Raw genomic sequence first — 86,642 nt, 5'->3', positions numbered from 1 at the left:
GGGCCGGCTGGGGCAGCTGGAGCCACTGGCGCTACCGGAACACAAGGGCCGGCTGGGGCAGCTGGAGTTACTGGCGCGACCGGAACACAAGGGCCGGCTGGGGCAGCTGGAGTTACTGGCGCTACCGGAACACAAGGGCCGGCTGGGGCAGCTGGAGTTACTGGCGCGACTGGAGCACTAGGTCCGGCTGGGGCAGCTGGAGTTACTGGCGCTACCGGAACACAAGGGCCAGCTGGAGCTACTGGCGCGACTGGAACTGGAGGGTTAATCCCATTTTCAACAGGTATTATCCTTAGTGGTGCTACAGTAGTTTCAGCTGCTCCAATTTTAATGGGTTTTGGTAATCACACGGTTGAAGTTATTGACGGTTCTGGAGAATCAACTATGCCTCCCGAAGCAGGTGGTTTTGCTTTCCCAATTGCCTTAGCGGGTACAATTCAAGATTTACAAATAAGTGTAGATCTATTGGTAGCTTCTGTGGTTTCTATAAATACTCTCGGTCTTCAATATGATTTTACAGTATTCCTCGCACCGTCGGTTCCTAATAATGGAATTGATCATAGTTCTTCACCTTACGTGACAACTCTGCTTACTAGTTCGGTAAGATTCGGATTTCCGAATACAGTCATTACACCTGGTGTCCCATCCGGTTTCCGTACCGCAACAAATAGAAATGTTGGGGGATCATTAGTAGTTGCTGAGGGTGATCGTATTGGTATTCGTGTAAGGACGCTTATGTCGACGGATCCCTCAGCAGCTGATATCACCCAACTCTCATTTAGCGCAAGTCTATCTTATACTCCTTTTTAATAAGCCTGCAGCATTTTAATCTATTGATTCTAGTTAACATAATAAATAGCAACCAATATGCTAATGTACAGTAGATAATCCATATAAATTTGCCACAACACTACTTGATAAAGCCGATAAAGATTTAACGGTTGTTTTATGACTTGAAGCACAAGCAGGGCATGGATTCGATAAACAAACAAAAACGCGCCACTCTAATAATGAAGAGTTGCGCGTTTTTAAATATATAATTAGTAAATTTGCCTATTCCAAAATCGTTGCTGCGTTATTGCCTTTACATATTCATCGATAGACTGCGGGTTATTGCTAGCCATTATAATACCCGCTCCCTCTTTTGCGTTAGAAGCTTTAAATAGGGAGTTACCTGTTGACGCAATACTAATCGGTTTATAATGTTTAAAGGATTCATTGATAAAATAGACACTATCGGAATTAAACTTAGCTTGATTTAATGCCTTGCCTCCAACAACATACAAAGAATCAAATAAGACCGGAGCTGTTGTTAAGAATGTTTCCGTTACATTTATCTCTAGCCCGTTCTCACCATTCACTATACCGATCTTTTCACCAATCGCATATACCCAGACACCGTATTTCGATAGCGTCTCAATAGTCGACTTTACTTCCTCGTCATTAAACCCATTACCAATGATAACTCCAACTTTTAAACTGTATGGAAAGCGTTTCGTATTTTCTTGACTGAGGGCAGGTGAAGACTTGGTTACGTTTGATTGTTCACCCGTTGGCTTATTAACACCGACATTCTTCGCAATGATGGTTGCCATCTCTTTATCCACATGGACAAACATATCGACAACTTGTTGTCTAACACTTACACTTTTCACTTTGCCAACTTCAAAGCTAAACGCATTAATGATATGCTCTTTTTCCGGTGGCGACATACTATTCCAAAAGAGTCGAGCTTGGGAAAAGAAATCATTAAACGATTCGCTTCGTGCTTGAATAACACGTCCTTCAACCTTTTCCGCGTAATGGACGTATCCTCCTTCATTTGCAGTTGACGTGGATGGCGTATTATTAGCTAAGGAATTGTTGCGATAACTCACTTGGCCCACATCAATTCGCTGACGATTAGACCCATTACGTTGATTATTATGAAATGGACAGATCGAACGATTAATAGGTATTTCTGCAAAGTTGGGGCCGCCTAGTCGATACAGTTGTGTATCCGTATATGATAGAATCCTGCCTTGTAACAGTGGATCGTTGGTAAAATCTATTCCCGGAACAAGATTGCCAGGGTGAAATGCGACTTGCTCGGTTTCAGCAAAAACGTTGGTCACATTTCGATTCAAGGTCATTTTTCCGATTATCTTTACAGGCACCATCTCTTCCGGCCAAAGCTTTGTTGCATCCAGAATATCAAAATCAAATATAAATTCATCTTTCTCAGGAATCATCTGTACACCGAATTCATATTCGGCAAAATAACCATGCTCAATGTTCTCCCATAAATCTTTGCGTTGAAAGTCCCCATCTTTGCCCGCGATTTTCTGCGCCTCATCCCATACAAGTGAATGAACCCCAAGTACTGGCTTCCAGTGGAACTTAACAAATGTGGCTGTACCTTCTTGGTTAACAAACCTAAAGGTGTGAACACCGAACCCTTCCATCATCCGCCAACTTCTAGGAATTGTCCGGTCTGACATTTGCCACATGACCATATGTGCCGATTCTTGATTATTTGCTATGAAGTCCCAGAATGTATCATGTGCTGAAGCGGCTTGTGGTATTTCATTGTGAGGTTCTGGTTTGACCGCATGAATAAGATCTGGAAATTTCATACTATCCTGAATGAAAAATACTGGAATATTGTTTCCAACGAGATCGTAGTTCCCTTCCTCTGTGTAGAACTTCACTGCAAAACCTCTTACATCCCTTGCTGTATCTACAGAACCAGAACTCCCCGCAACATTAGAGAATCGTGTAAATACCGGTGTTTTCTGTCCCACTTCTTGAAGGAAACCTGCTGTTGTATACTCCTTCATCGATTCATATAACTCGAACTCGCCGTGTGCAGCATACCCTCTAGCATGCACCACCCGTTCCGGAATTCGTTCTCGGTCAAAATGCATTAATTTCTCTTTTAGATGGAACCCTTCCATTAGCGTCGGTCCACGCACGCCCGCCTTTAATGAATCTTCATCATTAGAAACTTTTAATCCTTGATTCGTGGTCAACTTTTTACCTGCATTATTGACTTTAAATTGATCTAATTGCTGCATTTTACGATTCTTATCTACATTTCCCATTTGACCTGAAGATCCATCGTTCATTCCTTCCCCTCCATTACGCTTCTAAACTAGTGATTCCTAGCATCCTATCCATACTATATGTATACGTTTAGACACATAGCACCAACAAGATATGAGTTGAATTGTTTAATGGTGGCGTTGTAAATGATTACGCGAAAACAGCAAATGTTGGTGTTGATTCTATAAATAGCAATTATCTTATACAATCACACAATAAAAAACGAGTCAGTCTCCATATTATTGGAATCGACTCGTTTTTGTTTGCGATCGGTAGCGGGCTACTTATTCACAATGGATTGAATCCGTGGTTCCAATTCCAACAAGTGAAGTAGCATCACACTGGTCTCTGCGCGAGAAGCTTCGCCCTTAGGACGCAGTTCTCCTTGATATCCGCTAATGATCCCAGCTTCTGCAGCTTTTTGTACAGCATCTACAGCGAATCCGCCAACGGTATGCCAATCCTTAAAGTTCACTTGCTGTTGACTAGGTAATGCCTCCGCTTGCACAAGACGCATAAGCATGACAATCATCTCTTCACGTGTAATCGTGTGATCGGGTTTGAAACTGTCATCTTGATAACCCCTTCACCACACCATGCTTAGCAAGTGTCTCAATGGCTTCTGCTGCCCAATGGTTCGTTACATCCTTAAAGGCCGTTGCCCTTTGATTCGTATCTTGGAAAACAAACAATCGGGTCAGCAGCGTCACGAATTCAGCTCGTGTAATGGAACGATTCGGTCTGAATGTATTATCCGGATATTCACTTATCACATCCAGTCGAACCCATGTATGAATGGTTTCCTTTACCCAATGCTTGATCATATCCGAATACTTATTTCGGATCGAAGCATTCTCATTCCAGCGTGACTCCAGTTTCTTCAGCGTCGCATTCCAGTCGATCATTTGAAGGTTAAATAATAGACTCTGAGCTATTAAATCTGGAATAGATGGTTCGCTTGGATCGGATGAATCGTCTGGATCTGGATTCGTAGTTGTTTTCTTTTTAATTTCTACAGAGATCGGATCCAAGGCGTATTCTTCTCCTATCTTAAGCTTTACCTTAGCCGATACTTTATAGATTCCTGCATCTGACAACGTTGCTAAACGTTTTTCACTCGTTCCGTTGTAAGGTACCGTTTCCCAATCTTCATCATTTACCTTGAACAGCGCTTGCACAAGGTCAAATCCATCCACCTGATATGCAGTCAGCGCAACTTCAACGTCACCTGTATATTTCTTCTCGTCCTGCTTGCTCCCTTTCGTCTGGAGCGCAAGTTCTGGTCTGTTGGTCTGTATATTGGTTACATCCAACGTGTAAGTCATCGTTTTTCCGGTCTGACGAGCAGGCTTAACGGTAATCTTGAAACGATGAAACGTACCTGCCTGAGAACGTTCCAAGGCTTGACGGAAGGAAATAAATCCGGCCCCCGTCGATAAAGTCTTACCAGACATATCGGTTAAGGTTACTGTCGCATCCTGATTGGAGGCAACCGCTAGAATATTCGTATTCTGCATCGTAACGGTAACTTTAACGCTATTATTGGAAGAATCAAATTCCTTGATCTCTTTTCCTTGAGCATCCACTACCCAAGCATGGACAAATACATTCAATCCAGCAGGAGGAATCTCTTCCTTATTCAGTGTCTGCAAGTAGCTCTTTACATCAAAATCAACGGTATTCGTATATCCTCCTTGATCCATAAGCTGTAACGAAGCATTATCAGAGATATCCCATACTTGCCCGATTAGGTGATCTGCATCAAATACCCCGTCCTTATACAGACCAAATTTAACGATCCTTCCTTTTCCAGCCAATACCGATTCGGATTTATTATAGATCGGAATCGAAAGTCTACGCTGCCCATCTTCTTCCTTCATCACGAGTACCTCAGATATGCCGACATCAGGAATATCTAACGTTACCATTCCTGAAATTGACAATTGGCTTCCATCTGCAAAATGAACGGTGACATCATAAGGTATATTCTGGATCGACGCGGGAACCGTATATGTCGCGATGTATGCCTTCGTTTCATTTGGGAGTTGTGCCAGCTTGTCGTAATTCGTCTTCTGACCATCCAATTCAATATCTATAGATTGAATCTTACTCATTCCTTGATTCACCACATTGAATTGAACAGGCAAGTCGAATCCAGGAATAATCTCCTCCGGGTTATAGATAATGTTGCTAGCTTTAAACCCGTTTTGATAATTCGCGCTTAGACTGTACATGTCACTTACGCTTTTAGACACATGGACCGGAATCGCATCTCCTGTATCCGCAGGTGATGTCGGTTTAATCGTTCCCACGGTCTCCGTATCTGTGGTGTAGGTGGTTCCCAGAATAAGATCTTGAACACCGTAACCTGGGCCACTTGGGACATAAGCGCTTACGGAATCGGCCACCGTGTAATCCGGAAGTGTTCCTAGGGAAAGCACGCCTGATAGTAATAATCCATCTGCATCCTCCCCAAATTTGACGGCGTTGATCGTATCGATGCCACCGGCTGTTGCTTGTGCATTCTTGAAGCCATTAGTATCGGTCACTTTAAATTCTCAATGTTTCATGATTCGACACAATATTTTCTTGCGGATTTATTAGATTGGATAATTTAGCTTCTATAATTTACAAATAACTAATAATACATACGAACGCAATTAACAATTAACCATTATGCTATAAAAGTTGCACCATTACATTCAAAGGAGAGACTACACATTTATGAATTACAAAGTAAAATCCCTTATTGTTACCTCCCTAGCTGCATTTCTGCTAACGCAGAATATAGTAATTTCATCTGCAGCAGATACAACGTCCTTTGGAAAATGGATGACAGGTGAGTATCATACTCACACGGTACAATCCAATGATGCTTCAGAATCTTTTATGAAGCTGGAAAATGTGCTTAACGGCGCATTTCGGCATAATTTAGACAGCTTGTCCCCTGAAGCTAAGGCATCCTTAACCTATGGACAACCCTTTGATTTTCTAGTACTGACTGACCACCTTCGCAATTCGCCGCGGGATCCTGAGGGTAATGAGATGAATACCGCACGCTGGGAAGCTATTCAAGCTCAGCAGGAGAGAATTTCTGAACTCCAATCTACTGGCAATTATACCAATAAAATTATTTATTCCGGCTTTGAATGGGACATGATGGGATTGGACCATGGTTCTGTCGCTATTATGGATTCGAATAGTAAAGAAGTTCCAATAGACGCTATTCACCAATTCGAATATTTGTACAGCTACGATACCACAGAAGATATGTTTACTTCAGACGAAGCTGAACAATGGGGACCAAGACCGTCGAAGGATGAGCTAAAGCCCCATAAAGGTAAAACGTTTGAAGCCATCGAGTGGCTGAACACTAATTATCCGAAAAGCTTCGTATTGCCAAATCATCCATCTAGACATAATGGTGAGCGCAGCGGAGTGGTTACAATCGAAGACCTTCGGAAGATGAACGACATTGCTCCTCAAATTGTATTCGGCATGGAAGGGATGCCTGGTAATCAAATGGCTGCCGGAAAGAACAGAGCAGAAGTCACTGACATTTATGGCGGGGCTGATGTAATGATCGCAGATGTCGGCGGTATATGGGACGCATTACTTGGAGAAGGCCGCCGTTTCTGGAACTTCACAAATTCTGACTTCCATTTCAAAGTAAGTACCAATGGAAAGTATTCTAGCGGCTACTGGCCTAGCGAATACTCTAGAAACTATACATGGGTTGAAGGTGATACCTTCAACGATGTCGTAGAAGGTATGCGTTCCGGGAAATCCTATGCCGTATATGGAGACCTCATTAACGCGCTTGATTTTAATGTAACCGGGAACGACAGGACAGCTGAGATGGGCGAAGAATTAGTCGTGTCTGAAGGTGATATGACAACCATTTCTATTCGATTCAAGAGCCCTGAGCACAACAACTACGCACCGATTACCAATCATGAATCATCTGTAACTAACAATGTTAAAGTTGATCATATCGATCTGATCTCTGGTGAAATAACAGGTAAAATCGATGAAAGTGACTATGCCAGCAATACAACCAATGAGACAACCCAAGTCATTGAGCGTTTTACTGAGGATGATTGGGGAATACCAGATGAGGCAGGCTATTATACAGTCTCATTCAATGTGCCTGCTGATTCAGATCGATATTATCGCCTGCGCGGTACCAACCTCGGGGAAAATGTTGAAGGCTACATAAGTAATGGCGAGCCTTTAAAAGATCAATGGTTTGGAGAGATAGAGAATAACGAGGACCGTATCAATAAAATTAATGACCGTAACTATACAAACTTGTGGTTTTATTCCAACCCCATTTTTATAGATGTAGCTGAGGATGTTAATGAACAAGAGGCTATTGAACCTTCTTCTTCTTTCAATGATATTGAGAACCACTGGGCTTCTTCATCCATTAACTATGTGTTGAATCATAAGCTGTTCTTCGGGACTTCGAATTCAATGTTCAGCCCTGATCACACGCTGACCCGTGGAATGTTCGTTTCCATCCTGCACCGCTTAGCAGACGAAGCTGAGACAGCTTCACATGATTTCAAAGATGTTAATGAAAAAGCTTATTACAACGATGCAGTATCTTGGTCAAGCAGTATCGGCGTAGTTAAGGGTATGGATGCGGCTCATTTTGCACCGGAACAATCTATTTCTCGTGAGCAGCTTGCGCAAATACTCTACAATTATGCCAAGGTAATGAACTTAGATACTACTTTTAACAATGAGAAATTGAATTTTTCAGATGCAAATTTGCTCTCGTCTTGGGCAACTGATGCTATGAATTGGTCGGTAAGCCAAAATCTGCTGTCAGGTAAAAGTAACCATTTGCTGGATCCTGCCGGATCGGCCACTCGTGCTGAGGCAGCAACTATTTTCCAACGTTTTATGGATAGATTCAATCTATAAACGGATAGCTAATTACCTTAACTAGACAAAAATCCACAACCTCTTGCGGTTGTGGATTTATATTGTGAAGATGAGGGGAGTCGAACCCCTAGCCGATAATAAACTGCACCCAAATTCGTAATATCCCGAATTAAACCTTGCTCATTACGTCTCCTATCCATTCCAAACTGGATAAGTTACTTTTGTTTCACTTCGTTTCATTCGAAATCCTGCATTCTTTCTTTAACATAAGCTGGTCACGAGGGCTTCTCCATATGTTCAATTGCTCATCCAACGACCAATTGAGAAGCTGAAGCAGTTGCGGGCGAAACGTCCAACCTTGGGCAATGCGTTCTTCAACCTCTTGCCATGTTGGTATACCGCTCGTGGCATCAGAACGCTCTACATTACAAGCCCCCACTCCTATAGCTCCTAGTAAAACTTCATGTGGCTCTCTGCCTTGCAATAGGGTAGTCAAAATTCCAGCAATCGTGCAATCACCCGCACCTGTTGTGCCTAAGACGTTAACTTTAAAGCAAGGGGTTAGTATTTCACGATTTAGCCAACTAACTGAACGCGGAGCACAGGCCCCCATTGCTTTCAGTCGAGCTTCATCCCCAGTCGTTCGTAAATATAATCCGTGTTGCCCAAGTTTAATTGCAACAATAGCCGCGCCGTAATCAAGTAACTGATTTGAAATGTTCTCCAGTATTACGTCGTCAATTGCATCCAATATATTGTTGCCGTGCATTTCTTCAAGCTCGTCATATTTAGCACGATCTAACATATATAAAATTTCCTCTAAGCTTGGTAAAAACAGATCCGTATAAGGTAATACACGACTTAAAATCAATGGCCAATTGGCATGACCTGCATCGGAATCCCGGTCGGGCTTTGCCATATCGAGCGAAGTTGTCAAACCAGCACGCTTCACCTTTTGTAGAAGCTTAAGCAGCTGTTCACCTTCCTGCTCATACATCCTGCGCATTAATGGCGGATAGCCAAAATGAAATAATCGTGCTCCTTCAAGTCCCTCAATAGACACGTCATTACTGTCAAAAGTATCATTCGTACCCGTATGATGAAAAAAGATGCGATCTGTTTCAGGCGGACTGATTACAATCGTGTAAGAGCTATGCTCTCCTTCTATAACAATCATCCCAGAAGCAAGTTCTACTCCTGATAATTGCAGTTGTTGCAGAATCATCTGTCCGAAAGGATCATTCCCCACCTTTCCCATCAAACGTACCGAATTACCTAAACGATGAAGTGCAATTCCCGTGTTAGCAACCGTTCCACCCGTAGCCCCCATCGCAGGACCAACTTCTAGCAACGTGCCCGGAGCAAATAACTTATCCATTCCCCCATCAATTTTCTTTTGAAACGATGGTATGATATCCAGACAGATGTGACCTGCTACAACTACATCCGCATAGTTGTTTGCCATATCAATCCCCCCAAGTAATTCTCACGGTATTGCTCGTTTTGGCTGACTCCAATGCAGCAGTAAACAAAGCGTGGCTTTGGGCAGTCTCATGCGGTGTTGCACAATGTAAAGGCTGTTTACTGGAGCCACTAGCCAATTCATCACAAAATGCAGCCCACATTTGAAGAATCGAATCCGAAAACCCAAACTCAAATATTCCACCCGTAATACTTCCGTATGCAGTATCATGTAATGCATCCATGACATGCCATGCTTGATGTGCCCCAGGAGTATAGGGAAGCGAAGTAATTCGCTTCGGATTTTTCGTGTTAAATTCTGCGGAGAACTTCGTCCCATGAATGCGCAAAAACCAAGTATTCGCATGACCTGGAGCAATTCTTTTCGTTGATAGAACCATTGGGAATGTACCCATTTCAGGATCATTGACTTCACAAGCCAATATAGCGTTATCCCATGTTTCGCAAGGTACCATCTTTCCTGTCTGATCCGGTCTTTCATTAACAATTTTAGACAATAGAGCACGCACATTATTGGGCTTCCAACCAAAACGTAATGGTAGGTGGAGTACATGCATCCCTAAATCACCCATACAACCGTATTCACCATTGGTTGCTTCTTTTCTTTTCCAGTTAATTGGTTTGTTTGGATCTAGATCACTAGAATGCCAAAACCCTGCCTCCACCTCTATGATTTTCCCAAAACGTCCCTCGCGCACCCACTTTCCAAGCTGATAAGCACCTGGGAAAAATGGGAATTCGGAAGAACAACGAACGAGCACTTCTGGATTGCGGTCTACAGCTGCTAATATAGCGGAATTCGCTTTTTGATCAATACCGAATGGTTTTTCGCCTAGCAAATGTTTCCCCGCTTCAATGATATCAATGTAAATCTGCTCATGCAGATGATGTGGAACTGCACAATAAACAGCATCGACCTCAGGATCCTTAAGAAGCTCCTTATAGTCTTTATAACTCCGTTTGACACTCGTTATATTATTTACAAACCACTCCGTCGCTGCAGGATTCTCATCGCAAACAGCTGTAATGACCGGTGCAGCTTCAATATTCGTAAGATGACACCATCTAGCTGCTGCGCTGGCAAATTCCTTCCCCATCAATCCGCAACCGATTACTCCAAATCGAATCTGCTTACTCATCTCTCATACTTCCTTTCAATATCGAAAGTGCTTTTGAAGAAGTAGCATCTTGATGAACAATGGACATTAATGCGGATGTCATTCCTCCTGGATTAGGATGCTGAACGACATTGCGACCGTATACAATACCGGCTGCTCCTTGCTTCATTAACTCAACAGTACGATCAATAATTTCTTCATCGCTTGCACGACCCCCGCCTCGTACAAGGACAGGGACACCGCCAGCTATTTCAATCACACGATGATATTGCGTAACATCATCGCAAGGATCTGCTTTAATGATATCTGCACCCAATTCTACACCTTGGCGAACAAGTGGCATAATTTTTTGAATGTCTCCATCCACCATATAGCCTCCCTTTACATCGTTAGGTAGCATTACAAGCGGTTCTACCATTAAAGGCATGCCGTATTTTTCACATTCTATTTTTAATTTAGAAATATTTTGCACACATTGATGATGCAATTCAGGTTGATTAGGTATTAACAACAAATTCACACATACCGCAACAGCATCCAGACGAACAGCTTGTAATACTGCATCTTCAATGAGTTCACTAAATAAGAAACGCGGCAGTTTAGAAGCATATATATTCGCAACATCTGTGCGAAGAACAAGTCCTGGCTTTCCTTTACCAGGTATTTTATTATAAAGGCGCGCTTGTCCTGCACTCAATTGTATACAGTCCGGATTGGCTTCAACTACTGTTGAAATCGCTTCTTGCATATTTTCAATTCCCGCGAGGAAGGAATATTCATTAAAGAACCCATGATCAATCGCAACATCAAAACATTTCCCATCCTTGGCAAACATACGGTTTAATCTAGCTAATACTGACATAAAATGATCACCTCATAATATTATTTTTCAACATTTGCTTTTACAACTTTGATATATATTGGTCACCGCCTAATAATTACAAGAACATCCAGAGTTGAGGTTATATGATGATTATCCAGAGAATACCTGCTAAACTATTTCAAAAAGTAATCAGAAAACTTTTAATATATATTAATGTCGTATCATTTATAACTCCGCAGTCATACCACCATCAGCAACTAATGTTGCACCCGTCATGAATGAATTCTCAGAATTGGCAGCAAACATCACGACCGCAGCTATTTCTTCCGGTTTCCCTACTCGGCCGATTGGCTGAGAACCATTCCATTCTTCCATAATTTCTTCATAAGGTGTTGATAAATTCTTCATGCTGCTTTCCAACATAGGCGTTTGAACAGCGCCTGGCAATACGGTGTTGGCACGTATATTTTGTTTGGCGAAATCAAGTGCAATGGCTCGCGTTAATCCTATAATTCCAGTTTTGGATGCTGCATATGCGGAGTAACCGTCGAGAGTGGCTAATGCATGAACAGAACTGACATTCACAATTACGCCTCCGCCTTGTTCCAACATGGATGGAATAACACCTCTGCACAATAAAAAGACAGATGTTAAATTGTTGTTAATTACAGCATTCCATTCATCCAAACTCATATCGGTTAGTCGGGCTTGCGGACAAACCGCCGCATTATTAATCAGCACGTCGATGCGACCGTATTTGGCAAGCGTTTCTTGAATCACCCGCGAAACATCCGCTTCCGATGAAACGTCAGCAGCCATAGGCACCACACTATATCCGCTTTGAATCATTTCAGCAACGACTATTTGTAGCTTAGTCAGAGTTCGACCTACAACAATCACATGTGCTCCCGCTTCAGCAAACTTCTGAACGACCGCGCGGCCAATTCCGCTTCCGCCACCCGTTACAATAGTGACCTTATCCTTCCAATCCACATCAAACCCCTCACCCTCTAAAGACGACTTTATATTGGATCACTCACTAATGTATTTTTAATCGTCCCGATGTTCTCTACCATTGCTTCGACAACATCACCAGGCTTCAACCATATCTGCGGCTTTTTTCCCATCCCTACCCCGGGCGGTGTACCTGTACTAATAATGTCTCCAGGCTGCAGCGTTATTGTATTGGAAAGGAATGAGATTAAATGAGGAATGTCAAAAATCAATTCCTTGGTATTCGAATTTTGCATCGTCTCCCCATTTAATTTCAATGATATCGTAAGATTTCCCGGATCCTTGATCTCGTCTGCCGTCACAATCCAAGGACCGAGTGGGGCAAATCCATCAATGGTTTTACCTCGAGTCCACTGGGGCTCATTCAATTGAATATCTCGAGCGCTCAAGTCGTTCATCACCGTGTAACCAAAAACATGTTCCATCGCTAACTCAATCGGCACTCTTTTGGCCGTCTTCCCAATCACGATAGCAAGTTCGACCTCATAGTCACATTGCGTAACTTCCCTTGGAATAACTACTTCGTCTCCATGTCCGGAAAGGCAGTTATTATATTTCGGAAAAAGTACAGGGACTTTAGGAACCTGCGCCCCCGACTCAATCACATGATCGTAATAATTCAGACCGATACAGATTATTTTTTCGGGATTAGTGATGGGTGCTAAAAGTTTTACTTCATCCAAATGATATTCGTCAGTAGACTTAATTAATAATTCAACATCGAAGTGTCTTATCATATCTCTGACCGACCCATCCGTTTGCACAGCAACAACCTTATCTTTACCTTCTAATATACCTATTCGAGCTTTACGATACGGATCTTGCAAATGATAAAACTGTAGTAGTTTCAAAGCTATTTCGCCTCCAATTGTGGATTCATAAATATTTTTACCGTTTTTCCCGGACCAGCAATGAGCTTCTCAAAGCAATCTTCGCCCTTGGCAAGCGGAGCGGTCTCGGAACATGGTAATAATCTAACTTTGCCTTGGCCGATCCATAATAAAGCAGTTTCAAAGTCTGCCTGCGAGTATGCAAACGCGCCCTTCGCCCAAATTTCATTACGAATCATATCATTCACTGGAAGTTTGCTTTGCGCTTCGTGAAGTCCTGTAAAAATAACTTTGCCACCGACCCGGGCTGCAGCAACACTTTGCTGCCTAGTGACCATCGCTCCGACGGCATCAATGACGGCATCGAAACCATCCCCAATATCGATGTCATCCAGCTTTGTAACAGAAATACCTCCCAATTCTCTTACAACTTCAAGTCTTGCTTCATTTACATCAATGACAACCACTTCATGAACGCCGTGTATTTTCGCTACTTGAAGTGCGAATAGCCCTATCGGACCGGCTCCATAAATTAAGACTCTATCAGAAGGTGAGAGTTGAAGAAGCTTGCAAACATGGACGGCACAGGCACACGGCTCCACTAATGCTCCCTCTTCGAACGTTATATGCGGTTCAAGTGCATATACATTAGCGGATGGAACCACAACATATTGAGCAAAAGCACCGGGTAAGTGAGCGCCTAATAGGTTTCTAGAACGACATAATTGTGACTCTCCACCACGACAAAAACGACAACTCCCGCAAGTAATTAGCGGATTTACCGTGACCCGATCACCTACTTTAAATCCACTATCTTGTTCACCAACAAGTTCAATAATTCCAGAGAATTCATGACCCATGATCAGAGGTGGCTTTCTAAGAGAGTTATGTCCTAGATAACCACTTAGCTCAGATCCGCAAATACCGACTATTTCCACTCGAACAAGAACTTGACCCGGTCCTATCTGTGGAACTACTGTCTCTCTTATTTTCATTATTTTTGGACCCTCGTAAACCAATGCTTGCATATTCAACACTACTCCACCTTCTCTCTTTTTTCCCAACCTTGCTTAAATAGTGGGAGCCAATGACCAGGGTGGTAAGGATACTTAACGGCTTCTTCCAGGTTAATCTCTACGCCTAAGCCTGGTCGATCAGGGGGGAGCAAATACCCATTAACTACTTTAAATGGTGGTGAGAATATATCTTGCGCCCATGAATGATTAAAGTCGTCAAAAATCTCATGTATGAAGAAATTCGGGGTCGCCATATTCAAATGGGCGCAAACAATAGAGCAGATTGGTCCTTGAGCGCTATGTGGTGCTGTTACCCCGTTATGGGCATGGACCATGCCGCAAATTTGTTTGGAAGCACTGAGTCCTAAGAATTGCGGCTCTAATTGAATAATATGAACTGCATCATGTTTGAGAAGTTCGGAGAACTGCTCTCGATTATAGAAGTCTTCTCCGCATGCAATCGGTACCGGACTACGTTTTGCCACTTCAATTACTGAGGATATACGGAAAGGTGGGACAGGAGCTTCAAACCAAGAAGGTTTATAAGGAGCAATAGCATCCGCAAATTGTAAAGCTGTGTGCACGCTAAAGCGATTGTGTCCCTCAATTAAAATATCGACATCAGGACCAACAGCCTCTCTAACGGCTGCAATATTTCGAATCGCCTTTCCGAACTCTGACTTATCTACAGTGCGCCAAGCTGCCCCGAATGGATCAAATTTTAATGCAGTATACCCTTTTAAAACAACTTCCTTCGCTTGGTGAAAAAAGCTTTCCTCATTGGCCCCCCCTCGGTACCAACCATTAGCATAACAACGCAGCTTATCATGACATTTTCCACCTAGGAGCCTGTACAGTGGTTGTCCTGTTGCTTTCCCCATAATGTCCCAACATGCGGTCTCAATAGCGGCAAGTGCAGAACCTTGAATTTGTCCGCCGTCAGAATAGACATCTCTAATCATTCTTAGTGATATCGCTTCTACGTCAAAGGGATCCATTCCCAAGACCAAAGGCTTAAGCTCGTGGATAGCAGCTTCCACTGTTTTGGCAAATCCATTTAATGTGCCTTCGCCTAAACCAGTTATCCCTTCGTCTGTCTGTACATGTACGAAGAGCCAGTTTTTCCACGGATTACCTACAATATATGTCTTAATATCCACAATCTTCATTCATTGACCTCCTAGCTTTACATACTTTTATTGTGAACATTGTTTAGAGCTGGATCATAAAGGAAAGTCGGTATTTTTCACCTTTTGAAATTCTATTTTTATTTCTCACCGCATCAGAACCACCTGGGTTATCCCCTCCAACACCTTTCATCATGGAAGAAAGTGTTAACGTGAGAAAATCACTTGTCTCCAGTTCATGCATATGGGTGGCAAAATCCAGATCGCTTTTGGTATAGGGATATGCCGTAAAATTTAGACTTTCTCCGTCCATTGGCAGTATAACTATAGACTGACCTTTTGCGCGAAAAACCTCCATATACCAGACATTCATTCGCTGTCCGTTTTCCTGAGGACGCGTATAGTTAAAGCACAGTTCTGAAGGAGCCTTTGTATAAAGCCCGAAACGCCCGGACTGCTGACGATCACTGTAGGTCTCGTGCTCCCCTTTTCCATACCAACGCACGGATTCGACTTTCCCTCGCAGCTCCCCCCGAAAACCTATTTGCATCAATTCCCTTTTTGGTATAATCTCCAGCGCGACCATTATTTGTCCCGTCCGAAAGATAGTGTAGGTCAACTTTAATGGCGAACGCTTTTCCCCAGCGAGTCCGATAAAGCAAACTTCACAGTTATTTGTTGTTTCCTCGATGGTGTAAGATGTGATTCGTATATCATCCGTTTCGCTTTGACCGGGAAAGGAATTTTGCTTAAACATAGGATTATAACGCTTCATATTAATTCTAAATTTAGCATCCTCCTCATCCACAAGTGTGTAACTACGGTCAAATGCTGGGCCGAATGGCTTTTGGATAAGATTGTCGCCCCCCCTTGATAGATAGGTCAACTTCCCTGTGACTTTATCGATCCTTAAGCATACAGCGCCTGCTCGTAACTCAATCCAGTGGTGGTTATCGTTAAATGTTATTGTTTCCTCCGGCAATATCTCTTCTAAATAGTTTCCTGCAAAGCCAGGCAATTTGAACTCTTCAAACGCCTCTTCGCTTCGATCGCCCTTAGTTAGAAGTGATAGTACGACCGTCGTAAAGGGGTTCCCTGAGTAGTCCTGAATCTCCGGAATGTCCACCATCACACTACTTTGCGGCGTACAGCCTACCGTCAAATCTTTGGAAAATACAATGGCACCTTTTCGAATCACCTGGCACTGCAAAATAAATTCATTCAAGTCTGTGAAATAAAACCGATTCATTATAGTGAATTCACCCTTTTGCGGCGCATTGGACTGCACACAAAGGTTCTGGTAGATTTTTTTCACTTCTTCCAACGCAGGCTTTGGTTTCCAATCACCGTTCAGCAATCCGTTGCTGACAAAGTATCCATCGTTAGGCTTATCGCCAAAGTCGCCGCCATAGCAATACATAATTCGACCATCCGGTAGCTCTCGCTCAATCACCTGATCAGCAAAATCCCAAATAAATCCTCCCGTCATCCGGTCGCTTGCGTAGATAATGTCCCAGTATTCTTTGAGGTTTCCATGAGCATTTCCAAGCCCGTGGGCATATTCACACAGAAGAAACGGTTTTTCTTGGTACTTTTTATATCCATGCTTGACACCCCAAAAATGTGGTCGAATATATTTCCCTTTTCGGATCGGCCGATTGCTTACAACGTCCTGCAGAAATTTAGGCGAGGCGTACATTTCGGACAACACATCAGACACAGTCAAATAGGTATCCCCTTCGTAGTGGATCGGTCTGGTATGATCAATCTCGAGTGTGGCTAGACGCATGGCTTCAAACGTTTTGCCAATGCCCGACTCGTTGCCTAACGACCAAAAAATTATGCTGGGATGGTTTTTATCGCGTTGTACCATACGAATCATGCGATCAACACAATCCTCCTGCCAACTTGGGTCATCACCCGGTATAACGTTACGTAATCCATGGGTCTCTAGGTTATTTTCATCCATCACATAAAACCCCATCCGATCACAAAGGGAATAAAATTTCGTGTCGTTTGGGTAATGAGCCGTTCTAATTGCATTGATATTATTTGCTTTTAGCAATAGTAGATCCTCTTCGGTTTGCATTGCATCCACCGCATGACCAGTTTTGGGGTTAAATTCGTGCCGATTAACACCCTTCAATTTAATCGGCATCCTGTTGAGATAGAATATTCCATTCTCTATTCTTATCTCTCTAAAACCGAATAACTGTTCTAGCTTGTCAAGCAAAACTCCATCCTGTCTATACAGCGTCAATTGCACTGTATAGAGTACTGGCTTTTCTGCACTCCATAGTTGAACCTGCAGCTCAGGAGATGAGAATAGAGCGGTATCCTCTCGCAACAATATCCGATCCTCCCAGCATAATTTGCCATCAGGGCAAAACAACTGCGCATGTAACTGTAAGCTGTCTTCCACCCCAGTGGACTGCACACGCCCATGCAGGTTCGCCGATGTAACTTCCGTAATATGCTCTGAAAATAAATGAAAATCCAAAATGGATATGGGATTTCTCTTATAAAGGTAAACATCTCGGAATATGCCTGAAATACGCCACATGTCCTGGTCCTCCAGATAACTTCCTGTACAGTACCGGTATACTTGAACCGCCACTGTGTTGCTTCCCATACGAAGAACTTGAGTAACATCAAATTCTGCTGGTAGAAAGGAATTCTCTGAATAGCCTATGAACAAGCCGTTAACCCAAAGATCAAATCCTGCGTTCACTCCTTCAAAGCAAAGAATAAACTGTTCATCTTTCTCCCATGCTTCCAGAACAAATTCACGTCGGTAAGAACCAACAGAATTTTGTTCCGGATCGATACGCCCAATTTTTTCCATATCAATTGCATAGGGGTAAGTCTGATTGGTATAAATAGGAATGTCGTACCCTTTTAGTTGCCAGTTCGACGGCACACTGATTATATCCCACTCAGAATCGTTAAAATTTTCTCTAAAAAAATCATCTGGCTTAGACGCTACATTATTGCTCCAATTAAATTTCCACAAGCCAGAAAGCTTTAGGACATTTTCACGCTCCCTGCTCGCCATTTGTTGTAACTTATTGACAGCAAAAACGGATATATCACTATAATGTTCCATAGCTCCTCCTTGGTTCTATATAACAGAAAGCACCTTACTGTTAAGATACTTTCTGTTATATTATTTTGTTACTACTTGTTACTAGCTAGCATTAATTAACTATGTTCTTACTTCAAGATCTTGTCGCACCTGTGATAGTTTTTTGTCTGACATAGGATTAAAGGCCGCCGCAACAAATGCAAGTATATAGAATAGGATCGGAAGTACAAAGTAACCGATTTCAATTCCTAGTTTCGCATGCTCTGTAACCGCTTCTGGATTATATCCAAAGCCTATCAGGCAGATGCCCATGATTCCGGGTACAGCTGCCATGCCAAACTTTACAACCAGACCGTAAATTGAGAAAACCATTCCTTCTGAGCGCTTACCTGTTTTCCATGCCTGATAGTCGATCGAATCCACCTGTTGAATGAATGAGGTAATATTGCCAAGTGCCAAAGCAAGACCCGTCAAAGCCGTAAATACGCTCAGCATGATAAGATCTGTTTTATAGAATAGCATTCCAACGCCTAATAAGATTTGTAATCCCATTGAAAGCGTCACTGTCCATTTGACACCGATTCGCTTGACAACCAGTGGTACCAGCGGGATGCAGATGGCCATAACAGTCATAGAAATCCCACCCAGAAGTCCAGCTGCATACACGTTGCCTAGAATATTTTGAAGGAAGTACATCTGGAATCCCGCGCGCAGATTCAGCGCCACAACACTTGCCAGCATAGTAAAGAAGGTTAATACCACCGCACGGTTTTTCAGCACACTCAAGACAATTACAAAAGGGTTTTTAATTTTTTTCGCCTTTTCATCTACAGGCATTTCGGTTTCAAATGTTGATTTATACGTCACAACAGCCAATAAGGCACTAATGATGACAAAGAGCCAGACAGTCAAAGTCAAACCTTTGGCATCGTCGCCTTGTCCTAGCAGTTTCAATAGAGGCACCGTACCTACGGCCACTAGCAAACCACCGATTAGCCCTCCAACCGAGCGCCATGTGCCAAGCTTAATACGATCCGATTTATCTCTGCTCATGATGCCTGCCAACGACGGATAGGCAGCACCCTCACCTGTAGCAATGACATCGCTTACAAAATATACAATCCAGATCATAATCAAACTTATTGTCATGTCACTACTGATTTTGGTAAACATAAGTCCGAAGATCAAACAGGAGGCCAAGGTAGACCAGATGTAAAGCGGTCTGAATTTTCCACGCTTTCCGTACTTTAATTTTTCATCGATTAACCACCCGCAGAACGGATCGTTAACCGCATCCCATACTTTGGTCACCGTCAGCATTAAAGTTATTATAGCAACTGGAAAAAGAGCCAGATCCGTCAAAAACCACATCAAATAGGTACTCATAAGCATTCCGCGAATCTGAGTAGAAGTCTGTCCAAGTCCATACCCGATGTGGTTTTTTAAAGTCATTTTTCTTATCATGGTTATGCCTCCTTATGTTCTTCAATTAAGGCTTTAAACCAGAATCCGCTCTTCTTTACCGTCCTCTCCAGAGTTTCAAAGTCTACCTTCACCAAACCCATCTTGATTGAATAGGCGCTGGTCCACTCGAAGTTGTCCATTAGAGACCAAACGAAATATCCGCTAACACGAGCACCTTCCTGAATTGCAATTACTACCTGCTCAAGATACTCTTCCATATATTCTATGCGATCATCGTCCTGCACCATCCCATTGAGGGTAACGTCATCCTTGCAAGCTGTACCATTTTCAGTAATGATGATTTCAGGGTAATCATACAGTTCAGACACATGGTTGATAATCTCATAAATCCCTTTTGGATATATTTCCCACCCATACTCGTTGTATCGCTTTCCTTCGCCGTCCTTCCCGATGGTCGTCATAGCCATCGTCTCACTGCTAAAACTCAGAAAATCGATGTCCGGGGAAAGGGTCATTCTCGAATAATTATTGATACCTACAAAATCCGTACGAGTCTTTCGGAACAGTACCAGATCTTCTGGTGTCAAATCTATAGAAATCCCGTGGTCCCTTACAAAGTCCATAACTTCAACAGGGTATTCTCCCTTGAAGGCATACTCCATATAAAAGCGGTTGTACAGCGCATCCGCAAATCCAAGAGTTGCCGTGGGCAGGTCTCCGTATATCGTTGAGAGGTTAGGCGCGATACCAATCTTTCCATCGTTGTACGGACTTTGGTCATAGGCCTCAGAAGCTTTACAGTGCGCCACATTTAAATAATGAGAGGCCTTTAGCGCAAGATCAATAGGTCGCCCCATATCGGGTACATATTTCGCTGCTGCTGCATACATGTTAGCCACGATATACGGCTCGTTAATGGTTATCCAGTGTTTGACACGGTCCCCAAAATTTGAGAAACATACTTTTGCGTAATGCTCAAATGCGTTAATGGTCGATCGATTTAGCCAACCGCCCTGATCTTGGAGATATTGAGGCAGATCGAAATGGTATATTGTCACATACGGGGTAATGCCACTTTCGAGCAGTGCATCAATTAAATTATTATAGAAAGCAACACCCTTTTCATTAACCCGTCCATCGATTGCTGGAACAATACGGTTCCAAGAAATAGACAATCTGTAGGCCTCAAGCTTCAACTCCTTCATCAGCCTTATATCTTCTTCCCAGCGATGATAATGGTCACAAGCAACATCGCCGTCTCCTTTAATTTGAGGATAATCGTGTGCTATATTATCCCAAATGGAAGGGGTACGTCCATCTTCATTCCAAGCCCCTTCGATTTGGTATGCGGAAGTTCCCGCTCCAAAAACAAAATCCGATGGAAACTTCATTTTATCGCACCTCCTTATATGCTAGTCAGCACTTCGACTACATGTTTCTTATATTCATCTACAGCGGTTTCATCAAGTTCAAATGATTCTGCCATATATTTGGAGATACACTGACCAATAGATAGCTCAGGATGATAAATTAACTCAATTTGAATTCCAGGTAATTCGAAAAACCCCTCCGGTAACACGGCCTTGAGTTTTACCACCATTTCTTGGTCCTCCATAATTGTCCTGATAGAAGTAGACAAGTCAATACTGTAGGGGTTATTACAAAGTACCTCCACCCTCTTTGTCAATCGAATATCATCACAGGAAGCGCCGAGAAGAACATCGAACTCGCCAGGCTCCACTACAAACTGACCTAGATTTGTATCAAAGAAAGCGAACGAATCTCGATCCAGTACAAATTTCACAGTCTTCTCCTCACCAGGGAGCAATGCGATCTTTTCAAAACACTTTAACTCCTTAATCGGACGGTCAATCGTGGATGCTATGTCTCTCACATATAGCTGGATGATCTCCTTGCCTGCTACAGAACCTGTGTTCTTTACACGCACTTGCACCATGACCTTCTCATCCGCTTCCAAATCCACAAGGTCTTTCTCCAGCTCAATACTCTGATATTCGAATTGCGTATAACTAAGACCATGTCCAAACGGATAAAGTACTGACTGCTGCTTTTTGTCGTAATAACGATAGCCCACATAGATTCCCTCGCCGTATACCACTTTGTGGAACTCGCCCGGGAAGTTGAGAAACGTTGGCGTGTCTTTATAGTAACGTGGATAGGTGGCCGTCAGTTTGGCGCTGGGATTGGTATCACCTACCAAGATACTGGCTGTGGCTGCTCCGCATTCTTGACCGGCAAACCCTAGATAAAGCAATGCATCGATAAATGGCTCGAATTCTGCGATCTCCACTGGCCCTGGTGTATTCAAAATCACAGTCAGCCTCGCGCCACAGGCTTGTTTCCTTTGGCAAAGTTCTGCAAGAAGATGATGCTGATCGCTACTGATAGCAAGTGATTCCCGGTCGGAACCTTCCCCCACATTTTCTCCAATGACGTACACCCATTCACGGTGATTCACAAGATCCGCTGCTTCAGCGCTGTCAAAATATGATACATATTCAAATACATCCCTCATACCAGCATATACCGATACAACGTAATCTGAAATAATGCCGGAAGAACCTGTACCGCAAGAAAGGGTGTTCTTGGCATATACTCCAAGCACTGCGATCTTCTCACTTTTTTGAAATGGAAGAACTCCATTGTTTTTCAAGAGAACAATGCTTTCCTCCGCCATGCGATGGGATATCATGGCATTGGCAGACATATCAACTGGTTTTTTTTCTACTTTTTGAAACCGATTGGTCTTTGTAACGGCACGTAGAATGTAACGTAAATTCTCGTCAATCTGCTGTTCGGTAAGCTCACCACTCTCTAGCGCCGTGAGCAATGACGTCCGGTCAGTCGGCCCGGGCATTTCCAGATCATTGCCGGCCCGAAGGGCTGCCGTTTTATCATAAACGCCGTTCCAATCGGATACGACCATTCCCTTATAACCCCACTCATCACGTAAAATATCCTTTAGCAAATGATTGTTCTGTGATGCGAATTCGCCATTGACCGAATTGTAAGAGGTCATCAAGGCGTGACTTTCCGCCTCAATAGCAGCTTTCTTAAATGCAGGAAGGTAAATTTCTCTCAGTGCCCGTTCGCTAATAATTACATCAATTTCATGACGCAAAGTCTCCTGGTTATTGCAAGCAAAGTGCTTAACTGTTGTCAACACCCCATGTGACTGGACGCCCTCGATATATGGCACGATCAACTCACCCATCAGGTAAGGATCTTCGGAATAGCTTTCAAACCAACGCCCATTCCGAGCGTCTCTCTGGATATTAACGGTCGGGGCAAGCAGCATATCAATGTCAAAGGCCTGCGCTTCCTCGCCAATTTTTTCGCCACATTCCCTCATTAAACTTCGATCCCAGGTTGCACCCATATTCATACCAGACGGATAGCAGGTCGGACAATGTCCATCCGGCAACACGTCCTTCAATGCAGTTATAAAGTTTCTTGCAAATTCAGCAGTCGCCTGCGGCATTCCCGAAAGATCCTCGTCTGAAATATCCCCCCGAAGCAATCGATTCGTTCCGTCCAATCCACCCAATGATTTACCAATCGTAAAAAGATGACCAATAATTTCATTCTTTCCGAATGTCCCTTTTCCAGAACGAGCAAACTTCACCATCACTTGCTGAACAATATCTGCAATTCGTTGCATCAGATTAATTCCGTTGTGGCTATCGCACATTGTGATTTCAGTTATGCCATATTGCACCATAGCTAGAGAAGAAAATCCTTTGCCGCCCGTCAACATCTGCAGCTTCTCCTCTATGGACATCTTAGCTATGATCTCGTCAAAGTTTTTTTCATTAAGTAGCATTTTATATCACCTCGATTGAATTAATTAGACACCCATCAACACTTCCATCACATACATCTCCAGCTTCTCGTAATTGCGCTCTTCAATACATTTTCTCGCATAATTATAATCATACTGATTCACTTTATCTTCCATAATCTCCACTACACGCTTGCTGTTAATCAAGTGGCGACAACAGTCATCTGCCGTCTGGGTACGCATAGCCTTTACATCCAAACCAATATATTCTCCATTTTTCCCGAAGTCGTTCTCAATTAGAATTCGTACCTGATTGAAGCATTGGCGAAGATTCTCCGATCCGAAGGCCTTGTCTTGGTCAAACTTCATACCGTTCTGGTCATTAAGGTGTACACCCCACAGCTTGTTCTGCGCTAGTGCAAATGCCATCTCGTTTGCAGGATCCAGACCCGCCAATATTGCATGTGCAGATTCTAAAAGACCACCAACACGTGAAGGTTCACTTGTCATGGCAGAAATAGCCATCACATGGCCCATTGTAGGGCAGAAGCTGCGGTCGATAGGTTCATTGGGCTTAGATTCGATCATGATACGAATGTTTGGATCATAAGCTAGCATTTTGTTTATCGCCTCAACTAATATGTTAACGCTTACAATTGAGTCTTTACTCTCAGCACACAACGTGCCTTCGCGGGCCAGCCATAGAACCAGTTTGTTGCAGCCCAATGCGTTAGCAATGTCAATGCTGCGATATGCACGCCACAATGCAAAATCTCTATCTGTCTGACTGTTGGACGTAAAACCGCCGTCATGGGTGTGGTCGTCCATCCACAGGCGCGGTGCTACAAACTCAGCCTCAAGATCATATTGATCCAACAGCTGTTTGACCTTACGAGCCTCTTCAATAATCTGCTGTTCTGATAATTCATTCATATTAGGAACTGCATCATCGTCATGCAATTGAACAGCAGAAATTCCAATTTCTTTAAACATTTTAAGCTTCTCTTCAAACGAAATGCTCATTCTAACATCGGGGCCAAAAGCGTCGGCACCTTCATTAATATTCCATGGACCTGCTGAAAATTTGAACTGAGACATACATTAACACCCCTTCTTAAATTTATATTTCATTGTCTAACTTAGTCATTTGACTATTTCCGCTGTTATAACATCTGACGATAACAATGCAATCCATTTTCAACATTCACTTCAACTAATTTGCTGATCTACACAATTGATGATATAGATTATTGATGATACTATATATATAAAAACGCTTCCAAAAATAGAAATATTGTCCCAAGGGGTGATCATGATGAGACTCATATTTAATATAAATAGCCTGCGTGAACAACTCAATTATTACCATATCCTCACAGGTAATCGGATAGCCATTTTCGACGATAACTTTCATGAGATTATCTCATGTCCTGAGGGTCATAATAGTTTCTGTCAAACGTTGCGTGAAGATCCTCTTGCGAATGAACACTGCAAGGCGTGCGATTTAAATGCTGGACGGATCTGCAAGGAAACCAAAAAGTTGCATGTATATAACTGCCATATTGGTTTGACCGATGCCGTATTTCCTATTCTCGACAACAATAATATCATAGGTTACGTCATGACAGGGCAGATTCTCAATACAAAGGATCGGCACGAACTTTGGGAAACTGTAAAAGATAATTTGAACGATTATAAGGTTGATCAGGAAATCTTATATAAACATTTTATGAACACACCGCGATTTACCGATGAGAAAATCAATGCGATGGCCAAAACAATGGAGATTATGGCCAAGTTCCTTTATAATGAAAAAATGATTATGCAAGTTAATTCTCCCATAGCTGCGAAAATTGAAGAGTATATCTATAACAATGTGAGTAAAAGGATAGACACTTCTTCTTTATGCAGCATATTTCACATGGGAAAATCCAGTATGTATCGTCTCTCCAATGAATCTTTCGGCATGGGTATTACCGATTATGTCCGCTTGATCCGAATATACCGCGCCAAAGAATTATTAACCGATACAAAGCTTGCAATCTATGAGATTTCTGAAATGGTCGGCATAAGCGATTATAACTACTTCACTAAAGTGTTCAAAAGCATCGTCGGCTTAACACCGAGACAATTTCGAAACAAATCTGTCAACTAACTACAATATTGTATTTCGATAAACTAACAAAAACGCGTAACTCTTCATTATGAGAGTTGTGCGTTATTTTCATGACATATTCATTGATAAAATAGATACTATTCGAATGAAACTTAGCTTGATTTAATGTATTTCTCCAACAACATACAGAGAATCCAATAACACAGGAGACGTTGTTAAGAATGTTTCCGTTTCATGTATCTCTAGCCCGTTCTCACCATTCATCATATCGATCTATTCCCCAATCGCATATACCCAGACACTGTATTTTGTTAGCGTTTCGTATTCTCTTGACTGAGGGCTGGTGAAGACTAGGTAACCTTAGAATGTTCACCCGTTGGCTTATTAACCCCAACATTCTTCGCGATGATGGTTGCCATTTCTGTATCCACTTGGACAAACATATCCACAACTTGTTGTATAACACTGACACTTTTTACTTTTCCAACTTCTAGGAATTGTCAGGTCGGACAACTGTCACATTACCATCTGTGCCTATTCTTGATTATTTGCTATGAAGTTTCAGAATGTATCATGAGCTGAAGCGGCTTGTACATCTATTAGACTGGAGCTATGTTACAAGAGTAGTTGTATATGAGGAGCATCTTGAATTAGTCTTAAGGCTACATGTCGAGGAAAGTAAAAAACCCGACCTCAAGCCATGCAAGTATTCCACTGCAACGTGTCATGGGCCAGCAAACATCTTTCCACTTACGTAGTGTCTGCACGTCGTCGGTCAGCAAGTGCCATCGCGGCGACATAGCCGGAGCTCCATGCCCATTGCATGTCCAGAAATTCAACGACCTCTTCCTCTGTGCGGTTCGACATCAAATCAACCGACAATGTCACAGATGCTCCTCTTCCGAGATTATACGAATCCTTCCTGCTTAGCTGGAGTATTGGCGGGCCCGAGATGCCATAGTTCGTGAAGGCAATTTCGCCGCGTTCACTACGGACGACTTTACCCTTTACGATGATATGGGCTTGGCATACTGCAGCTTCAATTGCACAACGGCCGGCACAGAATCGATCAAGGTGTGCCCTTGACATTGGACAAGTGTATAACCAGGACCATTTTTCTCCGCATTGGGGCCGGTATTTCCACCCGTACATAGAAATAAGTATTCGCTGGTGTAGATAACCTTGCTCCTCTGTCCCCGTCGCAGTGGTTTCATTCGTAATGTTACAGCGCCCATTAGTCCGGAAGCACCTGCGCCTATAATAAACAGCTTGTGATGTTTAGAATTCCTGATTTGTTCGTATTACGTTAATAACCCTCTACCACGCTACACTTTCTAGAAACTTTATCAGTTAAACAAGGCATCTTATTATACTATCCTGACCGAAGGGAAAACTAAACAACCTAAGTGCTTATGAATACAGGACTCAGGTTTCTTAAAAATTTAATTTTTCCAGTTGTCTACTTGACAGGGGTCACTTCACAATTTCGCTACCTGAGTTTGAAGATCGTCCTTTCTCTCCCATGATAACCCTCCAGTTAAGTATTTCTTCGATTAGACCAGCAAGAGAATTCGATTCCCTGAAGGATCTGATGTAACAAATGCGCCATTTTCTTCTATACAGGATGTGCCAATATTTCTGAGATTATTTACAACATGTTCTCGTGCCGCATCATTTGGATAAATTAATGTAAATGATTTCAGCCCGACACTGTTTTCCAATGGTGCGAGTGCACCCACACCATTCCATGTATTTAATCCAATGTGGTGATGGTACTTACCCGTAGAGATAAAGAGCGCCTGAATCCCATATCGGTTTACGACTTCAAATCCTAGTCCCTTATAATAAAATTCCTCCGTCTCACGTAAGTCGGATACATGCAAATGGATATGCCCCATCACCGTCTCAGCCGGTAGTCCACTCCACGCCTGCTGATTTACGTCCGAAAGAAGGTCACTAAATTCCAAAGGGTCAACAGTCATTTTGACTTCACCGTTACTCCAATCCCAGTCCGAAGGAGCGCGATCACTATAAATTTCAATGCCGTTTCCGTCCGGATCAGACAGGTAAAGGGCTTCACTGACAAGATGGTCGGATGAGCCAAACTGTAATCCAATTGCATTAAAATACTGAACAATTTGCACCAAATCAGAACGTGTAGGCAGGAGAAGCGCAAAATGATACAACCCCGTTGTCTTTCCTTGCATTGGTGCTACGTTATCGGGTTGTTCAATGGATAACAACACCGTCTTCCCATTTGCGGTCAGATTAGCTGATTTTTCCGTTTGATTCAGTATCTTAAAGCCGATTATTTCCTGATAAAACTTCAAAGCACATTCTAAATTTTGAACCTTAAGATTCACTTGCCCCACATAAGTATTGGGTTTTCTATGAAAATCCATGTTAATCTCCCCTTTTCCCAAACATTTTTTGAACGAAAAAGCACATTACCTATAGCTCTAACATATCCAGTTACTTTATGTAAGTAATTATATTTATGATATCTTGTATTGTCAAGTAAGCGACTAATTAAATGTAATGTAGTTATATATCGAATGTGTTATATTATTAATTAAGAGTAAGGAGGTATTCGTTTGAATAAATCAATTTGTCCTAGATTTGAAAAAGCTATGGGGTTATTAAGCCAAAGATGGACTGGAATGATCATTTATCAGTTATTGTCCGGTCCACAGCGGTTTTGTCATATTGAAAGTTCCATTGGAATAAGCGGCAAAGTCCTTTCGGAGAAGTTGAAGGATTTGGAGATGGAAGGGGTTATAAAGCGGGAAATTTACCCAGAGACTCCTGTAAGGATCGAATATTCGTTGACTGCTAAAGGTGTAGCTTTCGAACCTATTATGAGGGATATAGAACAATGGTCACAAAGCTGGCTTGAAGCTTAATACCGACTTATCCACATTGGATAAGTGCACAGCGTGTGTACTCATATCGAAAAAACAAAAACCCCGACCTCTTGGTATTATTCCCTTTAACTAGACACTCAAAAAAAACCGCATGTTATCATGTGGAAAAGGGTGAACTTGGAGGGGATATTTTTATGGCTATAAAAGGACAAGTATTTCAACAGTATACGAAGGAATTCAAATTAGAGGCAGTGAAAGCCTATTTAGAAGGATCATCGTGCTATAAAGCTGTAGTATTAGGCTAGAAATCAGAAATTGCTTACAGTTAAAGGTATGGGTAAGAAAATGGCTGAATGGGGAGAAATTCGATGTGCGTAAGGGAGGCATCCTCACTCAACAAAACAACTATCAAGTAATTGAAGAACTTCGTGGTCTACACGGTGTCACGCGTTTATTAACCATTACTGGTATAGGTATACCCAGAGCCAGCTACTACAAATGGCGTGCAACGTGATCTCAGCGTATTGAAAGACAAGACGGAGATCATGAAATCAAGGATCACATGATGGCTATTCATTCTATTCATTCTTATTTTGGATATCCACGTATGATGACGTCTTTATGGGAAGCTGGCTATCGTGTTAACCACAAAAAGTAGCACGGCTCATGAGAGAATTATCTATTCAATCCGTGATTCGAAAGAAAAGACAACGATTCAAATATACACCTTCTGTCGTATATCCTAACCAATTGAAGCGTCAAAGGCAGCCACTCTCCCAAAGCAACCTGCCTGAATAACGCATGCATCGAATCCTTCTTTTCGCATCTCAAGACAGAGAAGTTGTATCTTCATCAGTGTAAGTCAGAAGCCTAAATACATCAAACTGTTGAAGATTATATCTACTTTTATAACTATCAACGGTTTCAAGCTAAACTCAAACAACGCGCACCGATTGAGTATCGGCACGCGTTGGCTGCATAGCTTTTTTCATCTGTCTACTTGATAGGGGTATGACCATCTTGCGGTCGGGGTTAATCATGGTGGAGGCGAATCATGGCTGTCCAAAACCATCTATTCCCTTACGTAGTGTCCGCACGTCGTCGTTCAGCAAGTGCCATCGCGGCAGCATAGCCAGAGCTCCAGGCCCATTGCAGGTTATAACCCCCGCAATCGCCATCCACATCCATTACCTCGCCTGCTAAATAGAGCCCGGGTACCAACTTGGATTCCAAAGTACCTTCAGTTAGCTCCGTCGTATCGATGCCACCCGCTGTTGTTTGTGCATTCGTAAAGCTATTGGTATCGGTGACTTTAAATTCCCAATGCTTCATGATTCGATACAATATCTTCTTGGTCTTCCACGATAGATCCTGACATAGCAGGTGAGGTTCTTGATCAATTTCTGCTTCTATCAACAGGATAGGAATCAGCTTCTTGTTGATGATTCCATTGAAGGAATCCGCAACAGTCCGGTGTCCAAAGATCCCCCAGTGCATTTCCAGAAATTCAACGACTTCTTCCTCTGTGCGGCTCGACATCAAATCAACCGACAATGTCACAGATTCTCCTCTTCCGAGATTATACGCAGCCTTCCTGCTTAGCTGGAGTATTGGCGGACCAGACATACCATAGTCTGTAAAAAGGATTTCGCCATATTCGGTGCGGATGACTTCATTGTTCACGATAATATGGGCATGTCCCTCGAATTTAATACCGGACAGTTCCTTCAAATGAGGATAATCTAACTTCAATTGCACAATGCCCGGAACTGGATGGATAAGCGTGTGTCCCAGACGTTGGACAAGTGTATAACCAGATCCATCCGTTCCGGTCTTCGGTGCAGTAAGACCACCCGCACATAGAAATAGATATTTGCTGGTATAAGTAACCTTCTCTTCTGTCTCCGTTAGGCATGTAATCGTGAAACGCGGATGTTCCGTCGAGACGATAACATCTAACACTTTATTCTTGAAATATATCGGAACATTCCGATCCTCCAGAGCAAGCCGAAAAACACCCGGCACGGATGCGGCTTGCAATGACATCGGATACATCCGACCATCCTCTAAGGGTATAAGAGGAAGCCCGAGCGATAAGAAGAAGTCGATCGTCTGGCGTACACCAAATTGCTGTAGTACAGGCAATGGAAATCCAGCCTGACTGCTATGATACTTGTGCGATAAAGCCACCGCTTCATCCATGCCCGTCGCAGTGGATTCATTCGTAATGTTGCAGCGACCATTGCCTGTCGTTAATATCTTCTTGCCAATCCGATCATTGCTCTCAATAATTGCGGTATCTATACCTTGGTCACGTGCAGTAACGGCAGACATTATACCCGCCGCACCTGCGCCGATAATTAACAGCTCGTGGTACTTAGATTTCTGATCCTCATACATGTTGATCGATGCATCCCTTTTCCTATAAATTCATTATATTTGCTTCGTAAGTGCCATCGCAGCCGCATAGCCGGAACTCCAGGCCCATTGTAAGTTATAGCCGCCTAGGTCTCCGTCCACATCCATCACTTCGCCAGCCAAATAAAGCCCCGGTACTAGCTTGGATTCTAACGTTCCTTCGATTAGCTCCGTCGTATTGATGCCGCCCGCTGTCACTTGCGCATTCGTGAAGCCATTCGTATCCGTCACTTTAAATTCCCAGCGTTTCAAGATTCGGTACAACTTCCCCTTCACTTTCAACGATAGATCCTGACACAACAACTCTGGCTGTTGATGTATACCTGCTTCCTTCAGTAAGACAGTAACCAGCTTCTTGTTAAAGATACCGACGAGGGCATCTACAACAGTCCGATGTCCGAAATTCTCCCAGTGCATCTCCAAAAACTCAACGACCTCTTCCTCCGTGCGCTCCGGCATCAGATCAAGCGATACGGTGACAGGTTCTCCTTTTGCCAGATGATAAGAAGCCTTCCTGCTTAGCTGGAGAATTGGGGGCCCGGAGACACCATAGTTCGTGAAGGCAATTTCGCCACGTTCACTACGGAGGACTTTCCCTTTTACGATGATATGGGCTTGTCCCTGAAATTTAATACTGTTCAGTTCCTTCATATTCGGATACTGCAGCTTCAATTGCACAACGGCCGGCACAGGCTCGATCAAGGTGTGCCCCAGACGTTCGACAAGTGTATAACCAGGACCATTCCTTTCCGGATTGGGGCCCGTGAGTCCACCCGTACATAGAAATAGATATTCGCTGGTGTAGACAACTTGCTCCTCTGTCTCCGTTTCGCATGTAATGGTGAAGCGCGGATGCTGCTTTGAAACAGTAACATCCATCACTTTATGATTGAGGTATACTGGAACATTTCGGTCGTCAAGCGCTAGTTCGAAAATATCCAGAACGGATACCGCCTGCAACGACATCGGATACAACAAACCTTCCTTCAATCTTGTAAGCGGAAGCCCGAGCGCTGAGAAGAAGTCGATCGTTTGACGGATGCCAAATTGCTGCAATATAGGTAATGGGAATCCATCCTGATTACCGTGATACTTGTGTGATAAAGCAACCGCTTCATCCGTACCCGTCGCCGTGGTTTCATTCGTAATGTTACAGCGTCCATCACCTGTCGTTAATATCTTCTTACCAATCCGGTCGTTACTCTCCACAATGGCAGTATCGATGCCCAGATCCCCCGCCGTAACAGCGGCCATTAGTCCAGAAGCACCTGCGCCTATAATAAACAGTTTATGATGTTTAGAAGTCTGATTCTCATACATGATTGGTCAATGCACCCTTTATTCAATTATTCTGAAAATACAAATATGCTTTATTAAATTATAGCATAAGTGTAAGCACCAATGAATTCCGGTTAGAATTCCTGATTTGTTCCCATTACATGAAAATGGCTGTACCAGGCTGTATTTTATAGAAATGTTATCTATTCCATAATAAAGTAGGACTTTCGACATATCCTGTCGAAAGTTACAATGTTGGAGGACATTCTATCTACCTTCACAATCTACTTTCACAGGAGGCATACAATAGAAAACGTAATATTATTTAAGAGTCTCTAGTATATTAAATCATTTAGTAACGAACAACGGAGGAACGCAACCATGCTAAAGCACAAAGCTTTAACTCGTATTACACTTATCATCATGCTATTTACAATGATTTTCTCAGGAGTAGCTTATGCGTCAACCAAGGCTACCAGCATCCAAGTTTACTTTTACAACTTAAAATACCTTTTCGATGGAACTGAAAAGAAAGCCCCCGAGAATAACAAAGGGTTTATTTACAAAGGAACGACATATGTTCCACTTCGCTTTGTTGCGGATAACTTGAACCAAGATGTCAAGTGGAACGCTGAAACTCACACCATTTCGATGACTTCACAACAATCTGGCGAAATAACTGGTGGTAATGTCAGTGATGTTCAGCGTTTGAAAGAAGCTGAGCAGAAGATTTCTGAACTGGAAAGAAAACTAAAAAATCAAGGAATTTCCTCATCGTCATCTTCACATGATGGTTGGGTAACGTATGAAACGAAAAACTTGACGCTCCATTTCACACCGAAAGCCGACAAGAAATTTCACTATCTTTACACAGAAGCTGAGGATATCTTGAAGACACACGAAGTGTTCTTCGGTGCTAACACTCTATCAGAGAAAGTAGAACTATGGATACATGACGGTGATGGCATCTTCAATATCAATTCTGGATCATTCTTCAACCCTCAACATAATGCCATTAAACTTGGAGCAGAAGAATCTTATAACTTGGCTGGTGATGAAGCGGTTCGATTTGTCTTCGCTCACGAAATTGCACATGCTTACCAACATCAAAAATGGGATATGTACAAAATCCAAAAAACGCTAAGTGGAAGAGTCAACTGGCTATTTGAAGGGCAAGCCGACTACCTTGCTAAGAAAGTGCTTGGATACTCACAGTATGGTTCCCCTTCCGATCCAGCCGGTGACAAACGTGATCTTTCATATTATAAAAATGAACTAAAAATACGTAATAGCACATCGGGAATGTCTCCGATTAATTGGAGTAACATTAAGTCATTCGCTGATTTAAATGCATATCCAAATGAATACTTCGCATTTGAAAGCATGGTATTCTTCTTGGAACAGAACTACAACCATGACCAATACTTGAAGCTCTTTGATGAAATAGCAAAGGGATCTCAGCCCAATACAGCTTTCAAAAACGCATTTGGAAAATCGGAAGAAACGCTCGTTTCGGAATACAAGAAATACCTAGGTGCTAAATAGTAACATCAATATGTAGAGAATGTTATTAAAGCTACGATGATATCGTGCAAGACATTCCAGAGATTAGAAGTTTATAGAGAACTATGCTGAACAGGTTATTATCTTTGTGGAAAAGCAACAACCCCGACCTCTTGCGGTCGGGGTTGTTCATGGTGGAGACGAGCTTACACTGCTGAAAACCCTGTTATGTTATAATTACAATATTTTAAGTTGAATCCTGTAAAAATATTTTAATTCATTTTCGCAAATATACTTTCTCTTGAGTTACACTCATTAAATCGCATCAGTGACTCAGAGGGTTATAGCTTTGATCACATTGTCTCTTATATTGGATCATTACTTGTATCAAAAAGGTTGTTCAGCAACAAACTGAAGATACAATAGTATATTTAAATCTGATTCGTATGTAATAATTAAATTATATAAACCACACTTTTTAGTTCATCCAAATTACATTTGTGTTTTAGCTCGCTGTTCATTCATCAGAGTAGTAGCTATTTCTACTTTCACTGCACATAAGTCGCGTTGAAGAAAATCCACAAAGTACTACTTTTTCGAATCCTCCGTTCAACAAAATAGAAATATGTGTGAAATAGCTTTCCCTTGCGTACGTAGTTGTTTTATTAACGACTCTGGGTCTTTATCACTTCCAAAAAGTTGTGATAAGTCACCAAAAATACGTTGGAAATACGGAAACTTAAATAATTTATATTCGAAACCCGGTTGTGCATTCACAATTCTATATGGCAGTAATGCTGAAGATAAACCAATAATTGCACCAAAACGTTCGGCGTATTTCAATCCATTTCTAACCGCTCCATAGCCACCCATGGATTATCCACCTATATATGTATCTTCTCGATTATGAGATAAGGGGAAACATTGTCGCGTAAATTCAACTAATTCCTCACCGACAAAATGTCCATAATAATATTCTTCTCCTTCTTCATCATCTACATAAAAATGGTTTTCACCACTAGCATAAAAACTGCTATATTATGTAGATTTGAAAGCTTTCTAATTCGTGTATAACTAATCCAATCCGTATGATTTCCAGTCAATCCGTTTAACAAATACAATGATTTTAGAGGTTGTTGCGGTGATACACTTGAAAAGTCTGGTTTTTCAGAACCGTCAACCAGCAATAAGGAATTAATTGTTACATCTCTTCTAAGGCTCATTGAATAAAAGTTAATTGTTAAATAAGTTATAATTATTCCTTTAAATGGAATTTATTGTGTATATCATATCATGTGAGCACGTATAAGTAACTTGTGTAATATAGATAAATAAAAAAGAAGTCCTTTTCTTGTAGAATTGAGTTATCACACTACAATTCAAAGAGAGGACTACTTTCACCAACTATTTAATGCGTTCCTCTGAGGACGCAAACAACAAAAACCCCCAGAGCGATCTGACCAAGCGCGGCTTGACCATCAATTCAATCTGCGGACGGAGAACGACTGCACCAATGGAGATAAACGTCGTCGAGGCCTGGATGAAGATAAACAGTCGCTTTCCACAGAGCTTCTTTTAGCTAATTCACTTTAAAACTTCCATAGATTTCTTCTAAGTCAATGATGACACCGGCCATGCTCGTATCAGCCACTCCATAATACACGTATACTTGGTGTTCCTTTTTAATAGCACCGCAGGAGAATACTACATTCCCAAAAAATCCATTGACCTCATAATCCGTAGTGGGCTCCAAAATAGGCACCACGCTTCTTTGTTTCACAATCCATGGACGATAACGATCTAATAACAAAGCACCTAGACAATAGCGATTATCGTGATCTGCACCATGATAGATCTCAAGCCAACCATCCTCAACTAGAAAAGGAACTGCACTTGCGCCAATACGAGTACTATCCCATCTAGAAGGTCGTACAGAAGCTACATGCTTATGATCTCCCCAATGAAGTAAGTCTGGTGACTTTGCAATCCAGATATCTGGGGTAGCGAAATGAGAGATAGAGGGACGATGTAGCGCATAATAAAATTCATCCATTTTCTCTGGAAAAATCGTTACATCTTTATTATCAGGGTGAAAGATATTCCCCATTTTTGTGAACTCCTCGAAATCTTCCGTCACTGCAAGCATAGTTGTAATGCCTAGATTGGAAATAGCAGAATAATTAATATAATACTTCTCATTGGTATAAGTAATTCTTGCATCCTCTATACCTAATGTTTCATATTCATTACTTGGTAATATCGCTGGCTGCTGCGTAACAATAAAGTTTTCACCATCCCTGCTACGTGCTACTCTAAAGTGAGAAATTGAAGTTGTTTTTGCACCAGTTTCTGTTTGTATTACTCGAATATCTTTGATCTCATCATGATTGATTTTATAGCTTTCTACTACTATACTCCCCCTTTCTACTGAATACACCGGTACAAAGTAGACTTCCTTACTTGTCTGAATCGGTCGTTCAGCTATACGTAATAGCATAATAATTTCATTATTGTATTCGATCACACCTGCATTAAAAGCACCAATAACCTCGAAATCATCACGTGAAGGAATAATTTGTTCGGGTGTAATGATTGGATTGTTTGCAAATCGCTTCATCAAGCTTTTCCTCCTCTATCCTTTTACAGAGCCAATGGTTAATCCCTTAACAAAATAACGCTGTAAAAACGGATACAACAATATAATTGGACCAATCGTCACTAATGTAGTTGCCATACGAATTTGATAGGTTGGAGCTGACAATGCAATACCAGCACCTGAAGGTATTAGATTCTTTGCAGCTTCCAGGTTAGAAACCATGCGTCTTAATATCATTTGTAATGGAAATTTACTGTCATCGCTAATAAATAGAATTCCCATAAACCAATCATTCCAATAAATCAGTGCGTAGAATAACCCTACTGTTGCTAGAATAGGCTTAGAAATAGGAATAACAATTTGAGCGAATATCCGAATTTCACTCGCTCCATCAATACGTCCTGCATCCTCTAATTCATCAGGCACCGTTCTAAAAAAGCTTACTAATAAAAACACAAGAAAAGGCTGTACAGCTAATGGCAAGATTAAGGCAGCGATTGTATTTCCAAGGCTTAACCAATTAGAAATTAAAATATAAAAAGGAACCATACCACCATTAAACAGCATCGTGAAATATACATAAAAGGAAATTATATTACGTAATTTATTGCGTTTATTAGTGATGGAGTATCCAAGACTGGCACTAATGATAAGACCAAGCAATGTACCAACTATCGTAATAAATATTGTAATACCATAGCTGTTCAGCAATGTACCAGATTGTAATAATATACTGTATGCTTCAATGTTGATATCCTTAGGAATTAAGCTATATCCTTCATTAATAAGTATAGTTTCAGAGGTGATGGATCCTGAAACCATTAACAAAAATGGAATTAAGCAAAACAGTGCAAAACATATACAAAATACAACAGCAAAACAGTGCATAAAACGATCAGATTGATGATATCTCATTTATCTTCCTCCTTATCAGACAGGGTAAATTAAAATAGAGCTGAATCCTTAGAAAATCTCCTAACAATAGCATTAACGGCAATAACAAAGATGAAGCCCATTACGGCTTGGAATAATCCAACGGCTGCAGCCATGCCAAAATCATTCAGTACACGCATCGATCGGAATACATACGTATCAATAACATCCGTCGTTGGGTAAAGCATTGAATTATCACCCACAATGGCATAAATCATAGCAAAATCACCGTTAAATATTTTACCTACTGCTAAAATTGTAAGAATCGATATCGTAGGAATAAGTAGAGGAATCGTAATCCGATATATGGATTGCCATCTTGTTGCACCATCAATTCTAGCTGCTTCATAAATCTCATCTGGAAAGCTAGTAATTGCTGCCAAGTAAATGATGGATAAATAACCTGTTCCTTGCCAAATTCGAATCACTGTCAGTATCCACGGCCATAAATGTGGTTCGTTATACCAATATGGAGCCTCAATGCCGATAGACAACAGCATAGAATCAAGCGCAGGATTCATTCCACCTATAAAAGATTGAACCAACATTCCAATAACAACCCATGACATAAAATAAGGGAGGAATATGAGGGACTGCAATCCCTTTTTGAGCCACTTTAATCTAATTTCATTGAGAAATATTGCTAGTAATACTGCACAAACTGTAGTGCCAACAATAAATAAAACATTCAAAAGTACCGTATTTCGCAACACCAACCAAAGCTTATCAGTCGTGAAGAAAAACTCGAAGTTCTTGAAACCTACCCATTCGCTTGCTAGAATTCCTTTGCGTATATTGAAATTCTTAAACGCTATAAGAATTCCGTACATTGGAATATAGCTAAAAATAAATACAAATATAATGCCAGGTAAAGCAAGAAGATACAAAAAGGGGTTCTTAATGATATGACGTGCTGTTGACTTGAATTCCATTACCTTACACCTCCACTCACTTTATATTGTCAGTTTATGAGATGCAATGAAAATAGACTATTATTAAATATATGAGTAATAGCAAAAAGCATAGAAATATTGACTTCAAAAAGCATCAATTCATACTGAAAATACGATAAAGATTCCCAATCAATCGAATTTCTTTATAATGAAATTATGAAGCGAATATTAGATGTATAAACAGAATAAAAAGGGATGAGACGGATGAATTTTTTTCAACATTGGAAGAATAAAATGAACCGCCGAAAGACATTTGTTCAGATGTTTATTTATCTCATTATCTCTTGTTTAGTCATATTAACGATGAGTACTGTTTATTTCTATACAATGGCATCAAGAAGCATAGTTAAGGAAATTGGCAGCCATGCAGAGGACACACTCCAAAAAACAGCTAACTCTATTTCTTACATGATTGATTGGTCTCTGCTTACAACCCAACAGTGGAGCAGAGATTCCAAGCTTGTCGCTTATGCATACTCTCAACACTCTGATCCTTATGATGAGTATATCGTATGGTCTGCTTTAAGAAAGATTGTGTTGAATGATCCATTAATTGATTCCATCTATATGGTAAATGGCTACTCCAATACAATTATTGATACGAGAAGTGGTGTATATCAATCTAACGATTTCTATGATCAAGACGCACTAACTTATTTACATTCCGATCAAATATTAAATAAAAACACGTTAAATGCCCGTAATGTAAATGGTTTATTGAACAATATTAAGCCGTTTGAAGCGAATGTTCTAACCTATTATTTTCCCTATGAGCCTAATCAATCAACTTCAACACTAATTGTTAATTTCGACGAAAACAGCATACTTGAGCTAATAGGACGTGATTTCTCTAAAATTGAGAGCAATTACTTACTTATAAATGATGCTCAGCAAATTGTTGCATCCAATTATCCAGACCAGTTTTTACAGCCCTTCACGTATGACAAAAGGCATTTCTCCAGTCAACAAGAAAGTGGCTGGACACAGCTTAAGATTGATAACAAGCAAATGCTACTTAGTTATGCCAATCTAACGGTTGTCGGTCATGAACATTGGAAGATTGTTTATACTGTACCTATTGAACACTTAATTGAAGGCGTTTCACATTTCAGAAACATAACTTTGCTCTTTTATATCCCGCTTTTTTTTATTACGTTAATTTTAGTCTGGATAATTGCGCGCAAGCTTTATAATCCCATTTCCAAGCTCATGACAGAATTAAACCTAGACAAGGCTTGGAAGCATGAACAAGAATTTGATAATGAACTAAGCGTCGTTTCTCAGCTTTACTTTGAACAGCAATCTAATTTAAGTCGTCTTTCAGAAACTTGGAAGAACTATCAAGATGAAGCTAAAAACCATTTACTAAAAGATTTAATATTAAATCAACAAAACCTACCACCTACTATATTGCAAAGAAAACTAGAAGAGGTTGACCTGCATATCTCTACGCAACAGCAGGTTCAGCTCATAGAAATAGAAATAGATCAATACGATAACTGGTCCAGCCGCTATCCAGAAAATGAAATTAAGCTGCTTACCTTTGCTATTTTGAATATCGTAGAAGAAACATTTACATTCGAACGAGGTTATGCCATTTCACTTTCGAAGCATCAGTTTGGCGTTATTATTAGTGCCATTGGGCATAAAGATGATTTGTTTACTAAGCTTACGCAATGTCAAAATGCTATCTTTCAATATTTATCTGTTCATGTAAGTATTACATCAAGCACTAGCCTAAATAACATTTATGAGCTGCCAGTGGCACATGAAGCTGTTCACGCCTCGTTTGAACTAAAGTTCTTTGAAGGACTTGGTCTAATACAAGTATTAGACCATAAGGAAGAGCATGCTGCTATATTTTCATACCAATATCCAGATGAAATTGAACGCAAACTTATTAATAGCTTGAAAATTGGGCATTTACAAGATACCGAGCATTATATGGAAGGCTTTTTTCAAACGTTAAGTATTTCATCTGTCTCTGAAGCTCAGCTTTCTCTAACACGATTGACCTTAACGATAGGTAAAACCTTTCAGCAAAATTATTCAAATATGAAGCAGTGGAATATTCGCTTTATACAAGAGAATATTCATAGCTTAGAAACGATTACTAACTATAAGCAATGGTTGCATCAGCAGCTTTCTAGCTATATCGAACAGCTAAAGTCCGCTTCCTTGCGTACAAATCGTAATAAGCAACTTGTAGATCAAGTCAAATATTTAATAGAAAGTTACTTAGGTGACCAAAATTTATCGACCAAATGGATTGCCGATCAGTTGCAGCTATCTACTAATTATTTACGAACAGTATATAAGGACGAAACTGGACAATCACTTGCCGATAGTATTACAGCAAAGCGATTAGAAAAGATAGCTTTACTCTTAGTCAATACAAATCGCACAGTTGAGGATATTTCTCTTAACAATGGATTTTCAGCTATTAATTCATTTTATGTTTCTTTCAAGAAGCAATATGGAATGACACCAGCGCAATATCGTAAGCAATATATTATGCCAGAAATTCAAAGAACTTAAAAAAGCAGGATGGGAGAATCCCATCCTGCTTTTACTACTTTAGCGACATTTAACTAACGCTAATATTGCCGTTCTAACTTATACCGTATGATAATTTATTTCTGGTAGCAGCTCATACACTATAAAAGGATCTTGTATCTCAATACAATGCGCCTCTGCATCACTAACACCCGTGTAAAGCATCGCCTTCTCATTAGGGTGGCGGACAATTCCTCCGCTGAAAAGGACATCTACCAAATCCTCGCGCTTAGTTGGTCCCTCTTGAAACATGTCACGTATCGCTATAATTTTTATAGGTGTACGCTCACTCGTTACTGGATGAATAGCAAAGGTCATACTATAGTAGTGACGGATCTCATTATTCTCAAAACTTGCGATATGTCCTAGCGCACCTATCATTCCATTAGCTAACAGATGCAGTTCATTGACACCGCCCCATTCGTCAGGTATAAACTGATCCTGATATATAGCGGCGGCGTTTATTGATTGCTCGTTCAATTGCGCTAGCGATGGAAGAACGATAAAGCCTATTTTACCTTTCCCACCAACCTCTCCCTGCGGTCTTGTGCACACCGCTATTTTTCCGTTTGGCAGCTCCAATAAACGAATGTCTTTCATTCGATCTGGTCCAGTTGCAAAATGAGCAAGATCAAACAATGAATGACCTCGGTAAAACTCAGTGACCCATGATACAATATGCTCTGGATTATGCTCAGAGGCTATCGTTCTTACGCCCCCAATAATCCATTCAGATCCCACCTCCGTAACAAAGGGATCCTGTAATTTAAGTACAGGGGCACCATCAATCAAGCTCCATGCTTCACTACTCTTTTTAAAGAACATAACTTGAGATTGTTCGGAGTCTCGCAGCTCAACTCTAGCTGCGAGCACCTCCTTACCATCCATTGTGAATGGAGCAGAAATATTATAAGCATCATAGCCATCAATTCCTAGAAAGGAAAGCTTTGAGCTACTTCTTTCTCCATCATGCACAAACTCATTAAGAAGCTGCTGGCATGTCTGTGTTATCTTCATTATGAATTCCTCCATGTGTGCGGTAGGCATTAATGTTTATTGATTTGCTAAAAAAGCTTTGAATTGCGTTTCTAACTCAGCAATAATTTTATCGTTTCCTGAGTTCTTATAAGCATTCTGTAGCTGCTTCAATCCAGTTCCAGCTGCCAAAACACCCGCTCCTAAAGGTTTTAATATTTCATCCTTCACAGAGCTAAGCTGTGCATACTCTGTTTTGAACGCTTCTGTGTCTGGCGTAAATCCTGCAAAAGGTGACAGCTCATAGTTGTCTGCATCTCGAGTAAATTCATACCATTTCAAATCATCCGCAATCATATGTTCAGGTGTTCTTACTAGATTAGGTCTCCATGTCATTACATATCCCGGGAATGAATATTGACTACCTTCTACTACTTTATACTGATCATTATTAACAGCTTCCCAATGCTTTCCTTCAATACCATACTCCAATAGGTCATGATTCTCCTTAAGAGATAACCAATCCATTACCTGCATAGCCTTATCTGCATGCTTAGAAGATGAAGGAACAACTAAGAAGTTCCATTGTTTAAAGTCTGAGTATAGCGTTTGTCCCTGATTCACAATGGCTACCTCAAGTTCTACGCCATCAATCTTTAACGCATCCACGAATTTCAATCCTTCAACACCGTCACCTGAATATTGAATAGCTGCTACTTTACCTTGGTTGAATAATGCTGAGGAGTTTTCCTGCTGTGCCATATTTCTTTCTAGAATCCCATCAGCGAAATATTTGTTTAACCTTTTTAATGTATCTTCAAATCCTGGTTGCTCATAAACAGGATAAATCTTACCATCTACTGTTCCTTTATAGTAAACATCCATTCCTACATCAAGCACAATCTCACTGCCTGTAGTTTCAAAATTAAATAAATTAACTAATCCATCTGCATAACGGCCATCTGTTGCAAAAGGAATAATAGAAGGGTCATTTTGTTTAACTTTATATAAGTAACCTTCTAACTCCTGAAGTGTTTGAATTGGATCTAAACCGTATTTCTCACGTAAATCTTTTCTTATTAAAAACCCACCCATTTTACCTTGTGAAATACCAAGTGGAATACCGTAGATGCTACCATTAAACTTGTTAGCCTCCCACATTTGCTTTGGAATTGAATTTTTTAAGTTCTCATTTTGATTAATGAGGTCATCTAAAGGAATAATTGCGTCACTACTGATCATTTGATTAATATGAAGCCAAGGAGCATCAAGGAACATATCAAATTCTTCACCAGCTGAAGTTTTTAAGGTTGTTATATTCCCATAATCGTTCCAGCTTAAAAATTGAATGTTTAATGATGCTGCAATCCCATCCGTAGCAATCTTTTCATTTACTGCACTTATTACTTGATCAAAATCAGCTGGTTTATCCCCTGGAAAGTAAGCAAGTAGCTCTACAGCTTTTTCTGGAGTCTTAGATGGCTCTGTGGTTGGCGCTGGAGTTTCAGCCGTTGAATTTGTTGCATTACCACCATCACTTTTGACGTTTCCGTTGTTACTGCTGCAAGCTGCAATTAAAGCGACCACCATTATAATGGCAAGTAACAGCATATTCTTGCTCTTTCTTTTCATAAATAACTCCTCCTTTTTATGGGTACATCATAATTACTTAAGTCCTATTCTATACAGATCATTACCTAGCGTATATTTCTAAAACCACGATAAGCTCCTATATCACTCAAAATGAGAACTTCAAATTTGTATTATATCTTCAAAATACATCACTTTTATTTTTTCGCTTATTTTAGATAGTAACTGTAGCTTTTGGGAATATCATATGTCTGTCGGTTATATTACGATGGCATTAGATTCAAACACAATATGCTATAGGGAGGTATATAAAATGAAAAAATTAATTTGTATCATGCTTGTATGCTTGCTGTTCCTTTCAGGCTTACCAGAGCTGAACGCAGTGAAAGCATCTGGCAATCTAACCTCAATCATTACATACGATACAACCACATTTACAAATGTAGCGGATGAGTGGGGTACATCAACACTAGAAAGTAATTCTGATTTTGAAATGCAACATTCTATCCAGCTAAATTCTGGAGCTACATTGTGGCAACCACTTCGTTTCACCGATGAACTCTCCAGCCCACAAGTAGGAGATACGGTTCATGCCGAAGTTACCTTTATTACACACTCTAATATTACGAACACTAATAATGTACTTATTCGAGTGGTAGGTAGCGATCAGCATCTTGTTGAGATTTCATCGATAGACGATGCGATTACAGGACAACAAACAACCTTACAAGCAAGCCCTAAGGACAACAACGGCATTATTCCAGCTGGAACTGACACGTTATGGGTCGAGCTGCATAATGATACAGATGGGACCTTGGAAATTCAAAGCATCAGGCTTTGGGGTGAGCGTTCTAACGATACGATCTTATATGATGTACCAAATGCTTATTTTACTGAACCATTTACAGGAAATTGGGAATACGCAGGAGTAATAAATGTAAATTCCTCCATCTATATGAATCAAGGAGTTGCCGCATGGCGTCCCCTTGCATTATCATCTAACGGCAATTCTCCTTTGCAAGGTGATATTGTTGAAGCTCAAGTGAGTCTTTTTATTTCAGATACCGTCACAACTAACGATCACGTTTATTTGCGCCTTAATGATGGAGCCAACACGCTGATTGATATTAATAACATTACCAACCTGCCACGCAATCAATGGATAACCGTCTCTGGTCAAGTCATGCAAAACGGAGCTCAAATATCTAGCTCAGCTTCAGAGCTTTGGGTTACCATTTATAACGATTCTAATTCTTCTATTCGTATGAAGGACTTTCATATTCAAGGTACCCGATCCAACATTAATATATATGATTTGAATGAAGACGGATATATTAATGAGCAAGACTTGGCCCTCTTGCAGCAAGCATATGAGCAAGACAATTATGAGGCACGCTTCGACTTTGATAAGGACGACCAGCTAACTGAAAAAGACATTCTCTTCTTTAAAAAATTTCCATTGCAGCAAAGTCATTTGTTCTATTTGAATTTGGAGCATTTTCTATTTATGAATGAACAGGTTGAAATCGAAGATATACCTATGCTTATTACACATTTATATTCAGAACCAATCGATCGCAATAATTTATCATTGGGGTATAAATGGGTTGGAGACCCACAGGAGGGCTTCGCAGCTGTCGATGATGTATCTCGATCCGTAACGGCATTTGTTGAGCATTACCGTCTATATGGTGATTCTACTAGCTATGAGAATATTAAGCTCGGGCTAGAGTTTCTAATGTGGATGCAATATTCAGATGGAGATTACGATAATTTTGTTGTTCGTCATCAAGACGGTACCATTGAAAAGAAGGATAGCTATTCCTCTAGCAAGAGTTATACATGGTGGGCATTACGTGCTTATGGGGCTATCGCAGAAGCTTATTCGATTCTCAATAATTCAGATGATGAGCTAAAAGATCGATTAGAAGCTAGCCTTGCGCTTAATTTACAACGATTAACGGAACTAACTACTCCCCAATACGGAGAAACCTTCACTATTGGAGATAAAAGCTATGCTAAATGGATGCTCGGCGGTGACGCATGGCTGACAGCTGGTGTAATCAATTCTCTATATGCACATCATAAAGTAGCCGATCAAGCGACACAGGCACAAATTAAAGTCATTACCCACCAGCTAGGTGAAGCGCTCGCTATGACGCAAGCAGGCTCATTTACCCAATTCCCTTATGGCGGATTTATGCATATTATTGATGGCTCACAAAAGTCGATAAACTGGAATGAATGGGGTAGCATTTCTATTCGAGCTATGGCATATGCCGGTGTTCTAACAGATAATGAGCAATGGATTAACTCTGCGGTCTATGCGGCAGAAAGCTTTATTGGCGATCTAATGATTTCAGGAAGAGCTGAAACTATTTCTCCAAATAAGAAGCCATATCCACTAATTAACTACGGAACCTCCAGTAATGTAGATAATATGCTGGCGCTTTATGAAATTACGCAAGATACGAAATATGCTAAGCTAGCTGGCTTAATAGGCTCTTGGTGGACTGGTAACAATGTGATGAATACCCCAATGTTCAATCAAGAAACAGGATATGCATATGACGGTATGACAGCAACAGAGGTAAATATCAACAGTGGAGGGGAATCTTTAGCTGAAGCTATACGTACTTTAGCCCGTTTGATGAGCTTACCCGAAGCTGAGCAATATTTATATGCTACTACAGGCGAGACATTTGGAGCACAAACCATTGAAATTGAACAGCTATTTAAAAATTCATCACCACCAGATGCACAAAAAAACTTACCTAATGGAATGCTGAATTCACCTGAGCAAGCGATTGTTGCACAGAATTCACAATCAGGTTCAAATGAGCAGCTTATTTATGCGGATGCTCAAGGTATAACCCAACTAACAGAACTTTATCCTAACTGGTACGGTAAGCAAACTATCTTCGTGGCAGCAGACGGCTACAACAATATGCGTTTATTTGATCAGGGCGAATTATTGACTACCATTGCTATCGGTAATGAAGAGGGTCAATTTCAGCATGGTGATTATGTAAAGCTAGATTTTGCTGCTCGTGTCGAATTCGATACTGATTTAATTGCAGAGGTTTTTGCAGTTAACAGTGAGCAAGAAGAAACATTAATTGCGAGCTCAGAGAACATGTCATACCATGCACGCACATGGTATTCAGGGGTAAATTCGGTAAAAACAACACCACTTGCGCCTATCCCTGAAGATGCTACAGAATTGCTTGTTCGCTTCAATGTCAACTCTACTAAAACACTACGGTATGAAGGCTTCGCGATGGTAACGGAAGCTAAGATTTATACAATGGGTGTTACTGAAGTACGCTATGGAAACACGGAGCTTTCCAATTCGAGCTATGTGGAGCTATATCCAAACATTACTCGCTCCTTCAATATTGAAGTTCCAAAAAATGCAACCTATGATGTGGTGTTAAGCTATGTTCATCAGAACCAAGCCAGCTTTAACATTACCGTTGACCAACAGAGCATAAATACGATTTCATTAAATAATGGTATGAATGGTAATGTCGTTGTACAAAAGGTAGGGCGAATGAACTTAACGGAAGGTGAACATCAATTAACCTTATCGAACGTAAGCAGTGCAACGTCTGTTTATTTGGATGCTATAACATTATATCCTGTTACATCTTATGCGAGCTATACTTTAGCTTCCAATGAAGTAATCTCTGTCGTTCGAGATGCAACGAATGAGCAACTGTTATGGGTAGAAGGGATACCAACTATAGCGCCGATAACGGACACACCAATTCCTACACCTAAGCCTTCTTCAGCACCAGTTTCTAATCAACCGGGCGTATTCACCCCAAGTAATCCGGCTTATTGGACACTTCAAGGGCAGTCGTTAATTACGCAAGAAGGCGTAACAAGTGTACTTATACCAGAAAATAAGACGCAGTTGCTATTAACTATTGAGGATTTGAAATCGATTCAGCAGTTACGGCTTCTATCAACACAGTTCAATATTACATTTGATGAAACACAGTTGCAGAAACTTATGAGTCAGCTTACTCCAAATACAAGAATCGTATTAACTATTGAACAGCTTACTGATCCATTAGCGACACCAACTGCAACGCCTATCATATATGTTGACGCAGTTACGATTGATAATAACGGAAAAACGATAGTGACATTGCCAATCTCAGCACTACTGACGTTTACTGGTATCACAGATGACAACGGTTTAGGATTATATATGTTACAAGACCGTACGGCATTCTTCTATGGAATAGGTCAGCTACATCATAACCAATGGCAAGTTCGTATACAAAATGGCGGTCAGTATGTTGGTCTAACTTACCACAAGTCCTATGATGATGCTTCCAATACACACTGGGCGAATCAGGCAATTGCTGCATTAACCTCTTGGCATATTGTAAAAGGACAAAGTGAAAAACATTTTGGAGTACAGAATAATCTTACACAAGCTGAGCTGTTAACTATGCTCGTACGTATCCATAACCTAAATACGGGAAGTAATGTTGCTAACTCTAAAAATCTTCCATGGTACCAGCCATATGTGGATCAAGCCAATAAGCAAGCTCTGATTAGCTTAGATAACTTTTCACCAAATCAAGTGATGACAAGACAGCAGGTCGTAGCATGGTTAGTTGAATTTATTAATCGCAACGAGCTAGAAATTAAACCCAACAGTATAAGCTTAGATCAGTATCAGGATGTAAGCACACTCTCACCTGAAAGTATTGCCGCATGGTCAACACTCATCCAACTAGGCATTATTCAGGGAGATCATCAAAAAATGCTACATCCAAATAAGCAGATTACAAGAGCAGAGATAGTTATCATTCTTTATCGTTTATTGCAGATTATACCGAATTAAAAATAGTTCGAAGAAGTTCTCCATAGCCGCGTTCCTTTTTTCTTCAGCAGTAAATGTGGGCATAAGAAAAGCACCTCCAATTGTTAGATTGTGTGTCTAACAATTGGGGTGCAGTTCAATAGCAATAGCCCCCATTTCGTGAGAAATGAGGGCTATCTATTTCTGGCTTATTAATTTCGGATGAGATAATCGAAAGCACCTAATGCTGCAGTAGCACCGGATCCCATAGAAATGATGATCTGCTTATAAGGACTATTCGTACAATCTCCTGCCGCAAATACTCCAGGTAGATTTGTAGCACCATGACTGTTCACAACGATCTCGCCCATGCGAGTCCGTTCAACCGTATCACCTAACCAATCTGTATTTGGTACAAGGCCAATTTGTACAAACACGCCCTGCAATTCAATGTGCTTAATTTCTTCTGTATCGCGATCCATGTAGGAAATACCGTTAACTTTGTCTGTTCCGGTAACTTCTTTTGTTTGAACGTTCTTCAGTACAGTAACGTTAGGTAGGCTGTAAAGACGATCTTGTAGAACAGCATCAGCTTTGAGCTCTGGTGCGAATTCAAGAACCGTTACATGTTTCACAATCCCTGCAAGATCAATCGCTGCCTCAATACCTGAATTACCACCACCAACAACTGCAACATCTTTTCCTATAAACAAAGGACCATCACAATGGGGGCAGTAAGCCACACCTTTGTTCTTAAACTCCGCTTCACCAGGTACACCCATATTACGCCAACGAGCGCCTGTCGAAACGATGACTGTCTTACTTTTGAGTACAGCACCGTTTTCGAGTTCAACTTCGATGAGTTCCTTCTTTTCTAAACGCTTAACACGCTGTAATTTCATTACATCGATGTCGTACTCTTTCACTTGTTGTTCTATATTCGCTACAAGCTGAGGCCCTTCAGTATATTGTATACTGATAAAGTTCTCAATGCTCATAGTATCGTTGACCTGACCGCCAAATCGCTCAGCAACGATACCTGTTCGAATCCCTTTACGTGCTGCATAAATCGCTGCACTAGCACCTGCTGGGCCACCACCAACAACAAGTACATCAAAAGGCTCCTTATTATCAAACTCTGATGCATCAGGCGCATTACCCATCTTGGCAAGAATTTCTTCAACCGTCATACGACCGCTTTCGAAGAATTCACCGTTAAGGTACACACTTGGCACAGACATAACGTTTTTGCTTTCTACCTCTGCTTTGAATACTGAACCATCAATCATGGTATGAGTAATGCCAGGATTAAGAACACTCATCAAGTTCAGTGCTTGTACAACATCAGGACAATTATGACAGCTTAGGCTGATATACGTTTCAAACGTATATTCACCGTGAATGCCTTTGATCTGATCAATAACACTTTGCTCAATCTTTGGAGCTCGTCCACTAACCTGCAATAGAGCGAGTACTAATGAAGTGAATTCGTGTCCCAATGGCGTCCCAGCAAAGGTTACGCCTGTATCTTCACCTACGCGATTGACACTAAAGCTTGGTGTTCTAGGTAATTGTCTTTTTTCTACCGATATCATAGAAGACATGCTCGCAAGTTCTTCGACCAGAGACAACATCTCTTCAGATGCTTCATCATTGCCTGCACTGACTTTTAACACTATATTACCTTCTAAGAGCTGGAGGTATTGTTCTAGTTGAGTCTTTATCTCTAGATCTAGTGTCATTTTGGCCACCTAAATCTTGCCTACGAGATCAAGGCTTGGTTTAAGTGTTTGAGCACCTTCAGACCATTTCGCTGGGCAAACTTCACCTGGATGGTTACGTACATACTGTGCAGCCTTGATCTTGTTAACAAGCGCACTTGCATCACGTCCAATGCCTCCTGCATTAATCTCAACAGTCTGGATAATACCGTCTGGATCAATGATGAATGTACCACGATCAGCTAGACCATCAGCTTCGATCAATACATCAAAGTTGCGAGAGATCACATGTGAAGGATCACCAATCATAATGTACTTAACCTTACCAATAGCTTCAGAGCTTGCATGCCATGCTTTATGTGTAAAATGAGTATCCGTTGATACGGAATATACTTCAACTCCAAGTGCTTTTAAAGTTTCATATTGGTTCTGTAGATCTTCTAGCTCGGTAGGACACACGAATGTAAAGTCAGCTGGATAAAAACAAACTACACTCCATTTACCCTTGAAATTTTCCTCCGTAACATCGATAAATTTACCTTCTTGAAATGCAGATGCTTTAAATGGTAGTACTTCTGTTCCGATAAGTGACATATTTATAATCTCCTCTTAAGTTATATTTTTTAATATAATCAATCATATTCAGGCTTATTACAATTCAATATGAATACAATTTATAATTATTATTATTAACTAAAGGCTATAATCTGTCAAGCTAGTTTAGAGTGATTATAATCAACCAATTAGTGAACTCTCTAAATATTAGACTCATTCATCATTATTCTTCTAAGTTAAACCTGAGTATTTATTTCTTATAGATAATGATTAGATACTTATGTATCAGTCATTTTCTTACGAGATTCATATCAATAAAGCAAAATCCACAACCTCTTGAGGTTGTGGATTTACATGGTGGAGGCGAGGGGAGGCGAACCCCTGTCCGAGAATATCGACACATAAGCTACGCTTCGCGTTGGGTGTAGTAACAGTTTTGATGTCACCCTAGCAAATGTAAAAACCTAATCGTCCTTCAGCAGACTGAACGCAACTCTCCACGAGTCACCTCTAATTCTGGCTGGAATTTACCTGTTGGCATGAAAATATCCATATTATAAACACCGGTAATCTCATTATATGCCCAATGTTTACCCGGTCTAACATCGGAATAACCAGGGTCGTTCCATTCACCGCTCGTTCCCCAGGCGAATGAGCGCATAATCATTGTAGCCGCTTGCGCTCTTGTAATTGAATCATTGACTCCGCATCGTCCATCTGGGTAGCCATTAATTACTTCTTTGTTTACTAAAAAATTAATTTCTTTGTTCGACCAATGAGATGTATTCACATCACTGAATGATTTCGACGCAGCCACAACTACACCGCTCCACGCCAACAAAGGAACGGACACAAACATCAACATCGTTACTTTCAGCTTCATCTTAAGTAGCAACTCCAATTCACCATTTATATTTTCTATATCAAATGTACTTGAAATATACGCTGTTCCCAAGCGAAAGAAAAAAAGAGTCAAGGAATTATTTCCTTGACCCTCTTTCGTCAATTCTTACACATGAATACCCAAGATCTTCAATTGTTCATTGATTTTAGCTTCAAGTTCAGCAATTTCTTGTTTATCTTGCTCTAATCGCTTATTCACTTCATCAAGATCAATGACTTGCTCCTCTTCAAATGTATCCACGTAGCGAGGGATATTTAGGTTGTATTCATTTTCTTTGATTTCTTCGAGTGATGCAACATGAGCATATTTATCAACAGCTACACGATTTCGGTAAGTTTCTATAATCTTACTAATATTTTTATCAGTAAGTTTATTTTGATTCTTACCCTTTTCAAATTCATTACTTGCATCGATAAACAAGATGTCTTTTGTTTTTTTACTTTTCTTCTTAAATACTAAAATTGTAGTTGGAATGGATACGCCGTAAAATAAATTGGCAGGTAATCCTATAACGGCATCAAGGTAGTTCTTTTCAATGATCGTTTGTCGAATCGCACCTTCTGCTGCACCACGGAACAAGACACCATGCGGTAATACAATCGCCATTGTTCCAGTATCATTCAGATGATACAAACTATGTAGAATGAATGCATAATCCGCCTTAGTTCTAGGGGCAAGTCTACCATATTCACTAAAACGTGCATCTTTTAGTTTCGTTTCACTATTGTCCCAATGCGCAGAATAAGGAGGATTTGCAACCACGGCATCAAATGAACGAGGCTGATCATTGCCTTTTGCATCTAGCCCATCAGGCCAATCACTTTCTAATGTGTCAGCATTAGAGAGTGTCATGTTATTAAATGAAACACCATGCATCATTAGATTCATACGAGCCAAGTTGTATGTTGTCGTATTCTTTTCTTGACCAAAAAATTTAATTGCCCCTGGTTTATTTCCACTAGGCAACTCACCTTGAACCGTTAATAGCAATGACCCTGATCCACAAGTTGGATCGTATACAGAAAAAGTATTATCCGACTCTTGTACACCGTCCGTAACAATTTTAGCCAATATGATAGAGACTTCATGGGGTGTATAGAATTCTCCACCTTTTTTACCTGCACTTGCTGCAAATTGACCGATTAGGTATTCATAGATTGCCCCAAGAATATCTTTGTTATCTTCACCTTTGTAATCAATGCCATTAACAAGTTTTACAATTCGGTTAAGTGATTTGGCACGTTCATTTGTAGAAGAACCAAGACGCGAATCTCCAAGATTGATGTCGTTAAATACGCCACGGAAGTCTTTCGCAGCTTCTTTGTTTAATTCAGCGTTTCTATTGAAGTTATCAAATATAGTCTGATAATCACTAGGAATCACCATGCTATTATCAATCTTGTCCACTAAAGACTCCCAAGTATCAAGCGGCGCAATAGCATAGCCTAAACTCGAAGAAATATCTTCTAAGTAGTCAATCAAATCATCACCGTTCGCTTGTTTTACATAGGCATTATTAATTGATCCACCAACAGCAATATCAAGGACATTATTGTTAACTAAATACTGTTCTTGGTGTTCTGACAGATAACGATAAAACATAAAGGCTAAAATGTAGTTCTTATATTCTGCAGCATCCATGCTTCCACGAAGCTCATTTGCCATCGCCCACAGCTTTGTTGTCATTGTTTGTACATTATTGCTCATATTGTTATTTTCCTCCTAGATATTCAATCGCCAAATTTACTGCTCATTTGTGAGGTTTTCCGTCTTGTATACGTAGTAACCCTCATAATGATAGCTTGCGTCGATACCTTTCATATAAATTTCACGGTCATTGATCTTATCTGTAAGAGCTACTTTAAGAAGAACCTTGATTTCGACGTCCTTAATAGGACTTCTTTCCATTGCAAGCAAGTAATCTTCTTTATCGACCTTGCTCCAATCGACAACTCGCCTTATTTCCCCTTTTAATATGGTGTCAAGCCATATTCTTGCGCTTCTTCCGTTCCCTTCTCTGAAGGGATGAGCTGCATTCATCTCAACGTATTTTTCTATGATTTCGTCAAAGGTTGATTGTGGCATTTCTTCGATCTTATCAATTGCAACTTCAAGGTACATAACAGGCGCGAAACGAAAACTACCCTTTGCAATATTTACATCCCGCACTTTTCCGGCAAAGTCATAAATTTCATCAAACAGACACTTGTGAATTTCGACTAACGCCTTAAATGTTCCAACTTCTAATGTATCTAAAAAACCCGTTTCAAACATTTCAAGGGCCTTCATCTTGCTGATTTTCTCCTCAATACGAGCAAGTTCCGAAGAATCAGTAATCCCTAATATGTTTTCTAATGCCATAGCTTATTCCTCCCGTCAAACAAACATTTGTTGTAGCAGTCCTTTCTTCTGTTCTTGCAGGTGTTCCAGCTTACGCTGATGAAGGGTGATGAGGGTGTCTAGGTTGCGGAATACTGATCCAATTTTAAATTGTTCCTCACTATCAATAGATACTTTAATTTCAATTTCTGCTAAATCATTTGAGTTAATTGCAGGATAACTTGTACCCGTACTTCTATCTAGAACAGTCTTAACGAATAACTCTTCTTGTACACGGCTAAGCAAGAAATAACTATCAATACTTGGTCGCATATGTGCGTAACCAGTTGAGAATACATAGTTATTATAAGGCAAGTCATACAAATAGTTGTTCTTTTGGTAAGGACGAACTGTTTGATAAAAGACATCTCCACGTTGTGCTAAGCGTTGAGCTCGAGATGGTGCAAATTCTTTTGATTCAGTACGATGAGCAATCAAATCAGTACCTACTACAGATTCCAAATCAACGTATTCAAACTCGTCTGGCAATATTGATTTAGGATTAAATTCAGCGATCTCTCCCAACTTACGCTGTTCCCAAGCGAAACTGAATCCAGGGAAACGAACCTCTGGAAAATCTTCACCATCTTTCGGAAACATTTTTTGAAGCAACCCAGCCTTCAGATTTTTCACGTTATTTAACTTACGCTGATGAAGGGTGATGAGGTTGTCGATAGTGGCAAAGAACTGACCAATTTTCTTCTGTTCATTATCAATTGGTAACATGATTACCTGATTCTTCACCAAACTAGAATTCAAATTCACTTGGCTACCAGGCTGGCCATATTCTTGCCACATAGGTCTAAACATTTCTAACCATTGAAACATAAACTCACGATCAAACTTCGGATTTAAAAAAATAAGAAACCCATCATGTACACCAGTTTTAACGTAGTTTACGACAGGCTTTCCAACAGTTGCAGCTATACTTAGCAATAAATGCGGTTCTCTAAGCACTCGAGTTTTTTCTTGTCCCAACTCTGAAATACGTTGTTCAAGACGGTGAATTCGTCCGCCTTGTTCAGTTACATCTGCAATTCGTAGCCAGCCAACATCGGATTTTTCATCAAACCATTTCGGATTTTGAATAGGTCTTGGACTCGCCCCACGAACAATATCAGACAACTCCCCCAACTCACGCTCTTCCCAAGCATCATTAAATCCAGGAAACCTAATTTTAGGTACATTCTTTTTGTATTCGCTCATGTCTGTTCTCCCTGTATTCTCTTGATTTCTTTATCGAAATCAGAAACTATTCTTTGATGCTTATTGAATTCTTTATACTCGCCAATAGCCTTATTCTTAGCTACGCTTTGTGAAATACGCCCATTTCCATCCAAGACTTCATAGCGATTGAACGCTAGAAATTCATCAATGCTTTTCGCAAAGTCCTGCATTCCCAATAAAGTTTCATCTTCAAGCAGGCGCTCTACATAGTCAAAGTAAGCTGATACGTTACGCTCCAAACTGCGAACTTCCTTTTCTGATAAATAATTCTTTGCAACTACAATATCTGATTGTAAAATACGGCCATCAGGCGAGTTCTTCCAAGAAGTTAGTCCCATATGTTCTTTGCCTTTATCTGCACTGTTATAAACAATTTCAGCAGCGGTTTTACCTGTAATCGCATAATGAAACTTGTTTTGAACTGTCGCATAAAACATCTTGGTGATCTCTGCGTTCCTATCGTAGTCGTATGAAATTTCTGCAAATACGTCTGATATTTGTTGCCATATACGTCGTTCACTTGCTCGAATGGAACGAACCGTTTCAAGCAATTCACGAAAGTAATCCTTCCCAAACACATTCTTACCTTGTTTCATACGTTCAACATCAATTTTGAAACCTTTTTGGATATAATCTTTTAAGACATCGGTTGCCCATATACGAAACTTCGTTGCCTTTTGTGAATTGACACGGTAGCCAATTGAGATAATCGCATCTAGGTTATAATATTTAACAACGTTCTTCTGTGTTTTCCCTTCCATTGCACCATGTACAGTGGTATTTTCCATAATGGAAACAACCACTTTTTCATCCAATTCTCCTGACTGGAATATATTTTTCAAATGTTTACTGATTGCTGGGACACCAACATCAAAAAGCTGTGCAATAATCTTTTGAGTCGCCCAAATCGTTTCATCTCGAACAACAACTTCCACTTTTTCATCAGCATCATACATTAAAAATTGTATTTCGTTCATAATAAGCTGCCATCTACCTTTCTACCAATTCATCCGCTAGTTCGTAAATCGCGTCTCGTAAACCGTTGCGATATTTCATTCTAGGCAATGACTGTACGACTTCATCATGAGCAAGTGTCGCATAGCCAGAACTGGCTTGAGCAATTATGTCACGGACCTGACCCGTATCATCCAAATCTTGCAAACCGTAGCGGTGGCGACTGAACAACTCACGCATTTGGGAGCTTGTAATAATATCCGTAATTCCCCACTTCACTCGGAAGTCAAGAAACATTCGATCGAGGCTAACGTTGTTCGCTTGTTGGATGATCTGTTCACTATCACTTAGCTTCATAGGATACTTAAAGTCAGAGCCTGCAGGCGGGAAGTGACCTTTGATAATGGCGACAGCCGCATTCATGATCTTGGTTGCATAGTTACGATCATCCAATCCATTAGCAAATTGATTAATTTTTTCTTGCGTTTCTTTGGCTTCTTCCTCTTTACCTTCGTGAACTTGGTTTAATAATTGTTCCACGAGTTCAGTCAGATAATCATAGTCTACTTTGACATCCTTTACGTGTATCATACGTAGTTCGATTTGATAGATAGGGATTTTCCTTTCTTTTGCAATATGTGACTTTAGTTCATTGGTTAAGACTGTTGTCAACATCACTTCTTGCTCTGAACTCATCCCTAACTTCTCTACTAACTCATCTGGATTATCATAATTAAATCCGATTTTTTCACCGTTAACTTCATCTGGATCATATTGCTTTAATTTCGCCATTCCTCTGTTATATTCACGGAGTAAACCAAGCATGTAGTCCTTTTGTTTCTCAGATGGGGGTAGCTGTTGAAAGTCAGTTGTTAAGCTACCTAGTTTTCCAACCACTTCTTTCACTTCATTAAATACATCTTCAAATGGTTTAGCTATAATCCCATCTTCCTGATTAGATTCACGTTGTTCCTCATCAGACAGATTGGCTGAGTTTTTATTGGCATAGATAGCAAGTGCTTTATTCATCAACTTCTCATTGTGCGCAGGCCATCGGTAATTGACCACACGTCCCCATGGTTTCGCTTGCATATCTGCAATACGGTTCGTTCTTGAATAAGCTTGAATTAACCCTGCGCCTTTTAAGGTTCTATCCACATAAAGCGTGTTAAGTTCAGGTGCATCAAATCCAGTTAATAATTGATCAACCACGATAACCAAATCCAGGAATTTCCCATCTGTAGCTGATTTATTTAAACGTGAAGTTACATCTTGCGTATAGCCAGAAACATCATCCATCCCAAAAGATGTACCAAACTCAGCATTATAAGCTTTAATCGCATCGTGCAGACCTTGATTGCTGGCAAGCATACTATCATTGTTTGAAGTGTTATGACTAAATGTCACCGCAACTTTTAATACTTGTCCGCCGTTCTTATTATGATCTTCGTTTAGACGTTGAAACTCATTGAAATACATCATTGCCATCGGTGTACTTGCTTTACCACCACCTACATGAGTTGTAAACAAAGCATTATACTTTCCTTCATTAGAACGATTACGCCAATTTCCAAAAATATCTTCTACTACTAATTTGATGTGATCTGGATTTTCATCGTAGAAACTTGGTTCAACGGCATCATCCATATCCTCTTGAGAGAGGTCTTTGATTTTCTTTTGAATTCGTTCTTCGCTCCATGTGGGATAACGTTCACGGTAGAACGCAGGGAGATATTGCTCTTTCATTTGTTGTTCGTCAATGGTTGTCTCAAAGTCAACTTTGAATCCCAAAACATTTCGGTCAGCAATCGCTTCACGAATCGTATACGCGTGTAATAGTGGGCCGAAAATGTCCTCTGTTCTAAGCCCCGTGGTAGTTTCATCAAACATCGGTGTTCCAGTATAACCTACCCAAGCAGATTTCTTAAAAGCTTTTTGGATATTGTCGAATGAGTCACCGCCCGTTGAACGATGTGCTTCATCTACGATAAATACAATATTCTTATCTGGCGCTTTAAAAGTTTTACGTTTTACTAAAGTGTCAAGTTTTTGAACGGAAGTCACGATAATACCATTGTCTTTACTCTTAAGCTTACGACTCAAATCAGTCGTATTATCTGTGTTTTGAACGCTGCCAAATGAATCTTCGGTCGCATCAGGATCATAAGCTTTGTAATTTTCATTGGTTTGCTTGGTTAAAGCAATTCGATCCACAACAAAAACAACCTTATCCACTTTCGGCATACGGCTTGCAAGCCAAGCCGTTTTGAAACTTGTGATCGTTTTACCAGATCCCGTTGTATGCCATATGTAACCAACTTTATTCATGCCCAGCTCAAAATCTGAACGCTTCAAGCTATCAATCACATTTTGTGTTGCATACACTTGATAAGGACGCATCACTTTCAACATTTGTTTGTTTCTTGTACCGTCCAGAATCATATAGTTGGTAGCCATTTGATGTGCCATTGGAATAGAAAGCATGGAGTCTGCAAACTCCTTCCAGTTGCGTACAATCGTATTATCACTCTTACGTTGCCAGTTAAAAGCAAAGTCCTTATTAAATTTATCTGATGTCGTATTGGCCATATACTTCACATTGTTCGGTGTAATGGCAACCAAAATTTGCAATGTTGAGAAAATATCACGATACTGATTTTCATCAGCATATTGATGCATTTGATTGAGCGCTTCATTGACATCGCGCGTGTCACGCTTTTCCTCAATTTGAATGATAGGTAGACCATTAATTAAAAGAGTTGTGTCAAAATAACACTTTTGCTTTCCTGTGATCACAGCTGGTCGGTAAATTTGATTCACCACTTGATAGACTGTATCGCCAGCCCCTATTTGTTTTTGATCAAAAACAGTAAGAAACACATGACGTCCATCGTCTAAATCAATCTCGATTTGTGTCACTCCATTCAAACCATACAAGAACTGCCCCGCTTCATAAGGTGTATGAATATCAGAGATAATCTTCTTAACCTGGTTGAATTCTACAACACTTAGAGGATGTTCAAGTGTGTTTTGATTGTGTCGTTCCAAGATCGCTTTGAAATTATCCCAGAGTTGTTCTGTAGTTTTAATATTTGGTTCATATTTCCACAATTTGGATTTCGCTACATAATCAACACTTGATTCTTTGAAAGTAGGATTCCCTATTCCTTCAGCATGTTCATCTTCCATAATTCTACCACTTGTGAGGTATTGAATTAATTCTGTCTCAAATTCATGCTCGGTCATTCCGACTTGCCCCCTTTAGCTTTTCTAATACTATGGTAGTTTCCAAATTGGCCACTCTATTTCTTAGTGCTTCTAGTCGTAACTGGTTGAAATAAAGTTCACCAATCATGCGTTGTTTTTCTATTATTGGCACATCTGGCAACTCAAGTTCTTTCACTTGTTTCAGCGTGTATTTCAGAACTTGGGAGCCCTGTAAGCCAACTTGAAGCTGTTTCTTAATGAATTCATCTTCGTTAAGTAAGTAAACAAGATATTTTGAATCCATCGTGACATCAACCACTAACTTAGCGTAGTTTTGCGTGTATAGATATCCCTGATGCTTCATACCAACTATAGTCGATCTTCCCGATATCAAACTAAACACAACATCACCTTGATTTAGCGTGCTTACTTTATCAAAGGTTCGTACTTGTTTGCCGTCACTAACATTAGAACCTGAACTAATCAAATCATCTTCAATATCTTGTTGTCCATAATAGGTGTACAGTGGCGCTTGATCATCCAACGCTTCTTTAATTCTAAATTGTGGGGAACCACTCACGAATTCTACCACTTTTTCTAATTTTATCATTTAAATTCGTGCCTTTCTAAAATTAAATTTACTTGTTATTTGAATCATATCAAATTACTTTTGGATATGCAAACATTAATATATTAATTTCGATAAATTACATTTTATATATAAAGAGTCGCCTTCCCTGATAAAGAGCAAACAACTTCTTATGTTTTCTTATTCAGTATTAATTGTGCCAGGTGTCTTACAAGTGAGAGAGAGCGATACAATCATGCTCATATGTATTGTCTACCAAATTAACTCCTAGGTATCACATGCTAATATTAAGATGTCTACTTTTCAAGATATAACAAAAAACCCGACCTCATATGAACTGCACCCCAATTGTTAGACACAACTAACATTTGGAGGTGCAGTTTTTTATGACCAGGTATAATACAGATGAAAAAATTCAAGCCGTTATACGTTATAAAAAGGGATCAGAGAGCTTGAAAACCATTGCGAAATCAATAGAGCTTCACCATTCTGCCTTTTCAAACTGGATTAGTCAGTATGAACATCATGGTGAAGAAGCTTTTAAAAAGGGCTATACATCATATCCCGCACAGTTTAAACTAGACGTACTTACTTATATGAAGCAATATGAGACGTCTGTTAGAGAAACGGCTGCGATATTTAATATTGCAAGCCATAGTACCATTTTAAGCTGGCAAAGAGGCTTAAAATCACATGGGATGGACGCTCTACAACCAAAGGGAAAGAGGCGTCCATCCATGAATAAAGAACCTAGTAAGCGAAAGACTCAAGTATTTGCAGAAGGGTCTGTGGAGGCATTACAAGCAGAGGTAGAGTATTCGAGAATGGAAAATGCATATTTAAAAAAGTTGAATGCCTTAGTTCAAAACAAGGGAAAATCACCAAACAAGACAAAGCTCAAGTAGTCTATGAACTAAGGTATGAATTTTCGGTGAAGGGACTTCTACAACTAGCAGGGGTCCCTCGTAGCACGTATTATTACGTGGTAAAGACGTTTGGCATGCCTGATAGAGATAAGGAGTTGAAAGACGCTATTCAAGCGATTTATGAGGAGCATGAGGGGCGTTATGGATATCGTCGCATTCGTGATGAGTTAGTGAATCGTAAGCACCATGTAAATCATAAAAAGGTACACCGTTTGATGAAGGTATTGGGATTAAAGTGCCTTGTGCGTATGAAGAAATATCGTTCATATAAAGGGACGATCGGTAAGATCGCAGCGAACATATTAGAACGCAAATTCCACGCTGAGAAGCCGAATGAAAAATGGGTTACGGACATCACAGAATTTAAGCTATTTGGAGAAAAACTTTACTTATCACCTGTTTTAGATTTATTTAACGGCGAGATTATCACGTATACAATTGCCTCTAGACCTACGTATTCCCTTGTTTCAGAGATGCTAGTAAAGGCTTTTGAACGATTATCCAAAGATGATACACTCCTAATGCATTCAGATCAGGGCTGGCACTACCAGATGAAGCCATACCGACATGCCCTTAAGGAACGTGGAATTACCCAGAGTATGTCTCGCAAAGGTAATTGTTACGATAATTCTGTGATGGAGAATTTCTTTGGTATTATGAAATCTGAACTACTCTATCTAAAGAAATTTGAGAGTGTCGAGCACTTTAAACAAGAGCTATCTAAATACATTGATTATTACAATCACAAGCGAATTAAAACAAAACTAAAAGGCATGAGTCCGGTACTGTACCGAACTCATGCCCAACAAGTTGCTTAATAATATAACCTGTCTAACTTTAGGGGGTCACTTCAATGCGGTCGGGTTTAATGATGGTGGAGGCGTGGCGTGGTAAATCCACAATTCGCCGCCGCGTGATGTTTAGGATGTTTGGGGAGGTAGCTTAACCTAAATCTCATCTTCCAATTCCAACTCCAGTTCAATTTCATTCTGAATTTGAACGTAATGGTTAACGTTGCTCCAACATTCTAAGAATAAACCCTGAATTTCGTCAACATCTTGTTCAAAATCACACCCTTCTGTCTGAAAACTAAGGCTGCCTGTACCCAAATCGTACTCCGTAACAAAAATAAGATCTCCAGATTTATGCAGACCGGAAATATGAAGTGATACAGCTAAGCTAATCTTAGCAGCAGTGGAATCCTCATCAACGAAAAGGGATGCTGATACGCCTATCTTGTTATCATTCTCTCGTTCGAAATATACTTCGTCTTCCCATTCATATTCCCATAAAAATTCAATAATCTCATCCAATAGGTTTTCGATCTCTCGCTTTACCCGACTAATCCTTACACAAAAGGTTTCAGTATCAACTTCTTTCAGACCTTCAAAATCGTAAAAAGGATACTTCCTTCCATCATTTTCAAACGCATGATAAGGTGCGAAAATAAGATCATCGTCCGGATGAATAATTATTTTAATTGGTATCAGTACAAGCTCGATATCTTCAGATACATCTTTTGTCTCAATTAATTTTGACATGTTTTCAATTAGTTCAATTGATTTGCGAGATAAAGTTTGTCCGAGCTTAATCCCATGCTTATACCTCTTCCTTGTTACAACTTTCTGCTCGACATCAAAGAGATCAGCAATCACACCATCAGTTATTACTTCGTCTATAAACATCTCTTGCAAGTCATCTGGAGGAAGAGTTTCGATGTCCAATATTTCGCCGTTTGCCTTCTTCATTACATAAGACCTGAAAACAGGTGTTTCACGCTCCATCAAGTATTTAAACCGGTCGAATACTAATTTATCCATAACATTCCTCCTAAACCTATTCGAAGCCTGTTATGCTCTCTTATAGCTTTAGATCGCATTAATACTCTTCGACTCGAATAACGCTACTACTAATAAGTGCTAACTCTAACTTTTCACGTTCCGTGGTTGTTAAGGTAGTTTTCATTCGATCATTTTGACCCGGATAGCCTAAGATACAATCAAATTGCTGTTTTACTTGTTCATTCTGAAAGATATATATACATTTATATCCTATAAGAAACGGAAAAGAATCTGATAATACCATTGGAAGCTGATCCCAATAATAAGATGCAGGACTGAATCCCCTTACTGGTTTTACTGCAATTGATGGAATAAGCCAATCTCTACCCACTTTTTTGGCTGTCCGTAATTTCCCACGGCGAATCCACTGACGAACCGTTATTTCCGTCACATTATTAATTGTAGCAAACTGTTCGACATTAACATAATCACATTTTACACTTAAAAGAGTAAATCCCTCTGTGAAAATCATAGATTCCATGCCATTCTCATCTATATCAAACTCTTCACAGAAATAAAGTCTAAGGTCTATTCCATCATTTATCCTCTCATAATCATAAAACCACCAATCATCAGTTAATTGTGGCAAACTACAATTATCAAGTGCATTTTGGAATCTTTCACACAAATCAATCAATTTGCTTCTGTAGGGCTCTGGATAATGTTCTTCAGGATCTAGTACATTTATTTCCATATAATTCTTAAAAGCTAATTGAACCTGTGCTTTATTGAAACAATGTGTATCCTTGAACAAGGCTAAATGTTCCTTCACAATACTACCCCCTAAATTGTATTACTTCAATACAATAATCGTATCGAAGTAATACAATTTAGTCAAGATTACATTTTTTATCAGATTTCCAGAGCCAAGAGTAGCTATTTAGAGATTGCATATAGCTATTAAGCAAAAGAACTCAGCACCAATCGTGATTGCAAAGCCGCCGAACTGATAGGAAATTGTACCATTCGCCGCCGCTACGGACAAGAAAGAACTAATTCGTCTCGGTAGCTAGACCATGTAGCACAAAAGGAGCCTGCCACCGTACTTCAGTGGCAAAGCTCCTTTTCGTTTTTGCGGATTTGTCATATGGAGGCGAGGGGAGTCGAACCTCTGTCCGAAAATATTGGCACATAAGCTTCTACAGGTGTAGTCACAGATTTAATGCATTCGATATAATTTCATCAAAACTTATTCAAATAATATACGTGCTTTAATTCCATTCTGCTCCAACAAATAGAGTAATCCTCCACCATCAATAAGTTCAATTGGCTTATCCTTCGAGAATTCATAAGCATCTGGGCCATAACTTTTAGTAGTGACCAAAATCCCCTTATTTGCCCCCTCGTTCAACATTGTTCCATATAAATCCCTAACTGCTGAAACACCTACTGTATTTTTGTAACGTTTAGCCTGGATAACTACTTTACCTCCAACAATTGGTCTTGTATCAAAAGCTACACAATCAACTCCGCCATCTTTTGAAGAGCGAGTCAATTTAGCATCCAATCCCATTCTTGAAAAAAGGTCAGTAACTAACTGCTCAAATTCATATGGATTTAAATCCATTAAATTTGGTATACCATTTAGTGATCCTAGCATATCTTCATGATCTACAAAACGCTTATCCACCATATTAAATTCAACTACAGGTTTAACAGCTTGTAGCTCTGCCGGTCGAGGTGACACTTGAGCCCCTAAATTTCGTAAACACACTGATTTTTCCACGCGACTTAGATCAAGTTCCTCGAACCTTTCTTTAGTAACACGAGTAGATATAAGGTATGGAGTAATATCTTTACCAGTAGCCGGATCCACTGAATTCACATAACCACTAAACACTACTAATTGTATTACCTTACCTTGATCTGCTTCAAACACCTCATGAATAGTTCGCAAAGTTAATCCTGCCACAATATCCGCATATATTTCTTTTATTTCTGGAATTTTCCTAGCCTTTTCATTTATCTCATCTTTTGTTTTTATGTACTTATATTCCGCTACTGCAGGTATAACCTCCTTATTTGGAAGTTCATAATCAATAACTAATTCTTTAGAATCAGGCAAATATGCTAATCGAAATATTTGGGGAAATTCATCCGGATATTCAGAACGTTCCAGCACCATAGTATTATAAGCAATTACAGCTTCGCTCTCCGCATTCTGATAGTCTTCCTCAAATTGATCGACTTCTAGATTTCGTTCTTTTATTTTCAGTTCATATCTAGATTTTTCTTCATCATATTCAGCCTTTAATTGATCTAAATAACTTACTCTTTTGTTTTCTTTGAGTTCATATTGTGCAAAGTCCAATTCATATTGTTGTTTAGCACTAATCAAAGCATTTTGGTGTTTTTTTTCTGAACCAGGAATTAACTTTGAGAAAAAACTAGGTTGCTGTATTCTACTAGTATAATCCACTAATTGGGGTTTGGCTAAGGGGATCGTAATTTCTTTAGCATTGAATTCTTTAAACTTCTCAGAAATTCTTAATGACGAAAATGAAATACAATCATCTATTTTCAAGGTATGTTCCAGTATACATTTTAACTCACCCATACGTTCGATAAGTTCAATATTTAAATCATCTGTTTCTTCCATTCTGCTTTCAATATAGTATATCTTTGCTTCCTTCTCAGCTTGAATTAATCCTCTTTGGTAATCTTTAGCTGCCTTAATCGATTCTCTTTCATTTCGCTTCCTCTCAGATTCACGTAGCCTGGCTTGTCTTGCATTTTCTCTTGCAATTGAAGCCATTAGCCCATTAAATCCACTTCTTCTTGCCAATTCGATCACTCCATTTACAATTTTAGAATTTTACAGTACATAAAACTTATTTCTGAACATTATTCGATGTGAATATTTACTACAACTTCATTTTATCCAATATTATACTTATACAACTCATATTTTACCATGAATTATTGTACAGTATGCAGTCTCAACTTAGCAGAGAAGGCCAATGCTCATCTGTCCCCTTGAGAATTATCTTAAGAATAAAAAATTGGTCTTATCTATATAACTAAAACTTTATAACAGAAGAGACACCTTGAGGGGTGTCTCTTCTGTTATAAAGTATGGAGGCGAGGGGAGTCGAACCCCTGTCCGAAAATATCGACACATAAGATTCTACGGGTGTAGTCACAGATTTGATGTCACCCGAGTATCGCCCTGTAACCGGCTATACGTTGGGTCAGCCTGATTATCTTCTTCAGCTCACCCCAGGCGGAGATGAGACAGCGTATTCCACTATTTGTTAGCCCCTAATCTAGTCACATGGACGATGCTAGGTAGGAGCACGCTAACAGGTTATTAAGCTGCTAATGCGTAGTTGTTTTGTGTTTTGCCATTTAATAGGCTTTAGCGTTGATAAAGCGGACGCGTCCCCACTACCCGCTACCCATGCTCAAACTATCCCCGTCGAATCCATAAACGCCCCCTTAATATAAAGGGCTTCTAGGATAGAGTCTTGAGTAGTCAAGACATGATGCTCTATAAGGTATCCTTTTCCTCCACGAAAAAGGATCACTAGAAGGTAACTCTTCACAAAGTCTAAAGACCTCGTATAACTTAGTATATCACAAATGAATCCATCTATGATACTAACTTCTAGGAAACCAAGGTTAGGTTTGCCAATTGGTACTTATCTTGCGATCTTCTGCTTTTCACGCAACACACGTTGAATGTCTCGTTGTGCATCCCGCTTAGCTGCTGTCTCACGCTTGTCGTATTGTTTCTTACCTCTACCTAGACCTAGGAGAAGCTTGGCATAACCATTACGAATATAGATCTTCAGTGGAACAATCGTGTACCCCTCTTGCTTCGATAGGCCAATCAACTTCTTGATTTGCATCTTATGCATGAGCAGCTTACGTGTTCTAGTTGGATCTATTGGATTGCTACGGTTCCCTTGTTCGAACGGGCTAATATGCATGTTATGAATCTGAATCTCGCCGTTACGAATCGTCGCGAACGCATCTCCAATATTACTTCTGCCATTGCGTAGTGATTTAATTTCTGTACCGGTTAAGACCATACCGGCTTCATACGTTTCTTCTATGAAATAATCATGGGGGGCTTTCTTGTTCTGGGCCAAGACTTTCCCGTCACTATTATTCTTACCCATGTCCTCACCCCTTAAACCATTAGAATCAATAGATCTCTGGCAACATCCCCAGTGTATCAACAAGGGTGCCAGAAATCTATTGTATCAACTGTATCTTCCAAAATCAAGATGAGACAAGCCCATTCAGGCTATAACACCCTATCTAGATTCACTCAGATACAGAGTCATTTCCCTCGTTGCGAACTTCTGGCTCTTGCCGTTTAGTCGACGGTTTACCTGGTGTCGCATCTTTACTCATAAAGATACCGCCTCCACCTTTAGGTTTACGTTGTTTACTACCTGTTGCCGGACTAGCTTGCGTTGCTGGCGTTGATGACTCACTCGGTGCTGAACTTCCATAGCCACCCTTACCTGAGCCAAAGGCGAAGCCTGGTCCACGTGTGGATTGTAACGCATCATAACGTCCAGCAGGCGCTCCTGCTCCACGATCCCGCTTACGACCACCTTCTTTGTTTCCTTTACCCTTAAATCCACCTTTTTTAGCTTTATCTTGAGGAGCTTTGCTCTCGGGCTTCTTACCTTCGATACTTGTGGTTATAGGTGCTTTGTTATCAACCGTTCCATTACTAGTACTGTTATTCATTGATTTCTTCTTACCTCCGCTACTTGCACCAGGCACTTTCACGCCTCCGCTGTTTGATCCAAATACTTTACTTCCGCCTGTCGCTTTACCCTTACCACCAGCAGCTTTACCGTTACGTGTTCCCACTTTACTTCCGCGTCCAGAATCTTTGTTCATTCCACCGCTCGAGCCTGCAGGTCGACCCCCACGTCTATCACGCCCATCTTCATTACGCTTCTTCATATCCATTAATTCGAAGTCAATCGTATGGTCATCCATGTTCACACGTGCAACACGTATCTTCAACTCATCTCCAATACGGAATATCTTGGAGCTACGTTCACCGATTAACGACATCGCTTGTTCATTGAAATGGTAGTAGTCATCTGTCAACGCGCTGAGACGAATCAGTCCTTCAACCGAATTCTCCAGTTCAATGAACATCCCGAAGTTCGTTACACTACTAATCATGCCATCGAATTCTTCGCCGACTTTGTCCAACATATATTCAGCTTTCTTGAGGTCATCTGTATCTCTCTCCGCGTCCACAGCAACACGCTCACGTTCGGAAGACTGTTGAGCTACATCTGGCATACGAACGGCTAAATATTCCTCACGTTTCTTTGACAATACACCCTTATTCGCAATCACTTCACGAATGACGCGGTGTATAGCAAGGTCAGGATATCGACGAATAGGCGAAGTGAAATGAGAATAATAGTCTGCTGCTAATCCGAAATGGCCTGATGTCTCCGCAGCGTATTTAGCTTGCTTCATCGAGCGTAGCATCATCGTACTGATTACCGTCTGCTCCTTCGTACCCTGAATGTCGGTAAGAAGTCCTTGAAGTGCGCGCGGATGAATGGCATTCCCACGACCTTTGACATGGTATCCGAAGTTCTCTGCAAAAGCTAAGAAGTTCTGTAGCTTCTCTTGGTCTGGGTTCTCATGAATACGATAGATGAAGGGAACCTTCAACCAATAGAAATGCTCGGCTACCGCTTCATTCGCAGCAAGCATGAACTCTTCGATCATTTGCTCTGCAATGGACCGTTCTCTTTTGACGATATCGATGGCTTTACCATTCTCATTCACAATCACTTTAGACTCGACGAAGTCGAAATCCACTGCTCCTCTACGCATCCGGTTATCACGCAACTGTAGAGCAAGCTGCTTCATTAGACGGAAATGTGGAACTAGCTCACTGTATTGTGCCATGACTTCTGGATCTTCATCTTCAACAATCTTACGTACATTCGTATATGTCATACGTTCAGTCGTACGAATCACGCTCGTAAAAATATCATGATTCACAACTTTCATGTCTTCATTAAATTCCATTTCGCATGACAGGGTTAGCCTGTCCACTTGTGGGTTAAGACTACATATCCCATTGGATAGACGAGGAGGTAGCATAGGAATCACACGATCCACTAAATACACACTACATCCACGAGCATATGCTTCTTTATCCAATTCAGATCCTTCGCGCACATAGTAGCCTACATCAGCAATATGAACACCTAACAGATAATTGCCATTGGGTAAAAGTTCAACATGAACTGCGTCATCTAAGTCTTTTGCATCTTCGCCATCAATGGTTACAATCGTCTTATTACGTAGATCTCTACGACCTTGCTCCATAATCTCTTGTTCGGTAATGGCATCTGGTGCATTCTCTGCCTCTGCCATCACTTCATCGGTGAATGCTTCTGGCAGCTGATGTTTACGGATAATAGATATAATATCTACGCCGGGATCATCCTTAGCTCCTAACACTTCCGCCACTTCACCTTCTGCAGCTGAGCGCCCTTCAGGATAATTCACAATCTTTACGACTACTTTCTCCCCGTCCACAGCACCATTAAATGCATCCTTTGGTATGAAAATATCGCGATTAATTCGCTTATCATCAGGTAATACGAAGGCGTAAGAACCATTGGTCTGGAACACACCTACAACTTGTGTCACGGCGCGTTTAACAATACGCACGACTTCACCTTCAAGCTTACCTCCAGCGGCACTCTTCGAAGTGACTCGTATAAGAACAATATCGCCATTCATAGCCCCTTTGAGGTCATTGGCGTTAATATATACATCTACATGATCCCGGTCATCAGGAATGAGAAAGGCAAAGCCTTTGGCATGTGCCTGTAATCTTCCACGGATCAGATCCATGCGCTCAGGTACGCCGTAACGGTTCGTGCGTGTTAATAGTACTTTCCCCTCATTTTCAAGAGAAGTTAGCAATTTCACGAACATTTTGAAATCTTCCGCTTTATCGATATGAAAGTGCTCTTCCAATTCTTGATAAGTCATAGGTTTATATGCGGTCTCCCGCATGAAATTAAGAATTTCTTCTTCTGTTATCATTATAATCACCTCAGATGACTTGCACTTTGCGACTGCAAGCTTCTTATGTATCCTTTGCTTCGTATTATTTATTTACTATTTCTGCCTCAATATACTCATACCCTAGTATACACGAATTCAATCCTAAACATCCCTTGAATCATTCAAAAATACATGTCTTACAGCAAATTAACATCAAAAAACCCTCTCTCCACATAGAGTATGTAAGAGCGAGGGTTTCGTAAATAATATAGTTATTTAATAGCGACAGCTACAGCGATAGCCAGTATAAAGAATCCAATAGCCATGGCAATCGTTACACGTTCAAGAACTAGGTCCATTCCGCGAGCTTTCGTTTTACCAAAAAGATGTTCTGCTCCGCCGGAGATGGCGCCGGAAAGACCTGCACTTTTCCCCTTTTGCAAAAGAACCACCGCAATCAAACCAATGGAGAAAACAGCTAGTAATACTTGTAAAAAGATTTCCATTCATTCCACCTCCTAAGCGTGTTAAACACTCTTATATATTCCAATTCAATTCCCATATCTACATACAGAAAACAGCATTCTTATTGTAGCACATGTAACCTATATTTGACAAGATTGTTATGTCACATCTTATGAACAGAAAAGCCAGCTTGGGTAAGCCCAAGCTGGCCTTATCTCTATATGATATTATTTCTTCAAGTTGTAGAAAGATTTCATACCACTGTATTGTGCTAAATCGCCCAATTGATCTTCAATGCGAAGCAATTGATTGTATTTAGCAATACGGTCTGTACGAGAAGGAGCACCTGTCTTAATCTGACCCGCATTTGTTGCAACAGCGATATCAGCGATTGTGCTGTCTTCTGATTCACCAGAACGGTGAGAGATAACAGCTGTGTAACCAGCACGCTTAGCCATTTCAATCGCGTCAAATGTTTCTGTTAACGTACCGATTTGGTTAACTTTGATCAAGATAGAGTTACCAATACCTTCTTCAATACCTCTTCCAAGACGCTCTGTGTTCGTTACGAACAAGTCATCTCCAACCAATTGGATTCTGTTACCCAATTTCTCACTAAGCATTTTCCAACCTTCCCAGTCATCTTCAGAACATCCATCTTCAATTGTAATGATTGGATATTTATCAGCCCATGATACAAGTAGGTCAACGAATTCTTCTGAAGTGAAGGATTTGTTCTCACCAGCAAGATGATACTTACCATCTTTATAGAACTCAGTAGAAGCTACGTCCATTCCTAGGAATACATCAACACCTGGTTTGTAACCAGCTTTTTCAATAGCTTCGATAATTGTTGACAAAGCTTCTTCGTTAGAAGTGAAGTTAGGTGCGAATCCACCTTCATCACCTACAGCCGTATTCAAGCCCTTTGATTGTAGAACAGCTTTTAGACTATGGAAGATTTCAGCACCTGTACGAAGCGCTTCTTTAAATGTAGGAGCTCCTACTGGCAATACCATGAACTCTTGAACGTCAACGTTGTTATCAGCATGCTCTCCACCGTTTACAATGTTCATCATTGGTACTGGCAATTGCTTCGCATTGAATCCACCAAGGTATACATACAATGGTACATCTAGCGCTTCAGCAGCAGCACGTGCTACAGCCATAGATACAGCTAGAATAGCATTTGCACCCAATTTAGCTTTGTTAGGTGTTCCGTCTAGCTTGATCATCAATTGATCGATTCCCAATTGATCCAAAGCGTCCATTCCGATCACTTCTGGGGAAATCACTTCATTCACGTTCTTCACTGCTTGTAATACACCTTTACCTAAGTAACGTGATTTGTCACCGTCACGTAGTTCAACTGCTTCGTGAGCACCTGTGGATGCACCAGAAGGTACGATCGCACGGCCTAGAGCGCCTGATTCTAAGTAAACTTCAACCTCAACTGTTGGGTTACCGCGTGAGTCAAGGACTTCGCGTGCGTATACATCTGTAATAATAGTCATGTTATTTTCTCCTTTTATTGTACCTATTTTGTGTGAATCCATGTATAAATTACTTACGTCTAGCAATCATAGATTGTCCAGTCATTTCAGCAGGTTGTGGCAATTGCATTAGGTCTAGAATCGTTGGCGCCACATCTGCCAGTATACCACCATCACGCAATATAACATCAGAAGCCGTCAATATAAACGGAACTGGATTCGTTGTATGTGCAGTAAATGGACGGCCTAGCTCATCAAATACCATGTCAGCATTTCCGTGATCAGCAATAATGATAGCTACCCCGCCTTTAGCAATGACAGCATCTACAACTCTACCCATACATTCGTCAGTCACTTCAACTGCCTTAATCGTTGGCTCAAGCATTCCAGAGTGTCCTACCATATCAGGGTTAGCGAAATTGAGAATAATGGCATCGTGATTCTCCGCTTCTATTTCTTTCACACAAGCGTCAGCTACTTCGTACGCACTCATTTCCGGTTGTAAGTCATACGTAGCTACTTTTGGTGAGTTAATTAGAATACGGGTCTCGCCAGGCAGTTCCACATCACGTCCACCACTGAAAAAGAAGGTAACGTGAGGGTATTTCTCCGTCTCCGCAATACGAAGTTGCTTCTTGTTGTTCTGTACGAGCACTTCTCCAAGTGTATTATCCAAGTCTCTTGGTTCGTATGCAACGAAGCCTCCGACAGTCTCAGCGAACAGCGTCATACATACGAAGTGAAGATTCTGAGGGAACAACGGTCCACGATCGAAACTCCGGAAATCCAAGTTAGTGAACACTTGAGACAATTGAATCGCACGGTCTGGACGGAAGTTCAAGAATACAACCGAGTCGTTACTCTTCAACGTACACAAAGGTTCACCCTGTTCATCCACCATAACGGTTGGTTCAACGAATTCATCGAAGAGTGACTTCTCATACGATTCCGCTACAGCTTGAAGGGCATTCGTGTATTTAGGTCCCTCACCATACACGATAGCACGATATGATTTCTCAACACGTTCCCAGCGTTTATCACGGTCCATCGCATAATAACGTCCTTGTACTGTTGCAATAGTTCCTATTCCCAGTTCTGCAATCTTAGCATTCAATTGTGCAATGAATAGTATGCCGGAATCTGGAGCAACATCGCGGCCATCTAGGAATGCATGGATATAGACATCATCCAATCCTTCTCTTTTGGCTAATTCTAGCATGGCGAACACGTGCTCAATATGGCTGTGCACGCCTCCATCCGATAGAAGTCCGTACAAATGTAATTTCGTATTATTGTCCTTAGCATGACGAACTGCCTCGAGCATTGTAGGATTAGTGAAGAATTCCCCTTCACGAATCGATTTAGATATGCGGGTCAGGTTCTGATAGACAACACGGCCTGCACCAATATTAAGATGACCAACCTCCGAGTTGCCCATTTGTCCTGGAGGCAATCCAACTTCTTCACCACAAGCGATCAGTGTGGAATTCGGATATTGACTCATCAAACGGTCATAGTTCGGCTTCTTGGCTTGCGCAACAGCATTGCCTTCTGCTGTATTACGCAATCCGAATCCATCCATAATAATTAAGGCTACTGGTCTTGGTGCTGGCATGTTACTTCGCCCCCTGAACAAGTTGAACATAAGAAGTAGGTTGTAAGCTTGCACCACCGACTAATGCACCATCAATATCACTTTGGCCCATGTATTCAACAACATTCTCAGGTTTTACGCTACCGCCATATTGAATACGTACAGCATTGGATACGCTCTCTCCATATAACCCTTTCACAAGTTCACGGATATATGAGATTACTTCATTCGCATCTTGTGCTGTTGAAGATTTACCTGTTCCAATAGCCCAGATTGGTTCATATGCAATAACGACTTGCGCTGCTTGCTCCGCAGTTAAGCCTTTCAATGCACCTTCTGTTTGCACTTTACATACTTGTTTGGTCTGATCTGCTTCGCGTTCTTCCAACTTCTCACCGACACATACGATTGGAGTAATGCCATGTTTGAAAGCAGCAAATACCTTCTTGTTGACAATATCCTCTGTCTCTGCGAAATAAGCACGACGCTCTGAGTGTCCAATAATGACATAATGAACGCCTAGATCTTTCAACATTACACCACTGATTTCACCAGTGTAAGCTCCATCATCTTCAAAATGTAGGTTCTGTGCTCCAATTTTAATTGAAGTGCCTTTGACTGCCTCCATCAATGCTGGAAGGTTAGTAAACGGCGCGCAGATCACGCTTTCCACACCCGCTACTTCTGCTTTGCCTTTGATTTCTTCAATAAACGCCGTAGCTTCTGGAACAGTTTTGAACATCTTCCAGTTACCTGCGATAATAGGTGTTCTCATACAATTCACTCCTTATTATTCCCTTGTACATCTGCTAATAGCCGAATGACATGGAATTATTTATCGTTCAATGCCTCAACACCTGGAAGTTTCTTACCTTCCATGAACTCAAGTGAAGCTCCGCCACCCGTTGAGATATGGTTCATTTGATCAGCAAGTTGGAATTTCTCAGCTGCAGCAGCAGAATCTCCACCACCGATAATGGTATAGGCATCCGTGTCCGCACAAGCTTGTGCAACTTCAAGTGTACCCCCAGCAAATGGTTCCATTTCGAATACACCCATAGGTCCATTCCATACAACCAATTTAGAGTTTTTAATGATATCAGCATAGATTGCACGCGTCTTAGGACCGATATCTACACCTTCCCAACCTACAGGAATACCATCTACATCTACCGTATCAATATTTGCATCCGCACTGAAATCATCTGCGATCACAATATCAACAGGAAGTACGAAGTTCTTGCCTAGTTTTTTAGCTTTCTCAATAAACTCTAGTGCCGTATCAAGCTTGTCATTATCGCATAAAGATAGCCCAATCTCATGACCTTGCGCTTTAAAGAACGTGTACGCTAGTCCACCACCGATAAGCACGTTATCTGCAAGATTAAGCAAGTTATTGATCACGTCGATTTTATCCTTTACCTTAGATCCTCCGATGATCGCAGTAAAAGGACGCTCAGGTGTGGAGAACGCCTTACCCAACACGGACAATTCCTTTTCCATCAGAAGTCCGGAAACAGCTGGTAGATAATGAGCGATACCTTCCGTCGATGCATGGGCACGATGTGCTGCACCAAAAGCATCATTTACAAATAAGTCTGCAAGTTCTGCAAATTGCTTAGCAAGCTCTGCATCGTTCTTCTCTTCGCCTGGGTAGAATCTTACGTTCTCAAGTAGCAATACATCCCCATTAGACATATCAGCAATCTGAGATTTAACGGTCTCTCCAACAGACTCATTGGCTTTAATTACTTTCTTACCAAGCAACTCAGACAGACGCTCTGCAGCAGGTGTCAGACGCAATTTCTCGACTACTTCACCATTAGGACGTCCCATATGACTCGCTAGGATAACCTTAGCTCCACCTTCTACCAAATATTTAATCGTTGGTAGCGTTTCACGAATACGGGTATCATCAGTAATCTTTCCATCTTCCATCGGTACATTGAAATCAACACGAACAAATACACGCAACCCATTTATTTCTACATCGCGGACACTCTTCTTATTCATCAGTACGTTCCCCCACACCTATAGATTTTAAAAGTTTGGTTTCTATGGAATATCACTTATATAATTTTAGAAAGAGCGGAAACATTAAATCTCGTTTCCGCTCTTTAGATGTTAATGAGCCTTGTTAATGATTACTTACTCAATTTAGCGAAATACTCCAACGTACGGATAAGTTGAGCTGTGTATGACATTTCATTGTCATACCAAGCAACGGTCTTAACTAATTGTTGGTCGCCAACTGTCATTACTTTTGTTTGAGTAGCATCAAACAAAGATCCGAAAGTCATACCTTTAATGTCAGAAGAAACGATTTCGTCTTCTGTGTATCCATAAGAATCAGCATCAGAAGCTGCTTTCATAGCTGCGTTAACTTCATCCACAGTTACCTTTTTATCAAGAACAGTAATCAATTCAGTTAATGAACCAGTTGCAACTGGAACACGTTGAGCTGCACCATCCAATTTACCTTTAAGTTCAGGAATAACTAGGCCGATTGCTTTAGCAGCACCCGTTGTGTTAGGGATAATGTTCTCAGCAGCAGCACGAGCACGACGGAAATCTCCTTTAGCGTGTGGAGCATCCAATGTGTTCTGGTCACCTGTGTAAGCATGGATCGTAGTCATCAAACCAGTTACAATACCGAACTGATCTTGTAATGTCTTAGCCATTGGTGCAAGGCAGTTTGTTGTACATGAAGCACCAGAGATAACTGTCTCCGTACCATCCAAAATTTCATGGTTAACGTTGTATACGATTGTCTTCACATCGCCTGTTGCTGGAGCAGAGATAACGACCTTCTTAGCGCCGCCCTTCAAGTGCTTCTCAGCTGCTTCTTGAGACACGAAGAATCCAGTACATTCTAGAACGATATCAACTCCAAGATCGCCCCATGGCAATTCTTCAGGGTTACGGTTAGCTAGAACTTTAACTTCTTTACCGTTTACTTTGAAGAATCCGTCATGTACTTCAACGTCTCCGTCAAAACGTCCTTGTGTTGTATCATATTTCAATAGATGAGCTAACATTTTAGCATCCGTTAAGTCATTAATAGCAACTACTTCGATTCCTTCCACAGCTTGAATACGGCGAAATGCAAGGCGACCAATACGTCCAAATCCATTAATACCAACTTTTACAGTCATTGAATAGTTCCTCCCAGAGTTTCATTTTATTTATTCAAGAAAGGCTATTAACCTCTCATGACAACAATATAGTAAAATTTCCTTATATGCCAATTTCCCTTATCATTCAGCAAAAAGATGTTCATCCATCTCCTTCTCAATCTGCAAGGCAGCTGCTTCATCCGTGACCAGAATATCTTCCTGACCAAACCGTAGGACAGCATGTATGGCACTAGCTTTAGTCTTCCCACCAGCAATTCCGATGACAATTTCAGTATTCATAATATCTTCCAGTCGAAGACCCAAGGTCATCATCTTGTGAACCATAGCGCCTTCTTTATTGAAGTAATAGCCAAAAGATTCAGCAATCGCACCTTCATCTTGGATGCCTTCTATTGTATCAAGATCCAATCTTCTACGACGTGTCATTTCAAGGGCATCACCAATACCATGCACTATAATTCTAGACTGTCTGATTATCTGAACAATTTCCTGAATCGTAACGTCTTGAACAAGCGATTGATAAGCATCATCACTAAGTAGATCTGGTATATGCAAAAGCCGGTATTGCGCTCCTACTTTTTTGGCCATTGTGGACGCTATCGTGTTCGCTTGGAACTCAACGCTCTCACCTAAGCCTCCTCGTGCGGGCACGAACCAGGTTCCCTTCAAGTTCACAGCGGGATGTTGTGTTAATTGGTCAGCAACAACTGCAAGTGTAGAACCACCCGTTACTGCGATGATGTCTTCATTACCCATGACGCTCAATAGAGCCTTCGCTCCTGCACGCCCTAGTTCTCTCTTCGCGACCAGTGACGACTCGCAATCACCAGGTACAATCACTACTTTGCGCAACCCATACGCTAGACGGATCTTATCTTCCAAGTCGCTCAGTCCAAACAGATTCTTAACGATAGGCTCAAGTGAATTAAGTAGTGTTCTACCTGAATCACTTATCTTCATACCCATGGTCTCGATCTCAATAAGCCCTTGTGACTTCAAAAGATCCGTTTCGGATCGCAAGACACGTTCCGTCATATGAAGTGACGCGGCTAGCGTTCTGCGACCGACGATATCAAACAATAAAATTCGGTGAAGAATAGTGTACCTTAACTTGAGAGTCTCCATGAGATCAGGCAGAAGCTGCTTTTGTATTTCTAATAAATTACGCATGCTGTCCACCTCTGCTACATTCTCAATGGTCTTAAAATGTCCCGGGTTAACTTTTTAAGTCCCACTACCATTCTAACCAATATTTACTCATGTTGCAAGTGTCCATTGAGTATAATTTACATCACGCTCATTTCCTATACATAAAGGCTTGTCCTTAGACGAGTCAATTCATGGATGATTTGAAATAGACTACTTATCATAGGTTAGATTCTAAGCAATCCTTGCTATTCCCATTGATATATCATATAATCATTTTTGCTATTGCTTATGCGCCCGTGGTCAAATGGATATGACGTAGGCCTCCGAAGCCTGAGATCGAGGTTCAATTCCTCGCGGGCGCGCCATATATTTCTATAGTAGCATCAATATAGTATTACCCAACACAGAATGAGGCCAATCATGGCTATTTTTTTTGCCAATAGTTTGACTTTCCCTGACTTTATGATTTAAAATGTTTATGAAGTGGTAAATACGGCAATCGTATTTATAATGAACATCTAATTTAGCTAGTATAAGGGAGGCTTTTACAAATGGGTTATATTCCTATGGTCGTTGAGCAAAGTAGCCGCGGCGAACGTTCGTATGACATCTATTCCAGATTATTGAAGGATCGCATCATTTTCTTAGGTTCTGAAGTGAATGACATGGTTGCTAATTCCATTATTGCACAAATGTTATTTCTAGCTGCAGAAGATCCAGAGAAGGATATTTCATTATATGTAAACAGCCCTGGCGGATCAATCACAGCCGGAATGGCGATATTTGATACGATGCAATACATTAAACCAGATGTATCCACTATCTGTGTAGGTATGGCAGCCTCTATGGGTGCATTTTTATTGACTGCAGGTACAATTGGCAAACGTTACGCATTACCTAATAGTGAGATTATGATCCATCAACCACTAGGTGGGGCGCAAGGGCAAGCAACGGATATCGAGATTCGTGCCCGTCGTATCCTTAAGTTACGCGATAAATTGAATCGTATTCTAGCCGAGCGTAGCGGACAGCCACTAGAGCGCATTGAGAAAGATACCGATCGTGATTACTTCATGAGCGCAAGTGATGCTCTAACGTACGGTCTGATTGATAAGGTTCTAGAACGTCCATTAACGACGTAAGCACGGAACATGATATATGAATGAAGAAGCGGCTACCCCAGTTCAACCTGGAGTGGCCGCTTCTTCATGATCCGTTATGTTATTTAAACATCTTCATACCTTCAGATAGTAGTGTGTGATATGGAATCACGAATGTTGGAATACCTGACGCATACGCCGTGTATTCATATTGCTGAAAGAATACAGCAACCCCATCCGGCTTCAGATAATAATTGACATCATTCGTCAATCCCTTGAACTCTCCGAAATAGAAGTCATTTTTTTGAAATCCTTCAAGAATCACCTTATTTAGCTTCACTTTATAATCTGGGCTCTTCCCTACGAGTAACTCATCCAATGATCTTACCTTTCCATCCTCAAGTGAGAACGTTAATCCTATGCGAACTGTACCGCCATGCGCTCCACCTGTGTAACTATATTGATCAATGACCAGACTCAATAACCCGTTCTCATGATAAGACACGATATAATTCTGAAGGAATTGATACGTTCGCTCAACAGCGTTATCTCTCGTAGCTATCTGTTTGTTCGATGCTTCTACAAATTCATTTGTAAGCTTCTCCAATGTTGAATTGATCGATTTTTCCACCTTAGGATCTTTAAGACGACTGATCAGTGGATATCGAGCAATAATGGAAGCATCATTCGTGTTTGCATCTTGTTTCTTCGTAGTAATGGATGTGTCCTCTTCAACTCTAGGTGTGATATTCAAGGATTTAAGTGAAGAATTCCATACACCTTGGTATCCTAGATAATCACTTATTAATCGAAATGGGACATATAATCTTCCTTCGATATTCTTCACTTCATATTCATTTACATAAAAATTATTGATATTAGTGTTTGCACCATACTGCGAGATATCCATATTTAATTGTCTATATCCACTGCCTACGCTATATGTTCTAGTACCCGCATTATAATGTAACGGTAATCCCATGACATCTCTTAGTACTGTTACAGGAATAAGTGTATTACCGTTATAGATCACACCCTTTTGAGTGAGTGTGGTGCCTTTCCATTTCAGAATCACAGTGGGTTGTTTCACCGCATCTTTAATATTACTAGCTTCAACAACACTTGCTTGTCCCGTATATTGACCACTCGTCAGTAGAACTCCTGCAACCAATGCTGCAGCGCCCCATCTCATCGCTGTATTCATTTCACTGTTCCCTCCAAATGATTCGTAATCGTCGCTCATATTCAACCTACATCCATATTATACCGACATCACGAATTTCCTTGGTAACACCTAGGTAACATTTGGATGACAACTGCGTAACAGTGTTACATCATATTTTTTCATGATAACCTTTATCTCCATTTGATAATCAATACAGCAAAAAGGCAGCTCGGCGCTAAGTACTTAGCACTGAACTGCCTCTTGCTTTCATTTCTACATATCACCGTATTCAGAACATGATTATCGACCGCTCTTCAGCTCAGTCCAATATCGATCATACACTTGTAGCGTATCACTGACATCACTCAGCCATTCCGTACGATTGAGTTCATCTTCGGACAGATTGATCATCGTATTATTACGATACGTCTCGGAATGGAATTCCATCGCTTTGGCATTAGGATCACTATAACCAATCGTTTCATAGTTCTTCGCACTCACTTGTGGATCAAGCATATAATTTATAAATTTCTCAGCAAGCGTCTTGTTCTTCGCGCCTAGTGGTATAGCATAGTTGTCCGAGAAGATTGTCGCACCTTCCTTAGGCACAACATAAGCGATATCCGGATTATCGTTCACAATAAACGCTGCATCTCCAGACCATACGGTGCTAATCCAACCCTCTTCTTGGATCATCTTTTGTTTGATTGTATCCGTATCGAATGCCAGCACACTTGGTAACAAGTTCTTCAGATCATCTACAGCTGATTTAATCTGCGTTGCATCCGTTGAACTGTTAGAGAATCCTTGCTTCTTAAGTGCCATCCCGATCATTTCACGGTTATCATCTAAGAGCAATACCTTACCCTTGTAACTCGGATTCCACAGATCTTCCCAACTATCGATAGAATCTTTAATATACTTTGTATTATATGCAATTCCAGTTACACCGGAAGTATAGACAATGGAATATTGATTACCAGGATCGTATGTGGGATTCTTGAACGTATCCGCAATGTTATCGATATTAGGAATATTGTTCTTATCCAATGGTTCGAGCAATTTATTCTTAATCATCGTCTCGACCATATAATCTGATGGCTGTATGAGGTCATACCCACCACCACCAGCTTTTATTTTCGCTAAAAGATCTTCGTTATTCGCATAAATATCATACGTGATACTTACATTGAACTCTTTCTCGAAATCAGATAATACAGACTCATCAAAGTTATCTGCCCAACTGTAAATATGCAACTTCTCCTTAGAAGAACATCCACTCAATAAAGACAATACCATAACACCCGCTATAAGCAGGCTCATCAATCCAGTTCTTTTCACAGTAACATATCTCCTCTCTTTCACTTAGCTCGTTAGTTGTATTTCGCAGACCTGTCTTATTCATACTTCACTTAATTAAAAAGGTAGCATTTTATGCTTCTTTTGCCCTTTGCCACGGTTCATGACGTATTGGGCTAACAATATCAAAGCGATGCTAACCACAATAAGTAGCGTACAGAGTGCATTAATCTCTGGTGAGATGCCTCGTTTCACTTGCCCATAGATGTAAATGGGTAACGTCGTTGAGCTTGGTCCAGCCACAAAGAAACTTATCATAAAGTCATCTAGAGATAATGTAAATGCAATCAATGCCCCTGAGATGACACCTGGCGTGATCTGCGGCATGGTCACATAACGGAATGTCTCCCAGTACGTCGCACCTAAGTCATGAGCCGCCTCCTCCAATTGTCTACCCATTCCTGCAAATCTTGCACTTACCATGACATATACATACGACACACTAAATGTAATGTGAGCAATCATAACCGTCGACTTCCCTAGTGGTATCTGAAGTTGGCTGAATAACACCAAAAGCGATAATCCCATAATAATGTCCGGAATGATGATCGGCATGTATAGCAAACCGTTTACAGGTGCCTTCCATCGTTTACCTAGATCACGCAAGGACAAAGCGGCAAACGTTCCTAGTATTGTAGATAGAATTGTAGATACCAAAGCAATCATAAGACTGTTGATCAGTGCTTCCATGACATGGCGATCCTTAAAAAGTGAGAGATACCAATCCAAGGTAAATCCCTTCCAATCCCCACTAAGTTTCGTATTATTGAATGAATATACGATCACTAGAAGGATGGGAACATATATGAAGATCATCATTATCGTAGAATGAATACCTAAGAGGCGATGCCCTTTCTTGTTCATACGTCTCTCTCCTTCACAACATCGCTACGCGACTTCATCACCGTATTAAACAATAGGATTAATACAAGGGACGTTAGGACAAAGATGACCGAGAGGGCCGAACCAAATGGCCAATTACGCGCCCCAAGGAATTGCGACTGAATAATGTTACTAATCATCGATGATTTGGATCCACCTAATATATCCGTCACAACAAACATTCCCGCTGTAGACACAAATACAAGTACAGAACCTGTCATGATTCCTGTTTTACTTTGAGGTAATGTAATATGCCAGAATGCGTTCCAACGACTAGCCCCTAGGTCACTTGCAGCATCAAGCAAACGTCTATCAATCTGTTCGATCGCCACATATAACGGAAGGACCATAAAAGGAATGAAGTTGTATACCATACCAAGCAATACAGCACCCTTGGTATACAGCATTTGCAGTGGTTCATCAATCCATCCCCAATGCATCAAGACACTATTCACGACACCTTGTGTACGAAGAAGTAGTACCCAAGCGTAGGTACGAATAAGAAAGTTAATCCAGAACGGTATTGTGATCAGGATCAGTCCCCAGTTCTGCATTCGTGGTGAGCTATTTGCTATATGATAAGCTAGCGGATAGCTAACAAGCAGACATATCAATGCCGTCAAAGCAGATAATACAATCGTATCCCAGTATATTCCCAAGTAGAGCGAATCCCAAAAAGTCTTATACCCTTCCCAACTAAAGCGATAAACAACGTTACCAAGTGTATCTCGTTGCATGAATGACATGGCTATAACGATGAGCATGGGTACGACTAGAAATATACCTAACCACATCAATACGGGCGTAAGGAACCACTTCGATTTATTCATGGCTAGATCACCACCTCATCTTTAGGGTTCCAATTCACCCCAATCTGCTGATCCACTTGCCACGATTCCTCATCTGATAAATCTAGCGCAATGGTTACGCTCATCGGTGTCAATGTATCCTCTTGATGAAGTTCAACGATAAGCTTATGTACATTGCCCATATACAGAACGTCCTTAATAACACCCGTCTTCATTGCCGTATTTAAGTTGCGATGTGGTCTCAGTTTCTCAGGTCTCACAGCAAATAAACCTTCAGATGATGTGAAAATATTATTCTCACCGATAAAGGTCGCTGCGAAGAGCGTTCTTGGCGAATCATACACTTCTTTAGGTGAACCAATCTGCTCTATCCGTCCATTATTCATAATCACAATCCGGTCCGACATCATCATGGCCTCTTCTTGGTCATGTGTAACGTATACAAAGGTAATGCCCAACGTCCGTTGCAGATGCTTTAACTCTGTTTGTAGATTTTTGCGCAACTGTAAATCAAGCGCACCTAGTGGTTCATCAAGAAGCAGTACTTTGGGCTTGTTGACGATAGCTCTAGCGATAGCTACCCGTTGTTGTTGACCTCCGGACAGTTGATGAGGGTATCTTGCAGTTAGAGCCGTTAGCTGTGTCATATGAACAGCCTCCGCAATTCTCTCCTTCTGCTCATCTTTGGGTACCTTCTTCATCTTCAGTCCAAAGGCGATATTCTCTTCAACTGTCATATGCGGAAATAATGCATAATGTTGAAACACCAAATTGAGGTCTCTGGCGTTCGGGGGATCATCCGTTACATTCTTACCTGCAAGAATAATTTCACCTTTAGAAGGTTGTACGAATCCAGCAATCATTCGTAATATCGTTGTCTTTCCACACCCACTAGGACCAAGTAGAGTCAGGAACTCTCCCTCTTGTATGTTCAGAGATAATGGATGCACTACGGCTTGTCCTTCGAATTCCTTCTCTATATCAATAAGTTCAATCATAATAAACACCAGCCCCTTTTCTCAACGATTAGAATACTACCATTTCAAATACATATCCTCTAACACTTCTAATAAGCCATATCATATGTATGGCTTATTTATATTCGAACTATTCATTTAGTGATATAAGAAGTAACGAGTTATTTATTCTGGACCAATTTAGCATATTCAATATAACGTGTTTTACTCTAAGGTACAACCACTTTATATAAAATACTATAATTTCAACTCTTAACCGTCACGATTTAGTGATGATTCCTTGCCCAGGCTCCATTTGAATTATAAAAGTCGCCATTCATCGACATTTGCATGCCCGTGAATGGCGACTTTACCGAACATACATTACTCATTGCGGCTGTTACTTCATCTCATATTGCACACTAAGTTGCGTAGACACTTTGATTTCTCCAGCTTCAATCGTTGTTGAATTATTTGAATCCATATCTGCCTTCGCCATCAAAGACTCATTCTGAGCGTACACGACTGGATTATCGACATTCCCTTGACTGACGACAAGCACTACGCCTAACTGACGATTAGCAGCCTTCGCAATGGCACCAGCCTTTAGCGTTGCATTAGCCATAGCTTTATCGATCACTTGTGTCTCGAATTGGTCACGGTTCTCGATGGAGAAACGAATATTCTCCACATTATTCGCACCCGCAGTAGAAGCAGCATCTAGCAACTCTCCTACTTTTGTAAGATCTCGATAGGTTACTTCGATCGTGTGACTTGCATTATAACCCTTAACCTTTTGTCCTTCTTTTTCCGTATAGACGTAATTAGGTTGAACATTAAATTGGGTGCTCTTAATATCTTTATCAGCAATCTTCCATGTGTTCTTCAGTACATCATTTAGCTTCTTCATCTTTGTGGCATTCGCCTTCTGTGCAGCCTGAGCCGTATCCACTTGCGATGTAACCCCAATGGATAAATATGCGATATCCGGTGTTACTGATATTTCCCCTTTGCCAACTACATTAATGATATTACGTTGCACCTCCGCCGCCGAGACCTCAGATGGGTTCGCTAGCGTATTACCAATGCTAGATACGCCCACAATAAATGCACCTGCTACCAATACCAGACCCGTTCTCTTTACCCATTTCATCATTTCGGTTCCCCCTAAAAGCTTTACGAAGTAAAGCTACTTCGTAAGCATAGTCTGAGCTTTACGAAGTAAAGCTTACTTCGTAAGCATAGTCTGAGCTTTACGAAGTGAATTAGCTCCGTAAGCATAGATTGTTGAACTTTATGAAGGGTTGATTGCTATCCTATGCACGCGCTTTCCTTCATTTACATTCTAGACGTAAGTCGTTGGTAAATGTTGCACACATCAGATCATTTTTTTGTAATTATTCACACTTTTTTTATTCAGCGATCCTTTTGAGATTATCTTCCGCTTCTTTCATACTATCCATACTTAAGCGATTACTCTCAAGTAAAGATTGTAATGTTGCTGCTAACTCTTGTAGTGTGGCAGAAGTCTCTTCATTAACAGCAGCTAGGTGATTCGTAGAATCTCCTACTGTTGCAGAGAAATGAGTTACTTCTTGCATCATATTTCGGTACTCCTCTGATACTTGTAACAGTCCACCTATAGAGGATTTAATCGATTCAAAAGACACTGCCGTATCTCGAGTGAGGTTGCTACTTACTTCCATCCGCTGCGCTACCGAGTTCATTCTTTGAAGTGTCTCATTTGTCTGCTCAGCAAATCCATCTAGTTGTGACGTAATTTTCTCCGCAGAACCTGAAGTAAGCTCTGATAATTTACGTATCTCCATAGCGACAACCGCAAAACCTCTACCATACTCACCAGCCCGGGCAGCTTCAATACTAGCATTTAGGGAGAGTAGGTTGGTCTGATTAGCAATTTCTCGTATGGTCTGGCTAAATTGTGAGGTCTCATTGACACGCAACGTAAGCTCTTGAATATCCGCGGCCATTGCATCGATCTCATCTTTAAACTCAATAATTTCAGTACTTAACGTCTCTACCTTTTCTTTACCTTCCTCTGACAGATAATTTGTCTCATTGGTCTGAGTAAGTAATGTCTCTGTGGAATTGGTCATTTCTTGGATCATCCCACCCATTTTTTGAACAGAATCATTAATAGATAGGGTTGTATCGACCTGAGCGACAGCACCACTTGTTATTTCATGAAAGGCGACGTTCATTTGTTGGAATGAGGAGGTATTATCCTCCATGGACTGTGTAATATTGACCATATGTCTTGTTATGACAGCGATATTCTCTAATATTTGTTCCTTTTGTACACGTTGTTCATCAAGTAACTCTTCCGATTGCTTACGCGCAGTCTCTATATTTAACATCAATGATTTGGATACACGTAACAATAGCATAACTACAATATACACAATGACATAACTACCAATGATACCTGCACTCACATCTCCGGTCTGGATCTGCTCCACATTGCCAAGAGCTAGGTAACACGTTAGTCCTAATCCTACTAACAACGTCAGGTGCGTAAGTAGCACTTTCATTGTAATTAAAGATAATACAACAAGATAATATACCGTCGTAATCCCCGTCATCGTTGGGTTATTAATAATGTCAATGCTAACCGTCAATAACATTCCTATGATTCCCACGTAAGATATCTGATGAATATATTTCCCTTTAAAATGAAGCATTGTCATCAATGTCACCGACATGATATTAATTAGAATGCATAGGTTTCCAATGGATACGACATCCGAAGTCGACCACTTCGCTAAGCCTAATACGGTAGAAATAGCAATGGCTATAATAAGAATAATATTACGTCCAATCACGTCGCGATCGGGAGCGTCAAGAAGTTTGTGTAAATGAAAATATACCTCTCTTGTAAAAGTTGGC

66 protein-coding genes, 2 tRNA genes and 1 other RNA gene are annotated in these 86,642 nt (G+C 40.7%); 13 read left to right on the top strand and 56 right to left on the bottom strand.

The annotated features are described in order from the left end of the window. A partial coding sequence (locus ACH8E3_RS05745) for a hypothetical protein (RefSeq protein ID WP_458631659.1) occupies nucleotides 1-810 on the top strand: 810 nt, incomplete at its 5' end. Between the two features lie 230 nt (nucleotides 811-1,040). Here ACH8E3_RS05745 and ACH8E3_RS05740 read toward each other — a convergent pair. The 3 genes from ACH8E3_RS05740 to ACH8E3_RS05730 form a co-directional block, all read right to left on the bottom strand. Continuing rightward, a complete protein-coding gene (locus tag ACH8E3_RS05740; RefSeq protein ID WP_458631658.1) occupies nucleotides 1,041-3,107 on the bottom strand; it encodes a catalase in 2,067 nt (688 codons plus the stop codon). A 257-nt stretch (nucleotides 3,108-3,364) separates the two neighbouring features. Further along, entirely contained in the window at nucleotides 3,365-3,607 is a 243-nt protein-coding gene (locus tag ACH8E3_RS05735) for an S-layer homology domain-containing protein (protein ID WP_458631657.1), read from the bottom strand. A gap of 46 nt (nucleotides 3,608-3,653) precedes the next feature. Then, entirely contained in the window at nucleotides 3,654-5,633 is a 1,980-nt protein-coding gene (locus ACH8E3_RS05730; RefSeq protein WP_458631656.1) for an S-layer homology domain-containing protein, read from the bottom strand. Nucleotides 5,634-5,808: 175 nt separating this feature from the next. Here ACH8E3_RS05730 and ACH8E3_RS05725 point away from each other — a divergent pair, with 175 nt between their 5' ends. After that, nucleotides 5,809-8,016 (top strand): S-layer homology domain-containing protein, encoded by a 2,208-nt coding sequence (locus ACH8E3_RS05725; protein ID WP_458631655.1) that lies wholly within the window; start codon nucleotides 5,809-5,811, stop codon nucleotides 8,014-8,016. 65 nt (nucleotides 8,017-8,081) lie between these two features. Here the strand turns inward: ACH8E3_RS05725 and ACH8E3_RS05720 are convergent. The 13 genes from ACH8E3_RS05720 to ACH8E3_RS05660 all read right to left on the bottom strand — a co-directional run bounded on the left by ACH8E3_RS05720 (nucleotide 8,082) and on the right by ACH8E3_RS05660 (nucleotide 24,797). Next, a tRNA-Ser gene (locus ACH8E3_RS05720) sits at nucleotides 8,082-8,170 on the bottom strand. Between the two features lie 33 nt (nucleotides 8,171-8,203). Continuing rightward, nucleotides 8,204-9,442 carry a carbohydrate kinase family protein gene (locus ACH8E3_RS05715; RefSeq protein ID WP_458631654.1) on the bottom strand — a complete coding sequence of 413 codons (1,239 nt, stop codon included), beginning with the start codon at nucleotides 9,440-9,442 and terminating at the stop codon, nucleotides 8,204-8,206. Between the two features lies 1 nt (nucleotide 9,443). After that, on the bottom strand, nucleotides 9,444-10,598 hold the full coding sequence (locus ACH8E3_RS05710) for a Gfo/Idh/MocA family protein (RefSeq protein WP_458631653.1): 1,155 nt from the start codon (nucleotides 10,596-10,598) through the stop codon (nucleotides 9,444-9,446). After that, complete coding sequence (locus tag ACH8E3_RS05705; RefSeq protein WP_458631652.1) at nucleotides 10,591-11,439, bottom strand: class I fructose-bisphosphate aldolase; 849 nt, start codon at nucleotides 11,437-11,439, stop codon at nucleotides 10,591-10,593. Before ACH8E3_RS05705 ends, ACH8E3_RS05710 begins: the two co-directional genes overlap by 8 nt. A 186-nt stretch (nucleotides 11,440-11,625) precedes the next feature. Beyond that, nucleotides 11,626-12,393 (bottom strand): SDR family NAD(P)-dependent oxidoreductase, encoded by a 768-nt coding sequence (locus tag ACH8E3_RS05700; protein WP_458631651.1) that lies wholly within the window; start codon nucleotides 12,391-12,393, stop codon nucleotides 11,626-11,628. Between the two features lie 29 nt (nucleotides 12,394-12,422). Continuing rightward, complete coding sequence (locus ACH8E3_RS05695; protein ID WP_458631650.1) at nucleotides 12,423-13,265, bottom strand: fumarylacetoacetate hydrolase family protein; 843 nt, start codon at nucleotides 13,263-13,265, stop codon at nucleotides 12,423-12,425. A gap of 2 nt (nucleotides 13,266-13,267) precedes the next feature. Further along, on the bottom strand, nucleotides 13,268-14,272 hold the full coding sequence (locus tag ACH8E3_RS05690; RefSeq protein ID WP_458631731.1) for an alcohol dehydrogenase catalytic domain-containing protein: 1,005 nt from the start codon (nucleotides 14,270-14,272) through the stop codon (nucleotides 13,268-13,270). Between the two features lie 8 nt (nucleotides 14,273-14,280). Further along, a complete protein-coding gene (locus ACH8E3_RS05685) occupies nucleotides 14,281-15,429 on the bottom strand; it encodes a mandelate racemase/muconate lactonizing enzyme family protein (RefSeq protein WP_458631649.1) in 1,149 nt (382 codons plus the stop codon). A 43-nt stretch (nucleotides 15,430-15,472) separates the two neighbouring features. Continuing rightward, nucleotides 15,473-18,493, bottom strand: coding sequence for a glycoside hydrolase family 2 TIM barrel-domain containing protein (locus ACH8E3_RS05680; protein ID WP_458631648.1), 3,021 nt, complete (start codon nucleotides 18,491-18,493; stop codon nucleotides 15,473-15,475). A gap of 99 nt (nucleotides 18,494-18,592) precedes the next feature. Then, the gene (locus ACH8E3_RS05675; RefSeq protein WP_458631647.1) at nucleotides 18,593-19,936 is read right to left on the bottom strand and encodes an MFS transporter; all 1,344 of its coding nucleotides are present in this window, start codon (nucleotides 19,934-19,936) and stop codon (nucleotides 18,593-18,595) included. A gap of 2 nt (nucleotides 19,937-19,938) precedes the next feature. Beyond that, complete coding sequence (locus ACH8E3_RS05670) at nucleotides 19,939-21,288, bottom strand: glycoside hydrolase family 1 protein (RefSeq protein ID WP_458631646.1); 1,350 nt, start codon at nucleotides 21,286-21,288, stop codon at nucleotides 19,939-19,941. 14 nt (nucleotides 21,289-21,302) lie between these two features. Continuing rightward, the gene (locus ACH8E3_RS05665) at nucleotides 21,303-23,741 is read right to left on the bottom strand and encodes a glycoside hydrolase family 3 N-terminal domain-containing protein (RefSeq protein ID WP_458631645.1); all 2,439 of its coding nucleotides are present in this window, start codon (nucleotides 23,739-23,741) and stop codon (nucleotides 21,303-21,305) included. Between the two features lie 24 nt (nucleotides 23,742-23,765). Further along, complete coding sequence (locus tag ACH8E3_RS05660; protein WP_458631644.1) at nucleotides 23,766-24,797, bottom strand: sugar phosphate isomerase/epimerase family protein; 1,032 nt, start codon at nucleotides 24,795-24,797, stop codon at nucleotides 23,766-23,768. 214 nt (nucleotides 24,798-25,011) lie between these two features. On the opposite strand from ACH8E3_RS05660, the gene ACH8E3_RS05655 reads away from it, so the two are divergent. After that, nucleotides 25,012-25,854: a PocR ligand-binding domain-containing protein gene (locus tag ACH8E3_RS05655; RefSeq protein ID WP_458631643.1), complete on the top strand. Its 843-nt coding sequence runs from the start codon at nucleotides 25,012-25,014 to the stop codon at nucleotides 25,852-25,854. Nucleotides 25,855-26,565: 711 nt separating this feature from the next. Here ACH8E3_RS05655 and ACH8E3_RS05650 read toward each other — a convergent pair. The 3 genes from ACH8E3_RS05650 to ACH8E3_RS05640 all read right to left on the bottom strand — a co-directional run bounded on the left by ACH8E3_RS05650 (nucleotide 26,566) and on the right by ACH8E3_RS05640 (nucleotide 28,217). Next, nucleotides 26,566-26,904, bottom strand: coding sequence for a hypothetical protein (locus ACH8E3_RS05650; protein ID WP_458631642.1), 339 nt, complete (start codon nucleotides 26,902-26,904; stop codon nucleotides 26,566-26,568). Beyond that, a complete protein-coding gene (locus ACH8E3_RS05645; protein WP_458631734.1) occupies nucleotides 26,823-27,050 on the bottom strand; it encodes a hypothetical protein in 228 nt (75 codons plus the stop codon). The genes ACH8E3_RS05650 and ACH8E3_RS05645 overlap by 82 nt, the downstream gene beginning before the upstream one ends. Nucleotides 27,051-27,368: 318 nt before the next feature. Then, nucleotides 27,369-28,217, bottom strand: a complete 849-nt coding sequence (locus tag ACH8E3_RS05640) for a VOC family protein (protein WP_458631641.1) — start codon at nucleotides 28,215-28,217, stop codon at nucleotides 27,369-27,371. A gap of 192 nt (nucleotides 28,218-28,409) precedes the next feature. On the opposite strand from ACH8E3_RS05640, the gene ACH8E3_RS05635 reads away from it, so the two are divergent. The 4 genes from ACH8E3_RS05635 (at nucleotide 28,410) to ACH8E3_RS05620 (ending at nucleotide 29,661) form a co-directional block, all read left to right on the top strand. Next, on the top strand, nucleotides 28,410-28,718 hold the full coding sequence (locus tag ACH8E3_RS05635; protein ID WP_458631640.1) for a winged helix-turn-helix transcriptional regulator: 309 nt from the start codon (nucleotides 28,410-28,412) through the stop codon (nucleotides 28,716-28,718). A gap of 331 nt (nucleotides 28,719-29,049) precedes the next feature. Further along, complete coding sequence (locus tag ACH8E3_RS05630; protein ID WP_458631639.1) at nucleotides 29,050-29,193, top strand: hypothetical protein; 144 nt, start codon at nucleotides 29,050-29,052, stop codon at nucleotides 29,191-29,193. Between the two features lie 152 nt (nucleotides 29,194-29,345). Beyond that, entirely contained in the window at nucleotides 29,346-29,477 is a 132-nt protein-coding gene (locus ACH8E3_RS05625) for a hypothetical protein (protein WP_458631638.1), read from the top strand. A 76-nt stretch (nucleotides 29,478-29,553) separates the two neighbouring features. Beyond that, nucleotides 29,554-29,661, top strand: a complete 108-nt coding sequence (locus tag ACH8E3_RS05620) for an IS3 family transposase (RefSeq protein WP_458631730.1) — start codon at nucleotides 29,554-29,556, stop codon at nucleotides 29,659-29,661. 98 nt (nucleotides 29,662-29,759) lie between these two features. On the opposite strand, the gene ACH8E3_RS05615 is transcribed toward ACH8E3_RS05620, so the two are convergent. Together ACH8E3_RS05615 and ACH8E3_RS05610 are read right to left on the bottom strand one after the other, a co-directional pair. Next, nucleotides 29,760-31,079, bottom strand: coding sequence for a BaiN/RdsA family NAD(P)/FAD-dependent oxidoreductase (locus ACH8E3_RS05615; protein WP_458631637.1), 1,320 nt, complete (start codon nucleotides 31,077-31,079; stop codon nucleotides 29,760-29,762). 33 nt (nucleotides 31,080-31,112) lie between these two features. Then, a complete protein-coding gene (locus ACH8E3_RS05610; RefSeq protein ID WP_458631636.1) occupies nucleotides 31,113-32,417 on the bottom strand; it encodes a BaiN/RdsA family NAD(P)/FAD-dependent oxidoreductase in 1,305 nt (434 codons plus the stop codon). A 339-nt stretch (nucleotides 32,418-32,756) separates the two neighbouring features. Here ACH8E3_RS05610 and ACH8E3_RS05605 point away from each other — a divergent pair, with 339 nt between their 5' ends. Next, nucleotides 32,757-33,920, top strand: coding sequence for a stalk domain-containing protein (locus ACH8E3_RS05605; protein WP_458631635.1), 1,164 nt, complete (start codon nucleotides 32,757-32,759; stop codon nucleotides 33,918-33,920). Between the two features lie 567 nt (nucleotides 33,921-34,487). Here the strand turns inward: ACH8E3_RS05605 and ACH8E3_RS05600 are convergent. The 4 genes from ACH8E3_RS05600 to ACH8E3_RS05585 all read right to left on the bottom strand — a co-directional run bounded on the left by ACH8E3_RS05600 (nucleotide 34,488) and on the right by ACH8E3_RS05585 (nucleotide 38,339). Then, nucleotides 34,488-34,751, bottom strand: a complete 264-nt coding sequence (locus ACH8E3_RS05600; RefSeq protein WP_458631634.1) for a hypothetical protein — start codon at nucleotides 34,749-34,751, stop codon at nucleotides 34,488-34,490. A gap of 706 nt (nucleotides 34,752-35,457) precedes the next feature. Further along, nucleotides 35,458-36,495, bottom strand: coding sequence for a glycoside hydrolase family 130 protein (locus ACH8E3_RS05595; protein WP_458631633.1), 1,038 nt, complete (start codon nucleotides 36,493-36,495; stop codon nucleotides 35,458-35,460). Between the two features lie 15 nt (nucleotides 36,496-36,510). Further along, nucleotides 36,511-37,389 (bottom strand): carbohydrate ABC transporter permease, encoded by an 879-nt coding sequence (locus ACH8E3_RS05590; protein WP_458631632.1) that lies wholly within the window; start codon nucleotides 37,387-37,389, stop codon nucleotides 36,511-36,513. 29 nt (nucleotides 37,390-37,418) lie between these two features. Next, nucleotides 37,419-38,339, bottom strand: a complete 921-nt coding sequence (locus ACH8E3_RS05585) for an ABC transporter permease (RefSeq protein ID WP_458631631.1) — start codon at nucleotides 38,337-38,339, stop codon at nucleotides 37,419-37,421. Between the two features lie 225 nt (nucleotides 38,340-38,564). Here ACH8E3_RS05585 and ACH8E3_RS05580 point away from each other — a divergent pair, with 225 nt between their 5' ends. Continuing rightward, nucleotides 38,565-40,898, top strand: a complete 2,334-nt coding sequence (locus ACH8E3_RS05580; RefSeq protein WP_458631630.1) for a helix-turn-helix transcriptional regulator — start codon at nucleotides 38,565-38,567, stop codon at nucleotides 40,896-40,898. A 78-nt stretch (nucleotides 40,899-40,976) separates the two neighbouring features. On the opposite strand, the gene ACH8E3_RS05575 is transcribed toward ACH8E3_RS05580, so the two are convergent. Both ACH8E3_RS05575 and ACH8E3_RS05570 read right to left on the bottom strand, forming a co-directional pair. Beyond that, nucleotides 40,977-41,933: a DUF1861 family protein gene (locus tag ACH8E3_RS05575; RefSeq protein WP_458631629.1), complete on the bottom strand. Its 957-nt coding sequence runs from the start codon at nucleotides 41,931-41,933 to the stop codon at nucleotides 40,977-40,979. Nucleotides 41,934-41,969: 36 nt separating this feature from the next. Beyond that, nucleotides 41,970-43,523: an extracellular solute-binding protein gene (locus ACH8E3_RS05570; RefSeq protein ID WP_458631628.1), complete on the bottom strand. Its 1,554-nt coding sequence runs from the start codon at nucleotides 43,521-43,523 to the stop codon at nucleotides 41,970-41,972. 271 nt (nucleotides 43,524-43,794) lie between these two features. On the opposite strand from ACH8E3_RS05570, the gene ACH8E3_RS05565 reads away from it, so the two are divergent. Continuing rightward, entirely contained in the window at nucleotides 43,795-48,345 is a 4,551-nt protein-coding gene (locus ACH8E3_RS05565) for an S-layer homology domain-containing protein (RefSeq protein WP_458631627.1), read from the top strand. A gap of 170 nt (nucleotides 48,346-48,515) precedes the next feature. Here the strand turns inward: ACH8E3_RS05565 and ahpF are convergent, their stop codons facing one another. The 9 genes from ahpF to ACH8E3_RS05520 all read right to left on the bottom strand — a co-directional run bounded on the left by ahpF (nucleotide 48,516) and on the right by ACH8E3_RS05520 (nucleotide 59,860). Continuing rightward, the gene (gene ahpF / locus ACH8E3_RS05560) at nucleotides 48,516-50,045 is read right to left on the bottom strand and encodes an alkyl hydroperoxide reductase subunit F (protein ID WP_458631626.1); all 1,530 of its coding nucleotides are present in this window, start codon (nucleotides 50,043-50,045) and stop codon (nucleotides 48,516-48,518) included. Nucleotides 50,046-50,054: 9 nt separating this feature from the next. Next, nucleotides 50,055-50,618 (bottom strand): alkyl hydroperoxide reductase subunit C, encoded by a 564-nt coding sequence (gene ahpC / locus ACH8E3_RS05555; RefSeq protein ID WP_458631625.1) that lies wholly within the window; start codon nucleotides 50,616-50,618, stop codon nucleotides 50,055-50,057. 436 nt (nucleotides 50,619-51,054) lie between these two features. Then, on the bottom strand, nucleotides 51,055-51,462 hold the full coding sequence (locus ACH8E3_RS05550; RefSeq protein WP_458631624.1) for an S-layer homology domain-containing protein: 408 nt from the start codon (nucleotides 51,460-51,462) through the stop codon (nucleotides 51,055-51,057). A gap of 126 nt (nucleotides 51,463-51,588) precedes the next feature. After that, nucleotides 51,589-53,190: a type I restriction-modification system subunit M gene (locus tag ACH8E3_RS05545; RefSeq protein ID WP_458631623.1), complete on the bottom strand. Its 1,602-nt coding sequence runs from the start codon at nucleotides 53,188-53,190 to the stop codon at nucleotides 51,589-51,591. 36 nt (nucleotides 53,191-53,226) lie between these two features. Continuing rightward, nucleotides 53,227-53,844 carry a protein adenylyltransferase Fic gene (gene fic, locus ACH8E3_RS05540; RefSeq protein ID WP_458631622.1) on the bottom strand — a complete coding sequence of 206 codons (618 nt, stop codon included), beginning with the start codon at nucleotides 53,842-53,844 and terminating at the stop codon, nucleotides 53,227-53,229. 15 nt (nucleotides 53,845-53,859) lie between these two features. Next, nucleotides 53,860-55,068, bottom strand: a complete 1,209-nt coding sequence (locus tag ACH8E3_RS05535) for a restriction endonuclease subunit S (protein ID WP_458631621.1) — start codon at nucleotides 55,066-55,068, stop codon at nucleotides 53,860-53,862. Continuing rightward, entirely contained in the window at nucleotides 55,065-56,066 is a 1,002-nt protein-coding gene (gene rhuM / locus ACH8E3_RS05530) for a RhuM family protein (protein WP_458631620.1), read from the bottom strand. Before rhuM ends, ACH8E3_RS05535 begins: the two co-directional genes overlap by 4 nt. A 13-nt stretch (nucleotides 56,067-56,079) precedes the next feature. After that, nucleotides 56,080-59,289 (bottom strand): type I restriction endonuclease subunit R, encoded by a 3,210-nt coding sequence (locus tag ACH8E3_RS05525; protein ID WP_458631619.1) that lies wholly within the window; start codon nucleotides 59,287-59,289, stop codon nucleotides 56,080-56,082. Beyond that, nucleotides 59,276-59,860: a restriction endonuclease subunit S domain-containing protein gene (locus ACH8E3_RS05520; RefSeq protein ID WP_458631618.1), complete on the bottom strand. Its 585-nt coding sequence runs from the start codon at nucleotides 59,858-59,860 to the stop codon at nucleotides 59,276-59,278. The genes ACH8E3_RS05525 and ACH8E3_RS05520 overlap by 14 nt, the downstream gene beginning before the upstream one ends. Nucleotides 59,861-60,225: 365 nt before the next feature. Here ACH8E3_RS05520 and ACH8E3_RS05515 point away from each other — a divergent pair. After that, nucleotides 60,226-61,583, top strand: a protein-coding gene (locus ACH8E3_RS05515) for an IS3 family transposase (RefSeq protein WP_458631617.1) whose coding sequence is annotated in 2 segments (ribosomal slippage) — nucleotides 60,226-60,679 and nucleotides 60,679-61,583 — 1,359 coding nt in all. Because the reading frame shifts where the segments join, the coding sequence is not laid out codon by codon here. A 129-nt stretch (nucleotides 61,584-61,712) separates the two neighbouring features. Here the strand turns inward: ACH8E3_RS05515 and ACH8E3_RS05510 are convergent. From ACH8E3_RS05510 to ACH8E3_RS05450, 13 genes are all read right to left on the bottom strand, one after another. Continuing rightward, a complete protein-coding gene (locus ACH8E3_RS05510) occupies nucleotides 61,713-62,585 on the bottom strand; it encodes a hypothetical protein (protein WP_458631616.1) in 873 nt (290 codons plus the stop codon). 58 nt (nucleotides 62,586-62,643) lie between these two features. Continuing rightward, nucleotides 62,644-63,378 carry a helix-turn-helix domain-containing protein gene (locus ACH8E3_RS05505; RefSeq protein ID WP_458631615.1) on the bottom strand — a complete coding sequence of 245 codons (735 nt, stop codon included), beginning with the start codon at nucleotides 63,376-63,378 and terminating at the stop codon, nucleotides 62,644-62,646. Between the two features lie 417 nt (nucleotides 63,379-63,795). After that, the gene (locus ACH8E3_RS05500; RefSeq protein WP_458631614.1) at nucleotides 63,796-65,391 is read right to left on the bottom strand and encodes a restriction endonuclease; all 1,596 of its coding nucleotides are present in this window, start codon (nucleotides 65,389-65,391) and stop codon (nucleotides 63,796-63,798) included. Nucleotides 65,392-65,679: 288 nt separating this feature from the next. After that, nucleotides 65,680-66,044, bottom strand: a transfer-messenger RNA (tmRNA) gene (gene ssrA / locus ACH8E3_RS05495). Between the two features lie 203 nt (nucleotides 66,045-66,247). Next, on the bottom strand, nucleotides 66,248-66,730 hold the full coding sequence (gene smpB / locus ACH8E3_RS05490; protein ID WP_458631613.1) for an SsrA-binding protein SmpB: 483 nt from the start codon (nucleotides 66,728-66,730) through the stop codon (nucleotides 66,248-66,250). A 148-nt stretch (nucleotides 66,731-66,878) separates the two neighbouring features. Beyond that, complete coding sequence (gene rnr, locus ACH8E3_RS05485; protein ID WP_458631612.1) at nucleotides 66,879-69,665, bottom strand: ribonuclease R; 2,787 nt, start codon at nucleotides 69,663-69,665, stop codon at nucleotides 66,879-66,881. Between the two features lie 233 nt (nucleotides 69,666-69,898). After that, nucleotides 69,899-70,132, bottom strand: a complete 234-nt coding sequence (gene secG / locus ACH8E3_RS05480) for a preprotein translocase subunit SecG (RefSeq protein ID WP_458631611.1) — start codon at nucleotides 70,130-70,132, stop codon at nucleotides 69,899-69,901. Between the two features lie 186 nt (nucleotides 70,133-70,318). After that, nucleotides 70,319-71,605: a phosphopyruvate hydratase gene (eno, locus tag ACH8E3_RS05475; RefSeq protein WP_458631610.1), complete on the bottom strand. Its 1,287-nt coding sequence runs from the start codon at nucleotides 71,603-71,605 to the stop codon at nucleotides 70,319-70,321. A gap of 49 nt (nucleotides 71,606-71,654) precedes the next feature. Further along, on the bottom strand, nucleotides 71,655-73,199 hold the full coding sequence (gpmI, locus tag ACH8E3_RS05470; RefSeq protein ID WP_458631609.1) for a 2,3-bisphosphoglycerate-independent phosphoglycerate mutase: 1,545 nt from the start codon (nucleotides 73,197-73,199) through the stop codon (nucleotides 71,655-71,657). Nucleotide 73,200: 1 nt separating this feature from the next. Next, a complete protein-coding gene (tpiA, locus tag ACH8E3_RS05465; RefSeq protein ID WP_458631608.1) occupies nucleotides 73,201-73,953 on the bottom strand; it encodes a triose-phosphate isomerase in 753 nt (250 codons plus the stop codon). A 56-nt stretch (nucleotides 73,954-74,009) separates the two neighbouring features. Then, nucleotides 74,010-75,191 (bottom strand): phosphoglycerate kinase, encoded by a 1,182-nt coding sequence (locus ACH8E3_RS05460; RefSeq protein ID WP_458631607.1) that lies wholly within the window; start codon nucleotides 75,189-75,191, stop codon nucleotides 74,010-74,012. 131 nt (nucleotides 75,192-75,322) lie between these two features. After that, nucleotides 75,323-76,333, bottom strand: a complete 1,011-nt coding sequence (gene gap, locus ACH8E3_RS05455; RefSeq protein WP_458631606.1) for a type I glyceraldehyde-3-phosphate dehydrogenase — start codon at nucleotides 76,331-76,333, stop codon at nucleotides 75,323-75,325. Nucleotides 76,334-76,435: 102 nt separating this feature from the next. After that, entirely contained in the window at nucleotides 76,436-77,485 is a 1,050-nt protein-coding gene (locus ACH8E3_RS05450) for a sugar-binding transcriptional regulator (protein WP_458631605.1), read from the bottom strand. A 269-nt stretch (nucleotides 77,486-77,754) separates the two neighbouring features. Here ACH8E3_RS05450 and ACH8E3_RS05445 point away from each other — a divergent pair. After that, nucleotides 77,755-77,829, top strand: a tRNA-Arg gene (locus tag ACH8E3_RS05445). Nucleotides 77,830-78,015: 186 nt separating this feature from the next. Continuing rightward, the gene (gene clpP / locus ACH8E3_RS05440; RefSeq protein ID WP_458631604.1) at nucleotides 78,016-78,606 is read left to right on the top strand and encodes an ATP-dependent Clp endopeptidase proteolytic subunit ClpP; all 591 of its coding nucleotides are present in this window, start codon (nucleotides 78,016-78,018) and stop codon (nucleotides 78,604-78,606) included. Nucleotides 78,607-78,685: 79 nt separating this feature from the next. Here the strand turns inward: clpP and ACH8E3_RS05435 are convergent, their stop codons facing one another. The 7 genes from ACH8E3_RS05435 to ACH8E3_RS05405 all read right to left on the bottom strand — a co-directional run. Further along, the gene (locus tag ACH8E3_RS05435; RefSeq protein WP_458631603.1) at nucleotides 78,686-79,807 is read right to left on the bottom strand and encodes a PdaC/SigV domain-containing protein; all 1,122 of its coding nucleotides are present in this window, start codon (nucleotides 79,805-79,807) and stop codon (nucleotides 78,686-78,688) included. 222 nt (nucleotides 79,808-80,029) lie between these two features. Further along, complete coding sequence (locus ACH8E3_RS05430; RefSeq protein ID WP_458631729.1) at nucleotides 80,030-81,052, bottom strand: polyamine ABC transporter substrate-binding protein; 1,023 nt, start codon at nucleotides 81,050-81,052, stop codon at nucleotides 80,030-80,032. A gap of 93 nt (nucleotides 81,053-81,145) precedes the next feature. Further along, nucleotides 81,146-81,952: an ABC transporter permease gene (locus ACH8E3_RS05425; RefSeq protein ID WP_458631602.1), complete on the bottom strand. Its 807-nt coding sequence runs from the start codon at nucleotides 81,950-81,952 to the stop codon at nucleotides 81,146-81,148. Then, nucleotides 81,949-82,800: an ABC transporter permease gene (locus ACH8E3_RS05420; RefSeq protein ID WP_458631601.1), complete on the bottom strand. Its 852-nt coding sequence runs from the start codon at nucleotides 82,798-82,800 to the stop codon at nucleotides 81,949-81,951. The genes ACH8E3_RS05425 and ACH8E3_RS05420 overlap by 4 nt, the downstream gene beginning before the upstream one ends. A 2-nt stretch (nucleotides 82,801-82,802) precedes the next feature. Continuing rightward, nucleotides 82,803-83,777 carry an ABC transporter ATP-binding protein gene (locus ACH8E3_RS05415; protein ID WP_458631600.1) on the bottom strand — a complete coding sequence of 325 codons (975 nt, stop codon included), beginning with the start codon at nucleotides 83,775-83,777 and terminating at the stop codon, nucleotides 82,803-82,805. A 358-nt stretch (nucleotides 83,778-84,135) separates the two neighbouring features. Then, nucleotides 84,136-84,891, bottom strand: a complete 756-nt coding sequence (locus tag ACH8E3_RS05410) for an SIMPL domain-containing protein (RefSeq protein ID WP_458631599.1) — start codon at nucleotides 84,889-84,891, stop codon at nucleotides 84,136-84,138. 256 nt (nucleotides 84,892-85,147) lie between these two features. Beyond that, nucleotides 85,148-86,642: methyl-accepting chemotaxis protein (locus tag ACH8E3_RS05405; protein ID WP_458631598.1), on the bottom strand; the 1,495-nt coding region annotated here is incomplete at its 5' end.

The organism is Paenibacillus sp. CMAA1364, assembly GCF_054373195.1.
Note: the sequence above shows the minus strand (reverse complement) of the source record. Positions and strands in the feature narration are given on the sequence as shown.

Bases quoted from the DNA above. Each gene is read 5' to 3' on its own strand.
- ACH8E3_RS05740 (WP_458631658.1), bottom strand. From the start codon at position 3,107: ATGAACGATGGATCTTCAGGTCAAATGGGAAATGTAGATAAGAATCGT.
- ACH8E3_RS05735 (WP_458631657.1), bottom strand. From the start codon at position 3,607: ATGCTTATGCGTCTTGTGCAAGCGGAGGCATTACCTAGTCAACAGCAA.
- ACH8E3_RS05725 (WP_458631655.1), top strand. From the start codon at position 5,809: ATGAATTACAAAGTAAAATCCCTTATTGTTACCTCCCTAGCTGCATTT.
- ACH8E3_RS05715 (WP_458631654.1), bottom strand. From the start codon at position 9,442: ATGGCAAACAACTATGCGGATGTAGTTGTAGCAGGTCACATCTGTCTG.
- ACH8E3_RS05710 (WP_458631653.1), bottom strand. From the start codon at position 10,598: ATGAGTAAGCAGATTCGATTTGGAGTAATCGGTTGCGGATTGATGGGG.
- ACH8E3_RS05705 (WP_458631652.1), bottom strand. From the start codon at position 11,439: ATGTCAGTATTAGCTAGATTAAACCGTATGTTTGCCAAGGATGGGAAA.
- ACH8E3_RS05690 (WP_458631731.1), bottom strand. From the start codon at position 14,272: ATGCAAGCATTGGTTTACGAGGGTCCAAAAATAATGAAAATAAGAGAG.
- ACH8E3_RS05685 (WP_458631649.1), bottom strand. From the start codon at position 15,429: ATGAAGATTGTGGATATTAAGACATATATTGTAGGTAATCCGTGGAAA.
- ACH8E3_RS05680 (WP_458631648.1), bottom strand. From the start codon at position 18,493: ATGGAACATTATAGTGATATATCCGTTTTTGCTGTCAATAAGTTACAA.
- ACH8E3_RS05675 (WP_458631647.1), bottom strand. From the start codon at position 19,936: ATGATAAGAAAAATGACTTTAAAAAACCACATCGGGTATGGACTTGGA.
- ACH8E3_RS05670 (WP_458631646.1), bottom strand. From the start codon at position 21,288: ATGAAGTTTCCATCGGATTTTGTTTTTGGAGCGGGAACTTCCGCATAC.
- ACH8E3_RS05665 (WP_458631645.1), bottom strand. From the start codon at position 23,741: ATGCTACTTAATGAAAAAAACTTTGACGAGATCATAGCTAAGATGTCC.
- ACH8E3_RS05660 (WP_458631644.1), bottom strand. From the start codon at position 24,797: ATGTCTCAGTTCAAATTTTCAGCAGGTCCATGGAATATTAATGAAGGT.
- ACH8E3_RS05655 (WP_458631643.1), top strand. From the start codon at position 25,012: ATGATGAGACTCATATTTAATATAAATAGCCTGCGTGAACAACTCAAT.
- ACH8E3_RS05650 (WP_458631642.1), bottom strand. From the start codon at position 26,904: ATGTCAAGGGCACACCTTGATCGATTCTGTGCCGGCCGTTGTGCAATT.
- ACH8E3_RS05645 (WP_458631734.1), bottom strand. From the start codon at position 27,050: ATGGGCGCTGTAACATTACGAATGAAACCACTGCGACGGGGACAGAGG.
- ACH8E3_RS05640 (WP_458631641.1), bottom strand. From the start codon at position 28,217: ATGGATTTTCATAGAAAACCCAATACTTATGTGGGGCAAGTGAATCTT.
- ACH8E3_RS05625 (WP_458631638.1), top strand. From the start codon at position 29,346: ATGAGAGAATTATCTATTCAATCCGTGATTCGAAAGAAAAGACAACGA.
- ACH8E3_RS05615 (WP_458631637.1), bottom strand. From the start codon at position 31,079: ATGTATGAGGATCAGAAATCTAAGTACCACGAGCTGTTAATTATCGGC.
- ACH8E3_RS05610 (WP_458631636.1), bottom strand. From the start codon at position 32,417: ATGTATGAGAATCAGACTTCTAAACATCATAAACTGTTTATTATAGGC.
- ACH8E3_RS05605 (WP_458631635.1), top strand. From the start codon at position 32,757: ATGCTAAAGCACAAAGCTTTAACTCGTATTACACTTATCATCATGCTA.
- ACH8E3_RS05600 (WP_458631634.1), bottom strand. From the start codon at position 34,751: ATGGGTGGCTATGGAGCGGTTAGAAATGGATTGAAATACGCCGAACGT.
- ACH8E3_RS05595 (WP_458631633.1), bottom strand. From the start codon at position 36,495: ATGAAGCGATTTGCAAACAATCCAATCATTACACCCGAACAAATTATT.
- ACH8E3_RS05590 (WP_458631632.1), bottom strand. From the start codon at position 37,389: ATGAGATATCATCAATCTGATCGTTTTATGCACTGTTTTGCTGTTGTA.
- ACH8E3_RS05585 (WP_458631631.1), bottom strand. From the start codon at position 38,339: ATGGAATTCAAGTCAACAGCACGTCATATCATTAAGAACCCCTTTTTG.
- ACH8E3_RS05580 (WP_458631630.1), top strand. From the start codon at position 38,565: ATGAATTTTTTTCAACATTGGAAGAATAAAATGAACCGCCGAAAGACA.
- ACH8E3_RS05575 (WP_458631629.1), bottom strand. From the start codon at position 41,933: ATGAAGATAACACAGACATGCCAGCAGCTTCTTAATGAGTTTGTGCAT.
- ACH8E3_RS05570 (WP_458631628.1), bottom strand. From the start codon at position 43,523: ATGAAAAGAAAGAGCAAGAATATGCTGTTACTTGCCATTATAATGGTG.
- ACH8E3_RS05565 (WP_458631627.1), top strand. From the start codon at position 43,795: ATGAAAAAATTAATTTGTATCATGCTTGTATGCTTGCTGTTCCTTTCA.
- ahpF (WP_458631626.1), bottom strand. From the start codon at position 50,045: ATGACACTAGATCTAGAGATAAAGACTCAACTAGAACAATACCTCCAG.
- ahpC (WP_458631625.1), bottom strand. From the start codon at position 50,618: ATGTCACTTATCGGAACAGAAGTACTACCATTTAAAGCATCTGCATTT.
- ACH8E3_RS05550 (WP_458631624.1), bottom strand. From the start codon at position 51,462: ATGAAGCTGAAAGTAACGATGTTGATGTTTGTGTCCGTTCCTTTGTTG.
- ACH8E3_RS05545 (WP_458631623.1), bottom strand. From the start codon at position 53,190: ATGAGCAATAATGTACAAACAATGACAACAAAGCTGTGGGCGATGGCA.
- fic (WP_458631622.1), bottom strand. From the start codon at position 53,844: ATGGCATTAGAAAACATATTAGGGATTACTGATTCTTCGGAACTTGCT.
- ACH8E3_RS05535 (WP_458631621.1), bottom strand. From the start codon at position 55,068: ATGAGCGAATACAAAAAGAATGTACCTAAAATTAGGTTTCCTGGATTT.
- rhuM (WP_458631620.1), bottom strand. From the start codon at position 56,066: ATGAACGAAATACAATTTTTAATGTATGATGCTGATGAAAAAGTGGAA.
- ACH8E3_RS05525 (WP_458631619.1), bottom strand. From the start codon at position 59,289: ATGACCGAGCATGAATTTGAGACAGAATTAATTCAATACCTCACAAGT.
- ACH8E3_RS05520 (WP_458631618.1), bottom strand. From the start codon at position 59,860: ATGATAAAATTAGAAAAAGTGGTAGAATTCGTGAGTGGTTCCCCACAA.
- ACH8E3_RS05510 (WP_458631616.1), bottom strand. From the start codon at position 62,585: ATGGATAAATTAGTATTCGACCGGTTTAAATACTTGATGGAGCGTGAA.
- smpB (WP_458631613.1), bottom strand. From the start codon at position 66,730: ATGGGTAAGAATAATAGTGACGGGAAAGTCTTGGCCCAGAACAAGAAA.
- rnr (WP_458631612.1), bottom strand. From the start codon at position 69,665: ATGATAACAGAAGAAGAAATTCTTAATTTCATGCGGGAGACCGCATAT.
- secG (WP_458631611.1), bottom strand. From the start codon at position 70,132: ATGGAAATCTTTTTACAAGTATTACTAGCTGTTTTCTCCATTGGTTTG.
- eno (WP_458631610.1), bottom strand. From the start codon at position 71,605: ATGACTATTATTACAGATGTATACGCACGCGAAGTCCTTGACTCACGC.
- gpmI (WP_458631609.1), bottom strand. From the start codon at position 73,199: ATGCCAGCACCAAGACCAGTAGCCTTAATTATTATGGATGGATTCGGA.
- tpiA (WP_458631608.1), bottom strand. From the start codon at position 73,953: ATGAGAACACCTATTATCGCAGGTAACTGGAAGATGTTCAAAACTGTT.
- ACH8E3_RS05460 (WP_458631607.1), bottom strand. From the start codon at position 75,191: ATGAATAAGAAGAGTGTCCGCGATGTAGAAATAAATGGGTTGCGTGTA.
- gap (WP_458631606.1), bottom strand. From the start codon at position 76,333: ATGACTGTAAAAGTTGGTATTAATGGATTTGGACGTATTGGTCGCCTT.
- ACH8E3_RS05450 (WP_458631605.1), bottom strand. From the start codon at position 77,485: ATGCGTAATTTATTAGAAATACAAAAGCAGCTTCTGCCTGATCTCATG.
- clpP (WP_458631604.1), top strand. From the start codon at position 78,016: ATGGGTTATATTCCTATGGTCGTTGAGCAAAGTAGCCGCGGCGAACGT.
- ACH8E3_RS05435 (WP_458631603.1), bottom strand. From the start codon at position 79,807: ATGAGCGACGATTACGAATCATTTGGAGGGAACAGTGAAATGAATACA.
- ACH8E3_RS05430 (WP_458631729.1), bottom strand. From the start codon at position 81,052: ATGAGCCTGCTTATAGCGGGTGTTATGGTATTGTCTTTATTGAGTGGA.
- ACH8E3_RS05425 (WP_458631602.1), bottom strand. From the start codon at position 81,952: ATGAACAAGAAAGGGCATCGCCTCTTAGGTATTCATTCTACGATAATG.
- ACH8E3_RS05420 (WP_458631601.1), bottom strand. From the start codon at position 82,800: ATGAATAAATCGAAGTGGTTCCTTACGCCCGTATTGATGTGGTTAGGT.
- ACH8E3_RS05415 (WP_458631600.1), bottom strand. From the start codon at position 83,777: ATGATTGAACTTATTGATATAGAGAAGGAATTCGAAGGACAAGCCGTA.
- ACH8E3_RS05410 (WP_458631599.1), bottom strand. From the start codon at position 84,891: ATGATGAAATGGGTAAAGAGAACGGGTCTGGTATTGGTAGCAGGTGCA.